Below are 115,343 nucleotides of genomic sequence, written 5' to 3'. Positions count from 1 at the left end.
CCTGGAACATTTGGCATTGCATCTTGATGATCCAATCCCTCTTCAGTTATATGAAAAGATACCGTCATAGCCAAAATACTTTTACCAAATTGTGAAGCAATCACTCGTCTAACGCTGAAACTGCCACCGTCACGCACCACCTCTACATCATATTCAATGGGATGAGCCGAATCCCCTGGGCGCAAAAAGTAACAATGTAAAGAATGAGGGAATCGCCCTTCAACCGTCTGAGTCGCAGCACTCAAACCTTGACCGATAACCTGACCACCAAACAGCTTAGGGAAACCAATATCCTGACTACGACCAATAAACTGAGTAGCCGACACACGCTCTAATTTTAATAATCCAATTAGATGATTAACGACTTGATTCACCACTATCCTCCTAGTTAATAGAATGGTTTCTATTATGCCGCCTTTCCACAATAGCCCGAACAAAAAAATACCATAAACTAAAAGAATACCCAGAATATGATCTAATTTTTTCAGCGCTTTGCTAAAATGAGTTTTTTTTGCTTTGATGGACACCTAACTCACGGGGTAATGTCTCTTGGTAATGTCCGCTTTAATTGATCCATTTGGTCGAAAAATAGACTATCTACGCATCTCAGTCACTGACAGGTGTGATTTTCGCTGTACCTATTGCATGGATGAAGATGTCACTTTTATGCCTAGAGACCATATATTGTCTTTAGAAGAAATTGTTCATGTAGCAAAAACCTTTATTGCAATGGGCACTAAGCGAATTAGAATTACAGGCGGCGAACCTTTAGTACGTAAAAATATCCTTTGGGCCTTAGAACAAATAGCCAACACTGACGGTTTAGAAGAACTAACGATAACCACCAATGGCTCTCAACTTTATAAAATGGCACAAAGTCTACTCAACGCAGGCGTATCTCGTATTAACATTAGCCTCGACACATTAAAAGCAGAGCGATTTTACACGCTAACTCGTCGAGATAAATTCCAACAAGTGATCGACGGCATAGAAGCCGCCAGTAAACTGCCCTTTAAACGCTTAAAGATTAACAGCGTCATGCTGAAAAATCATAACGATGATGAGCTTTTTGATCTTGCTAAATTTGCTTTAGATCGCAAAATGGACATCAGCTTTATTGAAGAAATGCCACTTGGCGTAATAACCAACCATAATCGTGCCGCAACCTATTTATCTAGCGACAATGTCATAGAGGCACTCAGTCAACAATATACTCTCACGCCAAGCTCGACGACCACCAGCGGACCAACTCGCTATTATCAAGTAGCTGATTATGAACATAAAATTGGTGTTATCTCGCCACATAGCCATAATTTTTGCGACACCTGTAATCGTGTTAGATTAACCGCAGAAGGCCGCTTACTACTCTGCCTAGGCAATGAACATTCAAAAGACTTAAAAACTGTACTGCGCAATAGTGCATATTGCTCAACGGCATTCGGGTCAAAAAACCATGATTCAACAGAGCTAAAAAGTGCAATTATTGACGCACTAGCACTCAAACCTGAAAAACATCATTTTAATCTCGATGAAGCCCCGCAAATTTTACGCTTTATGAGCGCAACAGGAGGCTAACAAGGAATTCCCATGGCTAAAACACCAACACCTTTTCGACCACTAAATATTTGCGTCTTAACTGTTTCCGATACACGATCTATTGCTGAAGATACATCCGGTGATGCACTTATTGAACTACTCTGCAAAGCGGGTCATACACTAAATGAAAGGAAGCTAGTGAAAGACGATGTTTATCAAATGCGTGCCGTTGTATCAAATTGGATTGCCGACAAAGAAACTCATGTGGTTTTAATTACTGGTGGAACAGGCTTCTATTCACGTGACAGCACTCCAGAAGCCATGACGCCACTATTCGATAAAACCATCGAAGGCTTTGGTGAACTGTTTCGACAAATATCCTATACAGAAATAGGCACATCCACCATTCAATCACGTGCCATTGCTGGATTAGCTAACCAAACATTGGTGTTCTGTTTACCTGGCTCCACAGGTGCCTGTAAAACCGCATGGAATGGTATTTTAGAAGAGCAACTTAATGCCTCTCATAGACCCTGTAATTTTGTCAGTATGCTGATTGGCCCACTCTCAACTAACCTGCACGGGGCATAACGGATATGTCAACCTTACTTGCCTTTGAAGACGCACTAGAAGAAATTAAGCACAGTGCTAATGTTTGTGTAGAACAGCAGACAGTCCCTCTTATAAATGCAGTTGGACGCATTTTAGCGGCGAATGTAATCGCTGGAATATCGGTGCCTCCTCACGACAATAGCGCAATGGATGGCTACGCACTCGCTTTTTCAGATTGGCAAGCTGGAAAATATTTTAGCATCAGCCAACGCATAGCAGCAGGGCAACACCCAGAACCACTTCTACCTGGAACCTGTGCTCGCATTTTCACTGGTGCTAATATCCCAGCTGGTGCAGATACCGTAATCATGCAGGAAAATGCTCAGCTAGCAGGAGATAAAGTCGCTTTCAATGCTCAACCAAGTATCGCCGACAACGTTCGTCCTAAAGGACAAGACATGCAAGTTGGGCAAACAGTAATCAAAGCAGGTGAGAAAATTACGCCAATACATATTGGTCTTCTCTCTAGCCTTGGTATCACTGACGTTGTCGTCTATAAGCAATTAAATGTTGGAATACTAACAACAGGTGACGAGCTAGTTCCGATTGGTGAGAACCTAAAGGCAGGACAAATCTATAATTCAAACGGCCCGATGTTGAGTGCTCTTGTTACTCACGCCGGCCACAATGTCAGTCATTGCATTCACGCTGCCGATACCCTAGAAGATACAAAAGCTGCACTTAAAGTATTAATGCAATCTTGCGACATTATTCTATCCTCTGGCGGCGTCTCTGTCGGTGAAGAAGACCACGTGAAAGGAGCCTTAGACAAGTTGGGGAAAGTGCATTTATGGAAGATAGCCATAAAGCCAGGTAAACCACTTGTCCATGCAACACTGCAAGGCACCCCTTTTCTTGGCTTACCAGGAAACCCCAGCTCGACCTTGGTAACCTATCATTGGTTCGCTCGTCTTTTACTGTCTATTTGTTCAGGTCAAATTACCGAACTACCCCAATCTTATCTTGTTGATGCAGGTTTCAACCGGAATAAAATAATCCAACGAGATGAATTTTTGCGAGTTTCCATTGGAAAAGACGGATTAGCTTACGCTCACCCACAACAAAGCTCAGGTGCCCTTCTCGCTGCATCTGAGAGTCAAGGCTACTTGCACGTCAAAGCAAACACACAAGTAGAGTACGGGCATTCTTACCCTTTTTATCCTTTCTCTGCTTTCTAACTTCTCTCTTTCTTCATAACTCGCCTACATTTAGAGAGCAGCGTTCTAAAAACCACTACGCTGCTCTCTATATGTAAAGGGTACTAAAAACAATGAGCACTCAAAAGAGGTAAGAAATGAGAGACCTAGAATGGGAAAAATCCCTATATGAACATCAGCATATGATGATAAAGCGACTCGATCTTTTTAGAAAAGGAGCGCAAATGGTCGCATATTCGAAAGATGAAACAATGGTAATAGAGCATTCTTTTCAGTTGCTTGTTGCCTCTATGCTTGACCTTGCTCGTTATGTGCTAAAGCACCATTATAAGATTGAAATATCATCACGCAAAGAAGTGTTAAATGCGCTTATTGTAAATAAAGACGTGACGTATGAACAAGCAGAGCAAATAAGATCTTTAATCATGTTAAGAGATAAAATTCTTTATGATTATTTAGACGAAAATTTTTCAGATCTAAAAGAAGCAATGACTCTCAGGCGCTACAGCCTTGTGGAAGTATTAACAAAAGAATGGATAACTCGCCTATCAAATCCATCTTGATAGGCGCCAAATATCTAAATTAATCTGAGGCGTCAAGAAAAGCTTGTCGCAATAACCCACGAAACCAAATATGGGCGGCGTCATGCTGAAAACGTTCATGCCAAATCATTGAATAATCAAATTCACGTGAAGCAAAAGGCAATTCGTGCACAATTATTTCAGATACCGTAGCCGCCATATCTTCCGCAAACAACTTTGGAACAGTCAATAATAAATCACTGTCCATTACCACTCTTGCGGCCGGCACGAAATTAGGCAAATGCACCGCAACATGACGCTTATGGCCTATTTTTTCCAGCTCTCGATCAACCGCGAAATACTCTCGACGGCCTAAGACAACTTGTACATGGCTTGCCTGTAAATAACTTTCTAAGGTTAGTTTGTCTTGAATACCTGGATGATCTTTGCGGGCCAAGCACACCATACAGTCACTCTTCAAACGCATAGCCCGAATACCTGCAGGAGGCTCTTTAGACAATACGGCAACCGCGACATCGATGCTCGTCTGATCCAGTTCGGCCACCATTTCTTCGTTCCAAGATTTTACATCCAAAATAGCATCAGGCGCATTTTGTCGAAACTGATCCAGAATTTTAGGCAAAACCGTTAAGGTGCCGAAATCTGTGGTTGAGAGGGTAAAACGCCGTTTACTACTTTGAGGGGTAAACTCACTGGGTTGGATAAGACTTTCAAGCCCCTTTAACGTGTCCGCTAATAGTGGCGCTAAATTCTGCGTTTTAGCTGTAGAAGATAAACCATGGGAGGTACGAATAAACAGAGGGTCATCAAATACATCACGCAAACGTGATAATGACCGACTAACAGCAGGCTGAGAAACATTAAGCCGAGTAGCTGCTTTGGTAACATTCAGCTCTTCAATTAAAACTTGAAAAACATACAATAGATTTAGGTCTATATCAGACAAACGTATTTCTGACAAAACAACACCCCAGCAAAGCTTGTTATAATTATAACTTAGAATCATAACAAGCTTTTGAAAGTGACAATAGCAGTCTCTATCACATACTCAAAAAAACACGTTAGTGTTTTAACAAACAGAAACGTCTGAGACTAAAAGCAATAACTAAACTGACAACTCACGTATCTGCGCAGAGGTCATCCCAAGCAAGTACAAAATTCCGTCTAAGCCAAGATTGTTCATTGGGCATGGAGCCCGCTCTCGAACCAGCGGCTTAGCGTGTAAAGCCACTCCCAGAGCAGCATGATTCAGCATCAACAAATCGTTAGCGCCATCACCACAAGCAATCGTCTGTTGCCAATCAACATTCTGTGCGGCAACAATATTTGTCAAAAGTAACTTTTTACGTTCTCCATCAACAATATCACCCAAATACTTGCCTGTTAGTTCATTGTTTTGAATTTCTAAGACATTCGCATGCACTTCAGTCATTCCATATTCAGCTTGGATACGATCGGCAAAATACGTGAAGCCACCCGATAAAATGGCAGTATGCCAGCCATAATGGTGCAACACCTTCATCAAGGTTGAAATGCCATCCATATGCTGAATTCTGTTATAAACCCCATCCATAACCTCGCTATTCAAACCTTTTAGCAGAGCTAAACGCTGTACAAAGCTTTCAACAAAATCGATTTCACCGCGCATAGCACTCGCAGTCACGGCGGAGATTTGCTCACCTATTCCTGCGTCAACCGCCAATTCATCCATGACTTCTGCCTTAATAAGGGTCGAATCCATGTCAAACACAGCAACTCCCGGAACCTTAACATCTAGCATTGACGACTGATAAATATGATCAATACCAGTATCATTAGATAATTTTAACAGCTCAGCACGAATAGAAACGGGGTTAAGTTCACTGTCACCCAGCGTACATTGCGCCACAGAAATGGCGTCTTGGGCATCTGACAGCAGGCGAGTCTGACTCTGCAGGCCTCGCGCGTCTAACCAAGTGTTAAATTTATCAAGATATTCAGGGTTCAAAGAACCAATAAGAGTAATACTGGCAGACATAAAAGCTCCTAATTCAATAAGACGCCTACTATAACAAATCGTTTTCTTTTCGCTAAGCACCTGTTCTACTTTAAAGAATTCAGAAAATGGCCGTTATGATGTGTATACTTTAGTCATTGTTCTACGAGTTACCCCAAAGGAAGTTAATGGATACCCAACCGAAAACTAAGGCTATTACTGCATTTATACGCAAAAAACTGAGTGCGTCTGCCATTACCCTTACCACCTTTATCTCGCTGATAATATTAACCGTGTGCATCTTTTGGTACACGATGACTCATGCGTTAGGCAATTATTTATCTCAACAAACAGAAGTATTAGGCAGCAGCTTAGCCACTCAAGCCGCCTTTAACGCTACGCAGTCTATCTTAAACAACGATTTATTAAGCTTGAATGTTTTACTCAATCGACTCGTTGTTGATGATAATATTTTAAGCGCTCGGGTCTTCAATAAAAAAGACGAATTGCTAGCCGAAGCGAACAGTGGTAACTCAGGCATGCAATCCGAACAAGATTTTCGGCCTAGTGATACTCGAAGAGTATATAGTTCCAGCATCAAATTCAGAGACGAAATTGTTGGCCATGTATTAATTACGCTAGACAAAACACCAGCTCAAGCAACATTGCAACACCTAACTAATCTACTAATTGGTGTGGCCATATTTGTCTGCACCATTGCATTACTCTTAGTTATTTTAATGACAAAATGGCTTTTCGAACCAATCAATGAAGCCTCCTCAGCCCTTCTAAACTACAGTAAGGGACGAAAACCGCACAAATTATCATTTCCGAAATACAAAGAAGTCAAAACACTATTTCAGATGATTGAAACGATTCAATCCATTGAAAGACCTAAAGAAGAGACAGAAGAACCAATCAAAACAGAAGAAAGCATCTCTCCTGTAGCAAAACCTCAATTTGAAATAAATTTTGACGCTATTTTCGAAGAGTCTAGACAACGTAGTTGTGTTCTCTATTTTGATATACTGAATTTAGAAGAATGGCACAAAGACATGACACCACTGCAAGTAGCTAATTTACTAACACCAGTCTACCGGGCAATATTTCAAGCTAGTGAGGTCTACTTAGGCCAAGTTCATCAGTACAAAAACGATTCGGCAATCGTCCTTTTTAGCGCACATGACTGCGAAGATAGCCTTTATATTAATGCCGTCAGTACCGCGCAGCTATTTCTGGGGTTAGTCGATAAATTATTAGATAACGAGCTCTACGCAGACATCCCTAAACTCAATTTTCACTTAGGGTTACATCAAGGCAACACTCAGATTACCACTATGGTGAAAGAAAATTGCTTTGAGCCAGATAGAATAGAAACCCTGTTAACGAATATTCATCAGCTCAGCAAGTCAGCAAGTATTAACAAACTCGTTATTAGCGACGACATATTTACCCTATCCCACATTCAAAATCGCGTCTTTACAGGACTGCCTGAAGTTATTGAAGATAATGACAACGAAATTCTGGCCTATGAAGTAAAAGGCATGTCTGATAAATATAAACAAAAAATCCATCAGCATATTCTTGAGATCTCCAGCCCAGAAGAGCCAAAAGACAGCTAGCTATAACCTTTCCATGTAAACTCTAAAAAAATAGCCCGCATTTTTAGCGGGCTTTTTATGTTCTATATTTTATATCGGAACCCTAGTCATCAAATCGAATAACATCATCTAAAGACAAGCCTTCTTTATCCATAATTAAGCGCAGTTTTCGTAGTGCCTCAACTTGAATCTGTCGAACACGCTCACGTGTTAAACCGATTTCAGCCCCAACGTGCTCTAGCGTACTCGCTTCATGCCCACGTAAACCAAAACGACGTGTAATGACCTCACATTGCTTTTCGCTCAACTCGTCAAGCCACATCTCAATACTCTGTAACACATCGCCATCTTGACGATCCGCTTCTGGACCTTGATGAAGTGTATCCGCTAAAATTTCAACTAAACTCTTGTCGTTATTATCGCCCCCGAACGTGGCGTCAATAGAGCTAACCTTTTCATTCAGGCCAAGCATTTTTTGAACATCTTCTACAGGGCAATCTAGCATATCTGCAATTTCTTCAGCACTAGGCTCGTGATCTAGTTTTTGCGTTAGCTCACGAGCAGCACGTAGATAAACATTAAGTTCTTTTACAACATGAATAGGCAAACGTATGGTTCGAGTTTGATTCATGATAGCGCGCTCAATAGTTTGTCGTATCCACCAAGTCGCATAGGTTGAAAACCTAAACCCACGCTCGGGATCAAACTTTTCTACGGCTCGGATCAGGCCTAAATTGCCTTCTTCGATTAAATCCAACAGAGATAAACCGCGATTAAGGTAACGCCGAGAGATCTTAACCACCAAACGTAAATTACTTTCTATCATGCGCTTACGCGCTTTCTGATCGCCCTTTAGTGAAAGGCGCGAAAAATACACTTCTTCCTCAGCCGTTAGCAATGGAGAAAAGCCAATTTCACTCAAATACAACTGTGTAACATCAAGGTTTCGACTAGATTCAGCATCGGCATAACGAGCACTTACAGCCGACTCAAACTCTTCATCAACCAACTCCTCATCAGTGGTTGCACTTTCAAGAAGATCATCATCCAGTGCATCAAGATCAAAGTCTCCAACGTTCGAAACCTTAGTTGCTTCTTTATCCATATTTGCAAACTTCATGTCCCCTCCTTAAAACGCCAATTTCGCTTAATTCATTTTGGGCAAAACATCTTGTGGATCAATCGGCTGGCCATCTCGACGCACCTCAAAGTGAAGTAATGGCCTATCGTTTCCCTTACCACCAATAACAGCAAGAGAATCACCAGCTCGAACATTTTGCTTCTCTTTTACTAAGATTCTTTCGTTATACGCATAAGCACTCAAATAGACATCACTATGCTTCACGATAACAAGGTTGCCATAACCAATAAGACCACTGCCAGCATAAACAACTGTTCCATTAGCTGCGGCTTTGACTAACGCTCCTTGCTCGGCCTTTATGTCTATACCTTTACTACTAACGCCGGCATTTGAAAACCCCCTTGTCACTTCCCCCTTCACAGGCCAAGCCCAATCACCTGATATTTTTTCGCCTTTCGTGTCGCTTTTAGGTAATTTTCTAGCCACCTTAGTAGAAACAACAGGAGCAGGTTTAGAGGGAATATTCTTTGGTGTTGAAACGATTAAAGGGGCACTGGATTTCGCTTTTTTAGCAACACTAGGGGGCGTTTTTTGAACACCATTCAGACGGATTTTCTGTTTGGGATAAATAGTATATGGAGAATTAATCCTGTTTGCTTCGGCAAGTTCTCGATAGTCCAATCCATAGCGGAAAGCAATAGAGAAGAGGGTTTCACCGCTTTGAACACGATGAATGCCCGAGGAAGGAATAGAAGAAACACTGGCATTATTGGAGGCGTAAGTACGGCTACCTTTGTCAGGATAATGCAGCAATTCATAAGAGCATCCAGATAACAAAAAACATAAAAAAACAAGCCGACTGATTTGCCAAGCCGGCGATGAAAAATCATGATTTTTAAAGACGCAACGAAAGATAATCCTTCACCTCAATATTGAATTTTGACTAATTATTACTATTTGTCGAATTTCGTAAAAATATGTAAGAAATAAGAATGACACTCAAAAAGCCTATAAAAGCAAACACAAATGGTAGTAAAAAATCCGTTATCCAATAGAAGTCTGGCAAGCTCCAAGGTAAAACAAGATGCTCTTCTAAAGGAAGTTTTTTATCCCCTATAACACTCCAGCTATCTGTCACTTTCCAAGGCCATACTTTAACTAGAGCTCCCAGCATAACACCTGTAAGAAACGACAAAGTCATCGACCTCACATGATTTAGCAAATAATGAAGAACTTTAGAAAAAGTGAGCAAGCCAATCAAAGCACCAACTGCAAAGATACAAATGACAGCAAAATCTAAGGTTTTAATAGCCGAAAGAATGAATCCGTACATTCCCAACATCAGGAGTAAAAAACTGCCTGAAATACCCGGTAAAATCATTGCACAAATCGCAATCATGCCAGAGAAAAATACCATGACATAAGATGTATTTACCTGAGTCGGCACAAGCAATGACAAACCGGCACCAACAGCGGCACCAACAGCAAGCCCACCGAAATGTCGCCAAGAAAACCCAGTAATCTGGTTAATCAAAAAATACGCTGACGCTAAAATCAAGCCAAAAAAGAAACTCCACAGATAACTTGGATACGTAGCTAAAAGGTGCGTAATCAAACCTGCCAGTAGAAAAATACTAGTGACAACACCAGCGCCTAATGACACTAAAAAAGTACCGTCAAAATGCCGCCATAATCCTTTAACATCACCTTGAAACAGCATAGCCAAACTCGCCTTATTAACCCCACTCAATGCATTAATAAGTCTGTCATAAACACCAACAATAAAAGCAATGGTTCCACCAGAGACACCAGGAACAACATCAGCCATCCCCATTAGCACACCGCTCAAATACACTCTAAGCCATTTAGGCATGTTCCATTCCTTCTAATAAGGGCACAAAATACGCAGATTCTGTCCCTAGACATTTCCATCGATCACCTTCTTTGCGCCAGCAACCTATTTGTGGGCTAGGTTGATCTATTGGCATAATTAAAATACCTTGCTGCTTCAGGCAATCCGTCAAAGCCAATGGTATTTTACTGGCCATTGCTGTAATGATGACAGCATCCATTTCCACTTTATTTGGCCATCCTGTCTGCCCATCACCAAATAAATACTCGACATTCTTGACTCCCATCGACGATAAACGACTCTTTGCTTGCAAATAAAGTGGTTCGAGACGCTCAACGGTATGAACTTTATTAAAAAAATGCGACAAAATACGAGTCTGATACCCGGATCCTGTACCAATTTCTAACACGCGACCAAGACGAGAATGAGCTAAAAGCCATTCAGTCATTCTGGCAACGGTTAATGGCTGACTAATGGTTTGATTACGACCGATAGGAAGTGGTGTTGCTGAGTACGCCAAATGCGAAAAAGCAGGCTCCACAAAGTCATGACGAGGAATAGTGCCCATTAAAGCCAATAGTTCTTCATGATCAACCCCATGCTCACGAAGCTGGTCAACCATCTTAGAAGCTTTGGGTTCAGTGTGTGATACTAACCAATTGAGATCATGCAGGCTCATAGCGTTATTGTATCTGTCCATTTTTCAAGAGGAGATTTCGCTTCGTAACACGTCATATCCGTATGAATAGGTGTAATAGAAACATAGCTGTGATTTACAGCGAAAAAATCGGTTCCCTCTGACATATCATGAGGTTCAGACAAAGCTCCAATCCAGAAACTTGGCAAACCTCTAGGATGCTGAGCTGAAATTGGCGCTTGTGCCTTATGTCGATAACCAAGACGCGTCACTTGTATTCCTTTTAGCTCACTATAGGGAACATCAGGAACATTAATATTCAATAAGATACCAGCAGGCAGATCGAGAGTATGAGAGTCCTTCAGAAGCTGCAGAATAACCTTTGCAGCTGTATCGAAGTGCTGATTACCAACCAAAGACACCGCCAATGCTGATCGCCCTAAATGACGAGCTTCCATCGCAGCTGCAACCGTACCGGAATAAATCACATCATCACCTAAATTAGCGCCATGATTAATCCCTGAAACGACCAAATCAACATCACCATCAATAACGCCCGACAAGGCAAGATTGACACAATCTGTTGGCGTACCATCAACACGATATCGCCCTTCTTCCACCATAATCGGCTGTACAGGGCGAGATAAAGTCAAAGAGTTACTGGCGCCACTGCGGTTGCGATCTGGTGCTACCACTAAAATAGCGTATTCACGCTGTAAATGCCTAGCCAACGTTTGAATACCCAGCGCATCAAGACCATCATCGTTAGCGATCAATATTCTCATGGTATTTCTCTGTCGACTTATCAGTGTAATCTATCATTTCGCGCAACAGACTGGTCGCAAAACACCCTTTTGGTAAAGAAAACTCGACAATCAACTGCGCATTCTCTTCTTTCTCTTTAAGCAATTCCCACGCCATGTTCATTGGCACAAGACGCGCTAGACGACTATCCCTGGAAAGGTCGAACGCTATAAGAGCATCAACTAAATCCATACGTTCGGATAAAGAATGTTTCATAGCTAGCTCTCGCTGAGGACCCGTTCCCGCCTCCCAACCTTCACTAATCATAGGCAAAACAGGGCTAACCGTACCGCGCAGAACACTCAAATGCATCAAAGCATCAACTTGTTTTACTCGGAATTGCTCGTCTTTATGTTGAAACTGAGCAATATCCTCATCGCATAAACGCATCCACATGCCATTTTCCACTTGGTCACTTAACGCTTCATTGAAGCACCAAGAGCGAATAGCGGACAACCAAAAGGATTCGGTCTTTGACAACTTACGACGACTTTGCCGCCCTTTTAGGACAAAATCTTTGCCGTTATGCAAATTATTACCGTTTATTCCAAAACGTTGCGGCCCGTAATAATTGGGAACACCCGCTTGCTTTATCAAATTCAAACGTCCCTCTAGCTCATCCAGATCACCACTTACTCCACGCAATCGAATAACAAAACGATTCGCTAAATGCGCGCCTGTACGAAGCTTTTTAGAATGACGTAACTGTGCAATTACACGCACATTTTCTGGCTCTCTAAAAGCTTCTTGAATGGTTGATAAGTCAGGCTCTTGATTAAGAACATGTAAACAAAACCACTGACGCGTACAAGCATGGCGATCTTTAACCCCGCTATAAGTCACCTTATTCGGTGCAATACCAGCAATTTGAGCTAGCCGCTTTGCAAGAAAATCGGTATTTACACCTTCCTTCTCAATAAATACAAAGCAAAACTCACCTCTACCATCAGGCTCAAAGCCTAATTGCTCTTCGACATAGAAATCTTGTACATGGGTTTTCAAATCCCCAGTAACGGTTGGCTTAGACCAAGCATATCGCCATTCGGTATTCATACATTACCTTGATTCAAAAGAGCTTAATTGAACAGAGCTTGATTAAAAATAAGCGCGACAGCCTCAACAGCAATCCCCTCTTTGCGACCAGTAAAACCAAGCTTTTCTGTTGTCGTTGCTTTCACATTGACCATACTAACGTCAACAGATAAGTCTTCAGCGATATTGGCGCGCATAGCGTCAATGTAGGGACGCATTTTCGGTGCTTCAGCTATAATAGTGACATCCACATTGCCCACACAAAAACCAAGAGCTTGTATTTCTTGATAGGCACGCTTTAATAAAATTCGGCTATCCGCACCAGAAAAAGCAGCATCCGTATCAGGGAAATGCTTCCCTATGTCACCCAATGCGGCAGCACCTAACAACGCATCCGTCAAAGCGTGCAAGGCAACGTCACCATCAGAGTGAGCAATCAAGCCTTGGGTATAAGGAATAGAAACACCACCAATGACAATTTGATTACCCTCACCAAATTTATGCACATCAAAACCATGGCCAATACGGAACGGTGTCATGATAATTACTCCTACACTATAAATTGCACTTACTGCTTTAAACTCAAACAGCTTCAATTCAAAAGGTTAGAACCTGAAAGATAAGAAAAAAGCGCTTCTGCGATCAACAGGTCTTCAGGTAAGGTTATTTTGATATTACTACTTTCTCCCACAACAAGGTCGGGATGCCAGCCAACATACTCCATTGCAGAACACTCATCAGTCACCACCACACCTTGAACTTGAGCTTTTTTTAAAGCACTCAAGAGAGCCTGAGCAGGAAATTTCTGGGGAGTCTGAGCTAGCCAGATCGCATCTCTATCCAGAGTCTCATCAACCGATAAGCTGTCTATCACTTGACGCTTTATCGTGTCTTTCGCAGGCATCGCCAAAAGAGCGCCCTGTTCAGAATGATGATTAATAATTCGATTAAGTGCCTCTTGGCTTAACAAAGGACGGGCAGCATCATGAACCAAGACATCTTGTTGTTGCGGATTTAATGTGTCCAACAAATAATGCAATCCTTTCTGTACCGTATCACTTCGTTCCTCGCCACCAATAAAGCTATGAACTAAATCGTGTTGCCGCCATTTTGAATCTGGCCAGTACGCATCATTTTCACCAACACCAACCAACACACCCGCAATGAGTGGGTGTGAGATAAAAATATCTATTGTACGATCTAGAATGGTTTGCCCTTCAAGAGATAGGTATTGTTTTGGACAATTAGCTTGCATACGCTGCCCAACACCCGCTGCGGGAATGATGACCCACAAAGGTTCGATCATTTTTTATTCACCATACGATAAAACACTTCACCATCTTTGATATATTGAAGCTCGCTACGAACATGCTCTTCTACTGCCTCTTCACCTTGACGTAGATCATGAACCTGAGCACGAAGGGCTTGATTCCGATGCTTTAGACGTAAGTTAATCCGCTCTTGATAGGCGATTTGCTTTGCTAGCTCTTCTTGTCGCTTAACCCCCTGCTCACCAAAATATAAGTGATAAGATTGATAACCCACAGCACAGACAAAGAAGACAATTAACAAACGTGCCATAACACCCTCAAACCTAAAAAAAACATTCCTTTTACCAAGACCTGATAAGACTACTGCCTGATACACCTTACAAAGCTTTCTAACAAAGAAATTAAAGCAAAAAAACAAAAAAGGGAGAACCAAGTTCTCCCTTTATGAAGTCAGACGATATTAAGCCTGACCTTTAATCTCAGAAAGACCCTTGTATGGGGCTTTTCCACCTAATTGCTCTTCAATACGAAGCAATTGGTTGTACTTAGCAACACGGTCAGAACGACACAGAGAACCAGTTTTGATCTGTCCGGCCGCGGTTCCTACTGCTAGGTCTGCAATTGTTGCGTCTTCTGTTTCACCTGAACGGTGAGAAATAACAACAGTGAAGCCAGCATCTTTCGCCATTTTGATCGCCGCCAAAGTCTCAGTCAAAGATCCGATTTGGTTGAACTTGATCAAAATAGAATTAGCGATGCCATTGTCGATACCGCGCTTAAGAATCTTAGTGTTGGTTACGAACAAATCGTCGCCCACTAGCTGAACTTTATCGCCCATCAATTTGGTTTGATGTGCAAAGCCTTCCCAGTCAGACTCGTCAAGGCCGTCTTCAATAGAAACAATTGGGTATTGCTTAGTAAGATCTTCTAAGAAGAAGTTAAATTCTTCTGATGTGAATTTTTTGCCTTCACCTTTAAGATCGTAGATATTGGCTTCTTTGTCGTAGAACTCAGACGCAGCACAATCCATCGCTAGAGTAATGTCTTTGCCCAGCTCATAGCCTGCCGCAGCAACCGCTTCTTTGATCACAGCAAGAGCTTCCGCGTTAGATGCCAAATCCGGTGCAAAACCACCTTCATCCCCTACCGCTGTACTCAAGCCACGGCCATTCAATACTTTTTTCAGAGCATGGAAGATTTCTGCACCGTAACGCAAAGCCTCACGAAAGTTTGGCGCACCAACAGGTTGAATCATGAACTCTTGAATATCAACGTTGTTGTCTGCATGCTCACCACCATTGATGATGTTCATCATAGGGACAGGCATGGAGTAAACGCCCGGTGTACCATTGATGTCTGCAATATGAACGTATAGTGGAACTTTCTTAGCAATAGCTGCCGCTTTGGCAGCAGCCAAAGAAACGGCCAAGATAGCATTTGCCCCAAAAGTAGATTTGTTTTCTGTGCCATCAAGATCAATCATAATCTGATCAAGTTCAGCTTGTGCAAGAGCATCCTTGCCAATCAATGCATCTCGAATTGGACCATTCACAGCGGCAACAGCTTTTAAGACACCTTTGCCTAGATAACGACTTTTGTCACCATCACGTAATTCTAAAGCTTCACGAGAACCGGTAGAGGCACCAGACGGTGCACACGCTGAACCTACGGAGCCATCAGCTAAAACAACATCAGCTTCAACGGTAGGGTTACCACGAGAGTCTAATATTTCTCTGGCTTTAACATCAACGATTTGACTCATAACAAACCTCTTAAAATAAATGAAAAATCACAAACTGCCTGTTTGCTCTACTTATTTTTCTTTTCCTGCATACTTCAATGCCGCGTGTACAAAGGCACTGAACAGGCCGTGTCCATATCTAGGTGTTGAAGTGAATTCTGGGTGGAACTGACAAGCAACAAACCAAGGATGATCGGCAATTTCTACCACCTCAACCAGAGAGTTATCTTCTGAGCGACCAGAAATTGTTAAACCTGCTTTTTCCAAGGCTTCAACATAAAAATTATTCACTTCATAACGATGACGATGACGCTCTTTAATCACAGCTTCACCATAAGCCTCAAAGGCTTTTGTGCCTTCAGTTAGATTACAGTTCTGCGCGCCAAGACGCATCGTGCCACCTAGATCGGATTCCTCTGACCGGATTTCTTTGGAACCCTCTGCATTAGTCCATTCTGTAATCAGACCAACAACTGGATTCTCTGCTTTTAAATTAAACTCGGTGCTGTGTGCACCGGCTAAATTTGCCACATTACGAGCAAATTCGATTACCGCTACTTGCATCCCCAAACAAATACCTAAGTAAGGTACTTTGTTTTCACGGGCATACTGAGCCGTCATTATCTTACCTTCAACACCACGTTCACCGAAACCACCAGGAACAAGAATCGCGTCCATTCCTTTTAGAACCTCAGTTCCTTTTTCTTCAATACTTTCAGAATCGATGTAGTGTAATTTAACCTTAGTACGAGCATGAATACCTGCATGGTCCATGGCTTCGATCAAAGACTTATAAGCATCCAATAACTCCATGTACTTCCCTACCATGGCGATATTGATTAGCTTCTCAGGATTCAATTTAGCCTGAGTAACTTTATTCCAAATACCAAGATCTGGCATATTACAATCTAGGTTAAAGTATTCCACGATCAAGCTATCCAAACCTTGATCGTTCAACATTTGAGGAATACGGTAAATAGTATCTGCGTCTGGAAGAGAGATAACTGCACGTTCTTCAACACTGGTAAACAAAGCAATTTTTTTACGCTCTGGCGCTTCAATAGACACTTCAGAACGACAAATAAGAATATCTGGCTGAATACCAATAGAACGAAGTTCTTTTACAGAATGCTGCGTTGGCTTCGTTTTGGTTTCACCCGCAGTGCGAATGTAAGGAACCAAGGTGAGATGCATAAACATAGCACGACGAGGGCCTAGCTCAACTTTAAGTTGGCGAACGGCTTCTAGAAAAGGTTGAGATTCGATATCACCTACTGTACCACCGATTTCAACCAAAGCTACATCAGCACCTTCCGCACCAGATATAACACGGCGTTTGATTTCGTCTGTAATATGAGGAATTACTTGAACAGTTCCACCAAGATATTCACCGCGACGTTCTTTTTTAAGAACATGTTGATAAACACGACCACTGGTGAAATTATTGCGTTTACCCATTTTAGTGGAGATAAAGCGTTCATAATGGCCAAGGTCTAGATCCGTTTCGGCGCCGTCTTCAGTTACATAGACTTCACCGTGCTGGAAAGGACTCATGGTGCCTGGATCCACGTTGATGTATGGATCTAGCTTTAGCATGGTGACTTTTAGACCGCGAGATTCAAGGATAGCCGCCAAAGATGCTGCTGCCAAACCTTTACCAAGAGATGAAACTACACCGCCTGTAACGAAAATATATCGTGTCGCCATGAGTGGTTAACCCGCCTTACAAATATGAAAAAATGAGATTTGAAAGCACACAACAATGTACCTTCAGGACGGGGGAAAATAATAACATCGGAAGGGCTTTCACTCAATGTAAAACACAGTTGTTTTACATTGAGTGAAAGATTCATAGTGAGAAAGCTGAAGGCTAATCAAACGAGGCTATAAGTCTAACTCCAAAACAGGAGTTTTAGAGCGAGAACAACATGGCATAACCAACCTACCTTGCGTATGCTCTTTGTCTGTCAGAAAGACATCCCTATGATCAGGAACACCATGAATAACCCCTGTCTGACAAGTACCACATACACCTGATTCGCAAGATACAGCAAGAAAAACGCCATTATTATCTAACACTTCAAAAATACTCTGATCAGCTTCAACATCAAAAACCTCACCAGAACTATGAATTTTCACCTTAAACGCGCTATTTTCACTTACCTTTTCATCAAGTGCTGGCGCGGCAAAAAACTCACGATGCAAACGATCTTCAGGCCAACCTAACATTTTCGCTTGTAATAGCACGTAATTGATAAAGTCAGCAGGACCGCAAATATACAGTTCGGAATCATTCGAATGACGTGATAAAACATTCACCACATCCATTCGCCCAGAACTCGGATCCTGACTGTAGTGGAAATGCATTTTATCGGCAAAAGAACTGTTTTCTAATGCCGATGAAAAGGCAGCCGTTTCGGGTGACTTTGCACAATAGTGAAATTCAAAAGGCAATCCCATTTTTTGCAAACACTGCGCCATTGGCAACATTGGTGTCACACCAATTCCCCCAGCGACCAAGACACTATGTCGTTTTGTGTCAATCAAAGGAAAGTGATTCTTAGGCTCACTAATCGACAGCCCATCACCAATTTTCAAGCGATGTACTTCTGCGGACCCGCCTCTTGATTGCGGATCTTTTAACACCGCAATTTCATAGTACTGCGCTTCTGACTGCATACGACATAAAGAGTATTGACGAATCAAACCGCTGGGCAAATGAAGGTCAATATGTGCTCCGGCTTCAAAGCAAGGCAAATCAGCGCCCTCTTCAGAACCTAATACAAGCCGGACCACCCCCTGTGCTTCAGTGACGACATTTCTTACAACTACCGGAATCATTTGGCTCTCCTGACCTATTATTTTCTAAAACTAGAGAGCAAACCAAGCTCACCCTGCTAGCAAACACCAATCAAATTAAAAGGTCGCCGTTTGAAGTGGTGCGGTCGACTGAGATGTTAACGCTTGAGACTGCTCGTTGGCAGCACACTCTTTCGTGATGAGTCGATCAATCACTCGCCTTGACTGAACGCCGCCAGCATCAATATCCAGCTTTAATAAATCATAGTCTGGAAAAGCCAGTAAGTTTTGCTGCTGACGCTCAAGCACTTCCAAATCTTCTGCGAAAATTTTGCCTTGCCCTTCGCGAATAGTATCGGTTAAAGCCTGATCTTGTGGTTTGAAATTACGCGCCATTCCCCAGAAATACCAAATAGAAGTTTCCGTTTCAGGCGTAATAAAATCCACTACTGTACTGCTGGCTTTTTTATCTGTAGGAGCGTCAAATCCACCGTTTCCCGCATGAGCAACACCCACATCAATCATGACATGGGAAGGTGGACTAAAACGGCAAATTTGCCAGCGATCCACTAAAACGTCGTCAGCTAAACCATTCCCCCGTAGCGCTGCTTGCCAAAATGGTGGCGCCATAATATTCTCCATAAAACGGCTGGTAATGACCCTATCACCATCAATTTTTGTCGACACTGGAGACTCGTCGATTTCTTTCTGACCTATACTGCTGGCATGAACATAAGTCTCATGGGTCAAATCCATCAGGTTATCCACCATCAAACGATAATCACAATTAATATGATACAAGCCACCGCCATAAGCCCACTCAGGACTTACCGCCCACTCTAAATGAGGAATCAGGTCTTTATCCGCTTGAGATTGATCCCCTGGCCACACCCAAATAAAACCATAACGCTCTTCTACTGCGTAAGACTTCATGCAAGGAAACCCTTTCACTCGCTGTAAGGGCATTTCTTTAGTTTTTCCATCTGCACCCATTTTTAAACCATGGTAACCACAAACCAAAAGGCCTTCTTCAACATAACCTAAGGATAAAGCGGCCCCTCTATGTGGGCAAAAATCCAATACCGCCGCAATGCTGTTATCGTGCGAACGATAAAAAGCGATGCTTTCACCACAGATTTTACGGCCAAGAGGTTTGCTGCCCGCCACCTCTTCAGACATCGCAGCGACATACCAAGTATTTTTAGGAAAAGTTTGCTGACTCACTGGAGTTCTCCTGCTTTTATTTTTATTTATTGGATCCAATATAGACAAAAAATATCATAAAACAACATGGTTATGCATTAATTGGATCCATTTTGCTTATAATGAATAATTATCACCACTTAAATAACTGATAGACAAAAGATTTCTCTATTGGATCCAATTATTCCTTTTCCATCCATATTTACGTTATTATTATTTTTACGTAAAAACACTGAGGCAAGAGTAATGAGCACTTACCAATGAGCACTTTCCAATGAGTAGACCTGGACAACAAGTAATCAGTCGATTACGACAAATGATTTTGTCTAGCGAGCTAGAATCAGGGCAACGCCTTGCTGAAATCCCTACCGCAGAACAATTGGGCGTCTCACGTACGCCAGTGCGTATTGCTTTTCGAACTTTAGAGCAAGAGGGCTTACTGACAAAATTATCAGGACGAGGTTATATAGTTCGTCAAGTCACACAGGCAGAAATTAGTGGCTCTATTGAAGTACGAGGCGTGCTAGAAGGGTTAGCGGCAAGACAAGCCGCAGAAAATACATTATCAAATGCTCAGTCCAATGAATTACTAAAGCTATTAAAGCAAGGTGACGCACTATTTATAAAAGGCAGCATCAATGAGCAAGATCTCGCGACCTATCACGATATGAATCAGCGCTTTCATCAGATCATCATCGAAGCCAGTTTAAACCCAGCTATAGCAGAAGCCCTAAGCCGAAATGAGCACCTGCCTTTTGCGTCAGTTAGCGCTCTAGCATTTGATCGCAACAACCTTGATCAAGAGTATAGACGTTTTAATTTTGCGCACATGCAACATCACGCGGTGTTTGATGCGATCAGCCATGGACAAGGAAGCCGCGCAGAGGCCATCATGCGTGAACATGCTAACGCCACACACAGCTATGCCAAAATTTTCTCCCAAATGGAAGAGAACGGTGAAAAGATGCATGTGTTAAAAAACATAAACACCACAACTTAGGATAGACTTGTATTACCAAGTGGCACTTCTAAAACATTACCCGTACCAATAGGCTGCCCAATCATTTCGTCGTAAGCACTTTGATGGCAAAGCACCATCGCACCTACCGTCTTACCTTTAAACAAAGCCTGCAATTCCAATTTATTATGCCGAGTAAGAAAACGCCCAACGTCTGTTTGTACATATTCTTCAATCCCCCCTATTACCACTGATAATTGATACAAATTGGACTCCAAAGAATGCAGTTTCACTTTATCAACATGAAGAATGTTTTTTAGTTCTTTCAATAACATGGTAATACCCCTTGCCGCTTTTCTTTAGATACGTACCTAGTCACCTCTCAGTTCACATAAAATTGCAAATTCCCTAGATAAGATCATGCTAAAGTACTGCCATAAATAATAAGAACAGGAAAAAGCATGACACTTCTTGATATTAACAGCGACTATAAAAATTCAGCAGACATACTCACTGCACTGGATAAAATCCAAACTAACATGAACAAGTCAAGTCGCACTCTAATCGGTTTAACTGGCGGACCAGGCTCAGGAAAAAGCACCTTAGCCAACTATTTGCTTGATCACTTTTCAAAGCAACAAAACACGCACATTATTTGCCTTTCAATGGACGGCTTTCACCTACCCAAAAACCAACTTCAATCCCTACCAAATTCAGTAGAAGCGCTTGCAAGACGCGGCGCACCTTGGACGTTCGATAGCACAGCCTTTATAGAAAGAGTTAAAAGGATTAAGCAAGGCTATCAGCAAAATGATATTTTGTGGCCAAGCTTTGATCATAGCCTTGGTGATCCGATCGAAGATGAGCTAATAATCAAACAACACACAAACGTGGTCTTAATTGAAGGCCTGTACTTACTTCATCAACAAGACGGCTGGCAAGACTCTAAAGCCTTGTTTGACGAACATTGGTTTTTAGATATTCCCGTAGAAGTAGCCATTGAACGTTTAGCAAAACGCCACATGAAAGCCTGGAACTTCACCCACGAACAAGCAATGGACAGAATTAATCAAAGTGACGGCCTGAATGCAGAATTAGTCGCAACCTACAAAGACCAAGCGGATTGGCTATTAAGGGTCTAAGGAACGAATTAGCCCTTAATCTTCCCCTGTTCTTACCAAACTTTCTCTCGCTACTCCCTTTGAGCAGCGATCGCTTCGGCACTCCTTTCGAACGTCAGGTTGATTCGCAAGAACATACCTTGAATAGCTTCAACCTGATTAGAATCCCCCACCAGAGCTCGCAATTCTTCATATAAAGAGCGGCAGGCTTTTTCAAAATCATCATCACAACGTCCTTTACTGGCCAATAAAAAAGCATTTGCCAAAGCGGCTTGCCAATTTTCTAATAAGCGCAGCTGCTGTTTACCAGCCAAGTTTTCACAGATAGAACGCAAACGAATCGAGACGTGCCCCAAATTCAAAGCGGTCAATGCCAAGTCTGTAATAGCACGTGATTTAGAGCCTTGATCATAGTTTGTTAGACGTAACAATCTATCGGCCATCCGGCGGTTATACCAAGCAGTTGGACTAGCATGTTGATGAATTTCCAATAAATCTTCAAAAGTCGTTTTGAAAATTCGATGGACTAATAACTGAACACTTGGCCCAGTAACCAAATGAAACACCCAAAACAAAATACACACGCCAGCAAAAATTGCCATGCCAGAACTTGCCGTGTAATCGATAGAAAAAGACCGGCTCATGTCCCTACTTGGACTCACCAGAATAGAAAAAGGAATACAAAAACCTAGGCCATAAGGTAAAGTTTGCCGATCTGCAAGAAGCAGCAAACCGAGAAAGAACGGCCCCGCCAATACAAGTAATAGAAGTTCTAACTGCCCTGCACTTTGCGATAATAAATTAAGTGCAAAAAAAACGGCCACGATAACGGCTGCAATAACGCCTATCAACAGTCGCTTCAAAACTACTTTTAGAATCGTCAGTGGCAATCGAGCGAGCATAATGGAGAAAATTACAGGCAAAATCATAATCATTAATGCTGCTGTAGAGCCTGTACCAACCCAGATACAAGCACCAATTAAAAATACAATACTTGTGCGTATACCAATAACCAATCCCGCTAATGGATCTCGATAGGTCAACATACTAGGCGCATTCAACAAGGTACTGTCACGCTTTTCCAGTGCTCGGTAAGCTCTTAATAACACAGTCAGCTCTGACGTAATCTCAGCACCGACATTCAGCATATGAGATTCAAAAGACACATCCAAATTATTACTCGAACGATAATTTGCAAGATCACTACGCAATACCTTAACTTGCTCCAAGCAATAATCAAAATCATCAGACTCCGCAATTCGTCTAAACGCCTCTCTTAATCGATCGAGAAGCTCAGTTAAACCGGGCGTCATTAGTTCCGCGTGTCGCCGCTGCAAACGACCAAATATCTGCACCAATGCCAGTAACGAAAGTACTTTCTGAGCTAACTGATTCGCTGCACGTGTTCGGCCAGGACCTTTTGGGCCTTCATAACTCGCCGCACTAGAATCCTCACTTACCATGCCCAGCGTAGCCATAATGCCATCTATTTGCTTATGACGAACTTCATGAGAACCTGATTTATCCAATTCCGTTACTAAATACTGTAACGTTTGATTAATAACTGATTTTGCCTGCATTTGCAGACTGTCTTTTACTTTGACAGGCCAGAACATATGACTGACAACACCAGCACAAATAGATCCAATCACAATTTCACTAACACGCGATTGTGCAATGCTGAATACAGCTTGACTGTCTGCAGTGGATGGACTTGCCATTACCATCAAAACAATAATTTCCGAGGTAACAGCAGCCATTGCGAACGCATAAACAAAGTTGGCTTGTCTCACCATAGCAGACAAAGCAGAGTTTAAACCCAGCCATAACGCCAATATCCCCAGTGCTAAATAAGGATACGGCATAAATTGTGTTAATAACAAAATCCCAAATAAACCACCGATAATCGTACCGACAATTTGGCAAATTGCCTTTTCAACGACCAAGCCGCTCTCAGGTCGCATTTGTAAAAAAACAGCGGACACTAACGCCCAATAAGGCCGATCGAGATTTAAAGAGAGAGCAATCGTTAACGCCATCGCCATAGCGATAACCCCTTTAAACGCAAAAATAACCGCCTGTTTTTTAGGTAAAAACAAATTACGAAGCACGACGCCCAAAACTACTCTCCTTACTACTGAGTAAGATGAATTGTGGCTGTCATTCCAGCACTAAGATGCCTTTCATCGTTTGACGGATCTAACGTGATATCTACCGGAATGCGTTGCGATAAACGAACCCAATTAAAAGTTTGCTGTACCTGAGGTAAAAGCTGACTATTACTCTGTGTATTAGTATTCGCAATGGCTTTTCCAATACTCGCTACATGTCCGGTAAGCGGTTTACCACCACTTAACAATGTGATTTTGGCTTGTTGATTTAAGTGAACCAAGGGGATTTTGGCCTCCTCAAAATAGCCCGTCACATAAAAAGAGCCTGATCGAACGATGGAAAAAACCGCGACACCTTGGCTAACGTAATTTCCCTGACGTAAATTCAAGTTAATAATATGCCCTGACACAGGAGCACGTACTTGGGTTCGGTTTAAATTAAGCTGAGCTGTTGTTTGCTGTGACACCGCTAAATCATAATTTGCTTTAGCAATTTCAGTACTAATACGAGAGGACTCTAAATCTTCAGCACTAATAGCTTTCTGGCTAAGTAATGCAGTACGTCGTTCGTACTTATGTTTTGCCAACTGCCAAGAATACAAAGCATTTTCGGTATTCGCCTTACTCTGACTAAGTGCCGCTTGGTAACGCTGTTGGTCAACACTAAATAGTAAATCACCTTCTTTTACCGCTTGATCATTGGTGATATTCAAATTCGTCACCCAACCAGATACATCAGGTGCAACGGTTACTATATCTGCACGGATTCGGCCATCACGAGTCCAAGGCGAATGCATGTAATCATTCCACACCCAGCGACCGGCAAAGACTGCCACTACAACCATTAATACAGTCACAAGAATACGTAGATATTTCGTCATGGATTTATCTTCCACCTAATAAATAAACAGTTAATGCCAAGTAACAAACAAATAACGACACCTCAAACCAAGCCACTCGCCAAATACGATCGTGCCAATCCAAGCGATGAAGAGCCAAACGAGTTAACGCAGCCAATAAAAAGGCAACCGGAAAATAAACAACCAAAGGGCTAAGCTCTAAGCCACCAAAAACTACCACATCAAGCATTATGAAAATCCTGTCTTTAAAAAATAAGACGGTGTTATGGATTACTCAAAAACAGAGCACATATTTAAGAATAGAATTTTATCGCGATAACACCAACTAAATGTGCAGCTAACAGCCAAATAAAAACACAATAATAACAACTAGCTACAATTGGCTCTTAGCAATGGTAGCTTTGAACTCGGTTGCCATTTAATTATGAGATAAGAATAATTTGGATGCTGCCAAAGATCGCCAATAGCAACTAAAGTATCACCTAGATACAAGTAAGGAATATGCTCACGCCACCAGTTTGGTATCGCCTCATCGTTCAGCCACTTTTTTAGCTTACGAGTTTTACCATTTGGCATAATTAAACTCTCACCCTGAGGGCGAGCCTTCAATAAACAAGCCTCACTACCACTTACACAGATCTCATCAAATGGGCGCCGTAAAATCTCGCCAGAGACCAAAGCAGGCAGCTTAACTGCCTCATCTGGTGGTAGAAGGTAAACTATATTTTGGTGCCTCATAATACGTCCATGAGAAAACTCGAATACTGGCTGTTTATCTTCCGCACCAGTAAACATCAAATCGACACTTTCTAATTGAGCGTGCGGTAGTGAAATATCTTTACCTTGCAAAAAATGCCGCCACCAAAAAAGTCGCTCTTCAAGTGGTTTATCAGCAATATTGGATAAAACCAAACCGCCAAAATCATTACACCAAGCCGATAGCTGCTGCTGAGCGAACAGAGAAAGCATAGCGTAGTCAATACTAAGACGCTGTGTAGCGGAGGCAATACTATGCTCCATTGTAGGGAAGCGCTTTTTCAGAACAGGAACGACACTTCGACGAAGAAAGTTACGTGTAAAATGCTCATCACTATTAGACTCGTCATAAATCCACTTCAACTGATGTTGACGAGCATAATCTTCAATATCGTTTTTCGAAGCCGTTAACAAGGGACGAACCAAACGAGCATGACCATCGCCAAGTGACCTTTCTTGTGGGATACCCGCTAAACCTTTCCCACCCGTTCCCCGTAATAAACGAAACAGCACAGTTTCGACTTGATCCCCCGCATGATGAGCAAGCAAAATGACATCCCGCTCACCCATGACCTTTTGAAAAGCAGAGTAACGAGCATTACGTGCGGCATCCTCTAAAGAAGCTTGAGCTTCTAACTGCACACGCTCCGCAATAAAAGGCACATCAAGCTTGTCGCAAATAGCCTCACAATGCGTTAACCAATCATCGGCATTAACACTTAAACCATGATGCACATGAAGCGCTGCGAGTTTTCTTTTTTGCTCTACCGATAAATGATTCGCCAAAGCATGCAATAAAACATGAGAATCCACACCACCACTAAAACCAACCCACACTCTATCCGTGCCAGCAAACAGAGAATCTACCCACTCAATGTTAAATCTAAGAGGCGACAGAGAAGTAAGTGGTGTAGATATACAAGGTTTCATCATAGAATCGTAGAACGAAGTATCTTAAATGTAAGAAACAAAAAAGCCCCCTAAATAAGGAGGCTTTTTAAGAAAGCAAAAGCTTATAAACCGTAAGACATTAAACGATTGTAGCGACGAGCCAATAGCTCTTCTGTCGTCAATGCTTCCATACGATCTAACGCAGCAAGAATATTTTTCTTTAAACTCTGAGCAATTTCTTCATGAGAAATATGTGCACCACCAAGAGGTTCTTGGATAATATTATCAACAAAGCCTAATTCTTGTAGGCGCTGGGCAGTAATCCCCATTGCCTTTGCTGCATCAGAAGCGCGATCAGCACTTTTCCATAGAATAGACGCACAGCCCTCTGGAGAAATAACAGAGTAAGTGCCATATTGCAGCATCATTAGTTCGTCACAAACACCAATTGCTAAAGCACCACCAGAGCCACCTTCACCAATTACTGTAGAAATAATTGGCGTCTTAAGGCGAGACATAACAGCCAAATTAAATGCAATTGCTTCACTCTGACCACGTTCTTCCGCGCCAATACCTGGGTACGCTCCGGGTGTGTCAATCAATGTAACAATAGGCATATTGAAACGTTCAGCTGTTTCCATAAGACGTAACGCCTTACGATATCCTTCTGGACGCGGCATACCAAAGTTACGAAGCACTTTTTCTTTTACTTCACGGCCTTTTTGATGACCAATAACCATAACAGGGCGGCCATCTAAACGGGCAATACCACCGACAATGGCACGGTCATCAGCGTAATGACGATCACCATGCATTTCTTCAAAATCTGTAAAAACGTGTTTAATATAATCAAGAGTATACGGGCGCTTTGGGTGACGCGCTAATTGAGAAACTTCCCATGCCCCTAGATTACTGAATAGGCTCTTAGTGAGCGCTACTTTTTTATCTTCAAGACGACTGATTTCATCGCTTATGTTGAGTTCATTATCGTTACCGACTAAACGTAACTCTTCAATTTTCTGTTCGAGCTCAGCAATCGGCTGCTCAAATGGGAGATAATCTAAATTCATGGTTTAATTACACTACTGTTTGGTTGCCATCAAATACAAGGGCAAAAGGCGGCTAGCCATTTGCTCTATAGCTCTATTAAGCGTATTTCTACGCTGCATTCCATCGCTAAAACTATTAAATGAGTCTAAGTATACACTAACTGAACATTTTGTTTACCGTATTGTTTCTGAAGTTGGTGAATTAATTCGTCATCTGGACGAACTTTCCAACCCGATCCCAAACGGATATCACCACATGCTTGCGGTGTATCAAAACCTATCACCACATCGCAGCCATCGCCTCGATATGACTCCATATAGTTTGCCAATGCTTGTATTTCTTTTGGTGTTACTGTCTCTGACGTCCAGGTAATCCGCAACGCTTCCACATAACGGACTCGAGCCTGAGCAATATCTAGAATATTTCTTGCAATAACTTTTTGTCCGCCACGAAACTCGTCAACAGTAATTTCCCCCTCAACCACAACCACTTCGTCTTTTACAATAACATCTTTAAAAGTGTCATAGTTATCAGGAAACACCGTCACTTCTATTCGCGCAGAACGATCATCTAAAGTCACAAAGGCGATGTTACCACCTTTTTTACTCTTAGTAATACGTAAGTCAACGATCAAACCAGCCATGATCTGCGTATCACCACGTTTAGGTTGTAAATCCACAATTTTTGAACGAACAAAGCGACGAATCTCTTTCTCGTATTCATCAATTGGGTGACCTGTCACATATAAACCCAACGTATCTTTCTCGCCATCAAGGCGTTGACGCGGTGGCCACTCATGCTGAATGCCTATTTCCCTATAAGCATCTTCCGTATTTTCTTCTACCGCGACACCAAACAAATCCATCATGCCTGCGTCTTGGTTCTTCGCATCCTGAACCGCTCTTTTAAGCGCTTCATCAATACACGCAAACAAGGTAGCTCGATTTGGACCTATGCTATCAAACGCCCCTGAGCGAACCAACGCCTCCATGACTCGCTTATTAACCTTTTTGCCAACACGTTGACAAAAATCGAAAATATGCTCGAAAGGACCCTCTTTGCGAGCCTCAACAATCGCCTCAATTGGGCCTTCACCCACCCCTTTAATCGCACCAAGACCATAAACAATAGCCCCTTTAGGATTAACGGTAAATTTGTAGACTGACTCATTTACATTTGGAAGTTCTAATGCCAACTCCATAGACCGACATTCTTCAATGAAAATAACGATCTTGTCAGTATTCTGCATATCCGCAGACAATACCGCCGCCATGAAAGGCGCTGGGTAATGATTTTTTAACCACGCTGTTTGATAAGAAACCAAAGCATACGCTGCCGAGTGAGATTTGTTAAAACCATACCCTGCGAATTTTTCCATCAGGTCAAAGATGTTACCCGACAAATCTTTATCTACATTATTTTTAAGCGCGCCTTCCATAAAGATTAAGCGCTGCTCGGCCATGACCTCGGCTTTTTTCTTACCCATGGCACGACGAAGTAAGTCGGCGCCCCCCAAAGAAAATTTGGCCAGCACCTGAGCAATCTGCATTACCTGTTCTTGATACAAGATAATGCCGTATGTTGGCTCCAATACAGGAATCAAATCTTCATGTTGATAATCGGGGTGTGGGAAAGCCATTTCAGCACGACCATGCTTACGGTTAATAAAGTCGTCCACCATGCCCGAGCCTAAAGGACCAGGACGATATAAGGCCACCAAGGCAATAATATCTTCAAAGCGCGAAGGCAAAAGTTTTTTAATCAACTCTTTCATGCCACGAGACTCCAACTGAAACACAGCGGTGGTTTCCGCTCGTTTCAATAGGTCATAAGTAGATTTGTCTTCAAGGTCTATGAGGGATATATCGAGTGGTGGCTTGCCTTCTAACTCATTAATAGCATCAATGTTTTTAACAGCCCAATCGACAACAGTCAGCGTCTTCAAACCCAGAAAGTCAAACTTTACTAACCCAGCCTCTTCAACATCATTTTTATCGTATTGAGTCACCAAACCTGAGCCATCTTCTTCACAATAAAGCGGCGCAAAATCAATCAGCTTAGTTGGCGCGATAACGACACCACCAGCGTGTTTTCCGAAGTTACGCACCACACCCTCTAGAGAAATCGCCATTTCCATGACTTCAGCAGCGTCTTCATCTCCAGCTAAAAACTCTGGCAATGCTGGCTCTTCTTCCAAAGCTTTCTTAAGCGTCATACCGATTTCAAAAGGGATAAGTTTGGATAATTTATCCCCTAAACTATAAGGCTTGCCTTGCACCCTTGCCACATCGCGAACCACGGCTTTTGCCGCCATCGCACCGAAGGTAATAATCTGAGACACAGCATCCCGCCCATAGGTACGCGACACATAATCGATTACTCGGTCACGATTATCCATACAGAAATCGATGTCAAAGTCAGGCATGGATACCCGCTCTGGGTTCAAGAACCGCTCAAATAGCAAATCGTACTCAAGTGGATCAAGATCGGTGATTTTCAGGGCATAAGCCACCAAAGAACCGGCACCAGAACCACGACCAGGGCCAACGGGAATATCATTGTCTTTAGCCCACTGAATAAAATCCATTACAATCAAAAAGTAACCAGGAAAGCCCATTTGATTAATGATGGTTAATTCGAAATCCAAACGATCCCAATATTCCTGACGACGTTTTTCAATACGTTCGCCATATTTTTTAGTAAGGAAATTAAAACGCTCGACCAAGCCATCATAAGATAGCTTGCTAAAGAACTCCTCCATCGTCATACCGTCAGGCACAGGATAATCTGGTAAAAAGTACTCACCTAACAAAACATCAACACTACAACGTTTGGCTATTTCAACGGTATTTTCTAGTGCTTCTGGAATATCATGAAAAAGCTCAGCCATTTCTTCTGGCGTTTTAAAATATTGCTCTTCAGAGTAACGACGCTTGCGACGTGGATCATCCAAAGTCACACCATCATGAATACAAACACGCGCCTCATGTGCTTCAAAGTTCTCACGTTTTAAGAAACGCACATCATTGGTTGCCACAACAGGGCAATCAAGCTCTCCAGCTAAAGGCACAACAGCGTGTATATAGCTTTCTTCGCCTGGACGACTGGTTCGTTGTAGTTCAACATAAAAGCGACTTGGAAATACAGACATCCAATACGCCAATCGACTTTTAGCCTGTTCAAAACGGCCTTTTTGTAACAAGTAACCAATATCACCAAAACCTGCGCCAGATAAAGCAATAACATCTTCGCTATGCGCTTCTATCCATTCACGCTGAACAATAGGACGGCCCTCTACTTGTCCTAACTGATACCCTTTCGAAATAATGGCAATAATGTTTTTATAGCCCTTATTCGATGTCGCTAATAAGGTAAAGCGATAACGTGAATCTACCTCATCGTCTTCAGCAACCACAACATCCGCACCACAAATTGGCTTAATGCCTTTATCCATAGCCCCTTTATAAAAACGTACAAAGCCACAGAGATTATTTTCATCTGTAATAGCAACAGCAGGCATAGACATAAACTCAGTAGTACCGAGTAAGCCTTTTATTTTCACCAAGCCATCTACCAAGGAAAACTCGGTATGAACTCGTAGGTGTATAAATGATGTGGACAAAATATTATCCCTCTAAAATCTTTTTAACTGGACCAAAACTGCGCCGATGAATCGGCGTGATACCATGCAAACGAATCGCTTCTAGATGCTGGGCTGTAGGATAACCTTTATGCTTTTCAAAACCATATTCGGGGTAAATACCTGCGGCTTTTACAATGTCTCTATCACGTGTGACTTTCGCCAATATAGACGCTGCTGAAATAGCTGCTTGGCGTGCATCACCTTTTACAACCGCTTCTGCTGAGCAAGGTAAATTGAGCGGAATACGATTACCATCCACTAACACATGTTCAGGAACGATAGAGAGTAAAGAAACAGCACGAGACATTGCCAACATACTCGCATGAAGAATATTCATTTCGTCAATTTCTTCTATCGTTGCACTAGCAATACCATAAGCTAAGGCTTTTTCTTGTATTTCAACAAATAATGCTTCGCGTTTTTTTTCACTTAGTTTTTTAGAATCCGCTAACCCCGCAATAGGACACTGCGGATCCAAAATCACAGCAGCAGCAACAACCTCACCCGCTAGTGGCCCCCGACCAGCCTCATCAGTGCCTGCCAATAAGTTTCCGAAATACACTTGGCTAACAAAAGGTTCCATTATTTCCCTTTCCTTTCAAGCATATCAACAATAGCCTGGGCAGCCTGCGCACCGGCATTTTTTCGTAACATCATATGCAAATCCAAGTATTTAGACTGAATGGCTTTATCTGTGACAAAAGATCGCCAAGTTTGCAACAATCGCGTTGCCAAATTCTCCGGCGTCGCATCATCTTGCAAAAGCTCAGGCACTAATGCTTCATTCGCCAGCAAATTAGGTAAAGAGACATAAGGAACTTTTATCATTCTAGACATGATAGCAAAAGTGAGTTTATTAACTCGATAGGATACAACCATTGGTCGTTTAACTAACATAGCTTCCAATGCCGCAGTGCCAGATGCTAACAAAATAGCATCAGACGCCCCCATAACCGTGCGAGACTTACCATCAATCACAACCGCTTCGGCGTTTGCCTCTTGCAATATTCTTTCTATTTGAACACGGCGCTCTTTATTTGATGCAGGAATCAAAAAAGTAGCATTCGGCTCTTTTTGTTTAATAAGCTTAGCCGTTTCTATAAAAAGTGGCGCAAGTCGAGACACCTCTCCTTCACGAGAACCAGGAAGAATTCCAAACACTGGCCCCTTAACTTGCCCTAAATTAAGCGCATCTCTCGCAACACTCACATCACTTTCAAGCGGAATCTCATCTGCAAGAGTATGACCAACACAAACGACTGGAATTTTATGTTGATGATAAATAGGAAGTTCAAATGGAAAAAGCGCCAGCATAAGGTCAACAGATTTTTTGATATTAAAAATTCTTTTTTGACGCCACGCCCAAACGGATGGACTAACATAATGAACAGTTGGAATACCTGCTTGCTTTAGTTTTCTCGCAAGTGGCATATTAAAATCGGGTGAATCTATTCCAATAAAGGCAGTAGGAGGATTATTCAGGCAAGAGCGATACAAGCGCTTACGAATACCCAGAAGCTCTCTAAGACGCCCCAAAACCTCGACTAACCCCATAACAGACAATCGATCCATAGGCACGATACTTGTAAAGCCCTGAGCTTCCATTAGCGGACCACCAATGCCTTCAAAAATAGCATCTGGCTGCACTTTTTTTAAATGAGCAATTAAGTTGGCCCCTAAAATATCACCAGACGCTTCACCAGCCACCAACACATAACGTGTCACAGACGTCACTTGCATTTACACAACCCCTAATAATAAAAAACCCCGAAATAGTCCGGGGTTTTCTTTTAAACATGATGCCTATCGGACAATTCCACGTTTCGAATGCCGAATTGATAAAACATACTCAGCCACTTCAGGAATATGAAATATATCCCCTTGCTCGAGCTCTAATAGAGCCGCTTCCAATGTTAAACCTTTTAAATATACCGTCTTGTATGCTTTACGTAAGGCTCGGATAACATCCGCAGGTACGCCTCGACGACGCATTCCTTCAAAGTTCATTCCGTGTGCTTTAGCTGGATTACCAGAAACCATGACATACCGTGGCACATCCTTAGAAACCATTGACCCCATACCGCACATACTAAAAGAGTTGACCTGACAAAACTGATGAATCCCTGTATAGCCACCTAAAATAACATTATTGCCAACCGTTACGTGCCCTGCAAGAGCAGCGAAGTTCGCCATTATATTATTATCGCCAACAATACAGTCATGACCCACATGAGTACTTGCCATAAACAAATTATGACTGCCAATTAGTGTAATACCCTGATCTTGAACTGTACCGCGATGAATCGTTGCATTTTCACGGATAACATTACTATCACCAATTACAAGCTGTGTTGGCTCACCCTTGTACTTTTTGTCTTGGTTTGCTTCTCCAACGGAAGCAAACTGATAAATTTCATTATTAGACCCAATGGTTGTATGGCCATTAATGACGACATGGGATTTAATAACACTATCAGCACCAATTTTCACATTCGGTCCGATCACACAAAAAGGACCAATCTCGACACTGGAGTCAATCTCTGCTTTCGAATCGATCAAACTAGTTGGATGTATCGCCACTATATTTTCCTGTCAGCACACAGAATAGTTGCAGAGCAAGCTAACTCACCGTCAACAGTTGCTTTACACTCAAACTTCCAAATTCCACGTTTTTCGGTAACAATTTTTGCTTCAAGCTGCAAACGATCTCCAGGAACAACAGGACGCTTAAAACGAACTTTGTCAGAACCAACAAAATAATAAATAGAGCCATCTTCTGGCTTTTTATCCATAGTTTTGAAGCCTAGTATTCCCGCAGCTTGAGCCATTGCTTCAATAATCAAGACACCAGGCATCACAGGGTGATTGGGGAAATGTCCATTAAAGAATGGTTCATTAATAGTGACATTTTTATAAGCTATAATGGACTCATTCAAATTCAGTTCAACAACACGATCTACCAATAAAAACGGATACCTATGAGGTAAGTATTGGCGGATTTCATTTACGTCCATCATTTATTTATCAACCTTCTCTAAAAACTTATTAACCTGTTGTTTCAGTTGTGCAAATTGCTTTGCCATTTCGTCTATTCTTCTAACTCGAGCAACCGTTCTACGCCACTTTCCTGTCGGCTCCATCCCCATTCCAGAAGAATAAGAACCTGCTTCTGCAACAGAGTTACTAATCATACTCATACCTGTAATATGAACACTATCGGCAATCGTTAAATGCCCTGCAATACAAACACCACCAGAAATAGTGCAAAAAGAACCAATTTTTGTACTACCCGCAATCGCTGTACAGGCTGCAATTGCCGTATTATCACCAATTATGACGTTATGAGCAATTTGAACTTGATTATCTATTTTAACGCCGCATCCAATCTGAGTATTTTCGAGTGCACCGCGATCAATTGTAGTACTTGCACCAATTTCAACATTGTCCCCAATAATAACAGCGCCTAGTTGGTTAATTTTTTCCCAGCCCCCCACTTTAGGTGCAAAGCCAAAACCATCTGCACCAATAACTGAGTTACTGTGAAAAATACAATTGTCACCAATAATAACGTCATGATAAAACGTAACGTTAGGGTACAACTGAGTACCTTTGCCTACTTTAACACCACGTCCGATCACACAACCAGCACCAATAACACACCCCTCTGCAATAGTAACGTCATCATCAATAACCACATTAGGTCCTATGGTCACATCATCGGCAATAATCACATTAGTCGAAATCACGGCACTTGGATGAATCCCCTTCCAAGACTGAGTAGATGGCACAAATAAATGAGATAACTGAGCAAACGCTAGGTAAGGGTTAGGAACAACAATGGCATTATCTACCAACTGAGCTAATTCTTCCGTCTTAACAAGAACGGCACCCGCTGATGTAGAGGTAAGCTGATGTTGATATTTAGGGTTGGCTAAAAAGCTCAATTCAGTCTTCGTTGCTTTTTCCAATGTGCCCAATTTTTCAATCAGAAGGCATTCGTCCCCTTTTACAACACCTTGCACCTTAGTCGCCAATTGCCCTAGCGTGTGGCTCATAGATTAGTTGTCCTTATTAATACGTTTCACAAGCTCGTCAGTTAGGTCAGCGTCCGCATTCGCATATAGGCTAAGCTGTCGATTCAATACCAGATCCAACTTCCGCTCTTCAATTAAAGACTTCAACGCGGCCTCACCTTGAGGCGTTAATGACTTAATCAACTGTTGCTCTAATGCTTTTGCTTGTCGCTGCATATTTGCTGCCATCGCTCGTACTTTATTATCATGTTCAGCCAATGCTTGACGACGTTTTTTAAACTCATCCGGAGATAATGTTAGCTCATCACGTTTCAAATCCTTTGCCGATGACTCAAGCTCTTCCTGCTCTTTTTTCAGTCGAGCATCCATTTCTGCCACTTTTTGCTTAGGCTCTTTCGCTGCTTCCTGACCAATTTTACTCTCAAGAAGAGCGGCTCTAAAATCGATAACAGCCACCTCTGTTGCTTGAACACTACCTATGAAGCATAGAGTAAAAATTGCAGTTATGATTTTTTTCATTATAGATCCTCTTAAATGATACATATTAAATTAAAAAGTCGTCCCTAACTGGAATTGGAAAAAGTCTGTGCTGTCTCCATCCTTTGCGTTTAAAGGTCTCGCGAAATTAAAGGACAAAGGGGCGATTGGTGTAATCCACGTCCAACTTACCCCCAAACTGTAGCGTATTTCCGATAAGTCAACGCCTTCGTTACATTCTGTGTTGGCACTAAGACAAGAGTCTGTAAAAACATTACCGCCATCTAAGAAAACTGTTGTCCGAACTGATTTGTGGTCTTCGACCATAGGCAGTGGAAAAATAAGCTCAGCTGTACCCGTCATCAATATATTGCCCCCCAAAGCTGATGTATCAGTATCAGCGTCATCATAGGAGTTCTGCGGGCCAAGAGAAGAAGCACTATAACCACGAACAGAATACGCCCCACCAGCATAATAGTTTTCAAAGAAAGGTAATGAGTCACTGTCGCCATACCCTGTACCGTAACCAAGGCGCCCTTTCAAACGAAACAACCACAAATCAGAGCCATTTAAATTCCAATATTTCTGAGATGTAACACCCAGTTTGGCATATTGTTGATCACCAACGGGTAACGCAACCTCTAAAGTAGCCCTAGTCGAATAGCCATTAGTAGGTAAAACCCCACCAATCAAGTCACTATCTGACCAAGTCAAACTGGCAATAACATCATCATAATTATCACCATGAGTATCGACATAATCTTCCGTTTCATTTGATGGATCATAACCCAGCTTGACAGTACTTTCCTTTATGGTCATACCAAAAGATAAGCGTTGCGTATCAGAAATTGGGTAACCATAATTTACACCGACACCAATTTCATCTAAATCGTAATCTTCTACGTCATCGTCGGCATGATCACTCGTTTGATAGAACACCTGAAATCCACGACTGACACCATCTACAGTAAAGTATGGATTGTCGTAGTTAATCGAATAATCTTGAGTAGAATCAGTACGGGAAGCACTGAACGATAACTTATTGCCTGTTCCTAAGAAGTTACGCTTAGAAATACCGAAACCCAAAACAGTACCATCTTCTTGTGAATACCCGATACTAGCCTGAATACTGCCTGACGCCTGCTCTTGTACCACAACATCAAGGTCAACCTGATCTGATGTTCCGCTAACAGGTCGTGTACGTAAATCAACACTACTAAAGAAACCAAGTCGCTCAAGACGACGCTTAGACGCCTGAATTTTAGAGTGCGTCGCCAATGCACCTTCGAATTGTGTCATCTCGCGACGCAACACCTCATCTTGTGTTTCACTATTACCGCTAAAAGTAATACGACGAACATAGACTTTAGGCCCTGGAGCAATTTGATAACTAAGATTAACAGTATGGTTATCTAACTTCTCTGGTATCACATTTACGTTAGTAAACAAATAACCTTCATCACCCAGCACTGTTGAGATGCCTTCGATTACCTTGGTGACTTCACTACGAGAAAAGACATCGCCTTTTTTCTGAGAAATTTGTTTCCATACACTATCTTCAGCGATAGGTAGGCTTCCGCTAAGAGCAATATTATTAATATTGTATGGCTTACCCTCTTCAACATTGATAACAATATAAACATCACGTTTATCAGCCGACAAACTCACTTGGCTTGAGACTACATTAAAATCTAGATAACCATGATCTAGGTAAAAGCTTTTCAGCGTATTGATATCGCCATCAATTTTCCCCTTAGCGTATTCATCTGCAGAACTAAAGGGATTCCAAGAGCCCGTTTCGCTAGATTCAAAATCTTTCGTCAACGTTTCTTCATCAAAGTCTTTATTGCCAACAATATTGATATGAACTATTTTAGCCGTGTCACCTTCATCAATTTTAATAACAATTCCGGCACGGTTACGTGGCATATCCTCTACTTCAATATCTACTTTGGCACTATATCGACCTAGTGCATAATACTGACGCTGAAGCTCTTGAACTATTTGATTTAGCGTCTCAGGCTGATAAATCTCACCAATTTCTAAGCCTGACAACTTCAAGCCACGCTGTAAATCTTCAGTTTTAATGAGTTCATTACCCTCAATAGTCAAATTACCAATTGAAGGACGCTCTGCCACATCAAACACCAAAACGTCATTTTCTTCGTATACATCTATGTCACTAAAGTAACCTGTGTTAAAAAGAGAATTAATTGCTTGATAAACTTTACCTGAATCATAGGACTCATTTTTATCAAAGCCTATCACATCGAATGCTCTTGAAGATGGCATTTGTACTAAGCCATCAATTCGAACGTCCTCTACATTTTTTGCAAAACTTTGCACGCTTATTAAAGCCAAAAATACTGCTGAAACGACTTTCACATCTACCTCTCTACAAGCGGGCAATATCATTAAAAATGGCAACAGCCATTAGAGCGAATAAAAGAGAAGCACCAACTCGATACGCCATATTCTGAATTTTTTCAGAAACAGGTTTTCGACGAATAGCTTCAATGCCAAAAAACAACAAATGCCCACCATCTAACATTGGAATAGGCAATAAATTAAGCACCCCCAAACTAACACTGAGGTAAGCCATAAATTTCAAAAATGATTGTAACCCGGAATCTGCAGACGCACTTGCCACTTTTGCAATCGTGATTGGTCCCGACAAGTTATCAACAGAAATCAGTCCCTGTAACATTTTCCCGATAGAAGAAATGGTTAACGATACCATCTTATAAGTTTGCGCAACACCATAAGAAAGCGACTCCACCGGACCATAGTGACGCTCTCTAATAAGATTTTCATCCCATTTAGGTGGAACCACTGCCAACCCAGCATACCCTATCACTTTGCCATTTTTCTCAGTAGATTTAGGCAATAATAATAATTCAATCACATCTTGTGAACGCTGAACTTCAACAACAAGCTCTCTACTAGGGTTCGCCTGAACCACTGCAACAACTTGCTGCCAGCTAGATACAGGCCGATTTCCTATGCTCAGGATTTCATCTCCAGCCTGAAAACCAGCCACAGAAGCCGCCCCGTCCGCAACAACCTGAGCAATAATAGGTGTCACAATCGGCTGCCATGGAGACAAGCCAAAAGCTCGAATTAAATTATTAGGCTCATCACCAACTAACCACCGATTAAGCTGTATCTTATCTTCCTGCAAAGAGCTCATCCCTTCAGGCTGATAACGAACGATAATCGTTCCTGTTTTCCCGATCAAGCCTGCTAGCACTAAATTTACATCTTCCCACGATACAACCGACTCACCAGCAACAGAAATAAGTTCATCGCCGGGTTGAATTTGAGTTTGAGCTACCGGAGAATTCTGCTCAATCTGACCAACTTTTGGCGCTATAGACTGCACACCAAGCAAAGCTACCAAAGCATAGATAGCAATCGCTAAAATAAAGTTAGCAACCGGACCTGCTGCCACAATCGCAATACGCTGCCACACATTTTTTGTGTTAAATGCCTGAGCTCTCAATTCAGCAGGCACATTCCCTTCGCGCTCATCGAGCATTCGCACATAGCCACCAAGAGGAATCATCGCCAATGTATATTCTGTTCCGGTTTTACCAACATAGCGATAAATCGGTTTTCCAAAACCAACAGAAAAACGCAACACTTTAACACCGCAACGACGCGCGACAAAAAAGTGCCCAAACTCATGAAAAGTAATCAATAAACCTAAGGCAACAACAATAGATAAAACATTCTGTATCATGAAAAATTACCGCTAGAAATCATACCCAATGCCAATTGACGAGAATATCGATCTGCTTCAAAAACATCATCAAGGTCATTCACAGCAACAATATTCGCCGCCATCAACACCCGCTCATTCAGTCTTGCAATATCCAGAAAGCCAATCTGACGATTCAAAAAAGCTGTCACCGCAATTTCATTTGTTGCATTCAACACAGCCATAGCTGTCCCCCCCATAAACCAAGCATCGGAGGCTAATTTCAAATTCGGAAAACGCATTAAATCAGGAGACTCAAAATTCAGGCGAGCAACATCCACCAAATTTAAAGGCGGAACACTTGTTTCTATACGGTTTGGCCAACTCATCCCATAAGCAATTGGAATTTTCATATCAGGATTGCCCATCTGAGCAATCACAGAGCCATCTAAGTAAGACACCATGGAGTGAATAATACTTTCAGGGTGAACCACAACATCAACCTGATTTGGCGTCACATCAAATAGCCAACAAGCCTCAATCAATTCAAGACCCTTGTTCATCAAAGAAGCTGAATCAATCGAAATTTTTTGCCCCATAGACCAATTCGGGTGCTTACAAGCCTGTTCAGGCGTGACAAACTTCATTTCATCTAGCGTCCAAGATCTAAAAGGACCACCAGATGCCGTAAGAAGTATTTTTGACACATCTTGTTGATGAGCGCCATGTGACGTTTGCGGTAAGCTCTGATAAATCGCATTGTGCTCACTGTCTATTGGCAAAAGCATAACATCATGACGAGCCACCTCGTCCATAAAAAGCTTACCAGCTGTAACCAAGGACTCCTTATTGGCTAATAAGGTTCGCTTACCAGCACGAATACCAGCCAAAGTTGGTTTAAGGCCAGCAAAGCCCATAATAGCAGCCATAACCTGATCAACAGCAGAATCAGAGGCAATACTGTCTAGAGCCTCTTCCCCCCACTCGAACGATATAGCCAAACCTTGGCATTTATACGCTAATTCATCACGAGCCTGCTGAGACCCCATTACGACACGCAAAGGCTTAAAACGACGACATATCTCCGCCATTTTATCTACACTTTCATTTGCCGAGGCATTAACTAAAGTAAATTTCTCTGGGTGTTGAGCGATGATATCAAGTGTACTTTGGCCAATCGACCCAGTCGCTCCCAACAAGCAAATACCTTGCATTAAAGCCACCCTGCCAAACTCAGCAATAATACATAAATAGGAGCAGCAGCAACTAAGCTATCAACCCGATCCATCACACCGCCATGCCCAGGAATAAGGTGGCTAGAATCTTTTAACTCTTCATGACGTTTAAATAGACTTTCCGTCAAATCTCCCAATACAGAAACAGACGAAGTTATTAATGCAATGGCAGCCAACATACACCAATTGAAAAATGTAACATCACTTAATATGGCAAAAACAACAATGCCTACCTGAGTAAGAAGCAAACCACCAATCACGCCTTCCCACGACTTGCCAGGACTAACAAAACGCGCCAACTTTCTTTTACCAAATGCTCGACCAGCAAAATAAGCCCCGGAATCCGCGCCCCAAATCAAGCCCATAAGCAATAACACCCATACCACAAAATTATCTGATTGCTTCAATACCACTAACGATGACCAAGTTGTCACCAATACCAAGACACCAAACAGCAAACGACTAAAAATATGTCGCCAAATAAGTAGCGCGGGATAACGCATCACCCAATACAACGCCAACAGCCATAATAAAGGGCTTAAATATAGCAATGTTTTTTGCAAGTTATAAATCAAGACAACAAAACAAATAAAACCGATAAAAGCCGCAAACAGAACACGGCCAGCTTGATTGATGACACCCGATAAACGCGCCCACTCCCAACCAGCCAAAAACACAACCACACCCATGGCAAAAATAAAATTAGAGGCTTCAAGCACAAAAACAGCACAAATGAACAACACAGCCATGACTATGGCACTAAGAATTCGAGGGAGTAACATGGTTATCGACCACCATAACGACGTTGACGGTTTTGATAAGTTTCAATAGCCTCATCAAAATGTTTTTGATCAAAGTCCGGCCACAAAACCGGAAGAAAAATAAATTCAGAGTAGGCCGTTTGCCAAAGCAAAAAATTGCTTATACGCTCTTCTCCCGAAGTTCGAATCAAAAGATCAGGCGCAGGTAAGTCAGCCAATTGCATATGCTCACTCAACAACTCTTCATTAATATTTTCTGGAGAGAGTTCACCTAGCACAACACGTTCAGCTATAGCTTTTGACGCTTGAGCAATATCCCAGCGACCACCATAATTAGCTGCAATCACCAAGGTCATCTGGTCATTGTCTTTGGTTGCATCTTCAACATTCTTGATTTGCTTTTGCAAACCTTTACTGAAGCCTGAAAGATCACCTATCACTCTAAGCCTAATCTTATGCTCATTCAATCGCTTAAACTCTTTCTTCAAAGAGCGCATAAACAATGTCATTAAGCCATCCACTTCTAACTTAGGGCGTTTCCAGTTTTCACTAGAAAAAGCGAATAGAGTCAAGACTTTAACACCAGATCTAGCAGCCGCCTCAACCACGCGACGCACCGCTGATGCTCCTGCAGTATGACCAGCAATACTCGGAAGGTGTTTTTTCTTTGCCCAACGGTTATTACCATCCATGATGATGGCAATATGAGCCGGGCCGACCGCTGAGTTAAGATCAGCGCCATCCAATACAGACATAGCATTACCCTAGTCAATAAAAAAAGCGAGCCAAAGCCCGCCTTCTCCATTAAATTTCCATCAAGTCTTTTTCTTTTGCAGCAAGACGCTCTTCAACCAGAGCAACATACTTGTCAGTAATTTTCTGAACTTGATCCTGTCCACGACGATCGTCGTCTTCAGAAATCTCTTTTTCTTTTACTAGGTCTTTAAGACTGCCGTTTGCATCACGACGAATATTACGGATGGCAATACGGCCATTTTCAGCTTCGCTCTTTGCTTGCTTAAAGTAATTCTTACGAGTTTCTTCTGTTAATGCAGGCATAGGGATTCGAATTAGATTGCCATTAGTCGCTGGATTCAAGCCAAGATCAGATTTCATGATGGCTTTTTCAATTTCAGGAACTAAGTTATTTTCCCATGGGGAAACCCCCAAAGTTCGTGCATCTTCAACTGTAATGTTAGCAACCTGGCTTAATGGAGTGTCAGAACCGTAATAGTTCACTTTAACTGAATCTAAAATGCTTGGGTGCGCACGACCTGTACGGATTTTTTTAAACGCAGACTCGACAGAAGCAACAGCCTTGCTCATACGGTCTTCTGCGTCTTTAAGAATTTCGTTAATCATAACTTCCTCACTTAATCAGGGTACCTTCACTGCCACCAACCATGATATTAACCAAGGCTCCTGGCTTATTCATATTAAATACGCGTATTGGCATACTGTGATCACGGGTCAAACATATTGCCGTTAAGTCCATGACACCTAATTGTTTTTCAAGAACTTCATCGTAGCCCAATGTATCATATTTCACTGCAGCAGGATCTTTCATAGGATCCGCAGAGTAAACACCGTCTACTTTCGTGGCTTTTAATACGACATCTGCATCAATCTCAATACCGCGCAAACAAGCAGCAGAGTCCGTCGTAAAGAAAGGATTACCTGTACCAGCAGAGAAAATGAGCACATCACCTTCTTTCATCAAGCGCATGGCACGACGTCTATCATAAGGCTCAACGATGCCAGTCATTGTAATTGCCGACATCACGCGAGTAGCAATATTGGCACGCTCTAACGCGTCACGCATTGCCAAGGCATTCATTACCGTCGCCAACATCCCCATATGGTCACCAGTCACTCGATCCATACCAGCCTGACTTAACGCCTGACCGCGGAACAAGTTACCACCACCAATAACAATGCCGACTTCAACACCGATACCGCGTAATTGACCAATTTCTAAGGCGATACGATTCAACACTTTAGGGTCGATACCAAAGGACTCATCACCCATCAAGGCTTCGCCGCTCAGCTTAAGCAAAATTCTTTTGTATTTTGGACTCTTTTCTTTTGGCATACCAACCTCCGGCAATGATTTCATTTCTTGAATAACTGAGGTCAATCTAACCGACACTCATCGCTCTCACTTCTCATAAAAAGGGGCAGTCAAGCTGCCCCTTTTTTTTGCAAGACATTACAACTAAGAATTAACCTCTAAGTTGTGCTGCTACTTCTGCCGCGAAATCCACTTCAGCAACTTCAATACCTTCACCCACTTCAAGGCGAATGAAAGAAGTGACCGTTGCGCCAGCGTCTTTTACTAACTGACCCACTTTAACTTCTGGATTCTTAACAAAAGGCTGCTCAGTCAAGCTATTTTCAGCTAAGAACTTCTTCATACGACCAACAATCATTTTATCAACGATCTCTGCTGGTTTACCAGCCATGTCTGGCTGCGCACGAACAATCTCTTCTTCTTTTGCAAGAACATCAGCAGGCATATCTTCACCGCGAACAACGCGAGGAGATACAGCGGCAACGTGCATAGAAACATCTTTAGCCAATTCCGCAGAACCGCCTTCCAATTGAGTCAATACAGCGATTTGGCCATTACCGTGAAGGTAACCACCAACTAAACCGCCTTCAATGATGACAGCACGACGAGGCGTGATGTTTTCACCGATTTTTTGCACTAAAGCTTCACGAGCTTCAAGCATTTCACCTGAAACCACTTTCGCCATATCTGTTTCTTTCGTTGCAAAGACAACGTCAGCTATTTTATTAGCGAAAGAGATGAAACCCGCATCACGAGAAGCGAAGTCAGTTTCAGAGTTAACTTCAACCAAGACACCGTAAGATGAATCATCAGCAACACGCATAATGATTGTACCTTCAGCTGCAGTACGGCCCGCTTTTTTAGCTGCCTTCATGCCACTTGATTTACGTAGTTCTTCGATAGCCACTTCGATATCAGCGTTAGCAGCGACAAGTGCTTTTTTACACTCCATCATGCCTAGGCCAGTACGATCACGTAGCTCTTTTACCAATGCTGCAGATACTGCGGCCATGTTAAATCCTCTTTATACCAATTCAAATTTAAAAAAGGAGGCAAGAAACCTCCCTTTAGAAACCAGAACAAACTAGAAAGTTTGCTTACGCTTCAGTTGCTTCGCTTACTTCAACGAACTCATCAGCAGTACCAGCAGTCGCATTACGACCTTCAAGAACTGCATCAGCAAAAGCGCCAACGTACAATTGAACTGCACGAATCGCATCATCGTTAGCTGGGATGATGTAATCAACACCATCTGGATTACTGTTAGTATCAACGATACCGATAACAGGAATACCTAATTTGTTTGCTTCTTTAATCGCAATACGCTCATGATCAACGTCAACTACGAACAATACATCAGGAAGGCCGCCCATATCCTTGATACCACCCATAGAAAGCTCTAGTTTTTCAAGCTCACGAGTACGCATCAAAGCTTCTTTTTTAGTCAGCTTGTCGAAAGTACCATCGGACATTTGATTCTCAAGCTCACGAAGACGCTTGATAGATGCACGAATTGTTTTGTAGTTAGTCAACATACCACCTAACCAACGGTGGTTAACGTATGGCATACCAGAGCGAGCAGCTTGCTCTTTAATCGTTTTAGATGCAGCACGCTTAGTACCAACAAACAAAACCTTGTTTTTGTTTTCAGCCATTTTCTTAACAAGCTCAAGAGCGTTATTAAGAGCTGGAACAGTGTGCTCAAGGTTAATGATGTGAATCTTGTTACGAGCACCAAAAATGAAAGGCTTCATTTTTGGGTTCCAGTAACGAGTTTGGTGACCGAAGTGTGAACCAACCAATAATAGGTCGCGCATAGAAACTGTAGGCATTTTACTATCCTTTAAATTTGGGTTATTTATGCTTACCAGCTGAAAGCGTCAGTCAAATAAGGTTTAAGGCAACCTAAGACACCCAAGACCCTTTCTTTAATAGCGGCAAGATCGTTGATTTAAATAAATTCGCTTATTTTAGGCACAAGCCTAACAAGCCGGCGTTTTATACCACATCCAGGCAAAAACCAAAAGACTTGAACGTACTTTTTACACACTACGAGAGGAACGTTTTTTTCAACTAGAGAGGCGATTCTGCCGCTCAAGTCATGTAGAATGTCTCGCAACGATATTATCGACATAGATATAAACCCATTTTAAGACATGTGAATTATGAGCAACGAAACCCTACAAAAAATTGAAGAGCTGACTAAAAACGGTCGAATTGAGGCACCTAGCTGGACACCTCGCCCAGCATCAACACGTTTCACAGACATTAGTGACATTGAAGGCATGCGCACCGCAGGAAAATTAGCGGCCGATGTACTGGTTATGCTAGAGGAGTTTGTTGTTCCAGGCGCAACAACCGAGCAAATCGACATTATTGCCCACAACTACATTGTTGACGTACAAGGAGCTATTCCAGCCCCTTTAAATTATCACGGTTTCCCTAAATCTTGCTGCACATCTGTCAATGATGTTATCTGTCATGGCATCCCAAATGATAAAGCCTTAAAAAAAGGGGATGTGGTTAATATTGATATCACTATTATTAAAGATGGATATTACGGCGACACTAGTAAAATGTTTTTCGCAGGCCCCGCTCTACCTCACGCAGAACGCTTAGCAAACATCACTCAAGAATGCCTCTATCTTGCTATCGACATGGTAAAACCCGGTGCACGTCTTGGTGATATCGGCGCGGCTATTTCGGCCCATGCCCATAAACACCACTACTCAGTAGTTGAAGAATATTGTGGTCACGGTGTTGGAACGACTTTTCACGGCGAACCACAAGTTGCTCATTACGGAAAAGCTGGTACTGGCGTAATGCTAGAAGAAGGAATGACCCTCACCATAGAGCCAATGATCAACGCTGGCAAAAAACAGGTGAAACACACCGGACCAGATAACTGGATTGCAAAAACCAAAGACGGGCGCTTATCGGCTCAATATGAACACACCCTTCTTGTCACTGCTGATGGGGTTGAAGTACTTACCCGTCGACCTGAAGAAACTCGCTTCTTATAAGAGAAGCGAGTTTGCCCAAAATATTTAGCACCCTTAATAATCATTTATTCTTCGAGGCTATTGTATGGACTTCCCTGCTTTTCCAGACGCTCCGCCACTACTGACACAGGAAGAAAAACATGAGTTAGCACAGCCGAGCTGCTCTATTTCACACTACAAAGCCATCATTGAAGAAAAAACCAATCTTTATAACGATCTTTTTCATTCCCTTTACCCAATAGAAAAGCTCGTAAAAGGCCTATCTTCTTTTTATGACGAAGTAATGCAGGCGGCCTGGATATCTAAAGCACTAGACTGCGAACCGCATGTCAGCCTAGTCGCCGTTGGTGGGTACGGTCGCGGCGAATTGCACCCTAAGTCAGATATTGATTTACTGATTTTAATGGAAAACGAAACCTCTGCCCCTCAACACAAAATCGAAGCCTTCATAACATTTCTTTGGGATATTAATTTGGATGTTGGCCACAGCGTTCGAACCATTAATGAATGCGCAGAGATGGCAGAAAAAGACATCACCATCATCACAAACTTGATTGAATCGCGCACTCTCATAGGGCCAATTGATTTATTAGCCACCCTCAAGCTACACGTAGATACTTCTAAAATGTGGGATGGGCATTCATTTTACCAAGCAAAATTAGCCGAACAAAAGCAACGCCACGCAAAATATCAGAATACCGCCTACAACCTAGAGCCAAACCTAAAAGAATGTCCGGGCGGCCTCAGAGATATGCAAGTGATAGACTGGGTCGCCAAACGACACCTACACACACATAGACTTAGCGCCTTAATAGATAAACAATTCCTCTCTGAAGACGAGTATATTCAACTAAAAGGCGCTGTTAGCCACCTCTGGAGAGTTCGCTGGGCCTTGCACATGGTCGCAGGACGTAAAGAAGATAGACTTCTTTTTGACCACCAACGCACCCTAACCAAACTATTTGGCTTTGATGACGACGATTTAAAACGCAACGTAGAACGTTTTATGCAAGGCTATTACCAAAGTGTGGCTGCCATTCAGCAATTAAACGACCTACTTCTCCAACACTTTGAAGAATCTTTTTTGGCAAAAGATGCAATCAACAGCGTTGAGGTCATTAACAATCACTTTCAAATAGCCAACGGCCAACTTGAAGCGCGCTCCAATACACTCTTTCAAGACAACCCATCTAGCATGCTGGAAATATATGTTTTATTGGGCGCCCACGAAAACATCAGAGGCATTCGCGCTAACACCATGCGCCAACTGCGCGACAGCCTTGACCTCATTGATGACGATTATAGAAACAACAAAGTAAATACTGACCTATTTCTCGATATCATAGCCAGCCGATATCGACTCACCAGCATACTAAGATCGATGAAACATCTAGGCCTCCTTGGCCGCTATCTACCGGAGTTTGGCGCCATCATTGGGCAAATGCAGCATGATTTATTCCATATCTATACTGTTGATGCTCACACACTGCAGTTGGTAGAGAACCTACGTCGCCTATGGCTACCAGAATTTAAGCAGAAATTTCCTATCTCGGCACAAGCCATTCGCCACGTAGCAAAAGTTGAACTTTTATACATAGCAGGCTTATATCATGACATAGCAAAAGGTCGAGGTGGCGACCACTCAGAACTAGGGTGTGTCGATGCTCAAGCTTTTTGCGAACGCCATGGATTATCAAAACAGGACACAGATCTTGTTGTTTGGCTCGTCCGAAATCATTTATTCATGTCGGTGACTGCGCAACGTAAAGATATTTCTGACCCTGAAGTTATTTGGGAGTTTGCGAGTTACGTAAAAGATCAAGAACGCCTAGATTACTTATTTATTCTTACCGTTGCCGACATCAATGCAACCAACCCAACCATGTGGAACAGTTGGCGAGCCTCTCTTATGCGTCAGCTTTATTTGGAAACCAAACGAGCGCTGCGCCGCGGTTTGGACTTCCCCATTGACGCAGACATGATAAATGACGAACACAAGCAACGCGCATTGGAAATTATGATCGAGCGTAATGTAGACATAATGGAAGCGGAAACCATTTGGGAAACGATTGAGGAAGAATACTTTATCCGCTCAAACGGTGACGAAATTGCCTGGAACACTGAAGCTATTTTGCGCCATCGACCTAGTGATAAGCCATTAATCGCCATTACCCCTCTAGGTGGTCGAAATTTCTCAGGTGCCAGTAAAATTTTTATTTACACACTAATAAGCAAGCATTTGTTTGCAGTAACAGCCGCGACATTTGAGCAACTAGGACTCACCATTTTAGACGCTAAAATTAGCCATACCACGAACAACTATAGCCTAGATAGCTTCGTCGTTATGGATAGCAACGACAGCGATGCAAACCTACACCTAGACAAAGAACGCATCACTCTTATTCGAAAAACCCTAATGGAACAACTGGAAACGCCATCTCTTTATGAAAGTGTTGTTCAGCGCCATACTCCAAGGATTTTGAAAATATTCAACTCCCCGTCGACGGCGCACTTTGTCAGCCAACCGGAAGAAGTCTGGTCAGCACTCGAGATAACCGCACCTGACAGACCTGGATTACTCGCCTTGGTCGGACAATTTTTCATGAATCAAAACATCATGCTTCATAAGGCAAAAATAGCCACATTAGGAGAGCGCGTAGAAGACACCTTCTACATCACCGAAGAGAACGGCGACCTTATTACAGACCCTGAAGCTATGACCAAAATTTGCACCCTTTTAAAAGAGAAAATAGACCGTTTTTCTCAAGCGATGGACTAAAGACCAATGAATCCTCTTATACATTCTTTGCACCCATACCCCTTCCAAAAGCTTGCAGAGCTTATAGAAGGACTGACTCCAAACCCAGAAAAGCCACTAATCAAATTAACGATTGGTGAGCCGCAACACGACGCCCCAGCCATCGTCATTGAAACCTTGGCGAAAAGCCTAAGCGGCGTAAGCAAATATCCAAGCACCAAAGGCGAACTTCCACTAAGAGAGGCCATTAGTAAATGGGCAAAGCGTCGCTTCCAATTAGCAGAACTCAACCCTGACACAGAGGTTTTACCTGTCACCGGAACACGAGAAGCCCTATTTGCGATTACCCAAACATTGGTCGGTGAAAAACAAAACCCTCTTGTTATCAGCCCCAACCCTTTTTATCAAATTTATGAAGGGGCAGGCATCCTTGCAGGAGCTGATCTGCACTTTCTACCTTGCGGATCAGAAACAAACTATAAAGTCGATTATCAACTTGTTGATGATGCAACTTGGCAACGCTGTGAAGTGCTGTTCGTTTGCTCACCAAATAACCCTAGCGGCAGTATCACAACATTAGAGGAATACGCTTACCTAATAGAGAAAGCAAAAACCTTTAACTTTACTATTGTCGCTGACGAATGTTATTCCGAAATTTATTTTGGCGATCAAGCCCCATTAGGATTATTAGAAGCCTGTGAAATATTGGGACATAAAGATTATAAACATTGTCTAATCTTCCAATCCCTATCAAAACGCTCTAACTTACCAGGCCTTCGATCTGGCTTTGTTGCTGGCGATGCCACTATCCTCAAGCCATTTCTTCTATACCGCACCTACCAAGGTTGCGCGATGCCAATACATCACCAAGAGGCCTCAGTTGCCGCCTGGAACGATGAAGAACATGTCATTAAAAATCGTGAAATATACACACGTAAGTTCGATGCCGTTTTAGAAATATTATCGCCCATTATGCCTGTATCAAAACCCCAAGCAGGCTTTTACCTTTGGCCAGAGCTCCGTATGAGTGACGAGGATTTTTGCACATCCTTGTACCAAGAAGAATCGGTTTTAGTCTTGCCTGGAAGCTATTTAGGCCGTGAAGTAGAAGACATTAATCCAGGTAATCGTCATGTTCGTATGGCACTGGTCGCGGAAGAATCTGAATGCGTTGAGGCAGCCAAAAGAATCAAAGACTTCCTCAGTCGTAGATAACCCATTAGCAACCCCTTTAGACAGATAACTCAGTTGGAGAACCACATGAGCAATACAATTTTCGCATTCGGTCTTGGCATCGGAACACAAAACAAAGAAGGTAACTGGCTAGAAGTATTCTACTCATCACCAAGCCTAAACGTTGAAAAAAGCACCCTAGATGCTCTTTTAGAAAGCACAAATTACGAAGGCGGAAACAGCACACTAGTACTAGATGAAAGCGATCTAAACCGCTTACACATGGGCCTTTTAAAAGCTGGCAATATCGAGCAAGCAGAACTAGCATCTCGCTTAAAAGCTTCTACAAAGCCAGTTATTCTTTGCGTATTAGCCACCGATGAAGCTCCAAAAGATCCAGCTGAGGTCTACCTAAAGCTTCAACTAATCTCACACCGTTTAGTCAAACCTCATCACACTGTATTGGATGGCATGTTTGGCCTATTAATCAATACAGCCTGGACAAGTGAAGGCCCTATCGATGTTCGAGAACTGGCAGACCGCCAATTAAGTGCTCGCATGGAAGGGCGCACAATCGAAGTATTCAGCGTCGACAAATTCCCTAAAATGCTAAACTTCGTTGTCCCTACTGGCATCCGCGTTGGCGATGCGGCACGCATTCGCTTAGGCGCACATCTGGCTGAAGGCACCACCGTAATGCATGAAGGCTTTGTCAACTTCAATGCAGGAACACTTGGCAACAGCATGGTTGAAGGTCGTATTTCTGCCGGTGTTGTCGTCGGGAACGGCTCCGACCTTGGTGGCGGCTGCTCTACTATGGGCACACTGTCTGGCGGCGGCAATATCGTCATTGCTGTTGGCGAAAAATGCTTAATCGGCGCAAATGCAGGCATTGGCATTGGCCTTGGCGATCGCTGTATTGTGGAGTCTGGTCTTTATATTACAGCCGGCTCCAAGGTCGCAGTTCTTGATGAAAACAACCAAATCGTTTCTACCGTCAAAGCTCGCGATCTTTCTGGTCAATCTGATCTATTGTTCCGCCGCAACTCAGCGACAGGCGCAATTGAATGCAAAACCAATAAAACCGCTATCGAGTTAAACGAATCACTTCACGCTCATAATTAATAGCGATAAAAGATAACCAAAAGCGCCATTTTGATTAACTCAAGATGGCGCATTGCGGAAACACAGTATGATTAAAATATTTGGTATCAAAAACTGCGACACAATGAAAAAAGCCTTTCGCTGGCTAGATGAAAATCATTTAGAATACAGCTTCCATGACTATAAAAAACAAGGTCTAGACGAAGCCACAGCAAAAGAATGGGTAGATAAGCTCGGTTGGGAAAATGTCATCAATAAACGCGGAACAACTTGGCGTAAACTAGATGAAGAAACAAAGAGCACAATGGACAACAAAAACGCTGTCAACACCATGATCACAAACACATCCATTATCAAACGACCTCTCTTAGTGAGCGATAACGAGATATATTTAGGGTTTAGTCCTGAAGAGTACACTCAGCAATTACTTTAGCGCAGCACTGGAGTATAAATGCGAGGTTGTTCTCGTCGTTGCTGCGACATAGGTGTTACGGTTGGCGTGTAACCAGAAGATGAGTTATCGGAACGAATAACCGGCACAAAATAGGATTCCTGAATAACAGGTTGCTGAAATAGGCTACAACCAGCGGAAATCAAACCCAAAAAAACAACAACACCTAACTTCATAACTCCACCTTTATTTGAATCTCCTGTTATAGTAACAGAATCTTCCATAAGGTAGCGAAAACCAACACAAAGGTAAAGAATGTCTGACTTGTCTCCTACACTAAAACTTGCCATAGATCTTATTTCACGCCCTTCTGTGACCCCAGAAGACGCCGGCTGCCAAGATCTGATGATAGAGCGATTAAAAAACATTGGCTTTGAAATCGAATACATGCCTTTTGGGGAAGTGAAAAACTTTTATGCCAAACGCGGCAATACTGGCCCAAATCTATGTTTTGCAGGGCATACCGATGTCGTGCCAACAGGCCCCGAAGCCGAGTGGAAAGTCCCACCTTTTTCACCAGCCATTATAGATGGCATGTTATTCGGCCGTGGCGCCGCCGACATGAAAGGCAGTCTTGCCGCTATGGTAACAGCTGTTGAGGATTTTGTTGCCAAACACCCCGACCACCAAGGGCAAATTTCTTTTTTAATCACTAGTGACGAGGAGGGTCCTTTCGTAGATGGCACAACCCGAGTCGTTGATACCTTAATGGCACGAAACGAAAAAGTAGACTGGTGTATCGTTGGCGAGCCCTCAAGCACCAAAACACTGGGTGATATTATCAAAAACGGCCGCCGAGGCTCATTCAGTGGCGACCTAACCGTGTACGGTAAACAAGGTCATGTTGCTTACCCTCACCTGGCAGAAAATCCAATTCATTTAGCCGCACCTGCACTTGCTGAAATGGCAAGTGCGCACTGGGATGATGGAAACGACTTTTTTCCACCTACCAGCTTTCAAGTATCAAACATTCACTCAGGAACTGGTGCAACCAATGTTGTTCCCGGAAAGTTAAACGCTCAATTTAACTTCCGTTTCTCTTCTGAATTAGACTTTGATGCACTTAAAGTTCGCGTTATTGAAATTTTAGACAAGCACAATTTACGCTACGATATTGAGTGGACATACAATGGCCTACCTTTTTTGACTCGCCCTGGCGAATTAGTTGATGCAATAGTTGACGCGGTACAAACAACGGTTAATATCACTCCTGAGCTTTCCACTTCAGGTGGAACTTCGGATGGCCGATTCATTGCAAAAATGGGTACGCAAGTCGTCGAGCTTGGCCCCATAAATGCCACTATTCATCAAATCAATGAATGTGTCGATGCCGAGAGTTTAAACCAACTCTCAGAGGTTTATGCTCGCATACTTGAGAACCTCTTTATCAAAAAATAGACCAACACAAAGCAACCTGAGAAGGTACAATCCAGCATTAAAATGAAAAGAGCCATACACAAATTAGCAATGAGATTAGGTAATAATCCAAGAATCGCTTTAATCAAGATGATCCAAGGCGGGTTAATTTTCGTCTTTGGTGTTCTAGTATTAATGGTGGCTGATCGAGTTGTTGTCGAGTCTCTAGCTCAAGAGGTCATGGCATTATTTGGGCTTATACTGGCAGGGTGCGGCGTGTTATGGACACTTTTTGGCTATATTTCAATGAGTGTCCTCAGAATTTACCACATGATTAACAAGAAGGATTAGAAGGATGCAAGCCGACATTGAAATATATGTATTGTCCTGCCCGACAGAAAACATTACAGCCTGGCTGGAAAATACATTTACTCTGGTCAAAAAAAGCAGTCCTTCGGCACTTTGCTCAAAAGTAACCCTCGTATCAAATGATCATGAAATTGAGGTGACCATTTTAGAACAAGCAGCGGGAAAGCGCTTTACCTCTATATGGTTTGACTCTGACAAAACCCCCTGGGACGACGATATAGCTTGCGCCAAGCAAGCATTCGAATCCCTAAATTGCGAAGTGCGCTGCAACTTTCAAGGATGGGAAGAGGAAGGCAACCAAGATCCAGATCAATGGTGGCGCATTAACAGCCATGGAGAAGGCCCGTTCATCTGGAACTAAAGAAAGAACCAGATAAAAGCAAACACGCTACAAAGAAACGACTATAGAGACCTAACACATGCAAATTACACTTCTTAAAGGCAAACTACACATGGCCAGTGTCACCCAAGCCGAGCTTTGGTATGACGGCTCCTGCGCCATAGATAAGGACCTTGTAGAGCTCGCTGGATTTCGAGAGTTTGAGAAAATTGATATATATAACGTTGATAACGGCGAACGCTTTCACACATACGTAATCTTGGCCGAATCAGGCTCTGGAACCATTTCAATGAATGGCGCAGCTGCCAGAAAGGTTCAAGTAGGTGATCGGGTCATCATCGCCGCTTACGGTCAAATGAATGACGTTGAAGCCGATGAATTTAAGCCGAAATTAGTTTATTTGAACAAAGACAACAGTGTAGAAAGAACCACTAACACTATCCCTGTACAAAAAGATTAAATCATCTTTTGAACGTAAGAGTAAAAGCGCTTTTAGAAAGATAAAAAAAGGCCGCTTCACGATCAAACTTGAAGCGGCCTTTTTTATAATGATTATTTACGACAATACAGCCAAAGCAGCTTCGTAATTAGGTTCATCTGCCGTTTCGGCAACCTGCTCTGTATAAATTACAACGCCCTTCTCATCCAATACCACAACAGCACGAGATAAAAGACCAGTAAGAGGGCCAGTTGCAAAAGTAAGGCCGTAATCATTGCCAAACGATGAACGGAAAGTTGATCCAGTATCAACATTATCGATGCCTTCTGCACCACAAAAACGCGCAGCTGCAAAAGGTAAATCAGCCGACACACAAATCACATTAACACCTTTAAGTGACGCTGCTGATTCGTTGAATTTACGAACAGATGTTGCGCAAGTTGGCGTATCAACAGAAGGAAAAATATTTAGCACCAATTTAGCGCCTTCATAATCCGCCAATGTAGCGACAGACAAATCCGTTTTAACCAGTTCAAACGCTGGCGCGACAGAACCTACAGCAGGAAGAGAACCTACTGTCTCAAAAGGATTGCCTTTTAATGTTACCGTTGCCATAAAAACCTCTTAAATCGAATGAAAAATTAACCGCGGATGATTGATACATTTTCAGCTTGTTTGCCTTTCTCACCTTCAGTGACATAAAAGCGAACCAACTGACCTTCAACTAAGAAACGACGACCACGGCCGCGAATAGCACGATAATGAACAAATACGTCATCACCATTTTCCATAGTTAAAAAACCAAAACCTTTAGAAGAGTTAAACCACTTAACCGTTCCTTGCTCACGGTCATCATCTTCGTCTTCTTCAGACTCAGAATCATATCCAGCGGAACTGGTCTGGCTAACCATAGCACCGACATAAACAGATACTAGAAAAAAGCCAAAAAATACTAGGTAATATGTACCTATATCTTCTTTCAACACACCAGCCAAAAGTAGAGGTGCAATCAAAGCAATAACAAGGCTAACTATAAACGTGCGCAACGAAAACAAACCGGAACCAACAGAAGACCCTTTATTACGCGAAACATTATCCTGATGATCATTCATAACAGTATATCTCTTATTAGATTAAATATTATTGTGAAGCAGACTATCTTCCTGAAAAGAATAAAGCCTGTATTAGTACAAACGTGAATAAATGAATATTTTTACTAAACTCTTGCTGAAACCACCATGTGAAGCTAAAGAAGATAGTAGTAAAATACTCAACTTCTTTATGAGAGCAATTTTCACGCCACTCTTACATTCAAAATGACCAATACTTGCGTCATGTTTTTGTATAGAATCGCTCATTAAATACGAATTTAGCCTACTAAGGTTAACACACAGAAGGTATCTATGAACACCTCACAAATCAATCAACGTATCGACGAATTAGAATTCAAACTGCAATTTCAAGAAGATACGATTGATAGTTTAAATCAGGCTCTAATCAGCCAACAAAAAGACATGCTATTAATGAAAGAGAAATTGGCTCTATTAGGTAATCAGCTAGAGTCTTACCGCCAGCAACAACCTATTCACGATGGTGATCGACCTCCACATTATTAATAATCTACATACTAAGCGGGGTGAGAATCGAGTGATTTTGAAACGTAAATGTCAAATCGTCCAGACTTTCCCTCTAATTGATACGTTGGTTCAGTATTGCCTAAAAATGGAGCGCCTTTAGGGCGTTTCACGACCACTCTATATTCAGCCAAGCGTAGTGCGTAAAACAGCAAACTATCTGCATCCAGATCCTTGCCCACCAAATCTCTAAAGAAAGCCATTTCTTTTTTGGCAGCAGCCGAAGATTTATCGGTATGTGGGTACATAGGGTCCAAATACACCACATCAAACACCTTTTGTGCGTCGATAGCAGTAATATCTGCCTCTAGCAATGACATTTTATCTACAATCTCAGCCACTTCATGATGAAAAGAGGCTCGATATAAACCGTCTTCCAACATCGCTCGCACAAAGCCCACCCGCTCACACAAGGAAACAGAGCAGCCTAAACTAGCCAATACAAAAGCATCACGCCCTAAGCCCGCGGTGGCATCCAATACTGATAAATTAGCACGCTTATTGAGTCCAACTGCTTTCGCAATATCTTGGCCTTTCCCTCCCCCAAAACGCCTTCTGTGATCTACAGCCCCAGAAGTAAAGTCTACATAAACAGGCTTGGGAGCACCTTTTCCTGTTTTAGCAATCGAAATTCCGTCTGTCGTTTTTAATAATAGGTAATCATATTTAGAAATGAATTTGAGAGGTTCATACAATAGCATGAAGTCAAGAGTTAGCTTCTCGGCCAATAAGCGAGACTCCACTTCCAAAAACTTATCAGTTGTCGCAACAGCAATGGAATTAAGCAAACGTCTGCCTCCAAAAAAACACCATTAAACAATGAATAAAAATACGTGACATAACATAGCAATAACACTAAATAAAAGCGGATATTTATATGATTAAAAATAGAAAAAGCTTCTAATAATTAGAAGCTTTTAGCCAGAACTGAAGAAGCCAATTAACCACGCCAAATATCAAAGCACTTTATCTAAACTAAAGGACTTAGGGCACCTACAGATAAACAATTAACAAAAGCATGATGCCTAAGACGACCCTATAGACAAAGAACGGAAAAAAGCCAATTTTATTAAGCCACTTTAAGAACAGATAAATACATAGGTAGGCACTTATGGCGGACAAAAGAACCCCCATCAAGATACTCACCCAATCAACGGCAATATTTGACGACACCAACTCAATCGACTTTAAACCACCAGCAGCCAAAATAAGAGGAATAGATAAAAGGAACGAAAAACGAGCCGCACATTCGCGACTAAAACCAAGGAATCTTGCGGCCGTCATCGTAATACCAGACCGAGACGTTCCTGGAATTAAAGCAAGCGCCTGAGCTAAACCAATACACAGCACATTTTTCCAACCAAGATCTTGATCCACCTTATTGGAAGCGCCATATCGATCAGATAACCAAAGCAAAACGCCAAAACCAATCGTGGCATAGCCAATCACTTCTAAAGAACGCAAGTGAGTACTAATAAAGTCATCAAACACTAAACCAGCCACACACGCTGGCAATGTGGCAAGGCAAATCCACCAAGCTAAGCGACTATCAGAGGTCGAACGCTTATCTCTAATAGAAACAAACCAAGCTACCACGATTTGAACAATATCTTTTCTAAAATAACCGACGATGGCAATTAAAGTTCCTACATGTACAGCAACATCAAACGCTAACCCTTGATCAGGCCAATGTAGCAATTGCGCAGGAAGTATTAAATGAGCAGAGCTTGAAATTGGCAGAAACTCTGTTAATCCTTGAATAACTGCCAAAAAAACAATGTGGTACCACAACATACAACTAACGCTTCCCTATACGCGGAGCCTGCTTTTCCCAGCTAATTTCATCCCTTAAATAAGTTGGAATAGCGTCATATGAAGACACCATTTCACCTTTATGGAACTTCAACAAGGCCAATTCAGCAATACAAGCGGCACGAGGCGCTATACCTGTTAAAACATGACCTGGAGGATTAGGCAGTAAAGGTATTAAAATATCGGCATAGCACCAGCCTGAGCCAACGCCATCAAAATCAGTTGAAAACATAGACAAAGCAGAAGGCTTAACAACACACTCGTCAATTAATGAGTCTATTTCGTAGCGTCCATCTACCTTATTGATACAATAACCACCCATGTAAATTTCACCCATACGGGCATCAAGAGCAGCCAGCCAATTATTTTTACCTGTTTTCTGAAAACCTTCTAATGATAAAGCGGCAAGCGTAGAAACAGGAATAACAGGCAAATCTGCACCAAAGGCAAGCCCCTGCACAACGCCTGCACTGATCCTGAGCCCAGTAAAAGACCCAGGTCCTCGCCCAAAAGCAATAGCATCTAGATCCGACAATGTTAAATCTGCTTGACTAAGAACCTGATTCACCATGGGTAAAATCAGATCATTATGAAGACGTGGAGCCATGCGAAAATCTTCTAACACAACCCCATCAATATTCAACGCCACTGAACAAGCTGGCGTTGATGTATCTAATGCTAAAATAACCGTCATTGAATAATTAAGCCTTTAAAGATGCTAATAGGCTTTGTTTAATCTCATTCAAATCACCAGTCCCATTAACTTTCACAAACTTCGGTGCTGTCGCGCTGTCTGTTTTTAGCCAATCTTGGTAGTAGCCAATTAGCGGTGCTGTTTGGTCATGGTAAACACCTAAACGAAGACGAACCGTCTCTTCTGTATCATCAGCGCGCTGCACAAGGTCATCCCCTGTCACATCGTCTTTGCCTTCTACTTTAGGTGGATTATAAACAAGGTGATAAGTACGACCAGAAGCTTCATGAACTCGACGTCCGCTCATGCGTTTAACAATTTCTTCATCTGCCACGTCTATTTCAACGACATAGTCAATTTTAACACCCGCATCTTTCAAAGCGTCAGCCTGAGGAATGGTACGCGGAAAACCATCAAACAAAGCGCCATTGGCACAATCATCTTGTGTCAAACGCTCTTTTACTAAGCCAATAATAATATCATCAGAAACAAGTTGCCCCGCGTCCATTACAGCTTTAGCTTTTAAGCCCATCTCACTTCCTGCTTTGACGGCTGCACGCAGCATATCTCCAGTAGAGATCTGCGGAATACCAAACTCTTCAGTGATAAATTGAGCCTGAGTACCTTTACCAGCGCCTGGCGCACCTAATAATATTACTCGCATAAAAAGTCTCCAAAAGACAGCGTTAACTGAATAGCAAGGATGACCGACACGATGCTTCATCAAGGTGCAATTACACACGGTAGCAAGGTGAACAGACAAACCAATTGCATACTAAAAAATTGAATGGCCGCCAAGCATACCCAAGCAGCCATCCATTATGCAAATTTACGTGCCTTTTTTTATCATTTTCTTACTCATATTGAGCATTTATCAACCACATTTGCAATTAGCCCGTATTTTGCATACCACTCGCAATACCTGCCATGGTAATCATTAAGGCTTTATTGACTTCTGCATTCTCTTCGTCTTTTCGACTACGATACAAAAGTTCCGCCTGCAAATAGTGCAAGGGGTCAATATACGGGTTACGAACATCAATAGACTGCCGAATGGTTTTATTATCTTCAATAAGTCGCTCCTGCTTCTTAAGCATTTGCACCAACTCACTCACTTGTTTAAGCTTGCTCCGCAGCAGACGACCTAAGCCTTGCAGCTCTTCTCCGACTAATCTTTTTTCATAATACTCTGCAATTTCAGGCTCTGCTTTTGCTAAAACCATGTCAAGCATATCCAAATAAGCCCCAAAAAACGGCCATTGTTTATGCATCTCACGCAGCTTTTCTAAGTTTCCGGACTCCACCCCCTGCAGTAACGCGCTTTCTGCACCCAGCCAAGCAGGCAACATAAGTCGAATTTGCATCCAAGCAAAGATCCAAGGAATGGCCCGCAAACTTTCTACACCGCCATCTGAACGACGACGTGCAGGGCGAGAACCTAAAGGTAATTTGGCCAACTCTTGCTCTGGCGTTGTCGCTCTAAAATAAGGGACAAAGTCTTCATGGCCACGAATAATAGAGCGATACTGGTTCATCCCTACTTCCGCCATTTCATCCATAATTGCACGCCACTCTTCTTTCGGAGGGGCGCCAGGAATCAAAGACGCTTCCATAACAGCTGAACAGTAGAGCTCAAGGGAACGAACCGCGATATCCGGAATACCAAATTTAAAGCGAATCATTTCACCTTGCTCGGTCACTCGAATAGCGCCATTAACTGAACCTGGTGGTTGCGACAAAATAGCCACATGAGCTGGGCCGCCACCACGACCTACAGTACCACCACGACCATGAAACAAGGTCAGGTGAATACCGTGCTTTTTACAAAGGCGTGTAAGCGCTTCTTGTGCTCGATACTGCCCCCATGTTGCTGCAATTTGCCCTGCATCCTTGGCTGAATCCGAATAGCCTATCATCACTTCTTGGCGGCCATTAATATAAGACTTGTACCAAGGAATTGAAAACAACTGCTCAACAATAGGCTCTGCATTATCCAAATCCGCTAGAGTTTCGAACAAAGGAACTATACGCATTGGGAAACTAACACCAGACTCCTTTAGCATTAAGGCTACTGCTAAAACGTCCGATGGTGCACTGGCCATGGAAATAACATAAGAACCAAATGAGTTCTGCTGACCTTGCGATATCATGTCGAACGTATCCAACACCTCTTTAACTTCAGCCGTTGGCGTCCACTCCATAGGTAAAAGTGGGCGCTTAGAATTCAGCTCTGTTAATAAGAAAGCTTGACGAGACGCTTCGTCCCACTCAGCATAATCCCCAAGACCATAGAAACGCGTAATGGCCGATAAAGCATCAATATGTCGAGAAGCATCTTGGCGAACATCTAGGCGCACTAAGGTGGCACCAAACGTTGCAGCACAACGAATAAGATCAAGCAGTGAGCCATTAGCAATCACTTTCATACCGCAATCCAATAGAGACTCGTAACACAAAATCAGGTCATCGGTAAGCTCTTGGATATCAAGGAAGATGCCCTCATCAGACGCTGGTTCACCATCTAAACAAGCTTTCGCCCAGTTTTTAGTCGCCAGCATCTTATTCTCTAGGTGTCGTAACACTTCACGGTAAGGTTGGGCACTATCACCAACACGAGCACGAAGAGCGGCATTACATTGCGTCATAGAAAACTCTGAACGCAATACATTCAAATCTTTTATATATAAATCAGCAGCCATCCAACGAGCCAATAAAGTCACTTCTTTGGTTACTTTATGAGTCACATTCGGGTTACCATCACGGTCGCCGCCCATCCAAGTCGCAAAACGAATAGGCGCCAAATCCAACGGCAAACGCTGTTCTTTTGAAAATACATTAAACTGCTCATCCAATTGACGGAAAAAGCGCGGTACCGCTTGCCATAAAGACTGCTCAATTACGGCAAACCCCCATTTAGCTTCATCAACAGGTGTCGGTCGCTCTTCACGAATTTCATCAGTATGCCAAGCCTGAGTAATAATTTCCTTCAAGCGCCGGATGTGTTTGGTTTCTTCTAGCGGAAGAATATTATCTTTATCAAGCGCTTCCAACTCACTGGAAATATTGTCATATTTCCGAATCAATGAGCGACGCACTACTTCCGTGGGATGAGCGGTAAGAACAAGCTCAATCGATTGCGATTGCAATGAAGAAATCATTTGTTCGGCAGTAAAGTTTTGCTTTGAAAGGCGAGTTAACAAATCGCCAACTGGGTTATGATACACGCCCAAACTTTCATTAGTGCGGCGGCGGTGCACCCGATGGTATTGTTCGGCAATATTAGATAAGTTTAAAAATTGATTAAATGCACGAGCAACGGGCACAATTTCTTTATCTTCTAACGCCTCTAATGCTTTTATAAGAGCTGCTGAGTCGCCTGATTGACGACCATCTTTGGATAGTAATCGGATGTTTTCTACTTTTTCTAGAAATCCTTCTCCTAAATGATTGCTCATGCTTTCACCAAGACAGTCTCCTAGCAACCTAACATTTTCGCGTAATGACGCCTGACTATCACTCACTTCACCCTCCTAATGTTGCCAACCGCACTCTTTCAAGCGCTCTATTATCCACCCAAACCTACAAACCTTCGCGCTTGGCCTGATCCCAATAACTATCTAGCTCTTCTAAAGAGCAGTCTGTTAGCTTTTTATTCATTGCTGCCACAAGGCTCTCTACTCTACCAAAACGATGACGAAACTTTATATTCGTTTTATTTAATGCCACATCAGGTGAAACCTTAAGATGACGCGCTAAGTTACTGACCGCAAACAAAACGTCTCCCATTTCTTCTTCCACATGGAGACGGTTCTGCTCTTGCATTGCCTCTTCGAGCTCATCTAACTCTTCCCTAATTTTGCTAAAAACTGGCGCCACGTCTGGCCAGTCAAAACCTACTTTAGCTACTTTTTGCTGAATTTTTACCGCCTGCATTAATGCCGGCATCGAAACAGGCACTTCGGCTAGCAAGCCTCTATCTACAGAACCTTTTTCTTGGTCCTTAATTTGCTGCCATTGCTCCGATATTTGCTCTTCTGTCAGCGTCGTAGGCTCACCAAAGCGAGTAATATCGCCATTAGGAAAAACATGAGGGTGACGTCGCAGCATTTTTTCAACAATTCCGGTAGCAATATCATCAAACGTAAAACGCTGTTCCTCTTCCGCCATTTGAGCGTAGAAAACCACTTGAAAAAGTAAATCACCTAACTCTTCTTTTAAATGTTCAAAATCTTCGCGCTCAATCGCGTCTAATACTTCATACGTTTCTTCTAACGTATAAGGCGCGATGCTTTTGTAGGTCTGCTTTTTGTCCCAAGCACAACCAAACTCTTTGTCCCTTAGACAACGCATCAAATACTGTAATTGTGTAACTGAGTTACTCAAAAGTCTTTCTCTCTAAATACATTCAGCACGTTAGGCAATTGGTTAATACGATGCAATAACTTACTCAGAACGCTCAGCTCACCCACTTCAATAGTAAAACGAATACTGGCTGTGTGGTTTTCTTTTGCTGACAACGTATTCATCGATAAAAGGTTTACTTTTTCATTCGCCAACAAGCCAGTGATGTCATTCAATAAACCAGTGCGATCATAAGCTTCAACCTGAATATTAACTGGGTATTGGTTATCAAGCTCCTCCCCCCAACTCACATCAATAATACGTTCAGGCTCATCCAAACCCAATTGAACGATATTAATGCAATCTTGCCTGTGCACAGATACACCACGACCTTGGGTTATAAAACCAACAATGTCATCTCCGGGAATAGGCGTACAGCATTTAGCCATCTGAGTTAATAACTTACCCACACCTAAAATATGAATATCATTATCTGAAGACTTATGACGACTTTTTCTCAAACGAATAGGACGGGATGTCGACGTTTCACCATTAAGGTTGTAAAAATCATCGATAACACGCAGCACACGAGATAATTGAATATCACCAGCCCCAAGGGCAACATACACTTCATCCGCATAAGAAAAGTTAAAGCGAGATGATATGGCCTGCAAATCGATGCGGTTATCTTCAAAACCAAGTCGTTTCAATTGTTTATCTAATAGGAGCTTTCCTGCTTCCAGGTTTTTCTCTCGATCTTCCTTTCTAAACCAGTTTTGAATCTTGGCTCTAGCACGGTTGGTCTGAACATAACCCAATGTGGGGTGCAACCAATCACGACTAGGCCCGCCTTCTTTGGTAGTTAAAATTTCAACTTTGTCGCCAGTTTTTAAGTGAGTGACCAAGGAAATAATTTTACCATTTACCTTGGCTCCACGGCAGCGATGGCCAATTTCTGTGTGTACTCGATAAGCAAAATCTACCGCTGTCGCATTAATAGGTAAATCAACGACGTGACCGTCAGGAGTAAAGACATAAATGCGATCTTGCTCAATATCACTACGCACTTGCTCAGATAGTGACTCCAAATCACCTTGCACTTCATGGAAGTCCAAAATGGTTCTGAGCCACTGAAGCTTTTCTTCGTAGCTACTGCTATTAGAGCTTAAATCTGTCCCCTTGTATTTCCAGTGAGCACAAACGCCAAGTTCAGCATCTTCATGCATTTTGTGGGTGCGAATCTGAATTTCTAAAGCACGGCCTTGAGGACCAACAACCGCGGTATGTAAGGACTGATATCCGTTCGATTTGGGGTTACTAATGTAATCATCAAACTCCTGTGGAATTGGACGCCACAGATTATGCACCACACCAAGCACGCCATAGCATTCCATAGGTTCGTCAACCAAAATGCGGACAGCACGAACATCGTACACTTCATCAAAGCCAATATTTTTGCGTTTCATTTTACGCCAAATACTGTAAATATGTTTCGCTCGCCCCATCAAATCCGCATGAATATTAATGGCTTTTAAACGCTCATCTAATAAGTTGATAACATCATCAATATACTGCTGACGATCAAGGCGCTTTTCATCTAACCAAGTAGCGATGCGTTTGTAATCACCAGGATAAAGGTAACGAAAAGATAGATCCTCTAGCTCCCATTTTATGTGACCTATGCCCAGACGATGGGCCAAGGGCGCATAAACACTTTGTACTTCCAGTGCAACGGCAACTCGGCGGTCTTCATTTTGGTGCTTAGCTTCTTTAATAGCACAAGCTCGCTCTGCAAGCTTAATCAGCACAACTCGCACATCGTCTATAATGGAGACTAACATTTTACGCAATGATTCTAGTTGATTGTCACTGCGCCCTAACACCTCTGCGGCAGAGTCGGCCGTTAAGTTTTTCGAGACTTCGCCCATCTTTATTACCCCCTCGACAAGCGAAGAGACTTTTCGACCAAACATATCAGTCACACGTGAAAGGGGGAGTTGGTCTTCTCGTACAACACGATATAAGGCGGCGGCAACTAATGAATCTTGATCAGCTCGAAAACCTGAAAGGATTTCCACCATTTCCAGCCCTGCACGGAAAGTACTCGCTTGCGCACCCCAATAAGAAGGTCTAGCGCACTGCAATTCAGCTTGACGAGCCAACTCACAAGCCATACGTAAAGGAACTCGAGTGCTGTCGTCAATAAGATGTGCAAAATGCCCCATCCAAGCATCAATATCAACACTTCCATCTTCTAACACAGGGTGATCTTTTCTTACCGTTACCATTTATCTGCCCTTAAATTTACTTCTTTTTTTGCAATAACATCATTGTTTCTACATGAGAGGTTTGCGGAAACATATCCATCAAACTAACACGTAAGACACGATATCCCTTTGCAACTAAATACTCGGCATCCCTAGCTAAAGTAGAAGCATTGCAAGAAACATACAATATTTGCGTTGGTCCAATTTTTATTATGCTGTCTAAAAACTCAAGCGCTCCAGCACGAGGTGGATCCAACAACACTTTGGTAATGGCTTGCTCAAAAAACTCACTATTCACAGGCTGTGTCAAGTCGGCCGCCACGAACGACAAGTTCTCTAAACCATTCGCACGAGCATTTTCTCGCGCTGCCTCCACCATAGTATCTTGCACTTCAACACCAATAACTGATTGTGCATGCAGTGCTAACGGTAAAGAAAAATTCCCCACACCGCAAAACAAATCCAACACAACATCATGTTTATCTAGACTTAACCAGTCCATTGCTTGTGCAACCATTTTTTGATTCATGGTGGCGTTTACTTGAATAAAGTCTTGCGGATGATATTTCAACCTTAAATCGCTAAGCTCATAATAGCGCATTTTTTCAGGAGCCACGCTTGCCTTGCTCACTTTTGGTGCTTGCCAATACAAGGCAACCAGCTGCCTTTCAGCCCAATCTTCCCAAGCTTTTTCATGCTCATCTGATATTGAAGAAGTAAGACGCAACAAGACAGAAACACCTTTAGTGTCTTCAAGTAACTCCACATGACCCAGCGCCTCCACCAAATCACTTTTTAACAATGCATGTTTGAGTGAAAGAAAAACCTTTTGCAAATTAGGGGTAAGCACGACACATTGCTCAATCGAGATGATCTCACTCGATGCTTTACCTCGAAAGCCGAACCCCATCCGGCCTTTTTTGAAATCAACTGAAATTCGAGCACGTCGACGGTAACCATTAGGTTTATCCGATAATTGTTCTAGCTCTTGAGTTGTGATCAGGTTACGTAGTTGACCTTTTAACCAATCCGATTTTGCATTTAGCTGCTGTTCATCAGCTAAATGCTGAAAGCTACAACCACCGCAGACATTGAAATGCTGACAAGATGGCTCAACTCGATAGGCACTCGGTTCGACGATATTCACTAAAACAGCTTCATCAAAGCGGCGACCCGCTTTCTTAACTTGCGCCTCGACAGTTTCGCCAGGCAAAGCACCTTCAATAAAAGTGACTTTACCTTGTAAACGAGCGACGCCTTTTGCTTCATGCGTCAAGCCATCTACCACAAAGGTTTGTATTGGGCCCATCGGCTGTTGTTTAGGTGTTGTTGTGCGACGGGGGGATGTTCTTCTTCTCAAAGGAGGCTCTCTTATTCCTGAGTCTAGGATAAATGCGTGGTTATTCTATCGCATCTGAATACAGAACAGTATGCGATAGCGAGCCTTAAATAATTGGGACCTTGATAAATATCATGAGCAAGGGCTTGCTAACTATCAAAAACACCTGTCGACAGATAACGATCGCCACGATCACAAATAATCGCCACAATTACTGCACCACTCAGTTGTTTAGATAATTCCAACGCGGTAGCAACAGAGCCGCCAGAAGACACGCCACAGAAGATACCCTCTTCCTTTGCTAATCGACGCATGGTTACTTCCGCATCTTCTTGAGACACATCCATGACAGTATCCACTCTAGTTTCATCGAAAATAGACGGTAAATACTCTTTTGGCCAACGACGAATACCAGGAATACTTGAGCCATCCTGTGGCTGAAGCCCAACAATTCGAATCTCTTTATTCTGCTCTTTCAAATATTGAGAGACCCCCATGATAGTACCAGTAGTCCCCATAGAGCTTACAAAATGCGTTACCGTACCTTGTGTTTGCTGCCAAATTTCTGGCCCTGTCGTGAGGTAGTGCGCATTGGGGTTGTCCTGGTTAGAAAATTGATTCAATACGACACCAACACCTTGATCTTGCATCTCCTGAGCAAGATCTCGCGCTTTTTCCATCCCCTCTTCTTTACTCACCAAATGTAATATTGCTCCATAAGCTGACATAGCAGACTTACGCTCTTGGCTCATATTATCAGGCATGATCAAATGCATTTTATAACCTTTAATCGCTGCCACCATGGCTAACGCAATACCAGTATTGCCACTGGTTGCCTCGATCAAACTATCACCTGGTTTTATATCACCACGAAGCTCCGCTTGAAGTATCATATTTAAAGCTGGGCGATCTTTTACCGAACCGGCAGGATTTTGTCCTTCCAGCTTTAATAAAATGGTGTTGCTTGGATTAGGATTGATACGCTGCAAGCGAACCAAAGGGGTTTGTCCAATTAAGGTCTCGATACTAGGATATTGAATCATAAAAAACTTCATTGACATTGATGACTTAGGGAATGACACTTAACGCATTACGTCTATTTAAAAACACTTACACTAAACAGTACAATAAGAAAGCGTTATAAACTTAGTTTCAATTTCGCATTTTAGAGTAAAAGATATGCTAGTGACACGCATTTTCACCCTACTTTGTTTATCACTAATAATCAGTAGTTGCGACACGTCCAATGAAGACCTGACTGGACTAAATAATATAGAACTCAGAAAAAAATGGCGCGAATGCGCTTATATCAACACACCTTCTAGCAGTGAACAGAAAGCATGCGCTAACTATGAAAGAGAATGCAATGACCGCAAAAACAAAGGTAACCTATCCTGCTATTAACTCGCCGATTAGACTTATAGCATGACAAATCCGCCCCTTATAAACTTATCCGCACTCAGTCTAAGCAATAAACTATTTTGGGCATTATTTGCGCCCGTTTTTTTTCTTTCTGTACTAGCAAGCAGTTTTCTTTTATCGACACGATTTCATGACTTAAACAACAATTTATACGAACATACCTCTCACATTACTGAGCAAGTTGCGACCACAAGCGAATACGCAATTGTATTTTCTGATCAAAACATGATGTATCGGATATTACAGAATGCGTTAAAAAACCAGGATATTAGTAGCGTACAACTCTTCAACAGTGAACAGAAAGTCATTGCAGAGCTAGGCAAAACACCAGACAGAAACGAGACAATATTTCCAAATGGCAACACGATCAAAGAACATGATTCCTATTTAGAGTCTATTAGCGCCATTCACTATACAAACAACTCCTCTGATGCCGCATTCAGTACCCAGGCAGATTTATTTAACTCAGCAAATCAACGTAGCCTGATCGGCTGGGTAAAAATTGAAGCGAATAAATCTGAAATACAAATAGAAATGTATCAATATGCCAGCCTTGTCATTTTTATCTTAGTTATCTTTAACATATTGGCTATTTTAGGAGCATTTCACCTATCAAAAACGCTAACCTTACCAATAGATAGATTATCATCCGCCTTAAACAAGCTCGTAAAAGGTCAATTTTCAACCGCTAAGCTGATGAAATTACCCCCTGAATACGAAGCCCTACAAAAAGACTTACTCGATCTAAGCGAAAGACTCGAACATCATAACGAAGACATGATTGCTGGTATTGAGCAAGCAACAGAAGACATACGCCGAAGTATGGATAGCATGGAAGAAAAAAGTGCTCAGCTGCACATAGCGAACCGTGAAGCAATGGAATCAAACCGCTTAAAATCACAATTTTTGGCCAATATTAGCCACGAAGTCCGCACGCCTCTCAACGCCATTTTAGGCTATACAAAAACCTTACAGAAAGATATCACAGACACTCAGCAGCGCCTTTATGTCGACACTATTGAGCAATCGACCAATAGCCTCCTTACCATTATTGGCGACATTTTGGACTTCTCCAAAATAGAAGCAGGGAAATTGAACCTAGAAAGCAACCACTTCAACTTAAAAGCACTTCTAGATGATGTTTACCAAACCCTCAGCATCAACCTTCTAACGAAAGAAAAGCAAATTGACCTAGTACCAGAATTTAACCAAGACGTTCCCGAATGGGTCATTGGTGACAGCACACGAGTTCGACAAATTTTAACCAATCTAATTGGTAACGCTGTCAAATTTACTCACCAAGGCTCAGTTCGTACCAAGGTGTCTATCGCAACCCAAAACGGCCAAGATGTGACCCTGTCTTTTCAAATAATAGACACAGGCATAGGCATCGCCGAACATAAAATCAACCGTTTGTTTAAACCTTTCTCACAAGTCGATACCAGTACCACTAGGCAATTTGGTGGCACAGGGCTTGGCTTAGTCATCACCAAAAAGCTGGTTGAGCAAATGAACGGCAAAATTGAAGTTAGCAGCGACCCTAGCATAGGCTCCACTTTCCGCTTCACCATCAACCTCAAAACCTCACCAAAATTGAGCCATAATAAAAGCGCACTCAACCGACATGTTGTTTTACTTGAACCTAGCGCGACGTATAAAGGCTATCTAAACAGCTATTTGAAAAATATTGGGGTTAGCTGTACAAATTGCTCTGACTTGGAGCAAATGGTGGCTATACTCAATAAAAAACATGAAAAAATTGATGCTATTCTACTCAGTGTAATGCCTGACGAACAAAGTGTTGCAGAAGCGCAGGAGCTAGTGACCTATTCAACGCAACAATTTTCTATTCCATGCATCTTGATGATTCAGCCGCCAGGTCAAATTTCCCACTACGCCGACCTTAAAGAACTGTGCAGTGATATTTTACTCAAACCTATTAGTCACGACCGCCTCTATACAGCTCTCCAACACCTTAATAACAGCCATGCGCCCATTACACCACTGCCACCTCAAACCAATACCTTACACGAAAAAATAAGCGGCCTTAACATTTTAGCCGTAGACGATTCGCCAATAAACCTACAACTTCTCAAACATTGGTTAACACCTATCGGCATTAAGGTTTCTTTAGCCTACAGTGGCCAACAAGCCATAAATATGGCGCTAAATGAAAGCTACGATCAGATATTTATGGACATACAAATGCCAGAAATGGATGGTATGGAAACCACACGGCAACTTCGACAAATAGAAAATTATAAAAACACTCCTATTATCGCCTTAACTGCTCACGCTTTAGGCTCAGAACAACAACAAATACTATCTAGCGGTATGAATGCTTACCTAACAAAACCAATTAATGAAGAGCTACTGCTTAGCACAATCAATATGTGGCGCTCCAACACTAAAACTTTCCAAGATCAAGTGGATGATAAACTGGTTGGTATTTTCGATTTAGAACGGGCACAAGAAATCGTCGACGGTAAAACTGACATTGCAAAAGAAATGTTTGATATGTTGGCTGACTCACTGGAAGCTGAGAAAAAACTTATCCAGCATCATCTAGAAAATCAAGACACAGAGAAACTCATCGAAGTTGTGCACAGGATTCATGGCGCCTCTAAGTATACCGGCACGATAAACATAGCGCGTCACGCAGGATTTTTAGAGACACACTTAAAAGAACTGGGCCTAGAAGAAGTCGAAGGCGTGGCTGAAGATTTTATTGAAGCAATAGACGACCTACTCAATCATCGAGAACTAATTCCTTGGCCTCAACCCTTAGACTCAAGCACAACAAAAGCCTGAGCATAAGCCTTTTCGTCTGTCAGGCTTAAATGCCACGATACAGGAAACTCATAACGAGCAGTGATGCTATCATCCACTATCAGTATTGGCTGACCAGAAGGTAGATTACCCACACTAAAATGCTGGAAGCTGACACCTGAGCCAATTCCTGTCCCCAAGGCTTTCACTGCCGCTTCTTTCGCTGCAAAACGCTTCGCAACATAGGCATTTGCCTTATCTGCATTATTGATTTGTGCCCAACGCGCTTTCTCGTCGGGGGTTAATATCCTATCAATGAATCGCTCACCTAGTCGCTCGACAGATTGAGTAACACGAGATATTTCTACCAAATCCGTACCAATGCCAATAATCAAACACTCACCTCTTTATAAAACTCATTTTCACAAGGCACGAAAAATAGGCACACCTAAATGCCGTTCCCCTTGAAAAGACTGCTTTGGCAGTAAGCGCCTAGAAACGACAGGCTTACCGCTCAACAAACTGTCTAACCAATTACGATGCAACTCTTTGGCGAGGCTTAAAACTTGCCTATCAGTCCACTTACCTGCGTGATAATCGAGTGCCACCTGCCCTTCAACAAACAACATAGGCGTTTGTTTAGGTATCTCTCCATAATAAGGCCGTAAACCAAATTTATAATGAAACTGATAAATCTGACGCGCCTCAAGCAGTTCCCCCCGACCGGTTGATATCATATTAATACCAACACCCAATTCAGAAAAAAGCCCAACTTCGAAACGTCTTAACAAAGGTGCTATCGGTGCACCAGCGTATAAATTTTCAATCAACCATTGATAGAGCTCAAAAACATCTGGCAATGGCAGGTTAACTGGTAATAGCTTCTCAAGTAACTCATGCACATACAGTGCTGCGTATAAAGGCAACCCCTCCAAAGAAGATGCAGACTTTATTGACTCCAAGCTTTTCACCGTTTTTAAATCACTACGACCCGAAAACTCCATTTCATAACATAAAAAAGGCCCAGGTATGACCCGAGCCTCTTTTTTTGGTAACCGCCACACCCCCCGAATCAAACCCTGCTCAAGGGTTAACATATCAAGCAGGATTTTACTGTCTTGGAAAGGGCGAGTATGAATCACATACGCAGAAACGCGCATCGAAATTATTCTTCCTGATAACCCAAACTGGCCAAAGCACGCTCATCATCCGACCAACCAGAACGTATTTTGATCCAAAGGTTCAACATCACCTTATGTTGGAATAAATTCTCCATATCAATACGTGCTTCTTTACCAATAAGCTTAATTTTATCGCCACGTTCGCCGATGATAATACGCTTTTGACCATTTCGTTCAACCAAAATCAGAGCACTAATATGAATAGCTGATTCTTCGTAGACAAACTCTTCTATCTGTACCGCCACTTCATAAGGCACTTCTTGTCCAAGCTGACGGGTGATCTTTTCACGCACTATTTCCGCCGCTAAAAAGCGCGAGCTACGGTTCGTGATCTGATCTTCAGGATAAAACTGTGTACCTTCAGGAATATAGCTTTCAACTAAGCGTTCCAAACGGTCTAAATTATTATTACGCAGCGCCGAAATAGGAACAATCTGAGCAAAACTCATCCGATCAGATAAGTTCGCTAAGCGAGGCAAAAGGTCTTCTTTTTGATCCAACTGATCCACTTTATTCACTACCAGAATAACAGGGCAGCGAGCGTGCTTCACCTTTTGAAGAACCGATTCATCTTCCTCAGTCCATCTGTCCGCATCAATAACAAACAGCACAACATCAACATCTTTCAACGCCGCTGCAGCTGCCTTATTCATAATACGGTTAATGGCTTTCGTTTCACCTAAATGCAATCCCGGCGTATCGACATAAATCGCCTGAACATGCCCCTCAGTCTTAACACCTAGAATCTGATCTCGGGTTGTCTGTGGCTTACGTGAAGTAATAGATAATTTTTGCCCCAAGATGTGATTAAGCAAAGTTGACTTACCCACATTAGGGCGGCCAACAATGGCAATATAGCCACAGTGCGTAACTTCAACTTCAAGCTCAGACATCTTTCTTTTCCAATTTTTTCAATGCTTTTGCAGCTGCATTTTGCTCTGCAATTCGTCGGCTATTGCCTTTACCTTCAATGAACTCTTCGCACAGCTCTATATGACAATGCACATAAAAAGTCTGATCATGAGGATCACCGACAATATTAACAACATCATATTGAGGCAGTGCGTGCTTACGAGCTTGCAAAAACTCTTGTAGTCGAGTTTTTGCATCCTTAGTAACAATCTTTAACGATGTCGCATTTAAGCGCTCTTTATACCACTCTAAAATATGCTGCCGACAAACATCCATACCAGCATCTAGATACATAGCACCAATAATCCCTTCGACGGTATCAGCCAAAATAGAGTCACGTCTAAAGCCACCACTTTTCAGCTCTCCAGCGCCCAGCTTAAGATAGTCACCTAACTCAAACTCTCTTGCCAATTCAGCTAAAGTGTCGCCTTTAACCAATGAGGCTCTCAAACGGCTTAATTCGCCTTCTTTGGCTTTTGGAAAACGGTGAAAAAGATCTTCCGCAATCACATAGTTAAGAATAGAGTCACCCAAAAACTCAAGGCGCTCGTTATTTTTTCCACCAAAACTACGGTGCGTTAGCGCCAGTTCAAGCAGTCCAAGGTCAGCAAAAAAGTAACCAATTCGCCGACTCAGCTTCTGATACAATGAACTCAAAATGTCTCCAAAAATACTTATTCAATCAAACCGTTGTGTTTAAAGCTTGGGATACTGAAAAACTTATCCCAATGCAGCCAGACATAAAAAGCTCGCCCCTTCATGTTTTCATCTGGTACGAATCCCCAGAATCGACTGTCTGCACTATTATCTCGATTATCCCCCATCACAAAGTAATGCCCTGCTGGTACAGTCCATTCACCTTCGTGAGGTGTAAATCGGTAACTATTATAAATATCGTGTTTTACACCGCCTAAATTCTCGCTAAATAAATCAACAGGTTCTTGATCTGGGTTCAAGGATACTGGCAATTTAGCTAAAAATTCTTTGCTCACTTGCTCGCCATTAACCGTCAAAATCTTATTGTGATAACTCACTTGATCACCAGGTAAGCCCACCAAACGTTTAATATAGTTTAGACTAGGATCTAGAGGATATTTAAAAACAACCACATCGCCACGCTTAGGTTCTGTGGTTGGGATTAGCGTCGTATTTAAAACCGGTAAACGAAGACCGTAGTCAAACTTATTCACTAGAATAAAATCGCCAATTTTTAGTGTTGGCAGCATGGAACCAGATGGAATCTGAAAAGGCTCGACAACAAAAGAACGGAGACCAAAGATAACAGCGATAATAATGAAGTATGACTTCACTTCCACAACAAACTTAGGCGTGTCAGCCAATCGCTGCTGAGCATCTTTACTCAACACAGCTCGCGTTTCGGTCGCCATATTTGCCAACACAACCTTACGTTTTGGCAAATACACAACACGGTCGTAAACCCAGAAGACACCTGTCACCAAAAATGCAATGGCCAGTATCAATTCGAAATCAAAACCCATAGTTCATTTCTCCACCAAGGAGTGCCCCTGGCACCCCTGTTGATTATCTGGCTAGCTATCCAGTTGTAAAACCGCAAGGAAAGCAGATTGTGGTACTTCAACATTACCCACCTGCTTCATGCGCTTTTTACCTTCTTTCTGTTTCTGTAACAGTTTCTTCTTACGACTAACATCACCACCGTAACACTTAGCGATAACGTTTTTACGCAGAGCTTTCACCGTTGTACGCGAAATAACTTTCGCACCAACAGCCCCTTGGATTGCCACATCGAACATCTGACGAGGAATCAAGTCCTTCATTTTTTCACACAAGGCTCGGCCTCGGAACTGCACGTTATCTTTATGCATAATCAGTGCTAGGGCATCGACACGCTCACCATTAATCAATATATCCAAACGACACAATGGTGCAGGGCTAAAGTGAGAAAAGCTGTAATCCAAAGAAGCGAAACCGCGACTACAAGATTTCAATTTATCAAAGAAGTCCATAACCACTTCGTTCATTGGTAGCTGATAGCGTAACTGCACTTGTCGGCCAACGTATAACATGTCTTTTTGAATACCGCGCTTCTCTACACATAATGTAATAACGTTACCCAAATACTCCTGCGGCACCAAAATATTGGCTTCCACGATTGGTTCACGCATTTCTTTAATAGTCGCTGGATCAGGCATTTTTGACGGGCTATCTACATTAATTACGTCACCGTTATTTAACTCAACTTCAAACACAACTGTTGGCGCAGTGGTAATTAAGTCTAAATCGTATTCTCGCTCTAAACGTTCCTGAATGATTTCCATATGCAGCATGCCTAAGAAGCCACAACGAAAGCCAAAGCCTAATGCATCAGAGCTTTCAGGTTCAAAGAACAGCGACGCATCGTTTAGTGTCAATTTATCCAAGGCAACACGAAAATCTTCGTATTGATCCGAGCTTACTGGGAAAACACCAGCATAAACTTGCGGTTTAACTTTTTGGAAACCCGCTAATTGAGGAACATCAGGTGTCGAAGTATGGGTAATGGTATCCCCCACTGGCGCACCATGAATGTCTTTAATACCCGCAACAACATAACCTACTTCCCCCGCTCTCAACACGCCAGTTTCTTTACGTTTTGGCGTAAAAATACCAGCCATATCAACAGGGTGAGACATCTTAGTAGATTTAATATAAATCTTGTCTTTTTTACGTAAAGTACCTTGCTTAATACGAACAAGGGAAACCACACCCAGATAATTATCAAACCATGAATCGATAATAAGCGCTTGAAGCGGCGCATCCACATCACCTTCTGGTGGTGGAACGGTCGCCACCAGACGCTCTAAAACATCATCAACACCCATGCCTGTTTTTGCTGAACAGGTCACAGCATCCATTGCATCGATACCAATGATCTCTTCAATTTCAGCACAAACACGCTCAGGTTCAGCTTGAGGTAAGTCTATTTTATTCAATACCGGCATAACTTCGAGTCCTTGCTCGATGGCGGTATAACAGTTAGCAACTGATTGAGCCTCAACACCTTGTGCCGCATCAACCACCAGCAATGCACCTTCACAGGCTGCAAGAGAACGTGAGACCTCATAAGAGAAATCAACATGTCCTGGTGTATCGATAAAGTTCAATTGATAAACTTGACCATCTTTTGCATGGTAATCAAGCGTTACGCTTTGCGCCTTGATGGTAATGCCTCGCTCACGCTCGATGTCCATAGAGTCAAGAACCTGAGCGGACATTTCACGTTCGCTCAAACCTTCACAAGTCTGAATGAAGCGATCGGCTAAGGTCGATTTTCCGTGGTCGATATGGGCGATGATACTAAAATTGCGTATGTGCTTAAGATTATTGGAAGACACTATTTACTCACACTTTAAAAGCGATATTTGAATGATTACCTGTTGATAAATGTGTCAGCATGCACATTTTTAATCTAAACGCTGCATTAATCAGCCAGCACAACCATGCCAGCTCAATGAAAAACTTATCAACAAGTATTCAGGATAGAAATTGGCGAGCATTCTACCGAAAATCGAGCGCGGACTCCATTTATTTCCGAGATCAAACATACTGGAGTCGCAACTATCTACCTTCTACGGTAAAACAACACCTCGTTCCTTTAAAATACGCTCGACAGTATCAACTGTCGCTTGCGTATGCGCATCTATTTCAAGATTCACTTTATCGCCAATGGATAAGCTACCAAATGTAGTAAGCCTGATTGTTTCAGGAATTAAAGAAACCTCCAACCAATCATTGCCAATATCACTAATTGTCAAACTTGACCCATTCAAACCAACGTATCCCTTGTTGAATAAGTAACGTCTAGCATCTACTTCATCTTGGCGGTCTGTCGTAAAACGAATATGGACACTTTCTTCAACCTTCTCAATCATCGATACCGTAACAGATGTCATTATGTGACCAGACATTACATGCCCGCCAATTTCATCACCCATTTTTGCCGCACGCTCAAAATTAACCGTATCGCCAGCCTGCAATTGGCCAATGTTGGTGAGCGCTAATGTGGTATCGATGACATCAAATGTCAGTACATCATGACCTATTTCCGCAACAGTAAGGCACACACCATTTATTGCCACACTCGCACCAAGTTGCTGACTTAACATAACCCCAGCAGGAAAAACAATTTCAAGGCGCTTATTCCGCCCAACTTGACTCGCTTCTTGGACAGTAGCTGTGCCCTGAACAATACCCGTAAACATAAAACGCCCTCATTTCAGGTGAAAATATAAACACATTACCCAATTAACGTAAGTTAAACCAAAGACTGCAGAAGAAATGAACACCCATGATCAAAGCTGCATAGTGACTGGTTTTGCGTAAGTTATCAAAGATTCACCAATAGGGTTATCCACAACTTACGGGGATAACCGACATTCAATCCAATAACTAAAAATTCAAACCTTACTAATGCGCCCAATTTATTGTTTTTCAAGCTTATACGGGACAGTAGTTCAATAATCATCCCAGTTAAGCCAAAGAAAAATGCCAACTTTCGTTTATTTGAAATATAAAAAAGCCGCTTAAAAAAGCGGCTTGCAATTATATTTACGCACTGAATCACAAAAAAATCAGTCGGCTAAGGCTTCGATCATGCCTTGCGTCACCAAGGTGATACCATCTGAATTTCGATAAAACCGTGCCGCATCAGCAACAGGATCTTCGCCAATAACTGTCCCTTCAGGGATACAACAATCAGAATCCACAACTACTTTATTCAAGCGGCAATGGCGACCAATATCGCATCGAGGCAAGATAACTGATTTATTCACATACGAATAAGAGTTCACTCGTACGTTATTAAACAAAATTGACTGCTCAACCGTTGAACCTGAAACGATACAACCTGCAGACACTACAGAATTTAATGCGGTACCAATTCGCTCTTCATAATTATAATTAAACTTGGCCGCCGGTCGCTGATATTGAGCGGTGCGAATCGGCCACTCTTCATCGTATAAATCCAACTCAGGAACCAAACGAGTCAAGTCCATATTGGCTTCCCAATAAGCCGTCAACGTGCCCACATCACGCCAATAAGGAGCATCAGGGTAGCTCTTATTATCAATTACACTCTGAGAAAAATGATGCGCTTTGATTTTACTGCGCCCAACAAACAAGGGAATTAAGTCCTTACCAAAATCATGACTAGAATCGTCATCACGGGCATCCGAACGCAAATTCTCAGACAAAAATTTAGTATTAAAGATATAAATCCCCATGCTCGCAAGCGAGACATTAGGCTTACCAGGCATAGTAGGCGGGTCAGAAGGCTTTTCTTCGAACGCGATAATATTATCACTTTCATCTACATGCATAATGCCAAACTGATCCGCCTCTTTCAGAGGTACTTCTATACAAGCGACAGTGACATCCGCTCCACTTTCAATGTGATCTTGTAGCATAAGGCTATAATCTTGCTTGTAAACATGGTCACCAGCAAGAATCAAAATGTACTCACTTTCTAAACCATCAATCATGGTCAAGTTTTGGTAAACCGCATCAGCTGTTCCACGATACCAATCACCGCCAGTCTGTTGCTGGGCAGGCCATAATTCGATGAATTCATTAAAATCTGAGCGTAGAAAGTTCCAACCCCGTTGAACATGCTGGTTCAAAGTATGAGAACGGTATTGTGTCAGGACAGCAATCCGGCGCATACCTGAGTTGATACAATTAGAGAGCGGGAAATCTATAATTTTGTACTTACCGGCAATAGGCACGGCAGGTTTTGAACGGTTATCGGTTAATTGTTTTAATCTTGAACCACGTCCACCGGCTAGGATAATGGACAGAGTTTTCATACGCGCCGTATTTAAATCCATGTGATACCCTTAAAATTTTTATCAACACACTCAATTCAAAGTTCCATTTAGGTATACTCTTATCATTATTCCAAATCAATAAGATGCATAATAATGAAAATACTATTTGCCGCCTCCGAAGTTTACCCTCTAATTAAAACCGGTGGTTTAGCCGATGTCGCTGGCGCCCTACCTGTCGCTTTGAGAAAGAAAGGCCACGATGTAAAGCTAATCATGCCTGCTTACCAAGGCATACTGGAAAAGGTAGCGCCAATTCAAAAGAGTATCAACCTAGGAAATCCATTTGGGGTTGGAGATTTACTACTTCTCGAAACTCATATACCTGAAAATGACACCCCCATCTGGCTGCTACAATGCCAAGCGCTTTATGAACGTGACGACGGACCTTATGTAGATAACAACGGCATAGATTTCGAAGATAATCATATACGTTTTGCAGCATTGTCATGGGCAGCGGCTACGCTAGCGCGCCATGGACACCTTATGAATTGGCAAGCAGACATACTTCATTTAAACGATTGGCAAACGGGCTTTGCCGCTGCGTATTTGGAAAGCTGGAAAGCAGAACATATCCCAGTTGTCACAACCGTGCATAATTTACGCTATAACGGTAGTTTTGACATGAATCAATTTTCCAGCATGCAATTATCACCAGACTTACTCACTATGCACGGCATGGAGTTTTATGGGCGATTCTCCGGCCTTAAAGCAGGTTTAGTTTATGCTGACGCTGTCACTACCGTTAGCCCTACGTATGCCAAAGAAATTCTTACACCAGAGTATGGCGACGGCCTAGATGGTGTCCTAAGGTCGATGAAAGACAAGCTGGTCGGTATTTTAAATGGCGTCGACTATGATCAATGGTCACCAGATAAAGATACACTGATTACACACAATTACGGCATCAAGACACTCAGCCAAAAACAAACTAACAAGCTGGCGTTATTACAAGAAAATGGCCTCTCAGAAGATCTCAATCAGCCAGTGTTTGGTATTGTTAGTCGACTAACTGAGCAAAAAGGATTAGATCTAGTTTTACAAGTGATGCCAAGTATCTTAGAAAAAGGGGCTCGGCTAATCCTCCTAGGTTCAGGCGATAAATATCTAGAAAACCAATATTTAGAGCTGCAAAAGAATTATCCAACTCAAGTCTCTGTACGTATTGGCTACTTTGAAGATTATTCTCATCGTCTCCAAGCAGGTATTGATGCCTTGCTTATTCCATCCCGCTTTGAGCCTTGCGGCTTAACACAGCTCTACGCATTAAAATATGGAACCTTACCCGTAGTAAGGCAAACAGGTGGCTTAGCAGATACCGTGTTTGAGGAAGGAGAAAAATCAAACGGGTTTGTTTTCCAATCCGCTAATGCGGAGTCTTTGCAAGCCGCGATGGAACGCACTATAAAGTGCTTTCATGAGACTCATAACTGGCAGGAAAAACAGAAAAACGCAATGAGTTACGACTACAGCTGGGAAGCGGTGACTGAACAGTGGACCCAGCTCTATGAGTCTTTAATCCGTCCATAACAAGCAACAAAGAAACAATATAAGGGAGAATGAATACTCTAACTCCCTTTATTTCGACTAAACCTTTATGACTAATGCATCCCCGTTCGGGCGTGAACCTCCCATTCTCGCACACCATCCATTGCTGCCTGCCCAGTAAAACCTTCCTGCTTCATATTGTGTAAAGCGGTTGCGATTTTATGTTTCACACTATCAAGATTACAATGCGATTTCTTAGCCATGGTCAAATACAATCCCTCTCGGCTTATATAAGGCGAAAGAGGAACAACAGAGTCCGACAATCCCAGCATAGTTGCATACGCATAGGCTGGATTCTTTTCATACAAAACGTAATCAACTCTATCTGCAGCCAACATACGTAGCGCTTGCGACAAACTGGCCACAGCTAATATGTTCAGGTTTTGTTGGGCATATTGGTCAAACTCTTGACCAAAACTATTATTAATCACAGTCACTCCCCACTTTCCAGCCAAGTCTTCTTTTTTGCTATAAGGGAAGGGGTTGCTTTTGCTCTGCCACACGACACTTGTTGTATGTAGCATTACTGGCGTGAAATAATCCATATAATCAGCTCGCTCATTGGTATAAAAAGCGCCAGCCATAAGATCAACACGACCACTTTTCACTTCACCTTGAGCTCTCGACCAAGGACCAACATGAATGAGCTCAATTGGAATATTTATTCGGCGGCTTAATTCGTCAATAATTAAGCGATTAACGCCATGGAGTTCAGATGAGGTAGGCGTGTCTCGCCATAAAAAAGGAGGATATTCTGAGTTACCCGTTGCAGTAAGAGATTTACACAACGACGATGGAGCCTTTTCGCCTAGAACAATATCAGCATTTAAAAAAGTCACCGCTAATAAACAGTAAACTATGTGTGTATGCAGCCGCATAAAGCGCCACTCCCTTACAAGTAAAATTCAGACGACAAGCGAAGCTTTTTCTTTGTATACCTAAGGTGGTGCTATATCCAAGAAGCATTTTGGCCTGCTTCTTTTCCCGACAATCATCCTCAAATCACCTCTTACAATCTTCCTTCCATAAAGCAGCAACAACCTTTGATAACAATAACTTAAAAATCATAAAAAAGTAACGTTGTTCTTTTTAAGAACCTAAGAGGCTATATAAGAACGAAACAATTATCAATCTTCTTTTCCCATCTCATGCAGGTGAATTTAGAAAGGCCAAAAACATGAAGTACTTTCTTTTGGCTCAGTGCCCAAAATAAACGCCAACGACACCTTATCTTGGCAGCGATCTGCAGCGATCTCAAATTTACTATCTAGAACGTTGTAGCGCGCAGCGCCACTGGGCAAGGCATCAGGCAACGATCTAGGGTTAACATTTTTGATGAAATCAACCCAAACCTTCAATGCACCACTACTACCAGTAATGCTTAATGGCACATTATTATCATCGCCAAGCCATACTACTGAAGAATAACCGCCGGTAATACCAACAAACCAACTGTCTTTTTGCTGATTCGTAGTGCCCGTTTTAGCGGCAAAATTTAGACCGGGAAAAGCCGCTTGAGCCGCTTTAGCTGTACCTATTTTTGGTGTTTTTGTCATTCCATCCAAAGTAACAGCAAGTAAAGCATCCGTAAACGGCACATCATTATGCTGATTAAATCGCTTCATCAGCTGATCCTTTTGATCCATAACCGCTAACACAACCCCCAGCTCACTACTTTTACCTTGAGAGGCAATGGGTTGATATAAACGAGATACTTCAAAGGGAGACAACTCCAGTGCCCCAAGAGCCATTGCTGGATGCATAGTAAAAGGTCGTTTGACGCCTAATTGCCTTAAGGTATCACCCACTCTATCAAAGCCAATTTGATTCGCCAGAGAAACTGTCGCCAAGTTATAAGATTTAGCCATCGCTTCATAAAGATGCACAACACCATGAGTTCTTCTATCGTAGTTTTCAGGCTCCCAAACCTGACCCCCAACTTTAAAACGTAATTTTTTATCCTCTATTTCGCTCCACCAAGTGTAACGTCCCGTTGCTAGAGCAGATAAATACAACGGCGGCTTCACCAATGAACCGATCGGTCTAACCGCGCCTAATGCTCGATTAAACCCTGTATAATGCTGATCGCTTGACCCCACTACAGCGCGCACTTGTCCTGTAAGTCTATCGGTAACGACCATGGCACCTTGCAACCCTTTCAACTTAGGGTCACGCCGCTCCAACGCACTCACTTGTCGCTGCATCGCTAAACTCGCCGCTCGCTGTGCGCGTATATCGACCCCGGTATAAATACGTAAATTCTTCGTCGCTAACGTTGTCTCATCAAAATCCCGTGACAACTGCATAGCAACCAAATCCAAATAATCGCCAAATACAGAGCGCTCTTTCTTCTTGTCAGCAAGTCGAATAGGTCGTTTGATTAAACGGTTATAATCAGCACTGGATAGTCGCCCCTGTTTTTTCAATATAGCCAATACAGTGTTGCGACGACTTTTTGCGCGATTCGGTGATCGTTCCGGGTTATAAAGAGATGGGCCTTTGACCATACCCACTAACAGAGCCAATTCATCAATATTCAGCTCATTAAGTGGACGGCCAAAAAAATGCTGGCTAGCGGCAGCAAAACCATGCAAAGCGCTGCTGCCTAATTGAGCCAAATACACTTCATTCATGTAAGCTGTAATAATGGCTTCTTTTGAATAATGATATTCAAGCAGCAAGCTCATAACAACCTCAGTTAATTTTCTAGTATAGGTTCGCTCAGAGCTTAAATACATGTTTTTCACAAGCTGTTGAGTCAAGGTAGAACCGCCTTGGCGTCGAGAGCCATGCGTTAAGTTAATCAAGGCCGCTCGTGCGATACCTGTAGGAGAGATTCCCCAATGCTGATAAAAATCCTGATCTTCTACTGCGATCAAAATATCAATCAAGGGTTTAGGGATGTTATCGTACGTTAAAATTTGACGGCTTTCGGTATTACCACCGTACAAGAAGCCAATACGCTGGGGCTCGATTCGTGCCTCGTCTATGGCATCACCATTCAATGCCTGAATGACTAAATGACCATTTTGGAAGGAAAAAATACGCCTTTCGCTCTCATGAAACCCTAGATGATCAACATAAGAGCGCAAATGCGCACTGACTTTTGTTCGGCTACGTGCAGCCCAGCCAACCTTCTGGCTGTTTCGACCAAAGCGATACCCAGTTTCTTCCAATAATGTTTCGAGATCTTGTTTTTTCCATGGCGCACCACTCGACAAAATAATGGGGGCACTGAACACCTCAGAGGGGACCTGCCATTTCTGTCCTTCAAAACGGCTAACAACCTGCCCGTTTAGCCACCACACCCAACCAGCAAAAGGAATAGAGCCAATTAGAGCAATAATAAAGCCCCATTTTAAACAAAAATAAAATACTCTCTTCAATAAAGAGGGTTTAGGTAGTTTCTTCGAACGAATTGATGGCTTACGTGAAGATTTTGCCGGAGTTTTTTTAGTCATAGCGAGCAAGTATAAGGAGCTTATAGATAGCAAGCAACGATCTAAAATCAACTAACTGAATTCTTGCATATTGACTCGCTCCTCATAGCACTTTAGAGTCTTTCCTCACGGAAAGTTTATCTAACTGACGTTAGACTGAACTTTATTCGCTTATACAACAATGGAATTGAAAGAAAACACCACTAGAAGAGATTGTTTATTGTTATCACTTTTAGTGCGCATGATTACGGAAAGCGTCAATTCTATTGAGACAAACAACATTCATTATAAAAAAAGTGCGGTAACCACGTGTTTAATAAGTACCTTATTCCTAATGCTCAAAACCTTCCCGAAGGTAAAGCGCTAAATATAAAAGTAGAAGACTACAATTTCTTAGTGACTAAGCAACAAGGTCAAATTCTTGCTTATGAGAACCTTTGCCCCCATCAAAATAAGCCACTTAATTGGCCCACAGATCTTGCATTGGACGAAGAAGGCGATTACCTAAAATGCCACCATCATGGGGCTTTGTTTTCGCCTTTGGATGGAACCTGTATTACTGGCCCATGCCAAGGTAGCCAGCTTAAAAAAGCCACGGTAGGAATAGAGCAAGGTAACTGCTACTTATTATTTGCTTAACAAGTCATATGACTTTAAGAATGTACCAATGACGATAGAGATTTTTTTAGCCGCTAAGACGCGACCCTTTTACTATAGGCTTAGCGCCTTACTCTCCCCGCTTTTTCTTTTATGTTCTCTTCTTACGCCAATTAAAGCTATTGCCGCTAATGAACTTCACTTAGCTGTCGCCTCTAATTTCATTGCTCCCATAAAACAACTCGCCAATGAATTTGAACAAGAAACAGGACATATACTCCAGCTGTCGTTTGGCTCATCAGGAAAACTATTCGCACAAATTCGACACAATGCCCCTTTTGACATTTTTTTGTCTGCCGACACAGCTAAACCAGAAGCGCTTATCAAAACCCAACTTGCTCAACCTGACAGCTTAGTAATTTATGCCAGAGGTCAACTCGCTCTCTGGTCAGTAAATACCATTAATGCCACAACACTAAAGAGTGCACTTCTTAAGGCAAAGCGTATTGCAATAGCCAACCCAAGACTGGCACCTTACGGTAAAGCGGCAGAAGAAATCATGCGTAACTTATCTGTTTTGGATCAGGTTAAAAACAAGATAGTCCAAGGGGAAAATATAGGGCAAGCCTATCAATTTGTATATTCACAAAATGCAGATATCGGCTTTACAGCCTATTCACAAATATTAGCAGGACAAGAAAAAGGCCACTCAATACGTATACCTAACAACCTCTATAATAACATTAACCAAGCAGGGGTCATTTTATCAAAGTCAAAAAACATCGAGTTAGCTGAAACATTTATGAAGTTCTTAATGCGTCCTGATATCCAACGGAAAATAGCCTTATTTGGCTATGCTTCAGAAGTGAATTAGGCAAGCGCTATTATGACATTAAGCCCCGATGATATTGCCGCTATTTGGCTAACCTTAAAACTGGCAAGCATCGTCACGGTTTTATTAATTTTAATCAGTACGCCCATCGCTTGGTGGCTAGCCAGAACGCAATCTTGGTTAAAGGGCCCTATTAACGCTATCGTTGCTATGCCTCTCGTTCTTCCTCCCACCGTATTGGGTTTTTACTTATTACTGTTTTTAGGCCCACAGGGAGCAATGGGGCAATTATTGGCCAAAATAGGCGTCTCTCCCCTACCTTTTAGCTTCTCTGGCCTGGTGGTGGCGTCCATGCTTTACTCCTTACCATTTGTCGTTCAACCCATTCAAAATGCCTTTATCGCAATGGGAGATCGCCCCTTAGAAGCCGCTTCGACTCTTAGAGCCTCCCCATGGGATAGCTTTATCCATGTCGCCGTTCCGCTAGCAAAACCTGGCTATATAAGCGCCGCTGTTTTAGGGTTTGCTCATACCATTGGTGAGTTTGGTGTTGTTTTAATGATAGGTGGCAATATTTCTAATGAAACCAGAGTAATTTCCATACAAATATACGATCATGTCGAAGCTCTAGAATACGGACAAGCTCATACACTGTCCTTGCTAATGATTGTATTTGCCTTTGTGGTCTTGGCGTTTTTGTACAGCACTCAAAAACGCCAAAAAAGTAAAGGCCTGACAGGCGGTTTGTTATGAGCAGCAAGCAAGACCACAACCCCCTATGTGTTCAAGTTACCTATCAGCACCTCAAGACCTCAACCTTCTCTCTTGATGTCGATTTAAAGTTACCCAACAGTGGTGTGAGCGCCTTATTTGGCCCATCAGGTTCTGGAAAAACCACACTTCTTAGATGTATTGCAGGTCTTGAACCAAACAAACAAAGCAGCATTACTTTAAATGGAGAGATCTGGCAATCTGGCACCAAATCCATTTACTCTCCAGCTCACAAGCGCCCAATTGGTTATGTGTTCCAAGACGCAAACCTGTTTCCACACCTTAGCGCTAAAGAAAATTTACAGTTCGCAATCAAACGAGCCAACTCAGCCCAGCCGATCATTTCTTATAAAGATGTGATTCGTTTAATGAATATCGAAGCCATCTTATCTCAATATCCAGCTCAACTATCCGGTGGTGAGCGCCAACGAGTGGCCATGGCAAGAGCGCTTTTAATTCAGCCGAAACTACTTCTAATGGATGAACCTCTCTCTGCACTAGACGATGCATTAAAACAAGAAATCCTTCCCTATTTAGAACAACTCTGCCGCCGTACTAGCATCCCCATCATCTATGTAAGCCATTCCTTAGACGAAGTCATACGACTTGCCGATTATATGGTTGTCTTAGATAAGGGTAGAGCAATCGAAGAAGGAAAAACACAAAGCTTGCTTGGCAAGCTTGGCACTTCGTTCTCTCGCTACCAAGATGCCAGCGTAGTGGTTTCAGGTGCTGTCACACGACAAGAACCTAAATGGGGACTTTCATGGATCAGTTTTGACAACCAAACCATCGCATTCAAACAAGGCGATGAAAAGCTAGGCGATTTGATTCGTTTAAGAATCCAATCAAAAGATGTCAGCTTAGCACTAAGTAAACAAGATAACTCAAGTATCCTAAACCGCTTATCTGTATTAATAGACGATTTAGAAAGGGACCCTAAGGACCCAAGCATGATTATGGTTCGTCTATTAGCAGGAACTACAACAATTTTAGCTAAAATAACCACATTATCAGCTCACAACCTAAGACTAGAAAAAGGCCAAACCATCATAGCTCAAATTAAGTCCGTTGCGGTTCTCTCCTAAGAATTGAAAACCTTAAAGTCTCAGCACTTAGACTGGCTTAGCCCAAAAAGCGGCTAATTTAGGCTTAATAACCAGAGACATCAACACAGAAATAGCCAACCCTGCTGGTAATGCCGAAATAAACGTCGCAAGCCAAAAATCAACAAACTCTTTTAGTACCATAAAACCGTGCAGGTTTATCGTCGTTACAACAGCCATGATAGATTCCATCAGCACAGCCATAACAAGCCCGAAAACAATATTTTTCTTCACATAAGATAAGGCTGGAAAGATCAAGTTAACCAAGCGATTAACCACAAAAGCAATCCCTCCACCAATTGGCGCAATACACAGAACACACAAAGCAAAAGAGGAAAGCCAAGCTACTATAAAGCCATCAATAAAACCAATATTTCTCCAAGTCATCAACAAGGTTAAAAAACCACCAATAATAATGACTAAGCTAGCAATCACACCAATTTTTTGAACATTTTTTGACATAGGTCCTCTCACAATGAATCATAGAGCCAACACAAAAATTTAACATTGACAAAGTCAACTATATTCATTTAAGTTGACTTTGTCAATTATTTTGAGATTTCTTATGTCACATTACGAATCAGAACTACAAACTTTTTTTATAAATACCATCGGTGGATTAAAGATATCCATGAAAAACATCATGAAAGAGAATGGGCTTACCTTATCTCCATTGTATTTTATGATCTTAAAAAATATTCATGAGACAGAAAACTGCACAGCAAATTATCTTGCAGACATAACAGAAAGGGATAAAGGTCAAGTCACTCGATTAATTCAGGAAGTAGTGAACCAAGAGCTTGTTATTAAATCCCCTAACCCAAATGATAAGCGTAGCCAATTCTTAAGATTAACTGAAAAAGGTTTGAGCTTTTATCAACAATTGGCAAAAGCAGACCAAGCGGCTTTAAAAAAGATGAGAGCGAATGTTAGTGATGAAGAACTAAAAACATTCTTGGACACTGGTGCAAAGATGCTTTCGAATTTGAACGCTATTAATAAAAAAACATAGCAGCACGTCGGCTAAACCTCTAATGCTAAGTTATCTAAAAAAGACCGCATTATCGTCTCTCGCCTTTTCCCTTCTAACTGTGCGGAAGCTGTATTGAAACTGCCAGCTATATGCAACAACTTCTTATAGAAATGATCAATCGAATAGAGAGAGTCGTTGGGCTCTCGACTCTCACAAAAAGGATCCTCTGACGCATATAAAGTACGATTAAGAGCCCCGCTTACTTGCATACAACGAGCAATACCGACAGCGCCTAATGCATCTAAACGATCTGCATCCTGCACTATCTTAGCTTCAAGCGTTTTGGGTCTAATGTTAGCACTAAAACTATGAGTTTGAATGGCATGATAGATTGCTTCGTAATGTTCAATTGAATAATCAATAGAGGCTAAAAATTCAATCGCCTTATCACCTGCTAGTGTCGAAGCCAAATGCCGCTCGGGATGGTTTTTAGGTAAAGACACACAATCGTGAAGCCAGGCGGCAGGAACAACAACAGCCAAGTTAGCATTTTCTGCAATGGCAAGTTGCTTAGCGACTTTGACTACTCGCAAGATATGATTCAAATCATGGGCTGCATCAGCGTGATCTACCGCTTGCAAAAACATACGGCAATGATGTTCGAGTTCTGAGAGGCTAGCTAATGACATTATTATTTTCCCCCTTCCCTTCATGGCTTACAAATTGGTAAGCCTATACCAAACACATGAAATAAAACAAACAGAACCTACAACCCTGTAACGAATCCAGCACTGGAACAAAACAAAAAGGGCTTTGATGCGAACATCAAAGCCCTTTCTTTACCCTAACCATGCTTCGTTAGAAAGTGTAACCAACCGCTGCCATAAAGGTAATAGGGTCAATATCTGCATTAAAGGTCCCAGCAACTGTATGTACATCAGTATTAATATCCATATACCAAAGCGACGCATTAGCAAACCAGTTTTCAGCAAAGTTCACATCTACCCCAACCTGAGCGGCTAGACCAAAAGAATCGTCTAAATTCACATCCGTTCCACCCAAAACGGACCCTTTACCTTTTTCATCAAAGAAAACAGTGTAATTCAAGCCAGCACCAATATAAGGACGAACTTGGCTATTCGCCTGACCAAAATAATATTGCGCCATAATAGATGGAGGTAAATGTGACACTTCAGCTATTTCACCTAAGCCTTTAGTTGATACTTTATGAGTAAAGGGTGTCGCGGCTAACACTTCTAAACCAAATTGGTCCGTTAACATATAAGTAAGTGTCACGCCCACTTGGGTATCGCTGTTCAGCTCTAATTCACCAGAGCCAGCAACATCATCACTACTTTCATTTGGCATCACTGCCGCAAGACCACCACGAACAAAAATATCACCAGCATCATGCGCCAGTACAACAGATGAGCAAAGTGCAGAAACAAGGGCAACAGGAAGTAAAGCTTTCATAATCGATTCCTTTTTTGATCAAACAAAATGTCTGTGACAAAAAAGGTAACAGGATAAAAAATAAAATTATTAACCTAGATCAAGGTTTTGCTACCCCAAAAAAACAAAATAGACAACATATCGGTTTGATCAATAAATGACGAACTATCAAAATAAAATCACTTTTCATGTAATCATGCAGATAAAAATACCACCACAAAAAAAGGTCATTTAAAACACACTAGTAAACCTTTAAAAATAAAAAAGTAAACTGATTTACCGCAACATAATTAATCGGTAAAATTTGCGAAAATTCTCATTTGGAACAAATTAATATGCCAATACTCATTGCGGTCACCCTACTTTGGGCCTTTTCGTTTAGCTTAATAGGAGTGTATCTTGCGGGTCAGGTCGATGCCTGGTTCTCCGTTCTTATGCGTGTAACTCTCGCAACAGTGGTTTTTTTACCCTTCTTAAAATTACGTCAAATAGAGGCGAAAATTGCTTTTAAATTAATGATCTGCGGTGCTTTACAGCTTGGTATTATGTATGGATTTTATTATCAATCCTTCTTGTATCTGTCCGTTCCCGAAGTTCTACTTTTTACAGTAATGACCCCTCTGTATGTCACACTCATTAATGACATGCTTGATCGCCGCCTTAATATCGGCTTTGCGATCAGTGCAATACTCGCCATTCTTGGTGCCATTGCAATTCGCTACCAAGGAATAGACGAAGGCTTTGTTAAAGGGTTATTGATTGTTCAAGGTGCCAATATTTGCTTTGCTTCCGGTCAGGTAGGCTATAAACGTATCATAGCAAAAGAACGTCCAGACCTGCCGCAACGTACGGTTTTTGGCTGGTTCTTCCTTGGCGCATTAGCGGTTGTTATTCCATGCTACCTAGCACTAGGAAACCCCGAAAAATTACCAACGACAACACTTCAATGGTCTATTTTAACTTACCTTGGTGTGATTGCTTCAGGCTTAGGCTATTTTGCATGGAACAAAGGCGCGACTATGGTGAATATTGGTACTCTCGCTGTCGCAAATAATCTACTTATTCCTGCAGGCATACTGGTTAATGTGATCTTCTGGAATCGTGACGCCGACATTCTACGGTTAAGTATAGGTGGTGGGATTATATTATTAGCACTTTGGGTCAACGATAAATTCAATCAAAAACATGCCAAAGCACAAACTACCGCTTAGTTAAAATCCAATAAACCAATAAAAACGCCCAATTTTCATTGGGCGTTTTTATTTAGCACATGGCGTTATTCCACGATCCATGCTTGAAAGCTTTTCTTCTCTTCTTTATCCGCTCTTTTAAACCAAAACTGGAACATTTGATGCTGGATATTAGCGACTGTCGGCTTATACATATCATCCGCAATCCAAATACGAATGTCTTTACGAGTCACTTTATCGGACTGGTTGTACCAAAATTGCATCATTTCCAAAGCAACATCTTCCATCATAATAACAGGAGCAGGCATAGGAGCAGAACTAGAGCTAATCTTGCTAGTCGAGCTTTTAGCTGTTAAACGCTCAATTTCTGTCACATAATCTCGAGTATTTTGAAGCCCTGATTTGGTCTTCAAATTTTGTTTTTTGTAGTCAACCTGTTGACCACTCACGTCATCATAAATCGTAAATTGTGGATCTTTAGCGTTACTCTCAGCTTGTTTTTGGTTAGAAATGTAAGGAGCCTTCAAAATCAAATAGCCGTTCTTTGCAAACTGCAAATCTAAAACGATTGGCTCTGATTGATATTCATGAGTATCACCACCGCTGCGCAATAATTTATTAAAACGAACAACAATCTGATGCTGACCTTCATCAAGATCTACTTTGAAGTCATTGCCAAACTGGCCAGCACTTTCAAGATCGACGTACATTATTTCAAATGACCTTGGCACCTCAAAGGTGGCAGCGATTGCTGGTAACGCCATAAAACCAGACAATAAAATACCAAATGCTTGAGCATAATTTTTTATTTTCATCAATTTTCCCTTACAGCACGTAACAAAATAGAGGTTGAATCTAGCATAAAAATGCTTACTCTCTGCTGCGTTTAACTCACCATACTGACACTTACTAAGTTTTATCTTTTTCATTATCAAATAAGTTTAGTTTGTGCATGATTGCTTAACTGAAAAGAGAGTATTATCGTTTGATTTACTGGAGCAGAGTTCAGCATTATTTTGCCAATGACAGCAATCAGTGAAACGCTCGCCATAGCCGGAAACAATATGGCTAGATGAAAAGAGTATATAAGGGCAAAAACTGCCATCAAATTTGATGGCAGTTAAAAAAACAACTAAATCACAAAATCTAGCAAAGCCGAGCTCAGGCTCTTACCATGTATATCGAGAGCCAAAGAACGAGTAACACCACCACCTAACGCTTCATACATAACAAAATTTAATGCACCGATAGCCGGTAGTTCGTAGCGCACAACTTCACCAGAGACAATATCACTAAACCAATTTTGTACTTTCTCTGCCGTCACAGCGTCTTTAATCTGCCCATAATCATGAATATCATAAACAATAAGAGAGATGTTCGAAATATCCCCTTTGTCCCCTGTACGAGAATGAGCGATGTCGCGTAGTTTCATTGCTTAATCCTCCAAAATTGTAATAGTTGCATGTACTTGATCGCGCGGGATCAAGCAAGAGTCCATAGCCAGCACGGCTTTGGCGGACTTAGCAACACCTCCACCTCCAGCTGGTCCATTGGTGTATAAGGTTTCAACCTCATTACCCACAAAGACCGCATCCTCAAACGTTGAACAGCGAACAGCAACACGAGCGCGAACTTCGTAGGGTTCGCCGTGCGTTGATCTAGTGACACCATGTAATGCATTTACACCGACCAAATCATATCTGGCTTCAATAGGCTCAAACCGACACACAGAAAAACGCTCTTTTACGATATCCAGAGCCAATTGACCACGAGCAACGGCATTTGGCCCAGCGAAAGAAATCTCCCCTTCACCAATAAAGCCATCATTATAACCAACCGATATTTTTAAGGTCTGTGTTCTTACTGAGCCATTCGCCCCTTTTACGGCAACACGATTATCACCTTGCTGTATGAAAGAAACGTTGGAGAAATCTGCCACCACATCAGGCGTGAAATATTGATCTGGACGATGAATTTCATAAAGCAATTGTTCTTTGCATGTTGCTTCACAAACAACGCCTCCAGAACCTTCCACCTTGGTAATGACCGCATCACCAGATTCATCCACCTCAGCAAGAGGGAAGCCAAGCTTAGCTAACCCAATCACATCCTTCACTCCAGGGTCTGCAAAATATCCACCTGTAATCTGCCCAGCACATTCAAGTAAATGACCAATACAAGTTCCTTTACCTAATTTCTCCCAATCATCTTGGGGCCAACCAAACTCATGAACCATAGGTGCAAGAAACAAAGAAGGATCCGCGACTCGACCAGCAATTACCATATTGGCACCACTTTCTAAAGCCTCAAGCAGACCTTCAATTCCCATATACGCGTTAGCCGATATAATATCTTTACCACTTTGTGATACCGCCACACCAGCTTCATTCAACTTTAGATCCAATCGGTGCAATTCAGGCAAGACATCATCACCTAAGACCACTGCAACTTTAAATGATGCTAAGCCCAATTCTTTCGCAACACGCATAACCAAATGACCAGCCGCAATGGGGTTGGCTGCTCCCATATTAGTTACAATGCGCACACAGTTTTCATAACAGCTCGGCAACACAGCCCGCATACGTGCTTCTAGTAACTCGTTATAGCCTTTATTCGCGTCTTGTTTCTTTTGCTTCTGACCGATAGCAATGGTTCGTTCTGCAAGGCATTCAAATACCAAATAATCCAATTGACCTTTTTGTGCCAACTCAACGGCGGGCTCAATTCGATCACCAGCATATCCTGCGCCAGAACCAATTCTGATTTTATTCATTCTTCATTAGATCCAATAAACTATTAGAAAAGCACCCGAGTAAGTACACTACAACGAAAGAGGGCCCTACAAATGAGCTCACTCTGCTCTTGTTTAAATGCTCAATGCACCCGTAATCACAGCAACTAAAGTCATTACCAAAGTTACTAAAAATGCCAAGGGAATCGTTTTCTTTTGGTGATCTGCTAGATCAACACCCGCTAGCCCAACTAGCAAAAAAGTCGATGCTGTAAGAGGGCTAACAGGAAAGCCAGTCGTCATTTGACCAAGTAATGCGCCACGAACAACCTCAATTCCGCTAGCCCCTAACGCTTCTGCGGCATGTGATAACACTGGCAACACACCGAAATAATATGAGTCAGGGTCAAATATCAAACTTGCGGGCATAGAAGTAATTGCAGTCAAAAGTGGTAAATGCGCACCAAAACTTTCAGGAACCACACTTACTAAAGATGTTGCCAACGCCTTAATCATCCCGGAGCCTTTAAGAACCCCAGTGAACACACCAGCAGCAAAGATAATTGAAATCATCAAAATAGCCGCATGACCGTGAGCATTAATGCGAGCTTGCTGTAATTTTACATTTGGATAGTTCACCAACAAGGCAATAGGTAAAGCAATCACAAATACAGCTGGCAGAGGCACTGTTTTAGTAACTAATGCCGTCAATGCGCCAACGGTAAGCAATAAATTAAAGAAAAATAACTTAGGCCGTTTTAGACTCGCTTTTTCTTCATCTTCATTATCATCAATACCAACAAACGAAGAGGAACTTCCCCCTAAAGGCCCCACACTCGATAAACGGACTTTCTCTTTCTTTCCCAACCAAAAGGCCACAACAAGAACCGTTAATACCCCAGCCCCAAAAGCAGGGATAATTGGGTTAAATAACTCAGAAATATCCACACCTAATGAAGAGGAAGCACGCAGCGTCGGACCACCCCAAGGTAATATATTCATCGTACCGGCACCTAATGCAGCAATACAGGCAAGCACCTTGCGATCCATTCCTAATCGATCATAAATAGGTATCATGGCAGGTATACAAACTAAAAAAGTGGATGCTCCAGAACCATCTAAATGCGCTATCATGGCAATGAGTGCCGTACCAACGGCAATTTTGGTCGGATCTTGCCCTCCAAATTTAATGATCCCTTTAATCATAGGATCAAACATTCCGGCATCATTCATTACAGAAAAATACAAAATAGCAAATGTCAGCATAATTCCAGTCGGGGCCACACTTTTCAGTCCGGTCAAAATATAACCGCCCAATTCGGAACTTAAACCTGCTAACAAAGCAAACACAATCGGAACCAAAACTAAGGCCACTACGACCGACATGCGCTTAGTCATGATAAGCGTCAACAACACCGCTATGGTGCAGAACCCCCAGAATGCCAACATTAATCAACTCCTTATTATTATATTTAGAAGCTATGCACCTACTCTCAATAGTGAAAGAGGACAAAAACCTGACCTATTTTTATCACTAAATAATTAATAAACACCAATCAAAAAAACGAATAAACTTAATTAAAACTCAAATAAATTCACAAAAACCTTTCAAGAATCAAAGAAAGACAATAAAACAAACTATCTATTATTTAGAAAATGTTGATTTGACGATTAAAGGCTAGCTGGTTAGTATCATCGAACAATATCATTTTAATAAATAAAAAAAGAAGAAGAATGAACTTATCAATAAAGCAGTTGCGTGCGTTTTTAATACTGAGTGAGCATGACAGCTTTACCCAAGCCGCTAAGCGATTTAACCTTTCTCAGCCCGCTTTCAGCACTATTATTGCTAGCCTTGAGGATGAAATTGGTTATCGTCTATTTGACAGAGATACACGCAAGGTAGAACTGAATGCTAATGGTATTCATTTTATAGATATTGCACGACGCCTGATCCTAGATTACGATGAAGCAATAGATGAAATTACGGCACGTTCATTGGGAAAAGAAGGCACACTTACATTGAGTGTTTTGCCCTCACTTGCCGTGGAATGGCTACCAGAAATACTAACGCAATACAGTATCACCCACCCTCAAACAGAAATAAAATTAAATGACACTCAATGGAATCAGTGCCTTCAATCTGTTGTAAATGGGCAAGCTGATTTAGCACTCACCGCCAGCCAGCCCGCGACAAATATCTTTGATTCCCACTATCTGTTCTCAGATAAGTTTTATCTTCTATGCCACGTTAATCATCCCCTAGGGCAAAAAAAGAAAGTGACGCTCAATGAACTTTATAAATATTCGTTTATTGGCTTCAGCCAACGCACTAGCATCCGCCAATACACAGATAAACTATTTGAAAGACAAGGAGAACCAATTAAATACGCTTTAGAAGTCCAACAACTCACTACTATGATGGGACTTATTTCTGCGAACTATGGCATTGGTATTACAAGCGGTTTGACATTATTTCAATTTAAGCATAAAAACATTGCCATTATACCTTTTGAAGGTATCGATTTAGAGCGAGACATTTATTTAGTCAGTCTAAAAAATAGAGCACAGCCTAGTCATGTAAAACTTTTTTCTGATTTCATTATAAATGAAGCCTTGAGGTTTAACTCTAAAATAAAAACAATACAAAATAGCCCCGTATAAAATAAAAAAGGAATACTAAAAAGCATTCCTTTTTTTAGAACCTTAAGATAATATTAACTAATTCCCTATTAAGTTCGCTTTAATAATATAAAGTCTATTCGAATCAACCTTGTTCTTATCTAAAATTTTCTGCTCCAATTTCCCTTTGGTCGACCAAGTTGCAAAATCATCATCGTTCAATACACCAAGGTGGTTTTTATCTATTACCCACAGACCTTCCATTTTATCATGAGGATAAGAAACAGCCTTCACCATATCCACCACCAAACTTTTGTTCACGGGATGAATTCCTTTAGCTGACAAAGCTTCCCAGCCATTTTTGTTTACAAACTGCTCCAAAGTTAGGCCGTCAATCATCATCCCATGACTCACATCCCGCTTAATAGAGTCTGACAAAGCAATAGAAGACAGAGGCGTACCTGTTGTTAAATCAATACGATAAACATGCTTTTGAGCATTTGGCTTAGCTTTAGACCTCCCATTAGGCCCACCAAAAAGAAAACTACCATCTCGCTCGATGACTAAAAACTTATTAGCCGTTAATGCAGCAAGCTCAGAGTTTGAATTCTCACTCTTTTCTTGGCGATATAAGTACTGCTCTGTTTTTCCTGTAGTCAAATTCACCGTAACAATTCGTGTGAGGCTACCTTTTTGCGCAGCTTTATCCGGATTTTTCATGCTGGATTGCATGATTCCCACTAGTGTCGTTTCATCTGGTGTAATCGCTAAGCCTTCCATACCTCGATTCGCCCGGCGATGTTGGAAAACTGCAGGGAGATGAAAAACGTCACGACTATCGCCTTTAAAAGCATTAATGCGGCCAATCTCTACGCCCCTACTGTCAAAATGAACAATGTGTGGACCATATTCATCACTAATCCAAAAAGTACCATCTTTAAGCGCAACCAAACCTTCGCCATCTAAACCATAATCGTCCAGCTTAATTGGGTTAGCCACCTTATCATACGGCTTACTATCATCCACTAAAACAGGCTGGCCATCCGCATGATACGGTGTCTCTCCAGTGCCGCCTAATGCTGAAGTATTTGGTAAACCAGAAATCAAACTGCCTTCTGGGCGCTTAAGTAGAATACTTTTTACCATAGTCACCTTGCCGTCAATGGCAACATTAAAAAGACCAATTCGAGGGGTATAAGAGGCTACTGGAAAACTTTTTCCTTTGCCGTAATCACCACTATAGTTAGCATTCGGACCACGATCTGTCAGCGCATAAAATTGATTTGCTTGATTTGGATTCGCCGTCATAGCAGAACCAAAACCACCATTACGTATTTCAAATGGTGTATTTGTCTTGCTATCGATCAAATCGTCCCGCAATACTGAATAAGGCAACTCACTACCTTGAGGTGGAAAACCATCAACAAAACCTGCTGTCGACGTTGTCGAGTTATTTGCACAACCCGAGAGCACACCAACAAAAACCAAACCCAATAACCAAATCTTACTCGTCATTTTTTCGTCCTTTTGTTTGATAGCACGATTGTGCTTTATATACTTCTTAATAAAGAGTAATGACTTGCTATGACGATTTGATGACTTATAAAGAAGAAGTCACTATAAGAAACTAAAACAGGTATGGTTAACTAAAATAATGATTTTGAATTTTACAGTTGAAGTTTGCGTAAAGGTCAATACAATAAATTCATACTATATATAGACTATGCGAAAACCATAAAAATTATGAATATTAATAAAATAGACCTTAATCTGCTTATTTACCTTGATGTCTTGCTACGAGAATGTAACGTCACGCGTTCTGCTAATCAGCTAAACATCACCCAGCCTGCAATGAGCAACGGTTTAAAACGACTCAGAGACTTACTGAGCGACCCCCTGCTTGTTCGCACTAGTGAAGGCATGAAGCCAACAGAAAAAGCCTTACGCCTACAGCCTATTGTACGCAAAGTTTTATTAGAACTAGAAGAAGCTCTACAACCAGAAGCTGACTTCAACGAAAGTATCAGTACACGTGTATTTCGTATTATGGCAAGTGACTATGCCGCTTCAACCGTTATTCCACGGCTACTCAACCGTCTACGGGAATTTGCGCCAGGTATTACGCTCGACATAATGACGCCAAGCGATGTTACTTTTCACGATGTTGAGGCCGGTAAAATCGATATGGCGATTAACCGTTTTGAAGAATTACCTCAGTCTTTCCATCAAAAGAGTGTCTGGCTTGATACCTTTGTTTGTATGATGAGCTCAAACAACCCTGTAAAAGATAATTTTGACATTGATGCTTACTTACAAGCCCAGCATATATGGGTAAGTAAAACAGGCTTCGGCGTAGGTGTTGGCATGGACCCAAACGACGTACAGAAATTAGGTTGGGTTGATGAAGCGCTACAAGCCCTCGACCACAAACGCAGTATTCGAGTGTTCACCAGAAGTTACCATACCGCAATGCACTTGGCTCTTGAGCAAGACCTCATTGCAACACTTCCCAAAAAAGTGGCTATGGTGAATAAAAAGAATCCAGATTTAGTAATTCTTGAACCTCCATTCGATATTCCACAAATTGAACTTAAAATGATTTGGAGCCCATTACTACACCATGACGCCAGTCATATATGGTTCCGGAGACAAGTTATAGATGTGGCGAACGAATTAAAAGCACAAACTCAATAATAAGAGCAACAAAAAGACAAACACTATGTTCAACGTTTCCCATGTTCATCACGTCGCTATCATTTGCTCTGACTATTTGATATCGAAACGATTCTATAGCGAAATTCTTGGCTTTCGTATACTTAAAGAAACCTATAGGAAAGAACGTCAATCGTATAAATTAGACCTTGCCATTAATGGGCAGCAGCAAATTGAGCTTTTTTCCTTCCCATCTCCGCCAGCTCGCCCTTCTCGACCTGAAGCGCAAGGCTTGAGACACTTAGCCTTTGCAGTAGAGGATTTAGAATCCTGCATTGAACATTTAAATCAGCACGGCATAATCACGGAAGAGATCCGCTTAGATGAACTGACAGGTAAGCGCTTTACCTTCTTTGCTGACCCAGATGACTTACCCCTTGAGCTGTACGAGCGATAACACTGGCGTTTAAAATCAACCTCAAAGTTTAGCACTTCAGGTTCAAAAAAAACGCCCACTATCTTCATAGCAGGCGTTTTTCTTACTCTATAAAAAAACGTTTTACAGTGATTTAGAGTTTTCAGAAAGGTAAGACGCAACGCCTTCAGGTGAAGTATTCATACCTTTGTCACCTTTATTCCAGCCAGCAGGACAAACTTGACCATTTTCTTCGAAGAATTGTAGCGCATCAACAACACGAACTAGTTCATCCATGTTACGGCCAATTGGCTCATCATTTACTACTTGTGAGCGAACGATGCCTTTTTGGTCAATAACAAAAGACGCTCGCATCGCAACACCAGCTGGGTAGTAAGAGTCACCACCTTCTGATTCAATGCCGTATGCTTTTGCAATTGCATGATCCATGTCTGCGGCTAAAGTGTATTCAACTGCACCGATACCACCTTCTTCTACTGGTGTATTACGCCAAGCATTGTGAGTAAAGTGAGAGTCAATGGAAACACCGATAACTTCTACGCCCATTTCACGGAATTTATCCATGCGGTGAGACATAGCAATAATCTCTGAAGGACATACGAATGTGAAGTCTAGAGGATAGAAAAACACGATTGCGTATTTGCCTTTGATTGTTTCAGCAAGATTGAAAGAATCAACAATTTGGCCATCTGCCAATACGGCTGGAACTGTAAAATCTGGGGCTTTTTTACCAACTAAAATAGACATCTTTCACGTCTCCTTATTATTGCTTAATATTTAAAGGCTAATGTTTAACTCAAAAATGCCACTTACTTTCATAAGCAACACAGAACTTACTCTTCTGAAGATGAACCGACTGCTTCATTAATCAGCGTCTGTAGCTCGCCGTTCGAAGCCATTTCAACGATAATATCGCAGCCGCCAACTAGCTCACCTTTCACCCAAAGCTGCGGAAATGTTGGCCAGTTAGCAAACTTTGGCAACTCAGAACGGATATCAGGATTATCTAATATATTTACAAACGCAAAACGCTCGCCACAAGACATTAATGCTTGCACAGCCTGCGATGAAAACCCGCACTGCGGAGCGCGAGGATTACCTTTCATGTACAGCAAGATATCGTTACTGCTAATCTGCTCTTTAATTGTTTCGATTGTATTACTCATGCTAAAAAACCTCGCTCTGCAACTGTCCATTCGTAAGAACAAATCAATTATTAATGCCCTTACTAAATTTAAGTCTATTAAATTCATTAAACTTGCCTCAGTTTATTGGGTCTCGTGGTGCATTTACAACCCCAAAAAGAAGCTTTCCTTTCGTCTTTCTCTTGTTATTTACCCTTTACTCGCCTACCTGAGTGTATTAAATTGGTCGATTCCCTTTTTTTAAAGACATACAAGGAGTCCTAGCGTGTCGCCTAGACATTTTCTTACTCTGAAGGATCTATCTTCTGATGAGTTAAAACAATTATTACTACGAGCTTCTGAGCTTAAGAAAATCCATCACGAAGGCACTCTTTTTCAACCGCTAAAGAATCGAGTTTTAGCGATGATATTTGAAAAGTCATCGACTCGAACTCGAGTTTCTTTTGAAGCAGGCATGGCTCAATTTGGCGGTCACGCACTGTTCCTTTCATCGCGCGACACCCAACTAGGTCGTGGCGAACCTGTTGAAGACAGCGCTCGCGTTATTTCCAGCATGGTCGATGCGGTGATGATCAGAACCTTTGACCACGAAACAGTAGAAACTTTTGCCAAATACTCATCCGTTCCCGTTATTAACGCGTTAACTGACGATTATCATCCATGCCAACTACTGGCAGATATGCAAACCTATCAGGAACACCGCGGCTCTATTGAAGGCAAAAAGGTGGTTTGGGTGGGTGATGGCAACAACATGTGTAACTCCTATATTAACGCCGCAGCTATGCTCGACTTCCAATTAGTCGTTGCATGCCCCATTGGTTATGAGCCGAATGCAGATTTGGTTGCAGAACATGCAGATAAAGTCACTGTCCTTCATGATGCTCATGAAGCAGCCAAAGGCGCCGACCTTATTGTCACTGACGTCTTTGCTTCAATGGGTCAAGAAGACGAGCAAGAACAACGCCTAAAAGACTTTGATGGCTTCCAAGTAAACAACGAGCTAATGGCTAACGCAAATTCCGATGCCTTGTTTATGCACTGCTTACCGGCTCACAGAGGTGAAGAAGTGTCTGCAGACGTAATTGACAGCCCAGACAGCGTTGTTTGGGATGAAGCTGAAAACCGTTTGCACGCACAAAAAGCACTTCTTGAATTTCTGCTGTGCCGCTAACACAGTATCAAGGCTCGTGAGAACTAACCTTTTCTACGAGCCTTCTTTTCACCCAAGCATTGAGCTTCCCAACGTTGGCTCTTAAGTATGGGACTCTTAAATAAAAGGAAATGCATCCACAGTGAATTACTATGAGCATTATTGAAGTTAGGCACTTAAAAACACTGACCGCCCTCAGAGAAACAGGCAGCTTAGTCGAAGCAGCAGAACGAGTTCACTTAACACAATCAGCTCTATCTCATCAGCTAAAAGACCTTGAAGAAAAGCTAGGTTGTCCGCTTTTCATCCGGAAAACAAAACCCGTACGCTTTACCAGCGCAGGCCTACGCTTATTACAATTAGCCGATGATGTGCTACTCTCATTTCGTTCGGCTCAACGTGATATCCAACGTTTTGCCGAAGGCGAAAGTGGACGCTTACACATAGCCATTGAGTGTCACAGTTGCTATGAGTGGCTTATGCCGACCATTGATCACTTCCGCGAACATTGGCCCGATGTCGAGTTAGACCTATCTACAGCCTTTGGCTTCATGCCATTACCAGCACTTGCTCGCGGTGATTTGGATTTAGTGGTCACCTCCGATCCACAAGATATTCCCAATATTGAATACATTCCATTGTTTCAATATGAGTCTCAGGTTGCCTTATCAAGACATCACGCGCTAGCCAAAAAAGAGTTTCTCAACCCTGAAGATTTTGCGAAAGAAACGCTTATCACCTATCCAGTTGAAACGGAAAGGTTGGATATTTTTAAACACTTCCTCACCCCTGCCGATGTGTCACCAGCTAAAATTCGGCACAGCGAATTAACGCTGATGATGATGCAATTAGTAGCAAGTGGACGTGGTGTATGCTGCTTACCAAATTGGGCATTAACAGAATACACAAATCGACAATACGTCATTACTAAGTCACTAGGCGAAGAAGGAGTATGGTGCAAACTCTACCTAGCAATCAGAAAGGATCAGCGCGAGAACGCCTATATGGAGGATCTGATTTCTACCGCATCAAAAACCTGCTTTAAAAATCTAAAAGGCATTTTAGCCCCTGAACTTTAAAAACATCACTCAAAACAAACTTTCAAATAATTTCACGAGCGAAGCCTAGACGAAGCAAAAATAGACGAAAAGTGGATAACTACATGGATGTAGTTATTAGGGCGAAGCAGGAAGCCAAAGCCGAGTTTATGGGTTATAAATGAGCCCATGTTGCCAAATTCATAAATAAGCGAGTCTATTTTTAACAAAGTATTGGCAAGTGCGATTATCGCTACAATTACAGCATCAGGACAAAGTGTTCTGATGCTGGTTACGTGACCAAATCAAACTAAACTTAGCACCGCCAGACTCACTGGCATCGATCAACACGGCGCCACCATGCCAAAAAGCAATTCGCTGAACAATCGCTAACCCTAACCCATACCCACCAGAGGCTCGAGTACGACTGTTGTCTAATCGTTGGAAAGGAATAAAGACCTTATCCCTATCCTCAAACGCAATACCTGGACCATCATCTTCAATATCCAGCTGCCAGCGCTCTTCATCATAAGTAAAAGAGATAACAATCTTGCCTGCCGCATACTTTGCTGCATTCAAAATAAGGTTCTGCAATGCCCGACTTAAATGATGCTCATCTGCTAAAACCAGGTCTGTTTCATTAATATTGACCTCGACCTTGAGGTGCTGAAGCAAGAGATGGTTATGCTGCAATATATCGCCAACCAGTTCAGAAATAGCAAGCTCTTTAAAGTTAAGCGCTAATGATCCAGCCTCTAGCTTCCCATAAGTTAATACTTCATCAACAAGCGTATTCAGCTCTTCTACATCTCCCTCAAGAGCTTCAATCGTTTTAGCAACATCTTCATTGACCTCGTCTTTCATCACCTCTAGGCCAAATCGTAAACGAGCAATAGGCGTTCTTAATTCATGAGAAATCGCGTTTATCATCTCCCGCTGCACTTTTAGCAGACGTTGAATATGCGAAGACATAGAATCAAATGAATAAGCTAACTCTTTCAAGGTCCCACTACTGTCAGGAATACCTTTAGGCAAACCACTTCGACCACGAGCAATTTGACGAGTGATGCTCTCAAACGTTTTACGTTTAAAATCCAAAGAAATAAGTTCACGCCAAATAAGCATCAGCATAATCGTAATACCGACACCAACAACAACGACTACAATTAATGTTAAAGAAACGTTGTCATCATGGGCAACCGACAAGTATAGAGAACCATTAGCCTCTTTATCTTTCCATATAAAGCCATATTCACTGTAGGCGCCACGCACTATAGAAACCCCAATTAATGGCCCCGTAGCCTTAGTGTCTATTTCTCGCACAGAAAGACAGGGCATACTTTCAAGCAAAGAAACCTTATCTAAATAAGAAAGCTCACTGGCGAGCAAGAATTGCGTCAACAATGATTCTATTTTAAAAAATGGGGTTTCTTGCTTAGCATGCCCTGTAAGCATAGGCTCATTGGGACTCCCAAGAGTTATTTGATAACTGTCATCGGGAAGTTTGAGCCACTTCTTATCCATAACAAGGGAGGACATTGAGGCGATAGAAAGTGGGTCAGATGACTTAGAGGTCCAAGTAAACTGGGAATCTGGAAGTGATTTAGTCACACCAGAAAGTAATAAGACAGAACTTATTTCCGCATCAACACAGAACAACTGCTCAGCTCTTGATGCACCAAAACGAATTTGGGTGAACTCCATAACGACATAACAACACGCCACAATAACGACACCTCCCAAAATAAGGTGTCGATAAAGCCGCCACATTTCAGCTCGCATTTTATTCTAAACTTCTTTTACAAACAGATAACCCTTACTACGAATAGTCTTTATACGGCGAGGGTGAATTGGATCATCACCTATCTTCGAGCGTATACGAGAAATTCTAACGTCTACTGAGCGATCTTGACCATCGTATTCGATACCTCGTAACTCACCAAAAATCTCTTCTCGACTCAAAATTCGACCCGCATTGCTTGCTAGCAGCCACAACAAATCAAATTCCGCACTGGTTAATTCAATTTCTTCTTCATTCAACCATGCTTCACGACGAGAATTATCAACAGTCAAAGGCCCGAAAACTAAATTCTGCTCCTCTTTAGAAACATCTATTGTTAAATCTACATCTTGTGTACTTCGACGCAGCAAAGATTGAACTCGAGCCAATAAGACTCTAGGTTTAGCAGGCTTAGACACATAATCATCCGCACCAATTTCTAACCCTAGTATCTGATCAACATCGTCACTTCGCGCTGTTAACATCAAAATAGGGCCTTTGTAATCATTACGAACACTTCGACACACAGTAAAGCCATCAGCACCGGGCAACATAAGATCCAGAATCACCAAAGACGGTTGCTCATCAACAATGCGAGAAATGGCTTTGCGCCCATCTGGCTCGATTCCAACTATGAAACCATTTTTCTGCAGATACTCTTGAGTGAGTAATGCCAAACGCTCATCGTCTTCAACAATCAAAATGGTTCTGTTGTCATCTATGCTCATGGGCAATCCTCGTCCAGTTGTAATCATTTTAGTTTGAATAATTTATAAAGCCTGTAGATATCAGATCAACTCTTTTAAAATCAATCTACTAGAAGATTTTGAATTTGTCTAATTCTCTTGCGGTTAATACCAAAATCAGAATAGCCGACTCGAGAAGCAGAACGCACATGCACGACACTGTCGGCAGCCGGTAGATAAAATTCAACATCATCAATGTAGCCAACCAAAGAACTTTTTATTTCAAAGTGAACATAACCCAATGTACTACTAACCAAGTGAGCATTTCCCTTGTTTAAAATGGAAGACTCTATCAACAATTGAGTCTTCATACGGTCGCCAGTATAGACTATTGGTTCAGCGTAATGCTCTGTATCTTCTGGAGAAGATTGGGTCGATACACAGTTCGGTGACGAAGGACAAGGCAATAGCTCACCATCGTTAACACCAAGCCCTTCAGGTGATTTATTACTTATTGAGACGTATACAAAAAAACCTACGAACAAGACAACAATAAATGCAATTATCCAGCGAACCATGCTTCTACAACTCCTAAGCAGTTTTCATCTTAACGAAACGATCTTTTACCTGGTTTTTTAGGTTTAAATTCAGGCTTATCATTGCTCTGCCAATCAAAACCTTTAGGTGGTGAGCGGCGGGCACCACCCGCTGTGGCTTTATTTTTATGACGCTTTAATTCCAATTTTTCTTGCTGGGTTTTTGGTGTCAATTCCGACAACTTAAGATCAACCATGGCACACAGAGAGTTAACATCTGTGTCTTCCATTTCCACCCAACGGCCAACTTTTGCCTTTGACGGCAAAAATACAGGACCAAAGCGAACACGTTTCAGGCGATTAACTTTTACACCTTGTGACTCCCAAAGACGACGAACCTCACGGTTACGCCCCTCCATCAAGCAAACATAGAACCAACGGTTAATACCTTCACCACCGCCATCCACAATGTCAGTAAACTTGGCAACACCATCGTCTAAAATCACGCCTTTTTTCAACGCTGCGAGATTATCATCAGTGACTTCTCCCATCACACGGACAAGATATTCACGGTCTATTTCTGTTGAAGGGTGCATTAATCGATTTGCCAATTCACCATCGGTGGTAAAAAGCAACAAACCCGACGTATTGATATCCAAACGGCCAACCGCAATCCAACGCTCTCCACGAAGTTTTGGCAATTTATCAAACACAGTAGGTCGACCTTCAGGGTCTTTACGAGTACACACTTCACCTTCTGGTTTGTTATAAATAATAACGCGGCGGTTTTCACCAGCTTCCGTAGCAATAATAGAATAACCGTCTATTGTGATCGTATCTTTGATACTTACGCGGTCACCTAATGTAGCTACCTCGCCATTAACCAACACTCGACCTTCACGAATGCGAGTTTCCATTTCACGACGTGAACCCTGACCCGCTCTTGCTAATACTTTTTGTAACTTCTCGTCCATTACGAACCTCTTAGAGGGAATGCTTCTCAGCAACCCAGTTTTAGTAATATTAATTAATCATTTTTAGCATTATAGGCCAGACAGTATGGGCCTTGACAGCTGAATATTAAAGATTTTACAGAAAGGGGGCTGGATCACCTGCACCAACACGTACAACATCGATATTATCCGCCTCCATTCTAACGACTGTTGTCGGCTGTAACCCACAAAAGCCTCCATCAATAACTAAATCTAGCGCATGTTCTAACGTATCGCGAATATCATAAGGGTCTGTCATGGGCTCCGTTTCCCCTGGCAAAATAAGAGAAACACTCATAATAGGTTCCCCTAACTCCTCCAATAACGCAGATACTATATTGTTATTTGGAACACGAATACCAATTGTCTTTCTTTTGGGGTGTAATAATCGTCTCGGCACCTCAGAGGTGGCATTAAAGATGAAGGTATAAGGGCCAGGTGTATTATTCTTTAACAAGCGATATAGGCGATTATCAAATCTCGCGTAAGTTGATATTTCAGACAAATCCCGACACACAAGAGTAAAGTTATGTTTATCATCCAGACGACGAATAACACGAATTCGATCCAGCGCCTCTTTGTCGCCCAAATGACAGCCAAGTGAATAACCACAGTCTGTCGGATACGCAATCACACCACCATTACGAATCACTTCAGCGGCTTGCTTTACTAAACGCGTTTGAGGGTTTTCTGGGTGTATCTGAAAAAATTGGCTCAACCTGCTCTCCACTAAAAATATAACAACAATAACACTAACGAATTCAAAACATCTTAGAAATCAGCCGAACTATTTCCAAGTTTTCCATACTAAATCTACTTCACTCTCATGTATTTGCGTAAACTTACCAACCTGCATCCACGGACCAAACGGCCCATGATAATCACTTCCTACCGATGCCTTTAAATTAAATTCTCTGGATAAGCGCTCAAGCAAACGAACACTATCAGGGCGCTCATTTCCTGAGACCACTTCGAGCCCAGTTCCACCCCATTTTTTAAAGTCACCTAATAAGCGTTTTAACTTTGTAACCGTTAAAGGGTAGCGCTTAGGATGCGCTAAAACCAGTTCAATATTCTGACCGGAAAGCGCAGTCAATACGTCTTCTAGTTCTGGCCAAACATCCCGTAACTGACCTAATTTTTTATTCCCTAGATAGCGATCAAACGCCTTATTGGCATCTTTTACAAAGCCTTTTTCCACCAATAAGGTAGCAAAATGTGGTCGGCCAAGTTGACTCTCACCAGCTAACTCAACAGCTTCATCAAATAAATCAGGTAAACCCTGTTTAACCAATAAGTCCGCGATGCGTCGTGCTCGATCAAGACGGATTGCCTGATTTTTGCCAACAATAGACAACAAAGCGGTGTTATCTAAAGAGAAGTTTAAAGCCACCATATGTAGAGGAACACCATTCCACTGAGTCGACAATTCAACACCATGAATAAAGCTAAGCTCATGCTCGGCAGCACGCTGACTAGCTTCAGTAATGCCATCTAGCGTATCATGATCAGTGAGTGCAAATAGAGAAACGCCCTGCTCTACTGCAAGGTCTACCAGTTCAGTCGGCGAAAAACGACCGTCCGAACGAGTAGAGTGTGTGTGTAAATCGACTTTTCGATAACTTGCTGCTTCAGGCATAGATTGACTGTTCTTTAAAAGGAATGGTGGTTATCATAAGGGAAGATGCGAATAAGTCTACTAAGCCTCAGTCTTTCAGAGAAACCGTCAAATAAGACGCGACGCTGAAGTAATGTAGGTGCCTTTCAAAGAGTCGCAACGACATGTGGCGTTTTCTCTGAAAGACCCGTAGGGCATGATCTAGAAGTCTGTATTCTTTGTTGAGAACCTCGATAATAGAACCACTATTCACATTCGGTACTCGCCTCGAATAACAGGCTTTTATCTACATGCTGAGGCAAGAGGACTTATTAGCACCTTCCCTCAACCAGCATACATACATTTTAGTATACATTCACTGGGTTTTTTTATATGAAAATATTGTTCGACTTCCTGCCTATTGTTATCTTCTTTATCGTTTATAAAATGACAGGGAATATTATTCTTGCAACCGCATTTTTGATTCCTGCCACTATTATTCAAGTAGGCTTTACTTGGTTTAAGAACAGAACTATCGAGAAAATGCACTTAGTTTCTCTAGTATTAGTCGTGTTACTAGGTGGCGCTACCGTTCTTCTTGGAGATGGTGATTTTATTAAATGGAAACCAACAATTGTAAATGGTTTGTTTGCCATCGCCTTTTTAGGTAGTCAATTCATCGGCGACAAAAACATCATTCAACGCATGATGGGCGATAAATTAGATCTACCATTTAAAGTATGGCGCACTTTGAACCTTGCATGGGTTGGCTTTTTTATTGTCTCTGGTGTTAGCAATTTATATGTTGCGTTTTCATATAGTGAAGAAATTTGGGTAGACTTTAAGTTGTTCGGTTTACTAGGAATGACCATTGTATTTATTATATTACAAGGCATTTATTTATCATCGTATTTACAAAATAAGGAATGACAATGCTTTACTCTATTATTGGTGAAGATGTAGCAAACAGCCTTAGCGCTCGCCAACAAGCTCGTCCGGCCCATCTGGGTCGCCTAGAAGCCTTGCAAGACGAAGGCCGCTTAGTTTTAGCCGGACCAAACCCAACTATTGATTCCGATAATCCAGGCGATGCTGGGTTTAGTGGCAGTGTGGTTATTGCCGAGTTTTCAAGCATTGAGGAAGCAAAATCTTGGGCAGACGCAGACCCTTATGTTGCAGCAGGCGTTTATAAAAACGTTACCGTTAAGCCGTTCAAACAAGTATTCCCGAACTAATTGAACCAAACAAGACTTAATAAAATGCCGCTCCATAAAGCGGCATTTTTTATTTTTTCACATCTGAATGTCCAAGATCTCGCGCAGGGTCGATCACATCTCTCATTCGCTGCTTTAGTACTTTTGCTTCGGGAAAACCATCTTCTTTTTTTCGGCACCAAATTTCTTGGCCGTTCACCCTTACTTTAAAAATCCCACCCTGAGTTGGTATCAAGGTAACACTTTTTATATCGTCATCAAATGTCATTAACAGCTCTTGAGATAACCAAGATGCACGCAACATCCATCGACATAAGGTACAATATTCAATTTCTACGGCAGCAGTTCGCATTTGCTTTCTCTCCGGTAAATTAACACGACGTCTTGGAACGCCACGATACAACTAATATTATTGCCCATACATTTAATAAGGAAGTAGCACTATGCGTAAATCTCTTATCACTAGCTTAGCACTGCTCGCTCTTTGCTCACAAATCAACGCAGCAGAAGTCGATATTTTAACCAATCAAGGTACGATTAGAGTCGATCTAAATGATGAAGCCGCACCAAAATCTGTTGCTAACTTTCTTCGATACGCTGATGAAGGCTTTTATAACGGTACGATTTTCCATCGTGTAATCCGTGGCTTTATGGTTCAGGGCGGTGGCTTTACGAAAGACCTAGAACGAAAAACAACCCATCAAGCCGTTGCCTATGAAGGTGATAATGGCTTGGCCAATAATCGTGGCACACTTGCCATGGCTCGCACACAAGATCCGAACAGCGCCACATCGCAGTTCTTTATCAATCAAGTTGATAACACCTTTTTGAACGACGGTGCCCGAGGTGCGGCCGGCTACACTGTTTTTGGAAACGTTGTTTCAGGTATGGATATCGTTGATGCCATCTCTGCTGTACCAACCTCTACAGTTGGCCCGTACAAAAATGTCCCTAAAACACCCGTTATTATAGAGAGCATCACGCGTGTTAACTAGTTACCAATTAGAATCTCCTGCGTTAAGTTGGGGTGAAGATGGCGCGCCTCACTCCAACCAGTTTGACGATGTCTATTTTGACAAAGAGTCAGGGCTAGAAGAAACTCGCCACGTTTTTTTAAAAAACAATCAACTGCAAGAGCGCTGGGCCTCCTTACAAAAAAGCGCTTTCGTAATTGCTGAAACAGGCTTTGGTACGGGATTGAATTTTTTATGTGCTTGGCAGGCTTTTTTAACCGAAGCCTCCAACGATAAACAATTACACTTTATCTCGGTCGAAAAATACCCAATGACTAAGAGCATGCTAATCGATGCTTTAAAGATGTGGCCATCTATAAGCCGCTTTAGTCAGCAACTAATTGACGCCTACCCTGAAGTTTGTCACGGCTTCCACCGCATTGAGTTAGAACAAGGTCGAATCCAGTTGACACTTTGGTTTGGTGAAGCAGAAGACGGTTTCGCGGCGCTAGATGCCGACGTTGATGCTTGGTTTTTAGATGGTTTTGCACCAAGTAAAAATCCAGAAATGTGGTCAGATGAGCTATTTAAACACATTCACCGCCTTAGCCATCAAGGCACGACATTCTCCACCTTCACCGCTGCCGGCATTGTACGCAGAGGTTTAAAAAACGTTGGCTTTGATGTCCGTAAAGTAAAAGGTTTTGGTCAAAAAAGAGAAATGTCTGTTGGCGAACTTAATACTGCAACAACACTGTTAACTGAACGCATGTCCCAAGGTCAATCTTGGTTCAACCTTCGCCAAGATACGGCGTCAGAAGTCACTAAAGTTTTAGTCGTCGGCGCTGGATTAGCTGGCGCCAACACCGCTCATGCTCTTGCCAAGCAAGGTATAAAGGTAGAAGTCTGGGAGCAAGGCGACTGCATCGCTGGCGGTGCGTCAGGTAATCCACAAGGCATGCTTTACCCTAAACTCGCCTCTCAGGATACGCCAGTGAATCGTTTTTATTTATCGGCTTATTTGCACGCAACTCGTTTATATTCCAACTTAGATAAAAACAAAAAATTCTGGGACGCCTGCGGATTAATACAAATTCCGAAACACGATAAAGAAGCCGGACGCTTTCAAAAACTGCTCGATGAAAAACTCTATCCAGAAGCAATATTACAAGCCTCAAAAGACAGGGAAGCGAGTTTGCTTTTGCCCCTTTCTGGATGGGTTGTACTGACAAAATTATGCGAGACACTTTTATCTCATAAAAACATTCATGTTTGTTTAAATACCAAACTTGAAAGCCTCTCGGCTATTAAATCTGGTGACCAAACAGTGGGCTGGAAAGCTCACTCCAATCACCAGCAAGCTCCACTTGACGATCAAAAAGCACACTTTTCGCATGTTGTATTATGTACCGCAAATGACACGAAAACGTTAGGTGTAGCACCAACAACACCCGACTATCCGATTCGCGGTCAAGTTTCGTTTATTGATATTGAAAAAGCCAAGGCTGCTTGCATAGCCATTGGTGAACCTGCAGACAAAACAAACTTCAACAAGGTTCTTTGTGAATTTGGCTATGTTTCACCTTCGATAAATGGATTGCTACATTTTGGCTCTACTTACGACCTAAAAGACCAGGATGAACAAGTAAGAGAAGAAGGGCATAAACGCAATTTAGCGATTTTGGAAAGCCTACTGTTATTACCAAAAGAAACATTTAACAGTGAAGACTGCGGTGGACGAGTGTCGTTTAGATGCGCGGTTCCGGATTACACACCGATTGTTGGGCCCATTCAGTCGGAAGACATTTATCAGCAAGCTTACTCAACCCTAACTAAGAATGCTAAGTGGCAAAGTAATGAAATTGCAGAGCCTATAAAACAGCTCTACATCAATATAGGACACGGTTCAAGAGGACTTATTTCCACACCATTAAGTGGAAGTTACATTGCCAGCTTAATCACTGGGACCCCTTCTCCCTTAGAACAACAGATAAGTTATCAACTGCATCCAAGCCGCTTTATTATTCGTGACCTAAAACGCAGCCAAAGCCGTTAAATCAGCACAAGAACCTAAATCTAGTGTTTTTTAACACTCTGCATTGAGTAAGTTCTGGAAAAACTCAATGCAGTTATGGCTACGACATTATTCTCTTATGACTCAAACAACTCACAAGCACTTGGAATAAGTTCAACAAATCGACTAGAGGTCTGAGGACGGAACACATAATGATTCAGCTCTGGCAACAAAGCCCTTAATTTATCGCTTAATTGTAGCAAACTTGGATTAATTGGCTCATAAGGATAGACGTGATCCTGTAGGCTCAGCTTATGCAATTCATCAAGCTCATCTTGCAATATGCCTTTCATTGCAAAAAAACGATCTTTCTGATTAATATCATTAGTTTCCCAATAAGCATCGGAAAACGCAGAATTTAATTCATAAAAGATATGCAATGCATCAGCAACATTTTTTTTAGACATGTTATCTCCATCTTTATTGAGCAATCTTCATATTGCCACTTGTATTGTTTAACCCTAACCTTATAACCTACATTCTAAACGTGAATCAATATAGGTGAATACCCCTTGAGTACAACAATGTATCATGCCGTGACTTCTGACAACCTATGGCCATCTTTGCAAGCGGAAGCAAAAAAACTTGCACAAGACGAACCCATTTTAGCCAGCTATTTCAATACTACTATTTTACGCCATGAATCATTGTGTTCTGCTTTAAGTTTTTTACTCGCCAGTAAGCTAGACAGCATATCAATTCCCGCTATGGTATTACGAGAAGTATTCGAAGAAGCCATGGCTGATACTCACTCTGGCATTGTCAGATGCATCGAGCAAGATATTTTAGCGATAAAAGAAAGGGATGCTGCTTGCGATACCCTTACAACACCGCTACTGTTTTTCAAAGGCTTCCATGCTTTACAAACATATCGCGTGGCAAATTGGCTTTGGAAAAATAATCGCAAAAGTTTAGCGCTGTACCTTCAAGGCCAAATGTCGATGGTTTTTAGTGTCGACATTCATCCAGCAGCAACGATCGGCTGTGGCGTCATGCTAGACCACGCCACAGGCCTTGTGGTTGGTGAAACCTGTATTATTGAAGACAATGTATCTATTTTGCAATCTGTCACTCTAGGCGGCACAGGTAAAGAGCATGGCGATCGTCACCCTAAAATACGATCAGGTGTATTGATTGGCGCTGGCGCGAAAATCCTAGGCAATATTGAAATCGGCGAAGGTGCGAAAATTGGTGCCGGTAGCGTGGTATTAGAACCTGTTGAACACCACACCACCGTTGCTGGTGTACCGGCAAAAACCGTAGGACGTAACACTGGTGAAGAGCCATCCCGAGTGATGGATCACAATATCAATCACTGTGTACGAGAATGCGTAGAATAAAAAACAAATTGCGACCTCACACGAGGTCGTAATTACTTAACGCATCTTTCGGAACCATCTTAATAGTTTCGCTCTCTGTATCAAATAACAGCACAGCTTCCCCATTTCGTAACGATCGCAACGCTTGCTCACGCTTTTGTGCTACTGACAAATCATAGTCGCCGTAATCCGTGCCATCACGAGACACAATGTCATCCAAAATAGTTTCCAACGTATCTGGGGCTAATGAATCATAAGGTATTAAAGTATCCAATTAGATCGCTCCATATTGATTAAGCAAGGTAATCACGCCCGCCTCATCAATCACAGGTACATTAAGAGACTGGGCTTTAGTGAGTTTTGAACCAGCTTTTTCACCCGCAACTAAGCAATCTGTTTTAGCAGAAACCGATCCACTCACTTTAGCGCCTAGCGCTTGCAACTTGTCTTTTACTTGGTCGCGGCTGAATTGACTCAATGACCCCGTTACCACATAGGTTTTGCCTGATAGAGGTAATTCATCAGCAGAAACTTGCTGTTTTTTCTCCCAAACAACGCCAGCAGCCAGCAAGCCTTTGATGGTTTCCCGATTCAATTCTTGACCAAAAAACAAACACACATGTTGAGCAACAATTGGTCCAACATCTTCCACTTCTACCAATGTCTCTTGATCTGCCGCCATTAAGTCATCCAACTCAGTAAAGTAACTGGTTAAAGCACGAGCTGTCGCCTCCCCGACTTCACGAATGCCCAATGAATAGATAAAGCGGTTAAATTGCGTGTTTTTTGACGTTTCAATTGAAGTAAGAAGCTTGTCGACTGACTTTTTCCCCATGCGCTCCATAGATAATAAGATGTCTTTTTTCGCTTCTAGGGTAAAAATGTCGACTGGCGTTTTAACCAACTCTTGATCCACCAGCTGCTCAATCAATTTATCACCGAGACCATCAATATCCATAGCCTTACGAGAGACAAAATGCTTCAGAGACTCTTTTAGCTGTGCACCGCAAACCAAACCGCCCGTACAGCGAATGACGGCTTCACCTTCGACTTGCTCCAAATCCGAACCACAAACAGGACAAGCGTCTGGAAAAGCAACACTCACAGCGTCATCAGGACGTTTATCTAGAACAACTTGAACAACTTTAGGAATCACATCGCCAGCCCGATGCACTATTACGAAATCATTCACTTTAACACCCAAACGTGCGATTTCGTCTTTGTTGTGCAGGGTCGCATTAGAAACCGTCACACCGCCAACAAATACCGGCTCTAATCGTGCTACAGGTGTAATTGCGCCAGTGCGACCTACTTGGAAATCAACGCCCAACACTCGAGTCATTTCTTCCTGAGCAGGAAATTTTCTAGCGATAGCCCAACGAGGCGCACGGGCAATAAAACCCAATTGATTCTGTAAAGCAATTTGATCCACTTTATAAACAATACCATCGATGTCATAAGACAAGCTGGCACGTTTTTCATTGAGCATTTCGTAATAATCAATACAACCTTGTGCACCTTCAGCCGTTGTCATTAGATCATTAGTACGAAAGCCCCACTCGCTTAATTTCAGCAGACCTTCATAATGACTTTTCGGTTGATCCCAACCTTCTACATAACCAATTGAATAAGCACACATCACCAAAGGGCGAGTAGCGGTAATTTTCGGGTCAAGCTGACGCAAGCTGCCTGCCGCTGCATTTCGAGGGTTAACAAAAGTTTTTTCACCACGCTCAACCGCCAAGGTATTGAGCTTTTCAAAACCTTCTTTTGGCATATAGATTTCGCCACGC

At 42.1% G+C, this 115,343-nt stretch carries 115 protein-coding genes (2 of these 115 cut by a window edge); 35 read left to right on the top strand and 80 right to left on the bottom strand.

The genetic code is table 11. The annotated features are described in order from the left end of the window. Window positions 1-374, bottom strand: the 5' portion of a protein-coding gene (locus DFP80_RS13465) for an acyl-CoA thioesterase (RefSeq protein WP_113917346.1). Its footprint begins 484 nt before the window's first position; the window shows 374 of its 858 coding nt (coding positions 1-374); it begins with the start codon at window positions 372-374; its stop codon lies beyond the left edge, outside the window. Window positions 375-555: 181 nt separating this feature from the next. Here DFP80_RS13465 and moaA point away from each other — a divergent pair, with 181 nt between their 5' ends. The 4 genes from moaA to DFP80_RS13445 all read left to right on the top strand — a co-directional run bounded on the left by moaA (window position 556) and on the right by DFP80_RS13445 (window position 3,868). Continuing rightward, complete coding sequence (gene moaA / locus DFP80_RS13460) at window positions 556-1,575, top strand: GTP 3',8-cyclase MoaA (RefSeq protein WP_206610594.1); 1,020 nt, start codon at window positions 556-558, stop codon at window positions 1,573-1,575. Between the two features lie 12 nt (window positions 1,576-1,587). Then, window positions 1,588-2,127 (top strand): molybdenum cofactor biosynthesis protein B, encoded by a 540-nt coding sequence (moaB, locus tag DFP80_RS13455; RefSeq protein WP_113917317.1) that lies wholly within the window; start codon window positions 1,588-1,590, stop codon window positions 2,125-2,127. A 5-nt stretch (window positions 2,128-2,132) separates the two neighbouring features. Then, window positions 2,133-3,326, top strand: a complete 1,194-nt coding sequence (locus DFP80_RS13450) for a molybdopterin molybdotransferase MoeA (protein ID WP_113917316.1) — start codon at window positions 2,133-2,135, stop codon at window positions 3,324-3,326. Between the two features lie 116 nt (window positions 3,327-3,442). Further along, window positions 3,443-3,868: a hypothetical protein gene (locus DFP80_RS13445; RefSeq protein ID WP_113917315.1), complete on the top strand. Its 426-nt coding sequence runs from the start codon at window positions 3,443-3,445 to the stop codon at window positions 3,866-3,868. Between the two features lie 19 nt (window positions 3,869-3,887). Here DFP80_RS13445 and DFP80_RS13440 read toward each other — a convergent pair whose 3' ends face one another. Further along, window positions 3,888-4,808 (bottom strand): LysR family transcriptional regulator, encoded by a 921-nt coding sequence (locus DFP80_RS13440; protein ID WP_241560258.1) that lies wholly within the window; start codon window positions 4,806-4,808, stop codon window positions 3,888-3,890. 144 nt (window positions 4,809-4,952) lie between these two features. After that, window positions 4,953-5,864: a phosphoserine phosphatase SerB gene (gene serB, locus DFP80_RS13435; protein ID WP_113917313.1), complete on the bottom strand. Its 912-nt coding sequence runs from the start codon at window positions 5,862-5,864 to the stop codon at window positions 4,953-4,955. Window positions 5,865-6,010: 146 nt separating this feature from the next. On the opposite strand from serB, the gene DFP80_RS13430 reads away from it, so the two are divergent. Beyond that, entirely contained in the window at window positions 6,011-7,444 is a 1,434-nt protein-coding gene (locus DFP80_RS13430; RefSeq protein WP_113917312.1) for a YtjB family periplasmic protein, read from the top strand. Between the two features lie 82 nt (window positions 7,445-7,526). Here DFP80_RS13430 and rpoS read toward each other — a convergent pair whose 3' ends face one another. The 13 genes from rpoS to DFP80_RS13365 form a co-directional block, all read right to left on the bottom strand. Next, window positions 7,527-8,543: an RNA polymerase sigma factor RpoS gene (gene rpoS, locus DFP80_RS13425; RefSeq protein WP_113917311.1), complete on the bottom strand. Its 1,017-nt coding sequence runs from the start codon at window positions 8,541-8,543 to the stop codon at window positions 7,527-7,529. 27 nt (window positions 8,544-8,570) lie between these two features. Continuing rightward, entirely contained in the window at window positions 8,571-9,317 is a 747-nt protein-coding gene (locus DFP80_RS13420) for a peptidoglycan DD-metalloendopeptidase family protein (RefSeq protein WP_241560257.1), read from the bottom strand. Window positions 9,318-9,447: 130 nt separating this feature from the next. Then, window positions 9,448-10,377: a DUF368 domain-containing protein gene (locus DFP80_RS13415; RefSeq protein ID WP_113917309.1), complete on the bottom strand. Its 930-nt coding sequence runs from the start codon at window positions 10,375-10,377 to the stop codon at window positions 9,448-9,450. After that, window positions 10,370-11,035: a protein-L-isoaspartate(D-aspartate) O-methyltransferase gene (locus tag DFP80_RS13410; RefSeq protein WP_258546985.1), complete on the bottom strand. Its 666-nt coding sequence runs from the start codon at window positions 11,033-11,035 to the stop codon at window positions 10,370-10,372. Before DFP80_RS13410 ends, DFP80_RS13415 begins: the two co-directional genes overlap by 8 nt. Beyond that, window positions 11,032-11,778 carry a 5'/3'-nucleotidase SurE gene (gene surE, locus DFP80_RS13405; protein ID WP_113917307.1) on the bottom strand — a complete coding sequence of 249 codons (747 nt, stop codon included), beginning with the start codon at window positions 11,776-11,778 and terminating at the stop codon, window positions 11,032-11,034. Before surE ends, DFP80_RS13410 begins: the two co-directional genes overlap by 4 nt. Continuing rightward, complete coding sequence (truD, locus tag DFP80_RS13400) at window positions 11,759-12,850, bottom strand: tRNA pseudouridine(13) synthase TruD (RefSeq protein ID WP_113917306.1); 1,092 nt, start codon at window positions 12,848-12,850, stop codon at window positions 11,759-11,761. The genes surE and truD overlap by 20 nt, the downstream gene beginning before the upstream one ends. Before the next feature lie 23 nt (window positions 12,851-12,873). Beyond that, window positions 12,874-13,368: a 2-C-methyl-D-erythritol 2,4-cyclodiphosphate synthase gene (ispF, locus tag DFP80_RS13395; RefSeq protein WP_113917305.1), complete on the bottom strand. Its 495-nt coding sequence runs from the start codon at window positions 13,366-13,368 to the stop codon at window positions 12,874-12,876. A 53-nt stretch (window positions 13,369-13,421) separates the two neighbouring features. Next, window positions 13,422-14,135, bottom strand: coding sequence for a 2-C-methyl-D-erythritol 4-phosphate cytidylyltransferase (ispD, locus tag DFP80_RS13390; RefSeq protein ID WP_113917304.1), 714 nt, complete (start codon window positions 14,133-14,135; stop codon window positions 13,422-13,424). Next, complete coding sequence (locus DFP80_RS13385) at window positions 14,132-14,410, bottom strand: septum formation initiator family protein (protein WP_113917303.1); 279 nt, start codon at window positions 14,408-14,410, stop codon at window positions 14,132-14,134. The genes ispD and DFP80_RS13385 overlap by 4 nt, the downstream gene beginning before the upstream one ends. 150 nt (window positions 14,411-14,560) lie before the next feature. Continuing rightward, window positions 14,561-15,862: a phosphopyruvate hydratase gene (eno, locus tag DFP80_RS13380; RefSeq protein ID WP_113917302.1), complete on the bottom strand. Its 1,302-nt coding sequence runs from the start codon at window positions 15,860-15,862 to the stop codon at window positions 14,561-14,563. A 51-nt stretch (window positions 15,863-15,913) separates the two neighbouring features. After that, window positions 15,914-17,548: a CTP synthase gene (pyrG, locus tag DFP80_RS13375; protein ID WP_113917301.1), complete on the bottom strand. Its 1,635-nt coding sequence runs from the start codon at window positions 17,546-17,548 to the stop codon at window positions 15,914-15,916. A 177-nt stretch (window positions 17,549-17,725) separates the two neighbouring features. Then, window positions 17,726-18,682 carry a PDR/VanB family oxidoreductase gene (locus DFP80_RS13370; protein ID WP_113917300.1) on the bottom strand — a complete coding sequence of 319 codons (957 nt, stop codon included), beginning with the start codon at window positions 18,680-18,682 and terminating at the stop codon, window positions 17,726-17,728. A 75-nt stretch (window positions 18,683-18,757) separates the two neighbouring features. Beyond that, a complete protein-coding gene (locus DFP80_RS13365) occupies window positions 18,758-19,864 on the bottom strand; it encodes a Rieske 2Fe-2S domain-containing protein (protein ID WP_113917299.1) in 1,107 nt (368 codons plus the stop codon). A 253-nt stretch (window positions 19,865-20,117) separates the two neighbouring features. Here DFP80_RS13365 and DFP80_RS13360 point away from each other — a divergent pair, with 253 nt between their 5' ends. After that, on the top strand, window positions 20,118-20,843 hold the full coding sequence (locus DFP80_RS13360; RefSeq protein WP_113917298.1) for a GntR family transcriptional regulator: 726 nt from the start codon (window positions 20,118-20,120) through the stop codon (window positions 20,841-20,843). On the opposite strand, the gene DFP80_RS13355 is transcribed toward DFP80_RS13360, so the two are convergent. Further along, window positions 20,840-21,136, bottom strand: a complete 297-nt coding sequence (locus tag DFP80_RS13355; protein WP_113917297.1) for a DUF6482 family protein — start codon at window positions 21,134-21,136, stop codon at window positions 20,840-20,842. The genes DFP80_RS13360 and DFP80_RS13355 overlap by 4 nt on opposite strands. Before the next feature lie 126 nt (window positions 21,137-21,262). Here DFP80_RS13355 and DFP80_RS13350 point away from each other — a divergent pair, with 126 nt between their 5' ends. Further along, window positions 21,263-21,943 carry a P-loop domain-containing protein gene (locus DFP80_RS13350; protein WP_113917296.1) on the top strand — a complete coding sequence of 227 codons (681 nt, stop codon included), beginning with the start codon at window positions 21,263-21,265 and terminating at the stop codon, window positions 21,941-21,943. Between the two features lie 50 nt (window positions 21,944-21,993). Here DFP80_RS13350 and DFP80_RS13345 read toward each other — a convergent pair whose 3' ends face one another. The 21 genes from DFP80_RS13345 to rpsB all read right to left on the bottom strand — a co-directional run bounded on the left by DFP80_RS13345 (window position 21,994) and on the right by rpsB (window position 45,343). Beyond that, window positions 21,994-24,033 carry an FUSC family protein gene (locus DFP80_RS13345; RefSeq protein WP_241560263.1) on the bottom strand — a complete coding sequence of 680 codons (2,040 nt, stop codon included), beginning with the start codon at window positions 24,031-24,033 and terminating at the stop codon, window positions 21,994-21,996. Between the two features lie 23 nt (window positions 24,034-24,056). Further along, complete coding sequence (locus DFP80_RS13340) at window positions 24,057-24,914, bottom strand: efflux RND transporter periplasmic adaptor subunit (RefSeq protein WP_113917294.1); 858 nt, start codon at window positions 24,912-24,914, stop codon at window positions 24,057-24,059. A 4-nt stretch (window positions 24,915-24,918) separates the two neighbouring features. Continuing rightward, on the bottom strand, window positions 24,919-25,122 hold the full coding sequence (locus tag DFP80_RS13335) for a DUF1656 domain-containing protein (RefSeq protein ID WP_113917293.1): 204 nt from the start codon (window positions 25,120-25,122) through the stop codon (window positions 24,919-24,921). 140 nt (window positions 25,123-25,262) lie between these two features. Continuing rightward, window positions 25,263-26,579 (bottom strand): tRNA lysidine(34) synthetase TilS, encoded by a 1,317-nt coding sequence (tilS, locus tag DFP80_RS13330; protein ID WP_241560255.1) that lies wholly within the window; start codon window positions 26,577-26,579, stop codon window positions 25,263-25,265. Window positions 26,580-26,662: 83 nt separating this feature from the next. Then, window positions 26,663-27,610 carry an acetyl-CoA carboxylase carboxyl transferase subunit alpha gene (accA, locus tag DFP80_RS13325; protein ID WP_113917291.1) on the bottom strand — a complete coding sequence of 316 codons (948 nt, stop codon included), beginning with the start codon at window positions 27,608-27,610 and terminating at the stop codon, window positions 26,663-26,665. 125 nt (window positions 27,611-27,735) lie between these two features. Continuing rightward, window positions 27,736-31,212, bottom strand: a complete 3,477-nt coding sequence (gene dnaE / locus DFP80_RS13320) for a DNA polymerase III subunit alpha (protein WP_113917290.1) — start codon at window positions 31,210-31,212, stop codon at window positions 27,736-27,738. A gap of 4 nt (window positions 31,213-31,216) precedes the next feature. Then, window positions 31,217-31,816 (bottom strand): ribonuclease HII, encoded by a 600-nt coding sequence (gene rnhB / locus DFP80_RS13315; RefSeq protein WP_113917289.1) that lies wholly within the window; start codon window positions 31,814-31,816, stop codon window positions 31,217-31,219. Beyond that, window positions 31,816-32,973, bottom strand: coding sequence for a lipid-A-disaccharide synthase (lpxB, locus tag DFP80_RS13310; protein ID WP_113917288.1), 1,158 nt, complete (start codon window positions 32,971-32,973; stop codon window positions 31,816-31,818). The genes rnhB and lpxB overlap by 1 nt, the downstream gene beginning before the upstream one ends. A 63-nt stretch (window positions 32,974-33,036) precedes the next feature. Next, window positions 33,037-33,813 carry an acyl-ACP--UDP-N-acetylglucosamine O-acyltransferase gene (lpxA, locus tag DFP80_RS13305; RefSeq protein ID WP_113917287.1) on the bottom strand — a complete coding sequence of 259 codons (777 nt, stop codon included), beginning with the start codon at window positions 33,811-33,813 and terminating at the stop codon, window positions 33,037-33,039. Continuing rightward, entirely contained in the window at window positions 33,813-34,250 is a 438-nt protein-coding gene (gene fabZ, locus DFP80_RS13300; protein ID WP_113917286.1) for a 3-hydroxyacyl-ACP dehydratase FabZ, read from the bottom strand. The genes lpxA and fabZ overlap by 1 nt, the downstream gene beginning before the upstream one ends. After that, entirely contained in the window at window positions 34,251-35,288 is a 1,038-nt protein-coding gene (gene lpxD, locus DFP80_RS13295; RefSeq protein WP_113917285.1) for a UDP-3-O-(3-hydroxymyristoyl)glucosamine N-acyltransferase, read from the bottom strand. It abuts the gene before it with no gap. Window positions 35,289-35,291: 3 nt separating this feature from the next. Beyond that, window positions 35,292-35,786, bottom strand: a complete 495-nt coding sequence (locus DFP80_RS13290; protein WP_113917284.1) for an OmpH/Skp family outer membrane protein — start codon at window positions 35,784-35,786, stop codon at window positions 35,292-35,294. A gap of 30 nt (window positions 35,787-35,816) precedes the next feature. Then, window positions 35,817-38,129 carry an outer membrane protein assembly factor BamA gene (bamA, locus tag DFP80_RS13285; protein WP_241560254.1) on the bottom strand — a complete coding sequence of 771 codons (2,313 nt, stop codon included), beginning with the start codon at window positions 38,127-38,129 and terminating at the stop codon, window positions 35,817-35,819. Between the two features lie 10 nt (window positions 38,130-38,139). Next, window positions 38,140-39,486 carry an RIP metalloprotease RseP gene (rseP, locus tag DFP80_RS13280; protein WP_113917282.1) on the bottom strand — a complete coding sequence of 449 codons (1,347 nt, stop codon included), beginning with the start codon at window positions 39,484-39,486 and terminating at the stop codon, window positions 38,140-38,142. Further along, window positions 39,483-40,658 (bottom strand): 1-deoxy-D-xylulose-5-phosphate reductoisomerase, encoded by a 1,176-nt coding sequence (gene ispC / locus DFP80_RS13275; protein WP_113917281.1) that lies wholly within the window; start codon window positions 40,656-40,658, stop codon window positions 39,483-39,485. Before ispC ends, rseP begins: the two co-directional genes overlap by 4 nt. Beyond that, the gene (locus DFP80_RS13270) at window positions 40,658-41,461 is read right to left on the bottom strand and encodes a phosphatidate cytidylyltransferase (RefSeq protein ID WP_113917280.1); all 804 of its coding nucleotides are present in this window, start codon (window positions 41,459-41,461) and stop codon (window positions 40,658-40,660) included. Before DFP80_RS13270 ends, ispC begins: the two co-directional genes overlap by 1 nt. Before the next feature lie 2 nt (window positions 41,462-41,463). Then, entirely contained in the window at window positions 41,464-42,195 is a 732-nt protein-coding gene (gene uppS, locus DFP80_RS13265; RefSeq protein WP_113917279.1) for a polyprenyl diphosphate synthase, read from the bottom strand. Window positions 42,196-42,244: 49 nt separating this feature from the next. Then, window positions 42,245-42,802, bottom strand: a complete 558-nt coding sequence (gene frr, locus DFP80_RS13260; protein ID WP_113917278.1) for a ribosome recycling factor — start codon at window positions 42,800-42,802, stop codon at window positions 42,245-42,247. Window positions 42,803-42,809: 7 nt separating this feature from the next. Then, a complete protein-coding gene (gene pyrH / locus DFP80_RS13255; protein WP_113917277.1) occupies window positions 42,810-43,532 on the bottom strand; it encodes a UMP kinase in 723 nt (240 codons plus the stop codon). Window positions 43,533-43,662: 130 nt separating this feature from the next. Next, the gene (tsf, locus tag DFP80_RS13250; RefSeq protein WP_113917276.1) at window positions 43,663-44,523 is read right to left on the bottom strand and encodes a translation elongation factor Ts; all 861 of its coding nucleotides are present in this window, start codon (window positions 44,521-44,523) and stop codon (window positions 43,663-43,665) included. 85 nt (window positions 44,524-44,608) lie between these two features. After that, on the bottom strand, window positions 44,609-45,343 hold the full coding sequence (rpsB, locus tag DFP80_RS13245) for a 30S ribosomal protein S2 (protein ID WP_113917275.1): 735 nt from the start codon (window positions 45,341-45,343) through the stop codon (window positions 44,609-44,611). Window positions 45,344-45,676: 333 nt separating this feature from the next. Here rpsB and map point away from each other — a divergent pair, with 333 nt between their 5' ends. From map to DFP80_RS13220, 5 genes are all read left to right on the top strand, one after another. Continuing rightward, window positions 45,677-46,534, top strand: a complete 858-nt coding sequence (gene map, locus DFP80_RS13240; protein ID WP_113917274.1) for a type I methionyl aminopeptidase — start codon at window positions 45,677-45,679, stop codon at window positions 46,532-46,534. A gap of 64 nt (window positions 46,535-46,598) precedes the next feature. Beyond that, window positions 46,599-49,292 carry a [protein-PII] uridylyltransferase gene (gene glnD / locus DFP80_RS13235; protein WP_113917273.1) on the top strand — a complete coding sequence of 898 codons (2,694 nt, stop codon included), beginning with the start codon at window positions 46,599-46,601 and terminating at the stop codon, window positions 49,290-49,292. A gap of 6 nt (window positions 49,293-49,298) precedes the next feature. Next, on the top strand, window positions 49,299-50,486 hold the full coding sequence (dapC, locus tag DFP80_RS13230) for a succinyldiaminopimelate transaminase (RefSeq protein WP_113917272.1): 1,188 nt from the start codon (window positions 49,299-49,301) through the stop codon (window positions 50,484-50,486). A gap of 45 nt (window positions 50,487-50,531) precedes the next feature. Then, entirely contained in the window at window positions 50,532-51,569 is a 1,038-nt protein-coding gene (dapD, locus tag DFP80_RS13225) for a 2,3,4,5-tetrahydropyridine-2,6-dicarboxylate N-succinyltransferase (protein WP_113917271.1), read from the top strand. A gap of 67 nt (window positions 51,570-51,636) precedes the next feature. Then, entirely contained in the window at window positions 51,637-51,981 is a 345-nt protein-coding gene (locus DFP80_RS13220; RefSeq protein WP_113917270.1) for an ArsC family reductase, read from the top strand. Here the strand turns inward: DFP80_RS13220 and DFP80_RS13215 are convergent. Continuing rightward, on the bottom strand, window positions 51,978-52,175 hold the full coding sequence (locus tag DFP80_RS13215; protein ID WP_113917269.1) for a hypothetical protein: 198 nt from the start codon (window positions 52,173-52,175) through the stop codon (window positions 51,978-51,980). The genes DFP80_RS13220 and DFP80_RS13215 overlap by 4 nt on opposite strands. A 79-nt stretch (window positions 52,176-52,254) precedes the next feature. Here DFP80_RS13215 and dapE point away from each other — a divergent pair, with 79 nt between their 5' ends. From dapE to panD, 4 genes are read left to right on the top strand one after another with little or no spacing between them, the layout of a single operon-like run. Then, window positions 52,255-53,397 (top strand): succinyl-diaminopimelate desuccinylase, encoded by a 1,143-nt coding sequence (gene dapE / locus DFP80_RS13210; protein WP_113917268.1) that lies wholly within the window; start codon window positions 52,255-52,257, stop codon window positions 53,395-53,397. Window positions 53,398-53,439: 42 nt separating this feature from the next. Continuing rightward, window positions 53,440-53,706, top strand: a complete 267-nt coding sequence (locus DFP80_RS13205) for a hypothetical protein (protein ID WP_113917267.1) — start codon at window positions 53,440-53,442, stop codon at window positions 53,704-53,706. 4 nt (window positions 53,707-53,710) lie between these two features. Continuing rightward, window positions 53,711-54,085 carry a hypothetical protein gene (locus tag DFP80_RS13200; protein WP_113917266.1) on the top strand — a complete coding sequence of 125 codons (375 nt, stop codon included), beginning with the start codon at window positions 53,711-53,713 and terminating at the stop codon, window positions 54,083-54,085. Window positions 54,086-54,143: 58 nt separating this feature from the next. Continuing rightward, a complete protein-coding gene (panD, locus tag DFP80_RS13195) occupies window positions 54,144-54,524 on the top strand; it encodes an aspartate 1-decarboxylase (protein ID WP_113917265.1) in 381 nt (126 codons plus the stop codon). Window positions 54,525-54,620: 96 nt separating this feature from the next. Here the strand turns inward: panD and tpx are convergent, their stop codons facing one another. Beyond that, window positions 54,621-55,118 (bottom strand): thiol peroxidase, encoded by a 498-nt coding sequence (tpx, locus tag DFP80_RS13190; protein WP_113917264.1) that lies wholly within the window; start codon window positions 55,116-55,118, stop codon window positions 54,621-54,623. A gap of 26 nt (window positions 55,119-55,144) precedes the next feature. Next, window positions 55,145-55,615: a cold-shock protein gene (locus tag DFP80_RS21000; RefSeq protein WP_113917263.1), complete on the bottom strand. Its 471-nt coding sequence runs from the start codon at window positions 55,613-55,615 to the stop codon at window positions 55,145-55,147. A 291-nt stretch (window positions 55,616-55,906) separates the two neighbouring features. On the opposite strand from DFP80_RS21000, the gene DFP80_RS13180 reads away from it, so the two are divergent. Next, complete coding sequence (locus DFP80_RS13180) at window positions 55,907-56,119, top strand: SlyX family protein (RefSeq protein WP_113917262.1); 213 nt, start codon at window positions 55,907-55,909, stop codon at window positions 56,117-56,119. 11 nt (window positions 56,120-56,130) lie between these two features. On the opposite strand, the gene DFP80_RS13175 is transcribed toward DFP80_RS13180, so the two are convergent. The 9 genes from DFP80_RS13175 to cysM form a co-directional block, all read right to left on the bottom strand. Further along, the gene (locus tag DFP80_RS13175) at window positions 56,131-56,925 is read right to left on the bottom strand and encodes a class I SAM-dependent methyltransferase (RefSeq protein WP_113917261.1); all 795 of its coding nucleotides are present in this window, start codon (window positions 56,923-56,925) and stop codon (window positions 56,131-56,133) included. Window positions 56,926-57,130: 205 nt separating this feature from the next. Then, window positions 57,131-57,931, bottom strand: coding sequence for an undecaprenyl-diphosphate phosphatase (locus tag DFP80_RS13170; RefSeq protein WP_113917260.1), 801 nt, complete (start codon window positions 57,929-57,931; stop codon window positions 57,131-57,133). Between the two features lie 4 nt (window positions 57,932-57,935). Continuing rightward, window positions 57,936-58,643, bottom strand: coding sequence for a tRNA (adenosine(37)-N6)-threonylcarbamoyltransferase complex dimerization subunit type 1 TsaB (tsaB, locus tag DFP80_RS13165; RefSeq protein ID WP_113917259.1), 708 nt, complete (start codon window positions 58,641-58,643; stop codon window positions 57,936-57,938). Window positions 58,644-58,650: 7 nt separating this feature from the next. Beyond that, window positions 58,651-59,307, bottom strand: coding sequence for an adenylate kinase (gene adk / locus DFP80_RS13160; RefSeq protein WP_113917258.1), 657 nt, complete (start codon window positions 59,305-59,307; stop codon window positions 58,651-58,653). A 226-nt stretch (window positions 59,308-59,533) separates the two neighbouring features. Further along, entirely contained in the window at window positions 59,534-62,164 is a 2,631-nt protein-coding gene (ppc, locus tag DFP80_RS13155; RefSeq protein WP_113917257.1) for a phosphoenolpyruvate carboxylase, read from the bottom strand. 58 nt (window positions 62,165-62,222) lie between these two features. After that, window positions 62,223-63,026, bottom strand: coding sequence for a nucleoside triphosphate pyrophosphohydrolase (gene mazG / locus DFP80_RS13150; protein ID WP_113917256.1), 804 nt, complete (start codon window positions 63,024-63,026; stop codon window positions 62,223-62,225). Next, complete coding sequence (relA, locus tag DFP80_RS13145; RefSeq protein WP_113917255.1) at window positions 63,023-65,272, bottom strand: GTP diphosphokinase; 2,250 nt, start codon at window positions 65,270-65,272, stop codon at window positions 63,023-63,025. The genes mazG and relA overlap by 4 nt, the downstream gene beginning before the upstream one ends. Before the next feature lie 16 nt (window positions 65,273-65,288). Then, window positions 65,289-66,611: a 23S rRNA (uracil(1939)-C(5))-methyltransferase RlmD gene (gene rlmD / locus DFP80_RS13140; protein ID WP_113917254.1), complete on the bottom strand. Its 1,323-nt coding sequence runs from the start codon at window positions 66,609-66,611 to the stop codon at window positions 65,289-65,291. Window positions 66,612-66,739: 128 nt separating this feature from the next. After that, window positions 66,740-67,633 (bottom strand): cysteine synthase CysM, encoded by an 894-nt coding sequence (gene cysM, locus DFP80_RS13135; RefSeq protein ID WP_113917253.1) that lies wholly within the window; start codon window positions 67,631-67,633, stop codon window positions 66,740-66,742. 382 nt (window positions 67,634-68,015) lie between these two features. Here cysM and DFP80_RS13130 point away from each other — a divergent pair, with 382 nt between their 5' ends. After that, window positions 68,016-70,823 carry a response regulator gene (locus DFP80_RS13130; RefSeq protein WP_113917252.1) on the top strand — a complete coding sequence of 936 codons (2,808 nt, stop codon included), beginning with the start codon at window positions 68,016-68,018 and terminating at the stop codon, window positions 70,821-70,823. Here DFP80_RS13130 and acpS read toward each other — a convergent pair. The 8 genes from acpS to glgC all read right to left on the bottom strand — a co-directional run bounded on the left by acpS (window position 70,790) and on the right by glgC (window position 78,720). Beyond that, window positions 70,790-71,176: a holo-ACP synthase gene (gene acpS, locus DFP80_RS13125; RefSeq protein WP_113917251.1), complete on the bottom strand. Its 387-nt coding sequence runs from the start codon at window positions 71,174-71,176 to the stop codon at window positions 70,790-70,792. The genes DFP80_RS13130 and acpS overlap by 34 nt on opposite strands. A 27-nt stretch (window positions 71,177-71,203) precedes the next feature. Further along, window positions 71,204-71,941 carry a DNA repair protein RecO gene (recO, locus tag DFP80_RS13120; RefSeq protein WP_113917250.1) on the bottom strand — a complete coding sequence of 246 codons (738 nt, stop codon included), beginning with the start codon at window positions 71,939-71,941 and terminating at the stop codon, window positions 71,204-71,206. Window positions 71,942-71,946: 5 nt separating this feature from the next. After that, a complete protein-coding gene (gene era, locus DFP80_RS13115; RefSeq protein ID WP_113917249.1) occupies window positions 71,947-72,855 on the bottom strand; it encodes a GTPase Era in 909 nt (302 codons plus the stop codon). Continuing rightward, a complete protein-coding gene (gene rnc / locus DFP80_RS13110) occupies window positions 72,848-73,531 on the bottom strand; it encodes a ribonuclease III (RefSeq protein WP_113917248.1) in 684 nt (227 codons plus the stop codon). The genes era and rnc overlap by 8 nt, the downstream gene beginning before the upstream one ends. 17 nt (window positions 73,532-73,548) lie before the next feature. Then, window positions 73,549-74,373, bottom strand: coding sequence for a signal peptidase I (lepB, locus tag DFP80_RS13105; protein ID WP_113917247.1), 825 nt, complete (start codon window positions 74,371-74,373; stop codon window positions 73,549-73,551). 51 nt (window positions 74,374-74,424) lie between these two features. Next, window positions 74,425-76,230 (bottom strand): translation elongation factor 4, encoded by a 1,806-nt coding sequence (lepA, locus tag DFP80_RS13100; RefSeq protein ID WP_113917246.1) that lies wholly within the window; start codon window positions 76,228-76,230, stop codon window positions 74,425-74,427. Between the two features lie 234 nt (window positions 76,231-76,464). After that, the gene (locus DFP80_RS13095; RefSeq protein WP_113917245.1) at window positions 76,465-77,097 is read right to left on the bottom strand and encodes a riboflavin synthase subunit alpha; all 633 of its coding nucleotides are present in this window, start codon (window positions 77,095-77,097) and stop codon (window positions 76,465-76,467) included. Window positions 77,098-77,466: 369 nt separating this feature from the next. Further along, window positions 77,467-78,720, bottom strand: a complete 1,254-nt coding sequence (glgC, locus tag DFP80_RS13090; RefSeq protein ID WP_113917244.1) for a glucose-1-phosphate adenylyltransferase — start codon at window positions 78,718-78,720, stop codon at window positions 77,467-77,469. 93 nt (window positions 78,721-78,813) lie between these two features. Here glgC and glgA point away from each other — a divergent pair, with 93 nt between their 5' ends. Continuing rightward, window positions 78,814-80,247: a glycogen synthase GlgA gene (gene glgA, locus DFP80_RS13085; RefSeq protein ID WP_113917243.1), complete on the top strand. Its 1,434-nt coding sequence runs from the start codon at window positions 78,814-78,816 to the stop codon at window positions 80,245-80,247. A gap of 71 nt (window positions 80,248-80,318) precedes the next feature. Here the strand turns inward: glgA and DFP80_RS13080 are convergent, their stop codons facing one another. Both DFP80_RS13080 and DFP80_RS13075 read right to left on the bottom strand, forming a co-directional pair. After that, entirely contained in the window at window positions 80,319-81,143 is an 825-nt protein-coding gene (locus DFP80_RS13080) for a substrate-binding periplasmic protein (protein WP_113917242.1), read from the bottom strand. 282 nt (window positions 81,144-81,425) lie between these two features. Further along, window positions 81,426-83,726 carry a transglycosylase domain-containing protein gene (locus tag DFP80_RS13075; protein ID WP_113917345.1) on the bottom strand — a complete coding sequence of 767 codons (2,301 nt, stop codon included), beginning with the start codon at window positions 83,724-83,726 and terminating at the stop codon, window positions 81,426-81,428. A gap of 288 nt (window positions 83,727-84,014) precedes the next feature. On the opposite strand from DFP80_RS13075, the gene DFP80_RS13070 reads away from it, so the two are divergent. From DFP80_RS13070 to modC, 4 genes are read left to right on the top strand one after another with little or no spacing between them, the layout of a single operon-like run. Beyond that, window positions 84,015-84,344 carry a Rieske (2Fe-2S) protein gene (locus DFP80_RS13070; RefSeq protein ID WP_113917241.1) on the top strand — a complete coding sequence of 110 codons (330 nt, stop codon included), beginning with the start codon at window positions 84,015-84,017 and terminating at the stop codon, window positions 84,342-84,344. Window positions 84,345-84,372: 28 nt separating this feature from the next. Next, window positions 84,373-85,176: a molybdate ABC transporter substrate-binding protein gene (gene modA, locus DFP80_RS13065; protein WP_113917240.1), complete on the top strand. Its 804-nt coding sequence runs from the start codon at window positions 84,373-84,375 to the stop codon at window positions 85,174-85,176. Window positions 85,177-85,188: 12 nt separating this feature from the next. Next, entirely contained in the window at window positions 85,189-85,887 is a 699-nt protein-coding gene (gene modB, locus DFP80_RS13060) for a molybdate ABC transporter permease subunit (protein ID WP_113917239.1), read from the top strand. Beyond that, complete coding sequence (gene modC / locus DFP80_RS13055) at window positions 85,884-86,993, top strand: molybdenum ABC transporter ATP-binding protein (protein ID WP_113917238.1); 1,110 nt, start codon at window positions 85,884-85,886, stop codon at window positions 86,991-86,993. Before modB ends, modC begins: the two co-directional genes overlap by 4 nt. Before the next feature lie 27 nt (window positions 86,994-87,020). Here modC and DFP80_RS13050 read toward each other — a convergent pair whose 3' ends face one another. Then, a complete protein-coding gene (locus DFP80_RS13050; RefSeq protein ID WP_113917237.1) occupies window positions 87,021-87,473 on the bottom strand; it encodes a DUF2798 domain-containing protein in 453 nt (150 codons plus the stop codon). 103 nt (window positions 87,474-87,576) lie between these two features. Between DFP80_RS13050 and DFP80_RS13045 the strand changes: the two genes are divergently transcribed. After that, window positions 87,577-88,023 (top strand): MarR family winged helix-turn-helix transcriptional regulator, encoded by a 447-nt coding sequence (locus DFP80_RS13045; protein ID WP_113917236.1) that lies wholly within the window; start codon window positions 87,577-87,579, stop codon window positions 88,021-88,023. A gap of 11 nt (window positions 88,024-88,034) precedes the next feature. Here the strand turns inward: DFP80_RS13045 and DFP80_RS13040 are convergent, their stop codons facing one another. Both DFP80_RS13040 and DFP80_RS13035 read right to left on the bottom strand, forming a co-directional pair. Then, window positions 88,035-88,673, bottom strand: coding sequence for an HD domain-containing protein (locus DFP80_RS13040; protein ID WP_113917235.1), 639 nt, complete (start codon window positions 88,671-88,673; stop codon window positions 88,035-88,037). A 169-nt stretch (window positions 88,674-88,842) separates the two neighbouring features. Next, window positions 88,843-89,457, bottom strand: coding sequence for an OmpW family outer membrane protein (locus tag DFP80_RS13035; protein ID WP_113917234.1), 615 nt, complete (start codon window positions 89,455-89,457; stop codon window positions 88,843-88,845). Between the two features lie 314 nt (window positions 89,458-89,771). On the opposite strand from DFP80_RS13035, the gene DFP80_RS13030 reads away from it, so the two are divergent. Then, window positions 89,772-90,647, top strand: a complete 876-nt coding sequence (locus DFP80_RS13030; protein ID WP_113917233.1) for a carboxylate/amino acid/amine transporter — start codon at window positions 89,772-89,774, stop codon at window positions 90,645-90,647. Window positions 90,648-90,712: 65 nt separating this feature from the next. Here the strand turns inward: DFP80_RS13030 and DFP80_RS13025 are convergent, their stop codons facing one another. The 4 genes from DFP80_RS13025 to DFP80_RS13010 all read right to left on the bottom strand — a co-directional run bounded on the left by DFP80_RS13025 (window position 90,713) and on the right by DFP80_RS13010 (window position 94,806). Continuing rightward, on the bottom strand, window positions 90,713-91,441 hold the full coding sequence (locus DFP80_RS13025; RefSeq protein ID WP_113917232.1) for a YccT family protein: 729 nt from the start codon (window positions 91,439-91,441) through the stop codon (window positions 90,713-90,715). Between the two features lie 317 nt (window positions 91,442-91,758). Beyond that, complete coding sequence (locus DFP80_RS13020) at window positions 91,759-92,058, bottom strand: AtuA-related protein (RefSeq protein WP_113917231.1); 300 nt, start codon at window positions 92,056-92,058, stop codon at window positions 91,759-91,761. A 3-nt stretch (window positions 92,059-92,061) separates the two neighbouring features. Beyond that, window positions 92,062-93,399, bottom strand: coding sequence for an acyclic terpene utilization AtuA family protein (locus tag DFP80_RS13015; RefSeq protein WP_113917230.1), 1,338 nt, complete (start codon window positions 93,397-93,399; stop codon window positions 92,062-92,064). A gap of 93 nt (window positions 93,400-93,492) precedes the next feature. After that, the gene (locus DFP80_RS13010) at window positions 93,493-94,806 is read right to left on the bottom strand and encodes a CitMHS family transporter (RefSeq protein ID WP_113917229.1); all 1,314 of its coding nucleotides are present in this window, start codon (window positions 94,804-94,806) and stop codon (window positions 93,493-93,495) included. A 285-nt stretch (window positions 94,807-95,091) separates the two neighbouring features. Here DFP80_RS13010 and DFP80_RS13005 point away from each other — a divergent pair, with 285 nt between their 5' ends. Further along, complete coding sequence (locus DFP80_RS13005; RefSeq protein WP_113917228.1) at window positions 95,092-96,021, top strand: LysR family transcriptional regulator; 930 nt, start codon at window positions 95,092-95,094, stop codon at window positions 96,019-96,021. Window positions 96,022-96,078: 57 nt separating this feature from the next. Here the strand turns inward: DFP80_RS13005 and DFP80_RS13000 are convergent, their stop codons facing one another. Next, on the bottom strand, window positions 96,079-97,494 hold the full coding sequence (locus tag DFP80_RS13000; protein WP_113917227.1) for an esterase-like activity of phytase family protein: 1,416 nt from the start codon (window positions 97,492-97,494) through the stop codon (window positions 96,079-96,081). A 228-nt stretch (window positions 97,495-97,722) separates the two neighbouring features. Here DFP80_RS13000 and DFP80_RS12995 point away from each other — a divergent pair, with 228 nt between their 5' ends. Next, window positions 97,723-98,673: a LysR family transcriptional regulator gene (locus tag DFP80_RS12995; RefSeq protein WP_113917226.1), complete on the top strand. Its 951-nt coding sequence runs from the start codon at window positions 97,723-97,725 to the stop codon at window positions 98,671-98,673. Window positions 98,674-98,698: 25 nt separating this feature from the next. Further along, window positions 98,699-99,088, top strand: a complete 390-nt coding sequence (gene gloA2 / locus DFP80_RS12990; RefSeq protein WP_113917225.1) for an SMU1112c/YaeR family gloxylase I-like metalloprotein — start codon at window positions 98,699-98,701, stop codon at window positions 99,086-99,088. A 102-nt stretch (window positions 99,089-99,190) separates the two neighbouring features. Here the strand turns inward: gloA2 and DFP80_RS12985 are convergent, their stop codons facing one another. After that, the gene (locus tag DFP80_RS12985; protein WP_113917224.1) at window positions 99,191-99,814 is read right to left on the bottom strand and encodes a peroxiredoxin; all 624 of its coding nucleotides are present in this window, start codon (window positions 99,812-99,814) and stop codon (window positions 99,191-99,193) included. 86 nt (window positions 99,815-99,900) lie between these two features. Next, window positions 99,901-100,233: a Grx4 family monothiol glutaredoxin gene (gene grxD, locus DFP80_RS12980; protein ID WP_113917223.1), complete on the bottom strand. Its 333-nt coding sequence runs from the start codon at window positions 100,231-100,233 to the stop codon at window positions 99,901-99,903. A gap of 244 nt (window positions 100,234-100,477) precedes the next feature. Between grxD and argF the strand changes: the two genes are divergently transcribed. Further along, window positions 100,478-101,383 carry an ornithine carbamoyltransferase gene (gene argF, locus DFP80_RS12975; RefSeq protein ID WP_113917222.1) on the top strand — a complete coding sequence of 302 codons (906 nt, stop codon included), beginning with the start codon at window positions 100,478-100,480 and terminating at the stop codon, window positions 101,381-101,383. A 131-nt stretch (window positions 101,384-101,514) separates the two neighbouring features. Further along, window positions 101,515-102,441 carry a LysR family transcriptional regulator gene (locus DFP80_RS12970; RefSeq protein ID WP_277749256.1) on the top strand — a complete coding sequence of 309 codons (927 nt, stop codon included), beginning with the start codon at window positions 101,515-101,517 and terminating at the stop codon, window positions 102,439-102,441. Window positions 102,442-102,666: 225 nt separating this feature from the next. Here the strand turns inward: DFP80_RS12970 and DFP80_RS12965 are convergent, their stop codons facing one another. The 6 genes from DFP80_RS12965 to DFP80_RS12940 form a co-directional block, all read right to left on the bottom strand. Next, window positions 102,667-104,181, bottom strand: coding sequence for an ATP-binding protein (locus tag DFP80_RS12965; RefSeq protein WP_175020609.1), 1,515 nt, complete (start codon window positions 104,179-104,181; stop codon window positions 102,667-102,669). A gap of 6 nt (window positions 104,182-104,187) precedes the next feature. Further along, a complete protein-coding gene (locus DFP80_RS12960) occupies window positions 104,188-104,907 on the bottom strand; it encodes a winged helix-turn-helix domain-containing protein (RefSeq protein WP_113917221.1) in 720 nt (239 codons plus the stop codon). A gap of 80 nt (window positions 104,908-104,987) precedes the next feature. Next, the gene (locus tag DFP80_RS12955) at window positions 104,988-105,443 is read right to left on the bottom strand and encodes a DUF1499 domain-containing protein (protein WP_113917220.1); all 456 of its coding nucleotides are present in this window, start codon (window positions 105,441-105,443) and stop codon (window positions 104,988-104,990) included. 29 nt (window positions 105,444-105,472) lie between these two features. Beyond that, entirely contained in the window at window positions 105,473-106,375 is a 903-nt protein-coding gene (gene rluB, locus DFP80_RS12950; RefSeq protein ID WP_113917219.1) for a 23S rRNA pseudouridine(2605) synthase RluB, read from the bottom strand. Between the two features lie 115 nt (window positions 106,376-106,490). Beyond that, a complete protein-coding gene (locus tag DFP80_RS12945) occupies window positions 106,491-107,111 on the bottom strand; it encodes an L-threonylcarbamoyladenylate synthase (RefSeq protein ID WP_113917218.1) in 621 nt (206 codons plus the stop codon). A gap of 69 nt (window positions 107,112-107,180) precedes the next feature. Further along, complete coding sequence (locus DFP80_RS12940; protein ID WP_113917217.1) at window positions 107,181-108,032, bottom strand: PHP domain-containing protein; 852 nt, start codon at window positions 108,030-108,032, stop codon at window positions 107,181-107,183. A gap of 351 nt (window positions 108,033-108,383) precedes the next feature. On the opposite strand from DFP80_RS12940, the gene DFP80_RS12935 reads away from it, so the two are divergent. Next, window positions 108,384-108,920 (top strand): septation protein A, encoded by a 537-nt coding sequence (locus DFP80_RS12935; protein WP_113917216.1) that lies wholly within the window; start codon window positions 108,384-108,386, stop codon window positions 108,918-108,920. Between the two features lie 2 nt (window positions 108,921-108,922). Further along, window positions 108,923-109,225, top strand: coding sequence for a YciI family protein (locus DFP80_RS12930; RefSeq protein WP_113917215.1), 303 nt, complete (start codon window positions 108,923-108,925; stop codon window positions 109,223-109,225). A 49-nt stretch (window positions 109,226-109,274) separates the two neighbouring features. On the opposite strand, the gene DFP80_RS12925 is transcribed toward DFP80_RS12930, so the two are convergent. Further along, window positions 109,275-109,556, bottom strand: a complete 282-nt coding sequence (locus tag DFP80_RS12925; protein WP_113917214.1) for an Rdx family protein — start codon at window positions 109,554-109,556, stop codon at window positions 109,275-109,277. A gap of 91 nt (window positions 109,557-109,647) precedes the next feature. Between DFP80_RS12925 and DFP80_RS12920 the strand changes: the two genes are divergently transcribed. Further along, a complete protein-coding gene (locus DFP80_RS12920; RefSeq protein ID WP_113917213.1) occupies window positions 109,648-110,199 on the top strand; it encodes a peptidylprolyl isomerase in 552 nt (183 codons plus the stop codon). Further along, entirely contained in the window at window positions 110,189-112,213 is a 2,025-nt protein-coding gene (gene mnmC, locus DFP80_RS12915) for a bifunctional tRNA (5-methylaminomethyl-2-thiouridine)(34)-methyltransferase MnmC2/FAD-dependent 5-carboxymethylaminomethyl-2-thiouridine(34) oxidoreductase MnmC1 (protein WP_113917212.1), read from the top strand. The genes DFP80_RS12920 and mnmC overlap by 11 nt, the downstream gene beginning before the upstream one ends. A gap of 95 nt (window positions 112,214-112,308) precedes the next feature. Here mnmC and DFP80_RS12910 read toward each other — a convergent pair whose 3' ends face one another. Further along, complete coding sequence (locus DFP80_RS12910; RefSeq protein ID WP_072841289.1) at window positions 112,309-112,638, bottom strand: hypothetical protein; 330 nt, start codon at window positions 112,636-112,638, stop codon at window positions 112,309-112,311. 117 nt (window positions 112,639-112,755) lie between these two features. Between DFP80_RS12910 and cysE the strand changes: the two genes are divergently transcribed. Then, window positions 112,756-113,571, top strand: a complete 816-nt coding sequence (gene cysE / locus DFP80_RS12905; protein ID WP_113917211.1) for a serine O-acetyltransferase — start codon at window positions 112,756-112,758, stop codon at window positions 113,569-113,571. 16 nt (window positions 113,572-113,587) lie between these two features. Here the strand turns inward: cysE and DFP80_RS12900 are convergent, their stop codons facing one another. Both DFP80_RS12900 and ligA read right to left on the bottom strand, forming a co-directional pair. Next, window positions 113,588-113,824 (bottom strand): YheU family protein, encoded by a 237-nt coding sequence (locus tag DFP80_RS12900; RefSeq protein ID WP_113917210.1) that lies wholly within the window; start codon window positions 113,822-113,824, stop codon window positions 113,588-113,590. After that, on the bottom strand, window positions 113,825-115,343 hold the 3' portion of the coding sequence (ligA, locus tag DFP80_RS12895; protein ID WP_113917209.1) for an NAD-dependent DNA ligase LigA. It continues 518 nt past the right edge of the window; only the last 1,519 of its 2,037 coding nucleotides appear in the window; its start codon lies off the right edge, out of view; the stop codon is at window positions 113,825-113,827.

Origin of the sequence: Marinomonas rhizomae (assembly GCF_003315485.1) — a bacterium.
GTDB classification, from domain to species: Bacteria; Pseudomonadota; Gammaproteobacteria; order Pseudomonadales; family Marinomonadaceae; genus Marinomonas; species Marinomonas rhizomae.
Note: the sequence above shows the minus strand (reverse complement) of the source record. Positions and strands in the feature narration are given on the sequence as shown.

What these genes read in the sequence shown, in the direction of transcription:
- DFP80_RS13335 (WP_113917293.1), bottom strand. Translation starts at nt 25,122, where the DNA reads ATGCTTGATGTGGTAGTTTTTGGTGGCTTAGAGCTTAGCCCTTTGGTT.
- modC (WP_113917238.1), top strand. Translation starts at nt 85,884, where the DNA reads ATGAGCAGCAAGCAAGACCACAACCCCCTATGTGTTCAAGTTACCTAT.
- DFP80_RS13080 (WP_113917242.1), bottom strand. Translation starts at nt 81,143, where the DNA reads ATGCGGCTGCATACACACATAGTTTACTGTTTATTAGCGGTGACTTTT.
- ispD (WP_113917304.1), bottom strand. Translation starts at nt 14,135, where the DNA reads ATGATCGAACCTTTGTGGGTCATCATTCCCGCAGCGGGTGTTGGGCAG.
- lpxD (WP_113917285.1), bottom strand. Translation starts at nt 35,288, where the DNA reads ATGAGCCACACGCTAGGGCAATTGGCGACTAAGGTGCAAGGTGTTGTA.
- DFP80_RS12925 (WP_113917214.1), bottom strand. Translation starts at nt 109,556, where the DNA reads ATGCGAACTGCTGCCGTAGAAATTGAATATTGTACCTTATGTCGATGG.
- DFP80_RS13005 (WP_113917228.1), top strand. Translation starts at nt 95,092, where the DNA reads ATGAACTTATCAATAAAGCAGTTGCGTGCGTTTTTAATACTGAGTGAG.
- DFP80_RS13130 (WP_113917252.1), top strand. Translation starts at nt 68,016, where the DNA reads ATGACAAATCCGCCCCTTATAAACTTATCCGCACTCAGTCTAAGCAAT.
- DFP80_RS13050 (WP_113917237.1), bottom strand. Translation starts at nt 87,473, where the DNA reads ATGTCAAAAAATGTTCAAAAAATTGGTGTGATTGCTAGCTTAGTCATT.
- DFP80_RS13270 (WP_113917280.1), bottom strand. Translation starts at nt 41,461, where the DNA reads ATGTTACTCCCTCGAATTCTTAGTGCCATAGTCATGGCTGTGTTGTTC.
- lpxB (WP_113917288.1), bottom strand. Translation starts at nt 32,973, where the DNA reads ATGCAAGTGACGTCTGTGACACGTTATGTGTTGGTGGCTGGTGAAGCG.
- tsaB (WP_113917259.1), bottom strand. Translation starts at nt 58,643, where the DNA reads ATGACGGTTATTTTAGCATTAGATACATCAACGCCAGCTTGTTCAGTG.
- DFP80_RS13385 (WP_113917303.1), bottom strand. Translation starts at nt 14,410, where the DNA reads ATGGCACGTTTGTTAATTGTCTTCTTTGTCTGTGCTGTGGGTTATCAA.
- DFP80_RS13180 (WP_113917262.1), top strand. Translation starts at nt 55,907, where the DNA reads ATGAACACCTCACAAATCAATCAACGTATCGACGAATTAGAATTCAAA.
- DFP80_RS12940 (WP_113917217.1), bottom strand. Translation starts at nt 108,032, where the DNA reads ATGCCTGAAGCAGCAAGTTATCGAAAAGTCGATTTACACACACACTCT.
- surE (WP_113917307.1), bottom strand. Translation starts at nt 11,778, where the DNA reads ATGAGAATATTGATCGCTAACGATGATGGTCTTGATGCGCTGGGTATT.
- DFP80_RS13000 (WP_113917227.1), bottom strand. Translation starts at nt 97,494, where the DNA reads ATGACGAGTAAGATTTGGTTATTGGGTTTGGTTTTTGTTGGTGTGCTC.
- DFP80_RS12970 (WP_277749256.1), top strand. Translation starts at nt 101,515, where the DNA reads ATGAGCATTATTGAAGTTAGGCACTTAAAAACACTGACCGCCCTCAGA.
- DFP80_RS13015 (WP_113917230.1), bottom strand. Translation starts at nt 93,399, where the DNA reads ATGAATAAAATCAGAATTGGTTCTGGCGCAGGATATGCTGGTGATCGA.
- DFP80_RS12955 (WP_113917220.1), bottom strand. Translation starts at nt 105,443, where the DNA reads ATGGTTCGCTGGATAATTGCATTTATTGTTGTCTTGTTCGTAGGTTTT.
- dapE (WP_113917268.1), top strand. Translation starts at nt 52,255, where the DNA reads ATGTCTGACTTGTCTCCTACACTAAAACTTGCCATAGATCTTATTTCA.
- relA (WP_113917255.1), bottom strand. Translation starts at nt 65,272, where the DNA reads ATGGTAACGGTAAGAAAAGATCACCCTGTGTTAGAAGATGGAAGTGTT.
- grxD (WP_113917223.1), bottom strand. Translation starts at nt 100,233, where the DNA reads ATGAGTAATACAATCGAAACAATTAAAGAGCAGATTAGCAGTAACGAT.
- modA (WP_113917240.1), top strand. Translation starts at nt 84,373, where the DNA reads ATGACGATAGAGATTTTTTTAGCCGCTAAGACGCGACCCTTTTACTAT.
- DFP80_RS12910 (WP_072841289.1), bottom strand. Translation starts at nt 112,638, where the DNA reads ATGTCTAAAAAAAATGTTGCTGATGCATTGCATATCTTTTATGAATTA.
- moaB (WP_113917317.1), top strand. Translation starts at nt 1,588, where the DNA reads ATGGCTAAAACACCAACACCTTTTCGACCACTAAATATTTGCGTCTTA.
- moaA (WP_206610594.1), top strand. Translation starts at nt 556, where the DNA reads ATGTCCGCTTTAATTGATCCATTTGGTCGAAAAATAGACTATCTACGC.
- rseP (WP_113917282.1), bottom strand. Translation starts at nt 39,486, where the DNA reads ATGATACAGAATGTTTTATCTATTGTTGTTGCCTTAGGTTTATTGATT.
- DFP80_RS13075 (WP_113917345.1), bottom strand. Translation starts at nt 83,726, where the DNA reads ATGACTAAAAAAACTCCGGCAAAATCTTCACGTAAGCCATCAATTCGT.
- DFP80_RS13215 (WP_113917269.1), bottom strand. Translation starts at nt 52,175, where the DNA reads ATGAAGTTAGGTGTTGTTGTTTTTTTGGGTTTGATTTCCGCTGGTTGT.
- DFP80_RS12930 (WP_113917215.1), top strand. Translation starts at nt 108,923, where the DNA reads ATGCTTTACTCTATTATTGGTGAAGATGTAGCAAACAGCCTTAGCGCT.
- recO (WP_113917250.1), bottom strand. Translation starts at nt 71,941, where the DNA reads ATGCGCGTTTCTGCGTATGTGATTCATACTCGCCCTTTCCAAGACAGT.
- DFP80_RS13450 (WP_113917316.1), top strand. Translation starts at nt 2,133, where the DNA reads ATGTCAACCTTACTTGCCTTTGAAGACGCACTAGAAGAAATTAAGCAC.
- DFP80_RS13020 (WP_113917231.1), bottom strand. Translation starts at nt 92,058, where the DNA reads ATGAAACTACGCGACATCGCTCATTCTCGTACAGGGGACAAAGGGGAT.
- DFP80_RS13360 (WP_113917298.1), top strand. Translation starts at nt 20,118, where the DNA reads ATGAGTAGACCTGGACAACAAGTAATCAGTCGATTACGACAAATGATT.
- DFP80_RS13170 (WP_113917260.1), bottom strand. Translation starts at nt 57,931, where the DNA reads ATGTTGTGGTACCACATTGTTTTTTTGGCAGTTATTCAAGGATTAACA.
- dapD (WP_113917271.1), top strand. Translation starts at nt 50,532, where the DNA reads ATGAGCAATACAATTTTCGCATTCGGTCTTGGCATCGGAACACAAAAC.
- rpoS (WP_113917311.1), bottom strand. Translation starts at nt 8,543, where the DNA reads ATGAAGTTTGCAAATATGGATAAAGAAGCAACTAAGGTTTCGAACGTT.
- DFP80_RS13370 (WP_113917300.1), bottom strand. Translation starts at nt 18,682, where the DNA reads ATGATTCCGGTAGTTGTAAGAAATGTCGTCACTGAAGCACAGGGGGTG.
- fabZ (WP_113917286.1), bottom strand. Translation starts at nt 34,250, where the DNA reads ATGATGGACGTAAATGAAATCCGCCAATACTTACCTCATAGGTATCCG.
- DFP80_RS13430 (WP_113917312.1), top strand. Translation starts at nt 6,011, where the DNA reads ATGGATACCCAACCGAAAACTAAGGCTATTACTGCATTTATACGCAAA.
- adk (WP_113917258.1), bottom strand. Translation starts at nt 59,307, where the DNA reads ATGCGAGTAATATTATTAGGTGCGCCAGGCGCTGGTAAAGGTACTCAG.
- DFP80_RS13045 (WP_113917236.1), top strand. Translation starts at nt 87,577, where the DNA reads ATGTCACATTACGAATCAGAACTACAAACTTTTTTTATAAATACCATC.
- DFP80_RS12935 (WP_113917216.1), top strand. Translation starts at nt 108,384, where the DNA reads ATGAAAATATTGTTCGACTTCCTGCCTATTGTTATCTTCTTTATCGTT.
- DFP80_RS13340 (WP_113917294.1), bottom strand. Translation starts at nt 24,914, where the DNA reads ATGACGAAATATCTACGTATTCTTGTGACTGTATTAATGGTTGTAGTG.
- DFP80_RS13205 (WP_113917267.1), top strand. Translation starts at nt 53,440, where the DNA reads ATGAAAAGAGCCATACACAAATTAGCAATGAGATTAGGTAATAATCCA.
- pyrH (WP_113917277.1), bottom strand. Translation starts at nt 43,532, where the DNA reads ATGCCAAAAGAAAAGAGTCCAAAATACAAAAGAATTTTGCTTAAGCTG.
- gloA2 (WP_113917225.1), top strand. Translation starts at nt 98,699, where the DNA reads ATGTTCAACGTTTCCCATGTTCATCACGTCGCTATCATTTGCTCTGAC.
- DFP80_RS13220 (WP_113917270.1), top strand. Translation starts at nt 51,637, where the DNA reads ATGATTAAAATATTTGGTATCAAAAACTGCGACACAATGAAAAAAGCC.
- era (WP_113917249.1), bottom strand. Translation starts at nt 72,855, where the DNA reads ATGTCTGAGCTTGAAGTTGAAGTTACGCACTGTGGCTATATTGCCATT.
- lepB (WP_113917247.1), bottom strand. Translation starts at nt 74,373, where the DNA reads ATGGGTTTTGATTTCGAATTGATACTGGCCATTGCATTTTTGGTGACA.
- uppS (WP_113917279.1), bottom strand. Translation starts at nt 42,195, where the DNA reads ATGTCTGTATTGGATGGCGCTGATCTTAACTCAGCGGTCGGCCCGGCT.
- DFP80_RS12965 (WP_175020609.1), bottom strand. Translation starts at nt 104,181, where the DNA reads ATGCGAGCTGAAATGTGGCGGCTTTATCGACACCTTATTTTGGGAGGT.
- glgC (WP_113917244.1), bottom strand. Translation starts at nt 78,720, where the DNA reads ATGGATTTAAATACGGCGCGTATGAAAACTCTGTCCATTATCCTAGCC.
- modB (WP_113917239.1), top strand. Translation starts at nt 85,189, where the DNA reads ATGACATTAAGCCCCGATGATATTGCCGCTATTTGGCTAACCTTAAAA.
- DFP80_RS13025 (WP_113917232.1), bottom strand. Translation starts at nt 91,441, where the DNA reads ATGAAAATAAAAAATTATGCTCAAGCATTTGGTATTTTATTGTCTGGT.
- tpx (WP_113917264.1), bottom strand. Translation starts at nt 55,118, where the DNA reads ATGGCAACGGTAACATTAAAAGGCAATCCTTTTGAGACAGTAGGTTCT.
- DFP80_RS13415 (WP_113917309.1), bottom strand. Translation starts at nt 10,377, where the DNA reads ATGCCTAAATGGCTTAGAGTGTATTTGAGCGGTGTGCTAATGGGGATG.
- tilS (WP_241560255.1), bottom strand. Translation starts at nt 26,579, where the DNA reads ATGAAACCTTGTATATCTACACCACTTACTTCTCTGTCGCCTCTTAGA.
- DFP80_RS13350 (WP_113917296.1), top strand. Translation starts at nt 21,263, where the DNA reads ATGACACTTCTTGATATTAACAGCGACTATAAAAATTCAGCAGACATA.
- DFP80_RS13290 (WP_113917284.1), bottom strand. Translation starts at nt 35,786, where the DNA reads ATGAAAAAAATCATAACTGCAATTTTTACTCTATGCTTCATAGGTAGT.
- accA (WP_113917291.1), bottom strand. Translation starts at nt 27,610, where the DNA reads ATGAATTTAGATTATCTCCCATTTGAGCAGCCGATTGCTGAGCTCGAA.
- pyrG (WP_113917301.1), bottom strand. Translation starts at nt 17,548, where the DNA reads ATGGCGACACGATATATTTTCGTTACAGGCGGTGTAGTTTCATCTCTT.
- DFP80_RS21000 (WP_113917263.1), bottom strand. Translation starts at nt 55,615, where the DNA reads ATGAATGATCATCAGGATAATGTTTCGCGTAATAAAGGGTCTTCTGTT.
- frr (WP_113917278.1), bottom strand. Translation starts at nt 42,802, where the DNA reads ATGATTAACGAAATTCTTAAAGACGCAGAAGACCGTATGAGCAAGGCT.
- rpsB (WP_113917275.1), bottom strand. Translation starts at nt 45,343, where the DNA reads ATGCCTACAGTTTCTATGCGCGACCTATTATTGGTTGGTTCACACTTC.
- map (WP_113917274.1), top strand. Translation starts at nt 45,677, where the DNA reads ATGAGCAACGAAACCCTACAAAAAATTGAAGAGCTGACTAAAAACGGT.
- DFP80_RS13010 (WP_113917229.1), bottom strand. Translation starts at nt 94,806, where the DNA reads ATGTTGGCATTCTGGGGGTTCTGCACCATAGCGGTGTTGTTGACGCTT.
- DFP80_RS13095 (WP_113917245.1), bottom strand. Translation starts at nt 77,097, where the DNA reads ATGTTTACGGGTATTGTTCAGGGCACAGCTACTGTCCAAGAAGCGAGT.
- rluB (WP_113917219.1), bottom strand. Translation starts at nt 106,375, where the DNA reads ATGGACGAGAAGTTACAAAAAGTATTAGCAAGAGCGGGTCAGGGTTCA.
- DFP80_RS12920 (WP_113917213.1), top strand. Translation starts at nt 109,648, where the DNA reads ATGCGTAAATCTCTTATCACTAGCTTAGCACTGCTCGCTCTTTGCTCA.
- DFP80_RS13410 (WP_258546985.1), bottom strand. Translation starts at nt 11,035, where the DNA reads ATGAGCCTGCATGATCTCAATTGGTTAGTATCACACACTGAACCCAAA.
- eno (WP_113917302.1), bottom strand. Translation starts at nt 15,862, where the DNA reads ATGAGTCAAATCGTTGATGTTAAAGCCAGAGAAATATTAGACTCTCGT.
- DFP80_RS13445 (WP_113917315.1), top strand. Translation starts at nt 3,443, where the DNA reads ATGAGAGACCTAGAATGGGAAAAATCCCTATATGAACATCAGCATATG.
- DFP80_RS12995 (WP_113917226.1), top strand. Translation starts at nt 97,723, where the DNA reads ATGAATATTAATAAAATAGACCTTAATCTGCTTATTTACCTTGATGTC.
- glnD (WP_113917273.1), top strand. Translation starts at nt 46,599, where the DNA reads ATGGACTTCCCTGCTTTTCCAGACGCTCCGCCACTACTGACACAGGAA.
- DFP80_RS13200 (WP_113917266.1), top strand. Translation starts at nt 53,711, where the DNA reads ATGCAAGCCGACATTGAAATATATGTATTGTCCTGCCCGACAGAAAAC.
- truD (WP_113917306.1), bottom strand. Translation starts at nt 12,850, where the DNA reads ATGAATACCGAATGGCGATATGCTTGGTCTAAGCCAACCGTTACTGGG.
- tsf (WP_113917276.1), bottom strand. Translation starts at nt 44,523, where the DNA reads ATGGCCGCAGTATCTGCAGCATTGGTAAAAGAGCTACGTGATCGTACT.
- DFP80_RS13035 (WP_113917234.1), bottom strand. Translation starts at nt 89,457, where the DNA reads ATGAAAGCTTTACTTCCTGTTGCCCTTGTTTCTGCACTTTGCTCATCT.
- cysE (WP_113917211.1), top strand. Translation starts at nt 112,756, where the DNA reads ATGTATCATGCCGTGACTTCTGACAACCTATGGCCATCTTTGCAAGCG.
- DFP80_RS13040 (WP_113917235.1), bottom strand. Translation starts at nt 88,673, where the DNA reads ATGTCATTAGCTAGCCTCTCAGAACTCGAACATCATTGCCGTATGTTT.
- DFP80_RS13030 (WP_113917233.1), top strand. Translation starts at nt 89,772, where the DNA reads ATGCCAATACTCATTGCGGTCACCCTACTTTGGGCCTTTTCGTTTAGC.
- glgA (WP_113917243.1), top strand. Translation starts at nt 78,814, where the DNA reads ATGAAAATACTATTTGCCGCCTCCGAAGTTTACCCTCTAATTAAAACC.
- panD (WP_113917265.1), top strand. Translation starts at nt 54,144, where the DNA reads ATGCAAATTACACTTCTTAAAGGCAAACTACACATGGCCAGTGTCACC.
- rnhB (WP_113917289.1), bottom strand. Translation starts at nt 31,816, where the DNA reads ATGGAACCTTTTGTTAGCCAAGTGTATTTCGGAAACTTATTGGCAGGC.
- dapC (WP_113917272.1), top strand. Translation starts at nt 49,299, where the DNA reads ATGAATCCTCTTATACATTCTTTGCACCCATACCCCTTCCAAAAGCTT.
- DFP80_RS12985 (WP_113917224.1), bottom strand. Translation starts at nt 99,814, where the DNA reads ATGTCTATTTTAGTTGGTAAAAAAGCCCCAGATTTTACAGTTCCAGCC.
- ispF (WP_113917305.1), bottom strand. Translation starts at nt 13,368, where the DNA reads ATGACACCGTTCCGTATTGGCCATGGTTTTGATGTGCATAAATTTGGT.
- DFP80_RS13355 (WP_113917297.1), bottom strand. Translation starts at nt 21,136, where the DNA reads ATGTTATTGAAAGAACTAAAAAACATTCTTCATGTTGATAAAGTGAAA.
- serB (WP_113917313.1), bottom strand. Translation starts at nt 5,864, where the DNA reads ATGTCTGCCAGTATTACTCTTATTGGTTCTTTGAACCCTGAATATCTT.
- DFP80_RS12960 (WP_113917221.1), bottom strand. Translation starts at nt 104,907, where the DNA reads ATGAGCATAGATGACAACAGAACCATTTTGATTGTTGAAGACGATGAG.
- cysM (WP_113917253.1), bottom strand. Translation starts at nt 67,633, where the DNA reads ATGATTCAATATCCTAGTATCGAGACCTTAATTGGACAAACCCCTTTG.
- ispC (WP_113917281.1), bottom strand. Translation starts at nt 40,658, where the DNA reads ATGCAAGGTATTTGCTTGTTGGGAGCGACTGGGTCGATTGGCCAAAGT.